We start from the raw sequence: 115,343 nt of genomic DNA on the forward strand, positions 1-115,343 counted from the left end.
TTACTTTAAATAATAAAAATCGTATAACGTTCGGGTAATTTCTGCAATAGCTAGATCACGATCAGCTTCCGATGTTGTGCTGCTCTTAGAATATACGACTATCGCAAAACGTCGACCATCGGGTAGCGTTACAAATCCCACGTCATTGGCGACACCGCCAATTGTCCCTGTCTTGTGGGCAACGAGGGTTCCTTTTGGTAGTAGACCTTTTAGCCTTCCAGCACCAGTGCGTGTGCGTGACATGACATCAAGTAAAAATTCGCTGCTTTTCTCACTTAACACTTTACCGCTGTCAATTGCCAGAAGTAATTCCAACATGGCATTAGGCGAGCTTTGATCTCGTAGATCTTCTTGTTCGAACTTAAGGTTTCTAAGTGGTTGTTTTGACGCGAGTGATGGGTCTTGGGCAAGAGCCTTTGCAAGTACAGATGAATAGGCCTTGTCGGGTAAACCATAGAAGTCCCTTAAAATTTCACTGGTATACCGATCAACTCGTAAATCAGTAATACCAATATTTCGCATCACTTTAGTTACTGCTTCAGGCCCTCCTGCAAGTTTTAGACAAATGTCTGTCGCTGTGTTGTCACTTAACGTTATCATTGGTTCGATTAAATTGGCGATAGATAACTTTATACCTGGGTGCACGAAGTTCACCGCGATAGCACCGTCACCTGTCACCATGGTTTCTTGTGGGACATCAATTAAATCGGAAAGCTTAAGCTCGCCTTTATCAATCCGCTCCAGTAAGGCGACAGCAATAGCAACCTTGTAGGTACTGGCCATCACAAACATTTCATCGCCGTTTACTGTTATTCTCTCCCCAGAGCCAATTTCTTGAGCAGCCACACCGATGCGGCCAACTAGCCTCTGTGAAATTGTCTCAAGTTTCTGCGAAACATCTTTAAAATTATGCTCATTAGCAACTGCTGGTTGAATTGGAACAAATGACGAAATAAGTAAAGTAAAACAAAGTGCTATACTACGATTCATAAACCTCTCCATGGTTAGTTTTTTTATTTATCATCTTAGTTACTACGATTTCGTGGTTCCACTTCGATTTGGCCCCAACAGCACTTTATCACACTATTTTTCATTAGTTACACTTGGTTACATTTATCGAGCCAATAAACTTATTGTTGGATCACAAGAGCGTCCAATTTTTTGCGCATTCCATCCCTATCTAATCCCCCTTTTGGGCCGATAAAAACAAGACGCGTGGCTCTTGTTTCGCCTTCTTGCCATGGTTCGCCAATGGTCACTTGTGCACGTTGTCCTGTGCATTGGAAAATACAACGGTGATCGGGTCGATCATCTAGGTTTAAGATGCCTTTCATGCGATAAGCATCGATAGAAAACTGCTGTAATAGAGGGTACAAGGCTTGCAGTGAAAGGGGACGATCTGTTTCAAAACTGAATGTTTCAAACTGATGGTTAACGTGATCACAATGGTCATCATGGCAGTGATGGTGCTCGCCACCATGTTCTCTGTTATGGGATGAAACCTGAAGCCTCTCTGGTACTTCAAATAAAATAGGCAAATCGACTTTACCAAACTCTATTTCAACCAGCTTTGCAAATGGCGCTTGTACCTGACACCATTGTTTAACTTTTGCTAGCTCATCTGGCTCTACCAGATCGACTTTATTGATCAAAACAATATCAGCTACTTGAATTTGCTGTTCAGCTAATTCTGCCATCTGTTTTTCAAGAGTGAGTACATTTTTAGCATCAATGGTGGTGATAATCGCATTGAGAGGCGCATGCTGTTGCAGCTCAGGATCTTCAAAATTCAGCGCCACTTCTTTTGGTTCTGAAATACCAGACGTTTCTACCACAATGTGGTCTGGACGTTGTTCGAGTGCTAATAAACGCATCACAGAAACCACTAAACCTTCAGCGAGATTACAACAAACACAACCATTTTCTAGGCTGATCATATTGTCGCTTTCAGATTTTACCAGTTCAGCATCAACATTTATCGAACCAAAGTCATTGACGATAACGGCCATGCGCATTCCATTGGCATTGGTCAGAATGTGATTGAGCAAGGTGGTTTTACCTGCCCCTAAAAATCCGGCTAAGATAGTGACTGGAATTGGCTTTTTACTCATCGACATTTCTCTATATCATTTCATGAAAAAGCTCGACTTGCGCCGAGCTTAATTATATTTAGAGTTAATTATGCAATAACAGGGTTGCGAATGGGCTCACCCGGATTGGCATCTAACTGTAATTGACCATTTTCAATGACGGGTGTACCGTTAACAATGACATGATGCATACCTTCAGAAAGTGCATTAGGGGCCTCGAAAGTCGCAAGCACTTTGATATCTTCAAGTTTAAATAATACTAAATCGGCATCTTTACCTACTTGAACACGGCCTTTGTTTTTCATTTGTGGGACGCTGTTTTCGATAATGCGACAAGCGTTTAAGCTACAACGCTCCATTGCCTCGACAAGCGTAACCGCTTTGTATTCGTTAACATATTTACTAATGAAACGGGTAAAGCAAGCCAGTGATCTTGGGTGAGCGATGGCATCACTAGGGAGTGGCCAAATATCACCTTCGATGACTTTCCCTTTTGAGTCCATCCAAGGCATAGCATCTGAAGCAATAGCAGCACCAGGAAACAGAACTGAACGATCCATTTTTTGACGATCAGATGGATTATCATCAGGTTTTAAGAAATGCATTACTACCACTTTGCCTGGGTCATTTGCTTGCAGCTCAGTGATCTTTTCTTGTGTTAATGGTTTCCCATTAGCTTCCATGTAACTTGCACTTGGTACGCCCCAGCGCTCTAACCAATCATCACCACGGAAAACTTCTGCGCCAATCAGTGACGAACCGGCACCGTAAGGGTAAGCTTCGGCAGTTACATTCAAACCTCTATCAATCGCTGATTGTACTAAGTCCGCACAATCATCAATATCTTGCACAGAGGTACTATTAAGGTGACAAATGTGCATGTGTGCACCAGTCGTTGCAGATAAACTGATGAGTTCTTGATAGGCTTCAAAGCTGGATTTTGGTTCTGCACTGTTTAAGTAACGAACATGCGTATAAGTTGGCATATTATAGCGTTTGGCGAGCTTCGCTAGCTCGTAGTACTCTTTATGGCCATAACCCGGTGCATAGCCTGCGTTAATCCCAATGCCTAAACCACCTTCTTTCAGACCTTGTTCGATATCATTGAGGATCTGTTTTAGCTCATCTGGTGTTGCTAGAGTATTTTGCCAATTGTTGTATGAAAATGCTTTTTGGAACCAAACAATCGTACCATCAGCTGCTGGCATTGTTGGTTCTTTTGCCATAACTCGTGCGTAGGTCCAAGCAACCGATGCGCCGTAGTTAAGAGGTCGACCTTCTTTTGCCGTATCATCATAGAATTTAGAGATGGGTAATAAACCCGATTCCATTTCCAGTTGGGTGGTAACACCATCAAATGCTTGAGCGCGCGCCGCAGGAAGCTGTTGACCATGTGCATGTAAATCAACGAAGCCTGGAGCAACGACTAAACCTTCAGCATTAATTACTTTGGCCCCTTTTAAGGTATTTTTTGAAATAGCAGCAATACGCTTACCTTTGATCCCTACATTACGAATCGCATCTAAGCCCGTTTCAGGATCAACCACACGACCATTTTCGATAACAATATCAAAAGGGCCTTTTTCATTAGGCATTAGGGAAATATTCTGTACAGCCAGTTTGTCGGAAGCTGCATGCAGAACCGAAGCAAATGGAAGTGTTGCTGCGCCAAAGGCTAATTTAGTTAACGTTGAACGTTTTGTATGGTCTATCTCATGAGATCCAGTCTGTTCAGTTAAGATGTCATCTTTCATTTTTTCCCTTATCTCATTACCTAAAGTTGATTGATATTATAGTGTATTTCGTGGTGTATATGAGTTCTGTTAACTTAATCAAGAAATTATTTACCAACGCTAAGCTTTTCAGGAACCATCTTCCCCCAACGCAGTACCATCTCTGGTGGGATGAGCCAAACGGGGCGTTTAAATCGTGTTTCATCGTGGCAATACCTTGTGTCATATGCGCCATCACCAGATAATGGATCTTGGTGCAAATTGAGTATGTTGAAAAACATTTTCAAGCTGTGGCTGTCTAGTGTCGGAGTACAAAAGTCACATGTTGTCTTTTTGAGATCCTGTTTGGGTCATTGTGTGCTGTTATAGCTGGTACGAAAGGGCTGTTTGACATCCGAAGCTACATCCTTGGCTACCACCATAGGCTTCAAGGGAATGCTCTGTTTTAAAAAGGAGGGGGCCCCGTTGATGATGCATCGCTCGTATTATATCGGCGATCGAACCAGCTCAATTTCACGTACGTTTCGTTGATTGGATATCATCAATGCTATGTTGTTAATAGTGATATGTTGGAAGCTGTGTTGAGCGCTTGTTTTAACGCGTTGGCGAAAAACCAAACACTCGTGAGATTGACCTGATTATGGCTAAGTTAACAGCAGTACTCCGTCAAATATTAAACGTTGCGTTTTTATCTAAAGGGTACAAAGGCGCTGTTAACTGAGTATGTTCGAAAAGAGTCACATCGCGACTGGTGGCCTCTGGAACATCAACGATCAGTAACTTGTCGGTGAAGTTCTTATAGAAAGCTTGATAGTGCATGCCGCTTTTCACACCAATAACGTCATATTCTTGAATCGCGATACCATGTGGGCGTCCCTGGGTATCATCATACGTCTGACATAGGCCTGATATAACAATGACATCCACCGTATTCTCCGCTTCAATGACCAACCTAACGGTAGGGCCAAGCTTAAATGGAGCGTTGTAAGCACTCCCCCCGCGAACGATCTCATCGCCATCCGAAATGGACTTGACATAAGCTTTGGTTTTAATTGGTTCACCTGCCAATTTCTCAAATTTACCACCGAGGCTCACATTGATTGTCGCTCCAACACCGGCAGCTACTGCGGCCTTTGCGGTCTCCGGATCGTGTATCGACATGAATACGACTTTACCCAAGCCTTTTGTTTCTAGCAAAGCTTTCAGTAGATGAGTACCTGATCCTCCTGCGCCACCTCCGGGATTACCCGCAGCATCACCAACCACAATCGGAGAATGCTCAATGATACCGCCTTTCGTTGGTGGTTGACGTACATAGTGGCCGTCCTTTTCGAGCATGGCCAGGACAGTACCCATGGTTTTGCCTATATCATTGAGTTCAATAAGTGATTCTTTTCTATGTTTCCAGATCCACCTTGCTAGGTCGTCGACTAAGTCTTGTGCCAGTTGGGGGTTATTTTCTGTGGTCACCATAGGGAATACACCACAAAAATCGCTGTCCTGATATGGGAAGCCATGCATGACGGAGCAGCTGATAACACCTGGCTGCTTTTCTATTTGAATGCATTTTTCTTTGAGTCGATTGGCAAAGCTGCCCTTTTCTTCGGTATTGCTCATCGGCATCAGCATTGGCATTTTGTGATAGGCAACGGTAGGGTGCGATTCTCCTGCTAAGATTGCGGCACCACGATACATCGCATCACGGCCAGCGGTATTCATATCCATATGAGGATATTCTTTACAGGCGCTGAATAAGTTCATGTTGTCCTTCATTTTTCGGTGATCTTACCATGGAGGTCACCGGACCAAACGATCCCAACGTGAACGCTGATATCCCAGACTTTGAGGATTCAGTGCGATTAAAGCTGTCAATACAGCGGCAATTTGAAGAAATGGGAGCGTCGCGGCTCTACCTCGAGTTGAGCTTTCCAAGCCATCGATGCCGCATTTCGTGTACCAGTGAATCCAGCGTCCTATAGAAGACCGAGCTGAAACCAGAATCTTCGAGACTGTGGTAACAGAATGTCCTTGGTAAAGAAGCAATATGGCATTCAAGCGTCGGTAATGGTCTTTATCCTTAGTCTTATGCATCTTTTTAGTGATACGACGTCGCTCAACGCGGTCAGGTAATGTTAGAATCATGGGAACTCGGTAACGGTTGCGGGTTTATATGTTTGGCTACTGATCAGATCGCTCAAACGGTACCGAGTTCCCTTCTTTTTTACACACCAATGATCTACATTTAGGAACAGCTATTTAGCGCCTTTCGATTTCGAATTTTCAACGATCTCTCAGACTTGCTTGCTTTCTGACTCTACCCATTGCATAAAAACTTGATATCCTGTAGCGAAAAATGCCGCACCAACGAACATACCCAGTATTCCTCCAGACATGACCCCACCTACAGCGCCAATGAGTATTATAGGCATTGGAACATCCAACCCTCTTCCAAGAATAATCGGTTTTAGGAAATTATCTATAAAGCTTGCAGCAATAATTAACACTGTGAAGATAGCATTGTGTGCTGTTCCACTATCTCCTGACCACAAGACTGCAACAGCGACCAGAGCCACGACGGTCACAGGGAGCTGAACGATAGCAAAAACTAAGGCGATTAATGTAAACAGAGAAGCCGCTGGAACGCCTGCTAACCCTACGATAGCACCAAATATCATTGCTGTTAAAAATGCGATTCCGATAATGCCAACAGCGACCTGCCTTAGGGTTGCGGTTGTTAATTTATGCAGCGAAGGTCCTTTGATCGGATCTGTAAAACTTATAAAAATCTTACGTATTGATGCTGATGCGGGTTCAGCCCAAGCTAACATTATCCCAGCAATGATCACAGCACCTATCAAGACAAATACGCTCTTAGCTGCGCCCGCCGCACTATCGAACACCCAACCGAAAATGCTTTTTATTTGAGGCTGATGCTTGTCTATGAAAACAGGCAGATTGACAGCGGCTTCATCCCAGGCAGCATATATTTTTTCCCCGACTAATGGCCATTCTTTTACGCTGTCTGTTGGCTTCGATACGGCTAGTGTGCCATTTCGATAAGAATCGAGTGCTTCTAACGTTTTAGACGCAAATGAGTTACCAACCATAGCGGTAGGCGTTCCAAGTACAAGCACGCCAATCACCGCGACTAAAGTAGCTGAACGGCTAGATCTTAAGCCCAGTTTACGTTCAACAGCCAACTTAAGAGGGTAAAGTGCAATAGCCAATACCAGCGCCCAAAGTAAAATAGGTAAAAATGGCAAAAACGCCCACCAACAGACAATAACAATAAGCGTAATTGCTGCGAATCGTATCAATGAAGTACTAAATGCTTTCACTAATACCTTTTCTAAGTTCTCATTTGAATTATTCAAGTCTTTCCTCCTTTTCTATTCCTAGAACTAATTAAACGGTTTGTCTGCGTATGGACTTCGGATAACACGTGACCTGAACCAGTAGTTAGACTGGACGCTTCATTAAACGAAATTGTGATTTTCAGCGTTAACTTGGCGTGGATGCCCAACAACTGTGCCTTCTTGTCCAATTGTAATCAACCTATATCACCTCAGCTTTTATCCGATTTCCAATTTTTTATTGGTTCAACATATTCTCACTGGCTTCACGATTGTCATACTCCTGACTGAAACGCAATGGCGTTGATACTCTGTCACATACCTGCACATAAGGATTATTTCACATGAAAATACTAGTATCGCGTCCCACACTAACACGACGTTTTTTTCGTCGGGTTAAGTACCACAAGATGGGGTTACCAAGCTACATTGTTGGGGGCAGAGGAAGCCACGATTGACGATGAATTGTGGTGCATAGATGGTCACTCAATAAGAAAAATGGATCAAGTTCAAAGAATTACACTTGATTATCGATGAGGGCAGGTGAACGATTACTGATATTGCTAATTTTTCATGTGCACATCAATTTGTGGATAAGCAATTTCAACATTATTCTCATTGAATAACTGATTAATCTTTTTGTTTACCAAATGAAGAGTTGGTAAGCGATCATCAATTGAGTTGATATGAAGCCTAAGCTCAAACTCCAAACTGCTGTCACCAAAAGACAGAAAATATACCTTCGGTATAGGGGAGTTTAATATGTGAGGATTACCTTCCACGGCTCGATATAGTAACTCTTCAACCAAATCTATATCTGAATCATAGGCAACACCAATAGGGATAACTACCCTAGTAACCGAATCGGTCAAGGACCAGTTGATAAGCTTGTCTGTGATAAATACTTTATTAGGGACAACAATTTCTTTATTGTCCCAATCAATAATGGTTGTAGATCGAGTTTGAATTTTACTAACGGTTCCAGAAAGCTCATTAATAGTAACCGTGTCACCTATCCTTATTGGTCTCTCAAACAACAGTATTAGACCTGAAATAAAATTGGCAAATATTTCCTGCAGACCAAACCCCAAACCAACACCAACCGCAGCAACTAACCATTGCAAGCTTTCCCACTCAATACCGATGGTGGTAAAAGCAATAACAATACCAAGCATCAATATAATGTATCGAAGTAAAGTAGTAATCGTGTAGCCAGTTCCAGGTGCTAGGCTCATTCTACGTAAAACCAACAATTCTAAAAGGCCTGGGATATTTCTTATACTCACAAATGAAATAGCTAAAGTAAGCAACGCATACATAAGTGATTTCAAGGTGATATCGACCGCTTCACCACCACTCGTAGGCGAAGCAACCTGCCATAAGAGAACGTTATCCATCCAGTTGGTTAATTCTAACTGACTTGACCATACTGTCGAAAGAACAGTAACTAACAAAATTAAACTCAGCCCTTTCAACAACGCCATAGACTGTTCGCTAATGGATGCTTTATCTAAAGCATGGCTTTCAGCGTCAAAGGACGCAGTTTCTTCTGATAAACCTTCGCTTTCACGAGCGATTTTTTCCTCTCGCTTTGCAAGAAAGCGCTGATAAATCAATTGTTTTTGCTCTAAGATTAACCACCGCTCCCCTAACTGATAAACTAAGAAAACCCCCATTAATGCAAACATATTGAGTTGCTGGAGTATCAGTATTTTCCACGAACCGACATACAGACCTAATATGGCCATCGCGATGACAACAAAGAAAGAGACCTGCACTGAATAATAAATAAGAAAGAAACCAAGCCCTGATTGAAAAAATGCAGGGAAGTGAGTATTAACGTCGTCTAAATTCAATGTGCTCGTATAAAATACAAAGAGAAAAACAACCACAAGCAGATAAAGTATACGAAGGATTTCGACATCATTTTCATGCTCAACCAAACGGAAAACGTGGAATAAAACAAGAATGATAAGTAATGGTAACATTATCATCCGTATTCGATGATGAATCGTGTGGCACACTTCGCTTGACCAGCGAAAATGTAATTCAAGCATCCCTTTTTTTCTACTCAAATGATAAAGAAAACCCACACTCCACAATAGAACAAAGCTAGCTATCATGATCTCATCAAACAAAATTGATGGATGACGCAGCGACATGAAATCGAGAAACCATACGCAGTTGAAGAAAAATATAGGGAGCATTGATGATGCTAAGACGGTTATTAGTAAAACGATGATGCTATTTGAAAAGCTGTCTTTTAATGGATGACCAAATATTTTTTCTTGTCGCTGTGATATAAGATCAAGTTTTAACTTAAGCCACCAATTTAAAAACAGCAATGTTAGGGAGAAGACGGCTAGAAAAATTAATGCCACATTCATTTTTGACCAATCAATATTCTTAGAACTAGAACCAGACGAATATATCACCCCGAACAGTTTCTTACCGTTCAGATTAAAAATGCTTTCCCAAAGAGGTGTATTACTGTAGGTCCAGACCTGTCGTTCTTTAAGAAAGGCTATGGCTGTTTCAAGCGTTACAGAATAATTTTCAGATACGTCAATTAACTTGTCTACCTCTGTCGAGAGCTGTTTATATAATGACATTAACTCTTGGAGTTTTTTTAGATTAGAACTGTCTCGTGCAAGCGAATCGGAAGCCCTTGAAGCTTTGGTAATTTCATAGAACCGAAGATTTACCTGTGAGCGATAATCGTGAAGGCTTTGGATGTTGATTCCTTTCGGTAACTCTTGCAGCAAATTCCTTGTATAGGCTCCGAATGTCGTCGTCTTATTAAGCCAATTTAGGTTATCCTTTATTGCCTTCATTTCATCCGAAAGTTCGGTATATTCTAGGTTCACATTTTGTAGATCGGTGGCCGTTTTAGCAATTTCAAGTTTGACTTTTTCAATCTCCGATTCAAGCTTGTGAGTATCTGTAAAATTCTCTTGGCTAAATTCCAGCTCCTTAGCTATAAAACTGTCACTATTGAGGACTCTCGAGTACGAATTTTCATCCTCACTGGTCAGAAGATAGATAGCAATTGACATGGCAATCATTGCTATGAATGCCATGATATATGAGTAGGTTTCTTTTTTTCTAATCACTTTGCCTTCTCACCAGTGCCAAAACAAAGAAGATGCCATTCATTAAAATGACATTACTTTTCTTTTCTATTCTTGACTGAACGCCTCTGCCAATTCTTCAATAATTTCGCTAAAAGCATTACCCAACCCCTTTGCTAATGCTTCAGGTGTTTTATCTGACAGTTCAACTTTACTTAATATTTTCTTATCAAATATGATAGCGGGTCTAACGCTAGAACTGTCCACCAAAATGAATTGTATTTCCATTACGGCGGTTGGTGTCTGGCCTTTTCTGAAGTCGCCAAATAATTTGGTGACGACGGTTTTTAGGACTAAGTTAGTAGAAACACCTGCATTATAGGGAACGGTATTAGCGACCACTCCAGAGCGTATGAGTAAGGTCGGTATTTGGTTTTCGATGATAGCGCCAGGCTCAGTAATAAAACGATTATAATAATCACTTTCGAAACTGACATCAGACAACCTGAATACCATTTGCGTGTTATTAAAAGGGCTTTCCACACGAACGCCATCGATAAGTAACGTTTCATATTTTTTTGTGTACGTCTTCGCCGGATAATCAGCCACAATAGCGTAATTATTTGGACTTTCTACAGGCTGCGCCATCATCCCACAGCCAAATAAAACAAAAAGACTCAACATCACTAGGAAATATTTATTTCTATTCATATCTAACCACACTTTATTTGGAGTCGTAATATTCACGTTTTAATCTATTTTTAACTTCTGAGGCTCAGAGCTAAATATGATACTGGATGGCTGATTCTTCAAAGTCTCGGAAAAGCTTTTTAAATTTTCGACAGTGGCTCTCAAGTCTTTCATGACATAATTAATTTCAGGCTGGTTATCAGCCATGATCACATCTAGCCTGACAGCCGCACGGTCTAAATCTTTAATTAACGTATTGATATCACCTTCATCACTGAGAGATGAATTGAGACTTTGGCTAATTTGTGCGATTGAAGAGATGATAACCTTCACTTCTGGGTCTGAAACTACGCCATCAACACCCTTCACCATCTGGTTAGTATTTATCAGCAACGTTAGGAGCTGCGCATTCAGCGCTTCAACATCCACCAGACCTATAGATTTGTTTAAAGTTTCAAGCAGAATATTGATATTAGATACTAATGTGTTGATATCCGCCTCATCCAAACGAGAAATTAAACGCTGTATGCCTGAAACGATTTTTCCCGTGGAGTTTTTTGTTGATGGTACATAGGGGTAGTCTGGATCCCAATCGAAATTTAATTCTACATCTGCCTGTGTATAGTCAAATGATAAATACTGTTGACCGGTGATACCTGCTAATTGTGTTGTCGCTCTAAGACCGCGCTCTATGGAAATTTCAATATTTCTATTCCATTCTTCGGCTGTACTTTTCGTACCGTTGATCTCACTGCGAACAACCACATAGGACTTCCTATTTTCTCTTGGTACTGCTGATTCATAGAGCGCATCTGACAATTCTATTGCCACTACTTCCCCGGCAGTGATCCCACGAAAGCGCACCGGAGCTCCAACATCAAGACCAGATACTGATTCATCAAAGTAAGTCTCAATAATTATCTTAGGTTCAAATAAAGACCGACCACCTAGGATAAACAGGACAATAAATAACGAGATCAACGCTGAGACCACAAACAACCCTAACTTGTAACTGCCTTTTGAATCATCCATTACTTAGCTCACTCTCTTCTTTTTGTTCATCTGATTTTTGTACATCGGGCTTCCGGTTGAAAAACTGGCGAACTCGGGTATCGCTACTTTGGTCACGTAAATCGCTAGGGTGTCCTTCAGCAATAATACTTTTAGATAAGGGGTCGAGCATAATTGCTCTATCGGCTATGGAGAAAATACTTTGGAGTTCGTGCGTCACAATGATGAATGTGTACCCTAAACTCTCTCTTAAATTTAATATTGTTTGATCTAAGTTAGCAGCTGTAATCGGATCCAAGCCCGCCGAAGGTTCATCCAAAATCAAGATATTCGCACCAATAGCCATGGCTCTGGCGATCCCTGCTCGCTTGAGCATACCTCCAGATAACTGACTTGGCATCAGCTCAGCTGAATAGCCCATCTCCAATAGTTCTAATAGTGTTCGAGAAATTTTATTTTTCTCCGCCATACCGAGATCGGTAAATTGATCTAATGGGAAACGCACATTTTCCAAAATGCTCAATGACCCAAACAAAGCTCCGCTTTGATACATAACGCCTAGTTGACGCTGTATTGACGCCTTCTCTGTTTCTCCAGCACCAACAATGCTCTTACCGTTGATGGTGATGTCCCCAGAGATAGGTTCATACAGCCCAATAATGTGCTTCATCAAGCTAGATTTACCACATCCAGAACCACCTAAAATAACGAGAATTTCACCTCGCTTTACACTAAAAGAGGCGTTTTCTAGTAGGATCTTCTCGCCGTAACCCATTTTTAAGCCGGTTACTACGACCGCCTCATCATTTTTCGGGTCATTTATTTTCGAGTTCATCAGGCTTCCTCAGGTTAGTAATACGGTAAAAAAGCCATCAATGACCACTATCCAAATGATACTACTCACCACTGCACTGGTTGCCGCCAAGCCTACCGAAGTAGAACCTTGACCTGTAGCTAACCCCCTTTCACAACCGATAACAGCGATAATGAAGCCAAAAGTCGTGGCTTTGATCAAACCAAATCCAAAATCCCAAATAGAAAGTGCACTTAGCAATTGATGATAATATTGAACAAAACTGATATCGAACTTCAGCAATACAAGTGCACCGCCAAAAACACCGATGATGTCTGCAAATACTGTTAATAGTGGGAGCACAAGAATAGAAGCATAAATTCGAGGTATGACCAAGAACTCAACGGGGCTGATACCAAAGGTGCGCAGTGCATTTATCTCTTCGTTCACTTTCTGAGTGCCGATCTCAGCCGCAAACGCAGCACCAGTCCGGCCAGCAAAAACGATAGCAGTCATCAATGGGCCCAGTTCCCTGAGCATTGATATCCCTATTCCATCCGCCACAAAAAGAACTGCACCAAATTGCTCAGCTACTAGGCCTATTTCAAAGGCAATGATAACACCCATGAGGAAGCCAATTAACATAATTATTGGTACTGCATCAGCACCCGCCCTTGATGCAATATCAGAAACTGTCGCCCAATTTACGTTTTTCCTCCGGCTTATTCCTATTTTGAAAACCACTGCACAATCTTTAACAAACCGAGCCACAGAACCGACATCGATAAGCATTTCTTTTGTAGCTCGCCCAACGCGCTCAAAAAAACCTCTTTCTCTACCGACAATACTAGGATTGTTTTCCACCGGGGCTGGCGGTACAAGTTCAGCCAAACTGGGCTTAAGACCAACTATTGAAATTTCAGCACCAGGCGCACGAAATCTTGTTTGTAAATCTGATAAAAACGCGATACCAGATATGTCGATAAAAGTTAAATTGTGCGCATTAACAACAATGGCAGAATTTGGATGTGTATCCAAAATCCTGTTCGCTTTTTCCCATAAATTTCCAACAATTTCAGAAGTAATGCTTTCATCTAACTCGATTTCCAAACTGTTCTCGCTCATTACTTCTTCCTCAAAGTTATCCGCGTATAGATGCTTGGTATAATATGTTAAGAGGACTGACAAATAATTAGACAATCGCTTTATACTAGACAGGAATTTTGAATCTAACAACCTGAAGTAACTAAATTTCTGGCCTTGATGTGATGGGTTTAACAATCAAGTAGAATAGAATATTGCCTTTAAATATTCACCAAGAAAACTCCATATCGGATTATGCTGCACAATCCCCAAAATTCTGGATTCATTCCTTTTCTACTGAACTTAAATTCTGGGATCTATTTGTTTGGGCTGTTCAAGGCATCCCTAACGCTACAACAGCAGTAAAGATTAAGGATCATATCTCTATCACTATGATCAACAAAATCTTTTTCCAACACTCGAGCTTGAAAGAAGTTTTTCATACTCTACGCGGAAGAAGATATAATCCATTGTTACCAGATTGCGCCTTGTTCTAAACTTGGTTAAGGAATAACCTCAATTTAATCGGAAAGTGTGAAAAACAATATCTTGAGGCTTGCGATTCAGGAACGGCATGAGCCATTCTAAACTAATAAGATGTCTATTTTGTCGTTAACACACTGCTGTAACACTTCGGCGCCGAAGCGCTTATTGAAGTCTACTAACGGATCCGAGTACGTTTTTTACAGTACACGAACGATGTCGAGCCTACCGAGTTGTCCGATATTCATCGTTTACTTTCCAACTATTACGAGTAAGAACACAATTTGACATTACAAAGGTTTGAAGAGCTTAAAAGTCAATATGAATCTAGAAAGACAGAAGAGGCTATTTCCGATTTCATTTCGAACACTGGCATGCTTCGCTCACCTTTGCTTGACGAGGTTCAAGACAAGATCTCGGAGCTAGAAGAAGGGGAATCCGAGGCTGACTCAGATGATGATGAATATTCAGAATCAGTGTGGGAATCTCGTCAAACAAAGCAACGAGAGAACAAAGAAATAGATGATATGTTTGGTACTCTGTGAAAAATATACATCTAGTTAACCAATAGAAATTTTTATCCAGAACTTACGAGCTAGATCTAAGACTTTAACTCGGAATTGTCCAGAGACGTGCCAGAACTATCACTGCTGACAACAACGAGTATGATGACCGTGATGCTACTTTATGCATTCTATTTAACATCAGAAAACGACAAATGTTGCAAACCACATTAAAATACAGAAATAGGTGCAACATTTGTGTGCGAGAATACAAATGTTGCATAGGTAGCTTTATGTCGAGGTTTGGTTTATCCAATATGGCTCTAACTCATTATTTAACCAGCATTATTCACTCATTCACTAGCTTAGCCCATCAGATGCTTAAGCGAACTAATCAGGATTTGCCCACACCAGTAAAATATTACAACCCTGAAATCGCGAAGGAGTATAAGAAAATCGAAGCGGCTGCAGAGCAAAAACTGCTCTCCATGCTGCCGGAAGAGTTTCAGGAAGACTTTCGTCCATTTGTCATCTCACAACAAACTTCGGAAGAAGAAGCTCAAATCGTCAAACAAGCTGATTCCATTTGTGCCTATCTCAAATGTCTAGAAGAACTCAGTGCAGGTAATCACGAGTTTGCTTTGGCGAAAAAGCGCTTAGACATTACGTTAGCGGAAAGAAAAACACCTGAAATGGATTATTTCCTCAATACGTTTGCGCCAAGCTTTGAGCTATCCCTAGACGAAATCAGTTAACAAATATGGAGTCCACTTTGTCATTGACTATTCGCTCACAATGGCTGGAACGCCATGATGATGAACATAAAATTCGTCGTGATGATCATCGCAGCCCTTTTCAACGCGATCGAGCACGAATTCTTCATTCGGCCGCTTTTCGTCGCCTGCAGGCCAAAACCCAAGTGCATGGCAACAGCCTCGAAGATTTTCATCGCACCCGATTAACCCATTCGCTCGAAGCGGCGCAACTGGGCACCGGAATTGTCGCACAAATTAAGAAGAAACAACCCGAGTATCGAGATCTTCTGCCCACTGACAGCTTAATCGATGCCTTGTGCTTAGCTCACGACATTGGACACCCACCGTATGGACACGGCGGCGAGGTGGCTCTGAATTATATGATGCGAGACCATGGCGGCTTCGAAGGTAACGCGCAAACTTTCCGCATCGTCACTCAACTCGAGCCCTACACCGAACACTTCGGCATGAATTTGTCTCGGCGCACACTGCTAGGGTTAATTAAATACCCAGCTTTTATCAGCCAGACTCGCGCGGCTTCACAGCCTGCTCCTGTGAGCCACCAACGTCAAATCAAAGCCAAGCAGTGGAGTCCAGCAAAAGGCATTTATGATTGCGATAAAGCCCTATTTGACTGGGTACTAGCACCATTAAGTGAAACCGATAAACAACAGCTGAATGCAATGCGGGATTGCCCCCACGACGCCTTATCTCATCGAAAAACGCGTTATAAATCGCTCGATTGTTCGATTATGGAGCTGGCTGATGATATTGCTTATGGCGTGCATGATCTTGAAGATGCCATTGTGCTTGGACTCGTCACACGTAGCCAATGGCAAGAAGGCGCAGCGAGTCAGTTAGCCGATTGTGGTGACCCATGGTTTGAAAAACACATTAGTTCCATTGGCGAGATGTTATTTAGTGGCCAGCATCATCAACGCAAAGATGCCATTGGCGGTATGGTTAACGCACTGCTCACCAGCATCGACGTTAAGCCCGTCGACGGTGAATTTGAAAGTCCACTGTTGGCCTTTAATGCTTATCTCGATATCGGCATGGAGAAAGCACTGTCGATTTTGAAGCACTTTGTCAGCCAGTATGTGATTCAAATTCCTCAGGTTCAAATTGTCGAGTATAAGGGACAACAGATCATCATGGATTTATTTGAAGCGCTCAGTGCCGATCCTCAACGCTTGCTGCCTTTGCCCACTCGACATCGTTGGGAGCTGGCTGAAACAGACACCAGCAAAATGCGAGTGATAGCGGACTACATTTCTTCGATGACCGATGGCCATGCGCAGCGACTGCACCAACAGTTGTTTTCATCACATCATTAACAACGCTCTATCTGGCCATCGCTAACGATAGTTTCGTTCAAACACACCAGGTGGCATTTGCGCAATTTGAAACTCGATCATCTTGTCAAATGCCGTAATTAAGGGTGTAAAATCGTTTTCAGGCTGAAAATAACTGAGAATGTGAAAACCGGCCTCGACAGTGGAAAGCGCATTGTCACTAGGCGATTTTCGGATACGGTAGTTTCCAGTGAGATTGTCTGGTAATTGTACACACGGCAGCACTTGCAAATTGCTTGAAAGTTGCCGGATTTTAAACGCTTTCTTCCACGTACCATCGAGGAGAATAAAGCGCAGACGACGCATGTTACTGTCATCAGATTGAGCAACTTGTTCCACAGTGACGGCTTGTTCATTCGGAAACAACACCCAATGGTGATAGGATTCATCGCTTAGCAACTGATTGAGCTCAGCGTGTTGCGAAAAGTCTTCTCCAATGAACAAGCGACAGCTAGCCAAAGACAAATCGAGAATTCGAGCCGTGCCAAGTGGGCGATGCTCTTCACTCGGATGCTGTAGAATGATAAGTTCCACATCTGAGGCAAGAGACTCTATCCACTGACAAATACACGCTTTTTTCGCTTTACCACATTGAGAACAATACCGAGACATACTGTGAACCTTACTATTTTTCTGACGATAACCAGCGTGCTTTGTCTATTGCTTCAGCAGCCATTATTGTCTGATTGGACGGAGTGGCATCGCCAAGCGATAAATCATGGAGAATGGTGGCGAATCCTATCAGGAAATTTCACTCACACCAACTACCCTCACCTTTTGATGAATCTGGCCGGGCTTTGGGTAATTGCTCACCTTTTCAAACCCAATGGGAAAACGTTCGCTTTGTTGCTAGTGATGATCAGCTTCATGGTCGGACTCGCTAACCTCTTAACCTCAATGCAAATATACGTTGGCCTTTCTGGGACGTTGCACGGCCTGTTTGCCTATTTTGCGCTAAGAGAAAGCTTGGAAGGAAGAAAAAGCAGTTGGCTTCTGGTGCTTGGTGTCGTGTTGAAAGTCGCTTGGGAGCATTGGATGGGAGCGTCTGCAAGCACAAGCGAACTCATTGGTGCAAGGGTCGCCATTGAGGCACATCTTGCTGGTATGAGCAGCGGCTTCCTCTTAGCCTCGCTGCCCCCTCTTTACCAGCGTTACCTTAACGCCAAAGCGCAATAAAGACATAAAGCAAGCTGACAGCACGCCAACTTGCTTTATCATCCAATTACAACTTAATCCGTGACTGATTTTTCTCAATCGTTGATTTACCGATTCCTTTCACTTGAGCTAACTCATCAACCGTTTTAAACGGTCCATTAGCTTCTCTAAAGTCAACAATTTGCTGAGCTTTTTTAATACCAACGCCTTTTAACATCATGGCAATTTCTTCTGCTGTCGCCGTGTTGATATTGACGGAAATCTCAATGCCTTCATATTTATCGGCTGCTTTCGTTGCAGAGTCCGCAAAAGAAACGGAAGGAAAAGAGAATGCCATTAGCATGGCTAAAAGGGTAATTACCTGTTTCATTGTCGTGTCCTCATGTTAGGTGCAAGGTGTTATACCTAACCCAGCGAGAGCACAAAACAGACAAGAGACAAAAATAAAACAGGCCGCGAAAGCGACCTGTTTTTAGTTACATATCAGTTGCACACCGAACGATTAGTTGCTCACAACAAAGTATTCAATATCGGTGTTAGCACGAAGAATCGCGACGATAGAACTCAAGTCACGCTGTGCAGAGACGCGTTGCAGTTGCACTGAAATTTGCTGTGCTAGTACAGGCTCTAAGCTCTCTTCTACTTTTTCAAGCGCCACGACAACAACATTGCCTTCCATATCTTTACTTTGGCCGTATACCGCATTACCTGCTGCTGGTTTTGCCATAGCAAACACGGTCTGAGCTAAAGGAGAACGACGATCAATCTTCTCTAACTCACCAAACGATAAGCCTTTTTCTTGTAAAATAGCTGTGTTACCCGCTTTCAGAGCTGTCACGACTTCGGTTCCCAGCTCAAGTGCTTGTTGCTCACCTTTCACTTGAGAAAGCTCTGCAGCTACTTGGTCTTGCACCTCAGTCAAAGGTAACACCGTCTCATCACGAGCATCATCAACACGAACAACGATGATGTGTTCAGGGGCAATTTCAATCGCTTCTGAGTTCAGGCCATCCAACTTAACTTCTGGACTGGTAATCGCTTGAGTAACCGCAGGTGTACGAAGAATTTCAGGCGCATCAACTTGAGAGATAAAGTCAGTGTGTTTCACTTGTTGACCCACCGCTTTTGATGCTTCTTCTAAAGAATCTGGGTATTCGAATGCCACTTTCTCTAGCTCACTTTGCAACTCATAGAATTGGTCGACGGCTTTCTGGTCGATCATTTCTTGTTTGATTTGCGCAGCAACGTCGCTAAATGGCTTCACAACCGGTTCTTTTAGCTCTTCGAGTTTGATGATGTGGTAGCCGAAGTCAGACTTCACCAAGCCAGTGACATCGCCAACATTTTTTAGCGCAAACGCCGCTTCTTCAAACGCTGGATCCATCACATCACGTTCAATCCAACCAAGTTCACCGCCGTTATCAGCACTGCCAAAATCGTCTGATTTCTCTTGAGCTAGTGTCGCAAAATCCGCGCCAGCGTTCAATTCGTCTAAAATTGCTTGTGCTTTAGCTTGGTCATCCCCCTCAATGAGGATATGAGCCACTCGACGCTGCTCCTCAGAGGAATACTTATCAAGGTGCTCTTGATAGTACTGTTTCACTTCGTCATCAGAAATGGTGATTTGCTGCTTGAGTGAATCCGCCGCTAACTCGATGTAAGACACCTTCACCTGCTCAGGGCGAGTAAAGCGTGATTTGTTTTCATCGTAGTACTTTTGGATATCTTCTTCTGTCAACGTCACTTTATCTGCAAAGTCGCGAATATTTAGCGTCACCGTACGAACATCACGTGTTTGAGTAAACAGTTTACCTTCTGCATCCACTTCACCTGGTAGGGTAAATTCGCTGGTTTGTAGTGCATCAAGCAATTGAGAACGAATCAGTTCACGACGCATGTACTCTGCAAAAGAATCTGGTGAGTAACCCGCGCGACGTAGGGTCGCTTGGTAGACGTCTTGGTTGAATTTACCGTCTTGCTGGAATTCTGGCATCGCTAGAATCATGCTTCTTACTTGAGCATCACTGATGCGTAAACCTAATGATTCTGCATGCTGATCAAGCAAAACGTCGTTAATCATGCGGTCTAATACCGATTTACGGAAAGACTCTACGTAAGCAGGGTCAGCAAGGAGTTGAGAAAAGTAATCTCCTAGTTGCGACTGCATACGATTACGCTCGTTTTGGTAAGCCATTTCAAACTCACCACGACCGATTTCGACATTGCCAACTTTTGCTGCAGAGTTACTACTACCACTCACGAGGTAACTGCCGACACCTGCAAAGACAAACGATAGGATGATCAATCCTAGGATAATTTTAACCGCGATGCTATTCACGCCTTCGCGCAATCGATCCATCATAACTAAACTGCTCTCCACTCACGAAGCCAACGCTTCTCTTGAAATGTAATCACGCGATAATACCAGAAAAAAGAAATGCGCATCAGTAGGATGCGCATAATTTAAAAAAGTTCGGCTTTCACATCGCAAAATCGTGTTCAAACGGGTTTGATTGAACAAAATTCACACTATCGCGATTAGTTACAAGCGTCTTTAAGAGCTTTACCTGCTTTGAAAGATGGTACTTTCGCTTCTGCGATTTGGATCTCTTCACCAGTCTTAGGGTTACGGCCTGTACGAGCTGCGCGAGTACGCACGCTGAAAGTACCGAAACCAACTAGAGCTACTTGATCACCAGACTGAAGAGTACCGCTTACTGCTTCAATGAATGCATCTAGAGCACGACCTGCTGACGCTTTAGAGATATCTGCGTTTGCAGCGATTGATTCTACTAGTTGAGTTTTGTTCACTGTGATTCCCCTTTGTGCCATCTGTGATTATTTTTTTAGATGACTTTCGTTCCATTAATACTAAAAATTAGCGCCAAGCCTTATCTTAAAAGGGCTGGCAGCCATCGAGCTCTAACTTAGCTCCCAAAAAAAACGCTGACAAGCCTTTTCGAGCCTATCAGCGTAAACTTTTACTTATTTTTGCTGCACATCACTATTTTTTAGCGTCAAACTCTACCCCAGTTGGGTCTCGCTCTAGTGCAACTTTAAGAACTTCATCAATCCATTGAACTGGAATGACTTTCAAATCAGCGATAACGTTGTCTGGAATTTCTTCCAGATCACGCTCATTATCCTTCGGAATAAGTACCGTTGTAATACCACCACGATGTGCAGCCAACAACTTCTCTTTTAGACCACCGATTGGTAACACTTCACCACGCAGAGTAATTTCACCTGTCATGGCGACTTCTGCTTTGACAGGGTTACCCGTTAGGCTAGAGACTAACGCCGTGCACATAGCAATACCGGCACTTGGGCCATCTTTTGGTGTTGCACCTTCTGGAACGTGCACATGGATGTCTTTCTTCTCGTAGAAATCAGAGTTAATACCCAATTTCTCCGCACGAGAGCGCACAACGGTCATGGCCGCTTGAATCGACTCCTGCATCACATCACCCAGTGAGCCAGTTTGGGTCAGTTTACCTTTGCCCGGCATCGCCTCAGTCTCAATCGTCAGCAAATCGCCGCCGACTTCCGTCCACGCAAGACCTGTCACTTGACCCACTCGGTTGCTGTCATCCGCTTTACCATAGTCAAAGCGTTGAACACCTAAGTACTCTTTCAAGTTATCGATGTTAACTGTCACCGACTTCAACTCTGGCTTCAGCAGAATGTTCTTCACTGCTTTACGACAGATTTTCGAAATCTCACGCTCTAAACTACGTACACCGGCTTCACGCGTATAGAAGCGGATAATACCAATAATGGCAGAGTCCTCGATATTGATTTCATGAGGCTTCAAGCCATTGCGCTCGACCTGCTTCGCAACCAAGTGGCGCTTCGCAATGTTGAGTTTTTCATCTTCTGTATAACCAGACAAACGAATCACTTCCATACGGTCAAGCAAAGGACCTGGAATATTCATTGAGTTCGAAGTTGCAACAAACATCACGTCAGACAGATCGTAATCCACTTCTAAGTAGTGATCATTGAACGAGTTGTTCTGTTCTGGGTCCAGCACTTCAAGTAATGCAGACGCGGGATCGCCACGCATGTCAGATGACATTTTGTCGATCTCATCCAACAAAAAGAGTGGATTCTTCACGCCAACTTTGGCCATTTTTTGAATCAATTTGCCCGGAAGCGAACCAATATACGTGCGGCGATGGCCACGGATCTCGGCTTCATCTCGAACGCCACCGAGCGCCATACGAACGTATTGACGACCTGTTGCTGCGGCAATTGAGCGACCTAACGAAGTTTTACCCACACCAGGAGGCCCCACAAGGCAAAGAATCGGGCCTTTTAGCTTATTGATACGGTTTTGAACCGCTAAATATTCAAGAATGCGGTCTTTTACGCGCTCAAGGCCGTAATGGTCTTCATTAAGCACTTCTTCCGCTTTCGCCAAGTCTTTCTTCACTTTAGAACGTTTGTTCCAAGGAACGTTGACCATCCAATCAATGTAGCTGCGCACAACTGTCGCTTCCGCTGACATCGGTGACATCATCTTCAGCTTTTGCAGTTCTTGTTCGGTCTTTTCGCGTGCTTCTTTCGGCATTTTAGCCGAATCAATCTTTTGCTTGAGCGCTTCAAACTCATCTACGCCATCTTCAGATTCGCCAAGCTCTTTCTGAATCGCTTTCATTTGCTCATTCAGATAGTACTCACGCTGGGATTTCTCCATCTGTTTCTTGACGCGGTTACGGATGCGCTTTTCAACTTGCAGAATGTCGATTTCCGATTCCATTTGTCCCATCAGGAACTCTAGACGCTCGGTAATATCTACGGTTTCTAGTACTTGCTGCTTATCCGCTAATTTCAGTGGCATATGGGCAGCAATGGTATCAGCAAGGCGGGCAGCTTCATCAATACCACCAAGGGAAGTCAGGACTTCTGGTGGAATCTTCTTATTCAGTTTAATGAAGCCTTCAAATTGGCTAATGGCGCTGCGAACAATCACTTCTTGCTCACGCTCATCCAATTCAGGAGTGACGATAAATTCCGCTTCTGCTAAGAAGAAATCACTTTCCTTGAACTGATTGATTTTAGCGCGCTGCTGGCCTTCAACCAGTACTTTTACCGTACCGTCTGGCAGTTTAAGCAGTTGCAGGATCGTGGCTACCGTGCCCACCTCGAACAAGTCATCAACGGTTGGTTCATCTGTGTCTGCTTGCTTTTGTGCGACAAGCAAAACCTGTTTATTGGCTTCCATTGCCGACTCTAAGCAACTGATCGACTTTTCACGGCCAACAAACAAAGGGATAACCATGTGTGGATAAACCACCACATCTCGTAGAGGTAGTACGGGGATCTCGATACGCTCGGAACGTTCCAAGTTCATATAATTCTCTCTTCCACTTACTATTATGAGCAGTATATGGGGGCTAATTATTTGGATTCAATAAAAGAAAATAAAAAAGGAGGTAATTCCTTACCTCCTTTTTCTACATCGATTAAATTTACTCAGCGCCAGCGGCTTGGCTATCACTGTTGGTGTAAATCAAAAGCGGCTCTGATTCACCATTAATCACCGATTCATCAATGACAACTTTGCTCACGTCGTCCATCGATGGCAGTTCATACATGGTTTCTAGCAACACGCCTTCCAAAATTGAACGCAAGCCACGAGCGCCTGTTTTACGCTCCATCGCTTTTTTCGCGATCGCTTTTAGCGCATCTTCTCTGAACTCAAGATCCGCACCTTCCAGTTCAAACAGCGCTGCATATTGCTTTGTTAGCGCATTTTTTGGTTGGCAAAGAATCTGAATTAATGCTTCTTCGTCTAACTCGGTCAACGAAGCGGTCACTGGTAGACGACCAATAAACTCAGGAATCAAACCATATTTCACAAGATCTTCTGGCTCTACCTGAGTGAACAATTCGCCCACTGTTTTGCTTTCGTCTTTAGAGCGGACTTCCGCACCAAAACCAATGCCTGTACCTGTTGCAACGCGTTGTTCGATCACTTTATCTAGACCGGCAAATGCACCACCACAGATAAAGAGGATCTTTGACGTATCCACTTGCAAAAACTCTTGCTGAGGATGCTTACGACCACCTTGAGGTGGTACAGAAGCAATCGTACCTTCAACCAGTTTAAGCAGCGCTTGCTGAACGCCTTCACCAGAAACGTCACGAGTAATAGATGGGTTTTCTGCTTTACGAGAAATCTTGTCAATTTCATCGATATACACAATACCACGCTCTGCTTTCGCTACGTCGTAATCACATTTCTGAAGCAACTTTTGAATGATGTTTTCAACATCTTCGCCCACATAACCCGCTTCTGTTAGCGTCGTGGCATCTGCCATAGTGAACGGTACATCGAGGAAACGCGCAAGCGTCTCAGCAAGCAACGTCTTACCGCTACCTGTTGGGCCGATCAGCAAGATGTTACTCTTACCTAGCTCCACGCCATCACTCGTTGTGTCACCATTACGTAAACGCTTGTAGTGGTTATATACCGCAACCGCGAGCACTTTTTTCGCATGGTCTTGACCGATTACATAGTCATCAAGGTGTGCACGGATCTCACGAGGCGTTGGCAACGCTTCAGATTCGCGTTTTGGAAGCACATCTTTGATCTCTTCACGGATGATGTCGTTACATAAATCGACACATTCGTCACAGATGTAAACGGATGGACCAGCGATTAGCTTGCGAACTTCGTGCTGGCTTTTGCCGCAGAAAGAGCAGTAAAGCAACTTACCACTACCACTCTCTTTGCTTTTGTCTGTCATTCGCTAACCTCTTAGCCTTTACTCTTTATGTTTGAGTGTATAACAATTTGAATCAGTTTGCGCAGGCAAATTATGCACTGCGATGAGTCAATACTGCGTCCACCAAACCGTATTCTACTGCCTGATCTGCCGACATAAAATTATCGCGATCAGTATCACGTTCAATCACTTCCAATGGTTGGCCAGTGTGTTCTGCCAACAACTTGTTCAGTTTAGTCTTAATAGTAAGAATTTCCTGAGCATGAATTTGGATGTCTGACGCTTGACCTTGGAAACCACCAAGTGGCTGGTGAATCATCACACGTGAGTTAGGTAGTACATAACGCTTACCTGGTGCACCACCAGCAAGCAAAAATGCACCCATTGAACATGCTTGACCCATACATACTGTGCTCACATTTGGCTTGATGAACTGCATTGTGTCGTAAATCGACATACCTGCCGTCACGCTGCCACCTGGAGAGTTAATGTAAAGGAAGATATCTTTGTCTGGGTTCTCAGACTCTAGGAAAAGTAGCTGAGCCACGACAAGGTTTGCCATGTGGTCTTCAACCTGTCCGGTGAGGAAAATCACTCGCTCTTTTAGCAAACGCGAATAAATATCGTAAGAACGTTCACCACGGGAAGTTTGTTCAACCACCATTGGTACTAGTGCGTCGATGATTGGCGACATTGCATTTTTTTCTTGGTAGCTCATATTCTTATGTCCCTAAAATAAATGGCCCGGATGATAATTATCATACGGACCATTGTTAGCAGAATAGTTAACGTTTAGTCAACCTTCTACGCAAGATATTGCTTATTAAGCTGGTTGGTTCATTAGCTCGTTGAAGCTAACTTCTTTTTCAGAAACCTGAGCTTTAGCAATGATCGCGTCGATAGCTTGTTCTTCTAGAGCAACGTTACGCATGTTGTTCATCAACTGTTCGTTTTGCTCGTAGTAAGTCACAACTTCAGTTGGATCTTCGTAAGCAGTCGCCATTTCAGTGATGATAGCTTTCACTTTCTCTTCATCAACTTTTAGCTCGTGAGCTTTGATCACTTCACCTAGTAGTAGACCCACTACAACACGGCGTTTCGCTTGCTCTTCAAACAGTTCACGAGGAAGCTGCATTGCTGCTTCAACGTTACCACCAAAGCGTTGTGCTGCTTGCTGACGTAGAACATTGATTTCTTGGTCGATAAGCGCAGCTGGCACGTCGATTTCGTTCTCTTTTACAAGACCGTCGATCGCTTGCTCTTTGATACGGTTTTTAACCGCTTGCTTAAGCTCACGCTCCATGTTCTTACGAACTTCTGCTTTAAGTGCGTCGATGCCACCTTCAGCTACACCAAATTTAGCAACGAATTCGTCGTTTAGTTCTGGTAGTTGACGTGCTTCAACTTTGTTCACTTTGATAGCGAATTTCGCTGCTTTACCTTTTAGGTTTTCAGCGTGGTAATCTTCTGGGAATGTTACGTCGATTTCGAATTCCATGCCCTTAGTTTTGCCTTCGATACCATCTTCGAAGCCAGGGATCATACGGCCAGCGCCCATTTCTAGTGGGAAGTTCTCAGCTTTACCGCCTTCAAACTCTTCACCGTCGATAGAGCCAACGAAATCGATGCTTACACGCTTACCAGCTTCAGCCGCTTCTTCAACTTCAGTCCAAGTCGCTTGTTGCTTACGTAGAGTTTCGATCATCTCTTCAACGTCAGCGTCTTTCACTTCAACTGCTGGTTTTTCAACAGTGATGTTTTCTAGACCTTTAAGCTCAACTTCTGGGTAAACTTCAAAAGTTGCGTTGAATACTAGATCTGAGCCTTCTTTGTTTTCAACCGGAGCGAAAGTTGGCGCACCCGCTGGGTTGATCTTTTCTTTGATGATCGCTTCGATGAAGTGGCGTTGCATTACTTCACCTAGGATGTCTTGACGTACTGCTTTGCCGTACATTTTCGCAACCATCTTCATTGGCACTTTGCCTTTACGGAAACCATCGAAACGACGGTTTTTAGCGATGTTGCGTAGTTCAGCTGTAACTGCATCTTCGATGTTAGCAGCAGGAACAGTAATATTCAGACGGCGCTCTAGGCCCTCTAGCGTTTCAACAGTAACTTGCATTATATATAAACCTCAAAAATGGCTCAGTTTCACTGAGCATATGAGCCTAACGAATGCCAGAGCAAACGAATACGGCTGCATCCTTGTCTGTGTTCTTTACGAACACCTATTTTAAAATCGAGTATCGGTTTCGCCATGAAACCAAACTAATCAGTGATATCTTCAGCAGGGCCAAAGGTATCTCCCATTAGTCTCAGGACAAAATTTCAGACGCGACATTCTAACGATCTGATCCAACCCTGTCGAGCCAATCACCACTATGTGCGCAATGTCTGTCCTAAAATCTCGAATTCATGTCGCAATTTGGCGGTTAGCAACTAAGATTGGGACAATAACGAGTTTTTCAAGAGAATCGACTGCTTTTTTTATCGAAAAGCGTAAAAAGAGATCTTGCTCTTGTTTTGCTCCACAGAGTTGAGATCTTTTTCGCCACTCTTTTCTACAAACCGATAACATCTGGCTATCCACCCCAATTGGACTGTTTTGTGGCAAGTTAAACAGAATGCATTCCCTGTCATTGCTTGCTGCGATTTTGTTTTCGGAGAATCAGGATGTCTCAACGCACACGTATCGTGCTTATGTTCTTCGTTATTTATCTGCTCTGCATGTTGGTCAGCGGCCGCTACATATGGCTGACTAGCTACCAAGCGTTGACGCAGCAGCATCATTCTCAATTAGAGCGATTCGCCGGGCACATCCAGAACAAACTGGACAAATTCGCGCACATTCCACAATTGCTCGCCAAAGATGAGCCTCTCATCGATGCACTGCAACAGCCAAACAACAGTGCTCAGATTGATCTGACCAACCGCTATCTCGAAGAAGTGAACGCGGTGATTCAAGCGGCGGATACCTATTTAATTGACGAATACGGCAATACTATTGCCGCGAGTAACTGGAATATTGACCGCTCTTTTGTGGGACGTAACTTTGCATTCCGCCCTTATTTTAAACAGGCTATTGTAGGCCAACGCAGCCAATATTTCGCGCTCGGTTCCACCTCGGGCCAACGGGGCTACTATTACTCCTACCCTGTCACCTATGCAGGGTCGATCATCGGGGTTGTGGTGGTTAAGATGGAGCTCCTTTCCATAGAGGACAATTGGCGAGAAAAGCGCAGCGTGTTTGTGGCAGACGATGAAAATCAGATCGTTTTTATGTCCAGTGACCCTGCTTGGTTATTTAAAAGCCTGACACCAAAGTCAGAGAGCGAACTACAACGTATTCGTGACTCACGACAATATTTGGATAAAAGCATTGAATCACTGGATTTCGTCGGTGATTTAAACGCTAAGCAAAGTGAAATCAAGCAAGGCGAACCTTACAGTTCAGGCACCATGATTGTCTCTTCACTGCCTTTACCTGACTTAGCACTGACGATTCGGGTTCTCTCGTCGAAACATAACTTGGTAATAACCACCTTTGGCCTGCTTTTGGTCGAAACCTTGGTATTTGCGATTCTTTTCTTACTTGGTCAACTCTACTACCACCGACAGCAAAAGCATCGCCAGATCGAAAGGGTGCAACAAGAAGCGAAACAAAAGCTGGAGTTCCTTGTGATGGAGCGCACCGCCGAGTTGCAAGCAGAAATCGCACAGCGCACCAAGACCGAACAAGCCTTACGACTTACTCAAGATGAACTCATTCAAGCCGCCAAACTCGCAGTTATCGGACAGATGTCCGCCAGTATCAGCCACGAACTCAACAACCCATTGGCTGCGATTCGCAGCTTTGCCGATAACGGCAGACTCTTTTTAGAAAAAGAGAAGTATCCTCGGGTCGATGAAAATCTCAGTCGCATTTCCGCATTGACTGAGCGGATGGCCAAAATCAGCCAACAATTGCGTTCTTTCGCACGAAAATCCGCGGGTGATGAGCTTGTCGAAGCGCGCTTGATGCCCGTACTACTCTCAGCTAACGAGCTAATGAAACCCTCCCTCAAATCCGCGCGTGTGCAACTCGAAACCGATTTTCCAGAACACGATATCCACTTGGTGATCAATACCATTCAGCTGGAACAAGTCCTGATCAATCTGATTACCAATGCGATTGAAGCGATGGAGAACACAGAGGCAAAGCAACTGCGTATCACCGTGGACCGGACGCTTGAACAGCAAATCCGTGTCCATATCGATGATAGCGGCCCAGGTATCGACCCTGCGAAGTTCGCTCAGCTTTGCGAACCTTTCCATACTACAAAGAAAAACGGCTTAGGCCTCGGCCTATCGATTTCACAACAGATATTGGCGGGTATGAACGGCAAGCTTCAAGTGTCACACAGCCCGCTCGGCGGAGCTCGCTTCACCATTATGCTGCCCACTATCAATACAGAGGTTTAATATGAGCTTGGTTTATTTTATTGATGACGAATCCGATCTCAGACTCGCCGTGGAACAGAGTTTTGAGTTGGCCGAGATTGAAGCAAACTTTTTTGCTGATGCAGAAAGTGCCTTGTTGGCCATGAAAGCGCAAACACAACCTGCGGTGGTCATCACCGATATTTGCCTACCCGGCATCTCGGGTATGGACTTGCTCAACACCTTAATTCATCGTGACCCCGATCTACCCGTCATTATGATCACTGGTCACGGCGACATCTCGATGGCGGTGAAAGCACTTCACAACGGGGCTTATGATTTTATCGAGAAGCCCTTTGCCTCTGAACATCTAGTGGAAACCGTTAAACGAGCGATTGAAAAACGTCAATTAACCAATGAAAACCAGCTTTTGAGACAATCACTTAAAGCGAGCAAAACCCTTGGACCGAGAATCATTGGTGAAACGCCATCCATCCAAGAATTACGAGCAACCATCAGTCACATCGCTGACACCCAAGCTGATATTCTGCTGTTTGGCGAAACAGGCACTGGCAAAGAGTTGATTGCTCGTTCTATTCATGAACAAAGTCCTCGTCGTGAGAAAAATTTTGTCGCCCTCAATTGCGGGGCTATTCCTGAGAATCTGATTGAAAGTGAACTCTATGGGCACGAAAAAGGCGCGTTCACTGGCGCAGACAGTCAACGCATTGGGAAATTCGAATTTGCTCAGGGGGGAACGCTGTTTCTCGATGAAATTGAATCGATGCCAATGCAAGCACAAATCCGCTTGTTGCGAGTGTTGCAAGAGCGCGTGATTGAACGCGTCGGGTCAAATCAGTTGCTGCCTTTGGATGTGCGTATTATCGCCGCCACTAAGGTTGACCTCAAACAAGCGGCAGCCAACGGTGAGTTTCGTCAGGATCTCTACTATCGTCTCAATGTGGTAACCCTCAACTTGCCGCCTCTTCGGGAACGAAAAGAAGACATCGCGGCCCTCTTTCACCACTTTTTACTGGTGGCGGCGGCTCGTTACGCAAAAACCGTCCCTGCGCTCTCTGCCAGCGATTTACAGCAGCTGTTAGCTCACAATTGGCCAGGCAATGTGCGAGAACTGCGCAATGCGGCTGAGCGATACATTTTGCTTGGCAAGTTGGCGCAGCTCGGTGAGACACCTGCAAGCACAACAGTGCATTATGCGCTCTCTGACCAAGTGGCCGAATTTGAAAAAAGCGTCATCGAGCAAACGCTGATGGAATGTGGTGGCAGCATCAAAGAGACGATGGACAAACTGCAAGTGGCGAGAAAAACCCTGTATGACAAAATGCAGCGCTATGGTTTAGATAAAGAAAACTACAAACAATAAAGGCCACAAAATGATTGGTGGCCTTGTGTCATTTTTCCCTTGTACTCCTCTCAGATGCACTCAATGGGCAAACATGAGGAATCTTGGTTCCTTGTTATTTTCCTTTGGCATAGCTGAAGTAGTAGGTCATAAACTCATTCGCTTGCTTTGTCTCTTTGATGTACTTCGGTAGTTCATCAACCGAAACCGAGGACGCCTTTCTTTGGTACCGGTAGTTCATGTTGATTTTCTTATAAACTGGCGCCAATACCTGTAACAGCCCTTCCCCATCACCCTTAATCGAAACATCCAGCGAATAGGTATCATTCTTAACTGAAAACGCTTCCTCTTCGAGCTTCAGTCTATCTGGCAAGTTCACCACGATATTCTGCTCTATCATCAAAGGCGATCCAACGTAGTACGGAGTTTTACGATTTTGAGCTTCTGGCGCATAGAGCGAGTTATTGATGATATCCGCCGTCACTTCCACTCGCACAGTATTCTCATCACCTTCCATCCACGGGTTCTCGAGAACGTAAGTTTCGACCATGGTCACAACATTGCTCTGAGGGTCATCTTGATACTCAAACTCTTCCGCCGCATAAACGCTTTGATAGAAGCGACTATAGTAGTCTTCATACTCACCCATCACCGTATCCATTGAGTTTGCCGTTAGGTAGCGACGCATACGCTCAGCTTGATGCCCTTCGTAAAGAGTCGTGATCTTCATCGTGCTGTCACCCTCTTTTTGGTGCTTGAACTGGTATTCAACACTTGAGGTGATCTGATTGGTATTGTTGACATTCATCTCACTCAACCAAATAGATTCGGGCTTAATCACCAGCGCGTAACCAAGCTCAGACTGTACAATCGAATCTAACGCATCGCCCTGTTCTGTAACTGTCGGATCAACCCAATATTCAATACCTTGATGGAAGAAATTCACAATAACATGGTCGAATGCACTATGACCCGGCAGTTGTTCGTTGAGTTTCTCGCGATGAACGGTACTCACTAATGCGGGGTAAGCTTCAACGCCAAGTTGGTTTAACAAGGTCGCCAGAAGCAAAGATTTGTCTTTGCAATCACCATAACCTTGCTCCAAGATTTGCTCAGGCAAACGAGGAGCGTGTGAGCCGATACCGTTCTCAATACCCAAATAACGTATTTTTTGCTGCGAAAGTTTAATCGCCGCCATGATTTGCGCTTCTTTTGAAGGCAAAGCTTTCAAAAGCTCTAGCTCTTTAGCGAACAAACGCCCAGAGGTAGAATTTGGGTAAAGAGGAAGCGCCCATTGAGCCACCTCTTGCCAGTTATCGTAGTTCGAAACATTGATATAAGGGTATGGGATAAACCAGCTTGGCTGATCTTTTTCATCAAAATCGTACGCTCTTCTACCATCTTCAAAAACGTACTCTTCCATCGCGCCAACTTGGCGATGCGTCAATGAACCGAACTCTGAGTTCCCAACGCGTGTGATGGTAAAACCTTTGTCTACAGGGACCAAGCTGCGTGCGTACACTTTAGCCACTGGCACTGACCAACCCAATCTAACCCATGTATCAAACTTATCACCAAAAACAGGGTTGGCTCCTTCAATGCTAAAGCTGTAGTCAATAATGTCGCCAACTTGGACATTCTTCAAAACCAAGTAATACGTTTCAGTGCCGTTATACAACAGTTTTTCTAAGTCGGATTCTTGCTTAAAACGCTTTAACTCCACCTCTCGCGACTTATCAATACGTTGACCATCGCGCCATACATCGACGTGGTGAAATAGCACTTTTTCATAATGAGGATCAAACGAAATGGAGATCTGAGAGTTGTCTTCAACCCCTTTAGAATTAACGGATTTGGTTGCATAGTGGGTGTACATCATCGGCTTGGGCAACGTAAAGTTGTACTGTTTGTCCACTAACAGGAAAATGCTGCCATCCACTCGATCTCGTCGATTCTCTTTGTCAAAAGTTTGCTTCACAACCCATTCTGGTGTGGGGGTTAACACAAGCGATTCACCCGCAAAAAGAGAAAAGCTCGCCGCAAGTAAAAGCCAGACTGACCATACAAATTTCATATTTATCCAACGCTATATTTTAATTTCATTTAATTAGTCGGATGAATACTAACGAGTTAAGCGGCAAATAGTAAGCCCTTTACAAAGAAACCCGCCAAATGGGCTTTGGCGGGTTACGTTTAACGAATTTCGTACTTATTACAGAGACTTACCACTTGACCTTATCGCATTGAATCTGCGGTAAGGCGACATGGTTACTTGGTAATGATCTCCGGCCCCATCAGTGTGGTTGGTAGCCAAGTCGATACCCAAGGAACGTACGTGACAATAATGAGGAAGAGGAACATCACCGCCACCCAAGGCAATGCGGCTTTGACCACATTCATCATCGACATTTTTGCCACCCCTGCGGTGACGAATAAATTGAGCCCGACAGGCGGTGTGATCATGCCGATTTCCATGTTCACCACCATGATGATACCCAAGTGAATCGGGTCGATGCCTAACGCAATGGCGATGGGGAAGACTAACGGAGCCACGATGATCAGTAGACCTGACGGTTCCATAAACTGACCGCCAATCAGCAGTAATACGTTGACCACAATCAAGAAGGTGATGGGACCAAGCCCCGCTGACAACATCGATTCTGTGATCATTTGCGGAATGCGCTCTTCCGTCAGCACGTGTTTAAGAATCAATGCGTTGGCAATGATAAACAGCAACATGATGGTCAGCTTACCTGCTTCAAAAAGCGTATGTTGGGTGTCTTTATGAAAGAAGGCTTCAAATACTTTCACGAGCGCAGGACGTTGGTTTTGCTTATCGGCAAAAGGCCCCATGTCTTTATAAACGAAGTTAGCGATCAAGAATGAGTAGACGGCAGCCACCGCAGCCGCTTCGGTTGGGGTAAAAATGCCCCCATAGATACCACCAAGGATGATCACCACCAACAGTAATCCCCAACTCGCTTCCTTTGCCGCGTTGATGGCTTCTGACCAACCCACAAAAGGCTGCTTAGGCAGATTTTTTATTCGTGCCGCAATATAAATCGCCACAATCAGCATAAGACCGGCAAGTAGCCCTGGGATCACGCCACCAAGGAACATACGACCAACCGAGACATCGGTGGCCGCAGAGTAAACGACCATCACAATCGACGGTGGGATCAAAATACCCAGTGTTCCAGCATTACAAATCACCCCAGCGGCGAACTCTTTCGAGTAACCGTTTTTGATCATCCCAGCGATGACGATGCTACCAATCGCCACCACGGTAGCCGGTGAAGAACCGGACAGCGCGGCAAACATCATACATGCCACCACCGAGGCCATAGCTAGGCCACCGCGAAACCACCCCACCATAGCAATCGCAAAGCGGATGATGCGCTTGGCTACTCCACCCGTCGACATAAAACTGGATGCCAAGATAAAAAACGGAATCGCCAACAAGGTGTAATGGCCTTCAAAGGCATTAAATAAAGTCTGCGCCACCGACGCCAAAGACGCATCGGAGTGCCACATCAAAAACAGAATGCTCGATAAGCCGAGAGAAACCGCGATAGGCACGCCAATCAGCATAAAGCCAATGACTAACAAAAATAAAAATAGAATATCCATCGCTTACTGCTCCTTACCATCACGACGTGAACCACCCATCAAATCGTCGGCATCACCCATCTCCGCTTTCAATGCTTCAAGATCTTCTTCTGCCTCATGACCCGCGATCATGCGATCTTGTTGATTGTTCAGAATTCGCCACGCGACCTGCAAAAAACGAAACGTCAGCAACGCCATCCCAACGGGAAGTGCCATGTAAGGAATAAAACGGGGGATCTTCTCGTACGCTTCGCCTTCATTGAACCAATCCGACATAAACTGAAAAATCTCAGGCATCGGGATATCGTCGGTTTCATACCAAGCACGCTCAGTCGCAAAGGGGTACCAGTAATTCCAAGAGCCAATCAAAAGTAAAATAGAAAAGGTTAAGCAACAACTGACGGCCACCAAGGCCAGCACTTTGCGTAACGGTGGTGGGGCTTTATCAATCACCACATCCACACCGATGTGGAAGTGTTTCTTCACACCATAAGACGCGCCGACCAACACCATCCACGCGAACATAAATACGGTAAGTTCAAGGGCCCATAGAATGTTGTCGTTAAAGAGATAGCGCATCACAACATTGACGAAAGTCAGCAGTGTCATGGCACCAAGGAAAAATGCAATCAGCCCTTCTTCTACCCGATCGGTGAAGTGACCAATTTTTGCCAAAAGTGATTGTTCCATAATCGATTCGCTCATTATTGTGCTAAAAACTGGGCTCTGACTCGACCGTCAGAGCCCGTTCTTATTTATTGTTTGTTTGACGCCAATGCTGCATCAATCAGATCTGAACCGATGTCTTTCTCAAATTTCTTCCAAACAGGTTTCAACGCCGTTACCCACGCTTCACGTTGCTCTGGCGTCAAGGTGCGCACCACACCCCCCGCTTCAATCACGTACTGCTTGTTGGCTAACTCAACCTTGTTGGACTCAGCGTTACGTTGCTCTGTCACTTCTTTTAGGATGGTCGCGAACTGGTCACGCACATCCGCAGGCAGGCCATCCCACCACTTGCTTGAGGTCACGACTAGGTAATCCAAAATGCCGTGGTTGGTTTCAGTAATACCATCCTGTACTTCAAAGAATTTCTTACCGTAGATGTTAGACCAAGTGTTTTCCTGACCATCAATAACCTTGGTTTGCAGCCCGCCGTACACTTCAGCAAACGACATTTTTTGCGGGTTCGCACCCAGTTGTTCAAACTGAGCAACCAACACATCAGACGCTTGCACGCGGAATTTCAATCCTTTGGCGTCCGCTGGCGAAATCAGTGGCTTGCTGGCTGAAATTTGCTTCATGCCGTTGTGCCAGAACTCTAACCCACGCACACCACGACGATTCATGGCATTTTTCAACTTCACGCCCGCGTCTGAGTTTTGGAAACGGTCAACCGCGTCGACATCTTCAAACAGGAATGGCAGGTCAAAGATGCGATATTTCTTGGTGAATTTTTCAAACTTGGAAAGAGAAGGGGCCGCCAATTGAACATCGCCGTTTAGCATGGCTTCTAACACTTTGTCGTCATCGTACAGTGTTGAGTTTGGGTAAACCTGCATACACGCTTTGCCATTCATCTCTTCGTTCACGCGTTTTTCCAGTAGTGATGCTGCAATCCCTTTCGGGTGCTTATCGGTATTGGTGACGTGGCTGAACTTGATGACGATCTCGCCTGGGTCACAGTTGGCCGCCGCATTGAAACTGGTGACAGCAAGCACGGAAGCAGCAAGTAGGGTTAGAGGCTTTAACATTATTCTTCTCCTTGTTAATCGAACCGCCCCATCTTTGGGTGCGATACTTCTGTTAGAGCAATAACCAGACCAATAAAAAAACTAAATAATATTCAAATAGATAAGCAAACAAACCATGAGCAACACCCCGTTACGGCGTTTAAAATGGGTGGGAAATGACACATCTATTAAGAACAAAAGGGTGGAAAGTGACACATTAGTATCAAACGCTTTGGGTGTGTCGCTTATCTTTAGAGCTCGAATGGCAAGCAAGATAAACGGATTGTAGAAAAATGGATTGTAGAAAAACGGATGACTGGAAAGCTGATGGTAGGGAAACCGATAGCAGAAACACCAATTGCAAGAAAGCGGCGCTGACAGAAGGAAAGGCGGTTCAAGACCGATGAGCGCAGAAAAGAAGTCATAAGGAAGGCGTGCCCTCACATCAAACCGCAAGCTTGGTTTGATCATTCTCCCCCGATCATGCCATAGCGACACCGTGATAATGTGCATCGCCACGATAGAGGACACGCAAATAATGGGCTAACGCGCCCTACACGCTTCGCCCTTGTGGGTTTCACCCTACCTCATCAGTGAAACTCTATTCGTTGTTGTGATTCGGCATCAAAATAGACCGCTTTGGACAAGTCGAAGTAGAGCGATGCACTTTCCCCCGCCTTCGCTTGCAGTTCAGGAGAGAGGCGACACGCCACTTCCTGTTGATTCACTTTAATCATCGCAATCGTGTCTGGCCCTGTCGGTTCCAACACTTCCAGTTTCAAATCCAAACACGTCGACGCGCTCTGATCATCGCTTGGCTTGTCGGAAATGTGCTCTGGACGCAAACCAATCACCACGCGTTTGCCATCTTGCTCACGCATGGAGGCAGGCAGTTTGATGTGATGCTCCTGACCACACTCACCACTCACCTTAATCACTGGATGATCTTCACTGTTGAGATCGACCATAGTGGAAATAAAGTTCATCGACGGCGACCCCATGAAGCCCGCCACAAACATATTCGCCGGTTGGTTGTAGATCTCCTGTGGTGTGCCGAGCTGCTGCAAGATGCCATCTTTCATCACCGCGATACGGTCTGCCAGCGTCATCGCCTCGATCTGATCGTGGGTTACGTAAACGATGGTGGTATTGAGCTTTTGGTGCAGCCGTTTGATTTGATGGCGCATTTCCACACGCAATTTGGCATCCAGGTTTGAAAGCGGCTCATCAAACAGATAGAGCTTAGGACGACGCGCTAATGCACGCCCCATCGCCACACGCTGGCGCTGACCACCAGATAGCTGAGACGGTTTGCGATCCAAAAGGTGGTCAATTTGCAGCATTTCGGCCACACGTTGCACTTCCGCATCGATCTCGCTTTGTGGCATTTTGCGGATCTTCAAGCCAAATTCGATGTTGCCACGCACCGTCATATTGGGATACAGCGCGTAAGACTGAAACACCATCGCGATGTCGCGATCTTTCGGTTCCACTTGCGCCACATCGACACCATCAATCACAATTTCACCGGAAGAAATGTTTTCTAACCCCGCAATGGTGTTCATCAAGGTGGACTTACCACACCCTGACGGACCCACCAGGATGAGAAACTCACCAGATTCGATGCTGATATCAATGCCTTTTAAGGTTTCTTGGTCCGCTTTTGGGTAGGTTTTGCGGATCTGTTTGAGTTCTAGAGTTGCCATGTTACTTATCCTTTTACTGATCCCGCAGTTAACCCGCGTACAAAATATTTACCCGCCAACACATACACCAACAGCGTTGGTAACGCCGCAATGATCGCCGCTGCCATGTCCACGTTGTACTCTTTCACCCCAGTACTGGTGTTGACCAAGTTGTTCAGCGCCACCGTGATCGGTTGGGTTTCTGAGCCGGAATACACCACGCCAAACAGGAAGTCATTCCAAATCGCAGTAAACTGCCAAATCACCGTCACCATAATGATGGGGGTTGAAATAGGCAGAAGGATTTTGAAGAAGATGGTAAAAAATCCTGCGCCATCGAGCTTGGCAGCTTTGATCAACTCATCAGGCACACTGATGTAAAAGTTGCGGAAAAACAGTGTGGTAAACGCCATGCCGTAGATAACATGCACCAGTACCAAGCCGGTGGTGGTATTGGCTAAACCGAGCTTGCCAAGCACCGCGGCCATCGGCAGCAAGATCACTTGGAAAGGAATGAAGCAGCCAAACAGCAACAAGCTGAAAAACAGGTTAGAGCCACGAAATTGCCATTTGGTGACGACATAGCCATTGAACGCCCCAAGCAAAGTCGAAATGGCCACGGCAGGGATCACCATTTGAAACGAGTTCCAAAAGTAGCCCTTTACCCCTTCACATTTCACCCCAGTACAGGCGCCATTCCACGCTTTGTACCAAGCGTCAAACACCCACTCTTGTGGCAAGCTCATTAAGTTACCGGCCTTAATGTCTGGCAAGGTTTTAAACGAGGTGATCACCATGACAAACAGCGGCATCAAATAGACCAGGCAGAAAAAGACCAATGCGCCGTAAATAAACCATCGGGCCATGTTCACTGAAGAGTTCATGCGCGCTTCTCCCTAAGCTCGGAATAAAGATACGGCACCAAGATGGCCAGAATGCCCCCTAACATCATCATCGCACTGGCGGCACCTAAGCCGATTTGCCCGCGAGTAAACGAATGAGCGTACATAAAGAGCGCAGGTAAATCCGATGAATAGCCCGGTCCTCCAGCGGTCATCGCAGTGACCAAGTCGAAACTCTTAATCGCGATGTGCGAGGTGATGATCACCGCGCTAAAGAACACCGGACGCAAACACGGCAGAATGATTTTCCAATAGATGGTCGGTAGGCTCGCGCCATCAATTTGCGCCGCTTTGATGATCGAGGAATCAATACCACGCAAACCCGCGAGAAACATCGCCATAACAAAACCGGACGATTGCCAAACCGCAGCAATCACTAAGGTGTAAACCGACATCTCCGAGTTCACCAACCAGTCAAATTTAAAGGTTGTCCATCCCCAATCGTTCAACAGTTTTTCTATCCCCAATCCTGGGTTCAAAATCCACTTCCACGCCGTACCAGTCACAATGAACGACAGCGCCATGGGATAGAGGTAAATGGTGCGAATTGCCCCTTCCTGACGGATGTTTTGATCCAACAAAATGGCCAGACCGACACCCAAGACGATGGCAATCGCAATGAAAAGAACGCCAAAAATACCTAGGTTAGTAATCGACGTTACCCAGCGGTCGTTTTCCATCAATTTGGCATATTGGTCAAAACCAACAAACTTAAAACTGGGTAGAAAACGGGAGTTAGTCATGGAAAGCGCCGCTGTCCAAAAAATAAATCCGTAGATACACACCACCGTCACTAGCATGGTCGGCGCTAACACCAGTTTCGGTAACCAGTGTTGCAAGCGATCAGCTAGCGAAGGTTTTGGTGCGATTTTGCTCGTTGGCCCACTCAAAATATGCTCCATAACGATTCCTTGTAGCGAAAAACACTTCCTACCGAGCAAACGCTCAGAGTGAGAAGATCAGCTGAGATAGGCAGACAGGCAAAGAACGCCTGCCCGCCTAGGGGGTTAGATCGCTGCTTTCACGGCTTTCGCCAGTTTCTGTGCAGCTTCTTTTGGATCCGCCTTGCTGTCGTTAAAGAAGTTGGTCACCACATCGTAGATCGCACCTTGTGCGTAACTGGTGGTTGAGAGGCCATGCGCCATACTTGGCACGAGATCACCCGACTTCGCGCTGGCTTTGAAGGTCGCCATCGAGTCAAGCGCACATTGATCAAACTTACTCATGTCCATATCCAAGCGAACTGGAATCGAGCCTTTGTTGAGGTTGAACACTTCTTGGAACTCTTTGGTCAAGATGGTGCGAGCCAAATCTTGCTGGGCTTTTTGATTGGCTTTGTCGCTCAGTTCAAAGAAAGCAAAGCTGTCGATGTTGAAGGTAAACTGGCCAGCCGTTCCCGGCGCTGGGGCACAAATGTAGTCTTTGCCCGGTACTTTGCCCGCAGCGCTAAACTCACCTTTTGCCCAGTCACCCATGATTTGCATCGCCGCTTCACCATTGATGACCATGGAGGTCGCCACGTTCCAATCACGTCCCGGCGCATTGCTGTCGATGTAATCACGCATTTTTTTGAACTTAGTGAACACTTCCACCATCTTGTCACCAGACAAGACGTTCATGTCCAGATCGACAAACGCTTTGTTGTAATCTTCGCTGCCTAACACATCCAGTGCCACCGCTTCAAACACGGTCGCGTCTTGCCAAGGTTGGCCACCGTGAGCAAGAGGAATAAAGCCCGCCGCTTTGATTTTGTCCGCTGCGTCAAAGAACTCATCCAAGGTAGTTGGTAAGCTCACACCCGATTTTTTCAATACATCAGGGTTTGCCCATAGCCAGTTAACACGGTGAACGTTGACAGGCACAGCCACGTATTCACCATCAAATTTCATCACCTTAGTGACAACGGAAGGCAAGATGCCATCCCAGTTTTCTTGTTTCGCTGTCGCATCGAGAGAAGTGAGGAAACCTAACCCACCCCATTCCTGAATATCGTGTCCTTTAATTTGAGCAGCAGACGGAGGGTTGCCTGAAACCGCACGGGTTTTCAGTACCGTCATGGCAGATTCGCCACCACCGCCGGCAACCGCAAAATCTTTCCAAGTGTGACCTTGCTGTTCAAGCATTTGTTTGAGTACGGCAGCGGATTTCGCCTCGCCACCTGCCGTCCACCAGTGCAGCACTTCTACTTCGCCTGCTTGTGCAAAAGAGGCAGCAGAAATAAGAGAGAGGGTAAGTAGGGTTTTCTTCATTTTCATTGTTATCTTCCATGTATCGGATTAGACAGATCAGGTCGTGCCTGATATTGAGCAGTCTATCCATAACTGGAGATAAGCATTGCAACAAACCGTAACCACAAAGTAACACCTTTGTTACATTACACTTCCAGCCCTTTAGGAATCAGCACTTGCGCACGTAAACCACCCTGCGGCAGATTGCTAATAATGAGATCTCCACCATGTCCGTGTAAGATGTTTCGGCAGATACCTAAGCCTAATCCATGCCCTTCACTGTCCTTTGCTAAGCGGAAATAAGGTTCAAACACGGCCTCTAATTGCGCTTCCGCAATTCCCGGCCCTTGGTCATCAATGGTGACGTAAATCCACTCCTCACTGTGTTCGAGTGTCACCACCGCTTGTTCACCATATTTCACCGCGTTGTCGATCAAATTGGTGAGCACTCGCTTTATCGCCAGAGGCTTGGCCACCATAGGCTCCATGATGATAGGACGAAAATGGACCTTAGTATCGTGCTGATTATAGGTATCAATCACATGCTCGATCATCGCATTGAGATCGATGTAGTCGTTGTTCTCATGCAAATCGGTATCGCGCACACACTGCAGCGCCCCTTTGACCATCATCTCTAAATCATCGAGATCGCGATTGAACTTGCTGCGTTTGGTGTCATCTTCGAGCAACTCGGCTCGAATGCGCAAACGGGTGATCGGCGTTTTGAGATCGTGAGAAATGGCGGAAAAAAGATGCTCTCGGTCTGCCACATAACGGCGAATACGCTGCTGCATGCGATTAAACGCGCGCGTGGCTGTCACCAGCTCACTCGCTCCTTCCTCTTGCAACGGCGGCTGCTCGATATTGATGCTCATTTCATTGGCCGCTTTGGCTAAGCGCTTGAGCGGCTTCACCTGGCGACGGATCATGGTGTAAGTCAACACTAACAATAGCGTGGTTGAGAAGAAGAGAAACAAGATCTGCTCACGCCCTAAAATGGTGTCATCTAAGGTCAAATAAGGTGCGGGAAGCAGCGCGGCAATGTAGATCCACTCGTGACTTTCTAACTCAATTTGCACCACCAACACGGGGGGATTGATCGGCTCCAAAGTAAGCGTGTGGTGCGCCCACGATTTGGGTAGGTCATGCAGATAGATATCGTCTTTCAGCAAACGTAAATTTTGCGGATGCGAGAAGTCAACGGAGATTGAGGCAACCTTGGTGAGTTTTTGCTGCAGCACGCTTTCGACAGCCAGCACCGAAGCCAGTTTTAACGGTGTATCGGCAATCGGCTCAACAGTCAGCTTCTGTTTATTGAAAGAGACGAAAAAGCGCGTGCCGCCCATATTGCGGATCTGATCCAGCACGATATGACGATAACGCACGGGTAAGGATTGGAAAAAGGTCACCGTCGAGGCAAACATGCCCGCCATGCTTTCCGACGCAGAGCGAATGCCTTGCAGCTCTTTCTGTTTGGACTCGCTATACCAGATAGCGGTGGCGATCCCTTGAGCTATCACCACCGCGAGCAAGGTGAGCAACAGCGTTCTGGCAACCAAGGAGTTGGGGCGAAACCTCTTCATCTCCAATCACCTCAATGTTCGTAGCTAACAGGCACCGATAAAATATAGCCATTACCGCGCATGGTTTTGATGTAGTGTGGGTAGCGTGCACTGTCGCCCAGGCGTTGACGCAAACGTGACAGTTGAACATCAATACCGCGCTCAAAAGGCAACGACTCACGCCCCTTAGTGGCATAAGAAATGGTGTCACGATCGAGGATTTCATCGGGATGGGTCAAAAACAGCATCAGCAAAGCGAAATCACTGCCTGACAGTTCGTGTTGCTGGCCATTTTCTTGATGAACAATGCGGTGTGCTAACGTATCCAACCGCCAATCACCAAAAACAATCTGCTTTGGCAGCGTGTCACTTGGCTTCTCCTGCGTGACGTGCACGCGGCGTAAAACCGCTTTGATGCGCGCCACCAAATGGCGTGGGTTAAAGGGCTTGGCAATGTAATCATCGGCACCAATCTCCAAACCGATGATTTGGTCTGTCTCTTCCGAGACCGCCGTGAGCATGATGATCGGCACAGTCGATTCACGGCGCATAAATTGGCACAGGCTGAAACCGTCTTCACCGGGAAGCATGATGTCGAGCAGGACTAATTCTGGATAGCCGTTTTCTGCAAGGTAGTGTTTTAACTGATGCCCATCCGCCACCGTGGCCACTTGGTATCCGTTGCGGCTCAAATACTCATCCAGCAGTTCGCGAATTTCGCTATCGTCGTCCACCACTAAAATTCGAGTTACATCCTGCATCTGAGCTCATCCAAAAAATTACAACTTATTTACATAGTGTATCGATTTCAACGCGAACCACTGACGAAAGTTTTAATAATTTTTGAAGCTGATCTGGAGCTAGCTCACAACTTATACCCAAACAACTTGAAGTTGCAGGTAGGCGGCAAATGAGTGAATCCCCATGAGCATAGATACGCTATGTGATTGGGCCGGGCTGGCGTGCCAGTGAACGAATGCAGCCAACACCGCTGCAGCTTCAAGTAGGAAGGGTATAGCAGGCATAACTTAAGAAGAGCAACTGATGACCATCTTCTTACCCCATTCAGGAGGAAGGTGAGCATACGCTTCCATTTCGGCTTGCTCGTCATAGGGATTTTTCAGTAGCTTGGCTAGGGTATGCACCTCCGAAAAATCGCCCTGCTGCGCTTTGTCGATCGCCTGTTGCGCGAGATAATTGCGCAAAATGTACTTAGGATTGACGGCGCGCATTTGCTCACAACGTTGCTGGGCAGATTTCGCCTCTCCAGAGGCGGTTTGCTCCATCGCCACCCGTTCAAGGTAACGGCTTAGCCAACCATGGGCGGCGTCTCGGTCAATAAACAGATCGATCACCGTTTGTTCATCCTCCCTATCGAGTTGAGAAAGGGTACGAAAGAAGCGCGTGTAGTCGGTGTGATTCTCCGCCAACAAAGCAAACATGGCGTTAAATAGCTCGCTGTCTCCCTCTTGCTGGCTAAGCAAACCGAGCTTTTGCCTCATCAATTGACTAAACACCTTACCGAGTGTCGGTTCGTACTGAGCCAAGGCCAGTTCCAAGTCGTCACGTTCAATTAAGGGTGATAAGGCATGCGCCAGTGCAGAGAGATTCCACAGTGCCACACGAGGCTGTTGGTCAAACGCGTAACGGCCTTGATAATCAGAGTGGTTACAGATGTAACCTGGTTCATAATCATCGAGGAAACCAAACGGACCGTAATCGAAGGTTTGACCCAAAATCGACATGTTGTCGGTGTTCATCACCCCATGAGCAAACCCCACCGCCTGCCACTGGGCAATCATGGTCGCTGTGCGCGCCACCACTTGTTCAAACATCGCCAAATACGGTTTGTCGTGTGCGGTGCACTCAGGCATGTACCATTCGATGACATTGTCAGCGAGAAGGCGCAACTCATCATATTGTTCGGTATAGAAAAAATGCTCGAAATGACCAAAGCGGATGTGCGTTTGGGCAAGACGAATCAAACAAGCGCCCTGCTCGACTTGCTCACGATAGACGGGCGTGTCGCTCACCATCATGCCCAACGCGCGCGTTGTCTCGATGCCAAGAGCGGCCATCGCTTCGCTGCAGAGGTATTCACGAAGGGTGGAACGCAGCACCGCTCGGCCATCTCCCATGCGAGAAAATGGCGTCAGCCCTGCGCCTTTAAGATGAATATCGAACCACTGCCCCTGCTGGTTTTGCATTTCGCCCAGCAGTAAGCCTCTTCCATCACCTAAATCTGGGTTGTACACCCCAAACTGATGGCCAGCGTATTTCATCGCTAAGGGCTTGAAGGCAGAAAACGGCTCCGCACCGGAGAAAACAGAGAGCAGTTGTGGATCGTCAGCGTGCTTGGGTAACGCAAACCCTTGGGCGAGTTCACCATTCCAAATGACCCAACGGTTATTGTCGAGCGGTTGAGGGGTCACCAAACGATAAAATACCTTGGGGAGTTGAGCGTAGCGTTGAGCAAATTTCACCGACGACCAAAGAGACATAGCGCATTCTTCCTGATGAGTTTTTCGCTACGCTACCACAGACTTCTCTCGACAAACACCGAGAGAAATCAGGGGCTCTAAACTTTGAACTGCGCGACCAAGTCGTCCAATGTTTCGCACTGACCAGCCAACGATAGACAAGCATTTTCTGCACTGCTGACCATTTCCACCATGTGATGACTGTTTTCCAAAATGTGCATCACATTGTTGTTGACCTCATCGCTGACACTGGTTTGCTCGCTGGCGGCGGTCGCAATTTGTGAGTTCATTTGGCTCATCAACGAAATCGATCCGATGATTTCTGCCAGCGAATCACTGGCTTTACCTGCATTATCAATCGTATCGTGGCCACGCTCTTTACTCGCTTGCATCACCGCAACCGCTTCTCGCGCCCCTTGTTGCAGTTTTTCGATCATCGATTGAATTTCACCCGTGCTTTCTTGAGTACGGCTAGCGAGCGAACGCACTTCATCGGCCACCACGGCAAAGCCACGACCTTGCTCACCGGCGCGAGCCGCTTCGATCGCTGCGTTTAGCGCCAGCAGATTGGTTTGATCGGCAATGCCTCGAATCACATCAAGAATAGAGGCAATGTTCGCTACATCGAGATCCAGGTTGTGAATGACTTGGCTGGCGTTATCCACTTCCCCGGCGAGACTTTGAATAGAGCTGACGGTGGTCTTCAAAATGGCGTTGGTGTTGTCCGCTTCGCGGTTGGCTTTATGACTGGCCGACGCCGCTTCATTGGCATTCTCGGCAACCGACTGGCTGGTCATCTGCATTTCGTTAACCGCGGTGGCCACCATCTCACTTTCTTGTTGCTGCTGGCCTGAGAACTCGGCCACCGTTTGCGTCAGCGTTTTGATGTTCTCCATTTCAGCGCGAACCGCGTTGGAGGAAATAATCACCTGCTCGACTGTGGAGTGGATCCGAGAAACAAATTGATTAAATGCGCCTGCCAGTAGTCCGAGTTCGTCGTCACTGGTCGCCACCATGCGTTTTGAGAGATCGCCATCCCCTGACGCGATTTCCGCCATGGCGTGACTAATGCCTTCTATGGGTTTAAGAATTAATTGCTTGGCCATGACGAAAGAGAGCAGCACCAATGCGATGGAGATAACCGCCCCAGCTTCAATCACATACACACTGTAATCAATCGAACGTTCAACCTCTTCTCTTAGTTGCCCTTGCACTTGCTCGATTAAGCTGCGAATGGAAACCAGTTGCTGGCGCAATACGGCAAATTGCTGCTCAAACTGGCGACGGTTATCTTGGTAGTAACCCGCCGCATTTTTTGGCTGGGCAAACATCGGCTCATAAAGCGCTAACCACGCTTTTGCGGCACTCGTTAGATTCGTCAGTTGCTGACGCTCCGATTCTGGCAACAAACCGGCATTAAACAGCTCTCGGACTTTGCCAACTCTCGGTTCGACGTTGTAGGCATTATCTTTAAACTCACCAATGTGATAATCCACCTCGCTTTGTGACTGCGCCAGTAATATTCCTTGAGCAGCTGTGATCACTTGGTAAATGTCTCGATAACCATCTTCTAAGCTATCCATCACCGGCTGCACTTGAGTATTGAGCATTGAATTAAGCTCAGCTTGTTTATTGGCTTGCAGCACATTGATCAGTGTCGTCGCAACGATCACCAATGTCAGTAAGCCAATGGGCAGCATCAGCTTCTGTTTAATTGAGAGTCGATTGAACATAAATGGCCTTATTCATCGCTGATTGATCGCCCATTCTCAATGACACTCTAGCGCCTTGGCTAGAGGTTTTGAGAACAAGGCTTACTTGGGGTATGAATTAACTATAGAGCAAAATCAGCCTGTTGCTTGGCGACAACTGAAAAGCGTTTCCATTGCCCACATCAGCTTGCTTAGGTAGGCGCTGCTCTTCTCAGCAACATTCCCTACACAAGGAAATGGCGATAAAAAAGCGCACTCAAAGTGCGCTTTGGATAACAAGATCGTTCGCCACCATTTGATGGCTCTGTTAACGAGTGGCTTTGATAACTAGTGGTTTTGGTTACGAGTTCGCCATACACCTAGTAAACCAAGAATAACAACCATCACTCCACCTATCCCGCCGCCAGAGGAGCCGCTGGAACTGGAGCTTGCCACCACTGCCGTTGTTGCTAACACGGTGATCGTAACTCGTCCTTGCGCTGTGGCGCCTTCAGAATCCGAGACGGTGTAATGCAAAGCCACCTCACTGGTGGATGCCATCTCTTCAGGTGCTTGATAGCGAATCTGATTGTCAATAAGCGACACGCTTCCGAAGGTCGGCTGTGATACTTGGGTTATTTGCAACGTTTGCCCATCGTGATCGCTGTCGTTAGCCAGTGGCGTGATATCAATACGCTCTCCGACCTTAACCGACACATGATCATCTTGCGCCACTGGTGGTGTATTGACGATAACAATCTGCACATGATCGCTGTGACTCAGTCCACTTGGATCGCTCGCTTCTAACGTAAACGCAAACACATCTCCCATACGAGCCGAAGCTGGAATCGTAAACTGCGCGGTGTCACTATCGGTTCCACTCAGGGAAACCGAAGGACCAAACGTCTGTCGCCATTGATAGTTCAGAGGGTCTCCATCCGGATCTTGCGTCGTCGTCCCGTTTAGCTGTACACGCTGACCAGCAATCAGTTGACTTGCTTGCACATCAACGTTCACTACAGGAGCAACATTATCGCCGACAACGACTACCTCGACGTTTGCAACGTCAGAGATCATTCGTCCATCCGCGGTTTGCAACCGATAGCTGAAACGATCTGAACCCACAAAATAAGAGGGAGCAGTGTACGTTAAGCCACTCAAACGGCCATGTTGTGGCTGAGTAACAATGTGTACTTCCACTTGCCCTGCCAAGGTGGCGTCAATGCGATCGTTGCTGGTCAGCATGAGTTGCAGTGAGCCATTTTTGCTGACTTCAACGCGATCATTCACCGGTAGCAATAGTTCGCTGATGTCTCTGTCCAGCAGCGCGGCAAAAGGAATGAGATGATATGGCAGTAATTTATTCATGCCGTCACTGCTGCTGGTTTGCGAATTTCCTAACCAGATGGTTTTACTTCCTTCCGGTTCCATATTTTGGAGTTCACTAAACTGATAGTTTTGCTCCAGTTGCGCGTTCGTCAGCTCAATGACTAACGTATGCGACCCCATAGACAGTTTCGCAGGGGCATCAAATAACAGGCGACCATTACCAAACGTCGAGCCTTGGGCAAGCACGATACGCTCAGCTGGGTTGAGCACCAAAGAAGCAAAATTGGCATTTGATACCGGGTAACTTGCCACCACATACTCAACGGGCTGAAGTGCATTGAGTACTTGGTAATAAAGCTGCACCCCCTCCAATACCGAATCTGAATTTAGCGTGACAGCAAATGCGGCACTGTTCTTCTCCGCTTCACTGACAACATAGCTACGACGAAGACTGGTCATCCAAGCGAAATCATACCCTTCAACAGGGCGACGAAAGAGGAACGAAGCAAACGCATCTGAACTCGCAATATTATTTAGGCTCACGCCAGTGGCAAAGCCAGTGATTGACGTTAACGAGGGGTGCGAGCTATCACTAATAAGGCTATTTTGGCTATCACCAGGATACACATCCGCGCCGTCAGTCCAGCCGCCATTCTCAAGCTCAGCTAAGCCATCCGCTTGCATGATCTGCACTTGCATCGGGCCTATATGGTTAAAAGCATGATTGATGTTAACAGAGGTCACTAATACCCCTTCCGCTGTCAACGCTCGATCGTAATCCTGCTTGCGGCGGTTCTCGACATACAAACGCGGACCAAATTCTTGTAGATAGGGGTCAAGATTGACGATGGCCGCTTGCTGATTAACGATTTGTACGTCGTTGTCTGAGCTTGTCAGGATCTGTGGATTGATGAAGCCAGCCGCATGTCGGCTCCAAGCACTCATATTCACAGGAGTCTCTCCTGCATACAGATCGCCCTCTTTCATTGCCCAAGAACCTGCGCCCATTACCCCCCAAGATCCCACTGAACCTTTGTGGTTATAAGAATAAAGGTCTGGTAGATCGAGCATGAGATGGCCAAGCTCATGCACAATCACCCCCAAGGTGGATTGATGGTTGACTTGATAATCGGCAAACAAGCAGTAGGCAGAAATGTGCTTACCATCGACATAAACCGTGTTGTGGAAATACATGTGCGGCCAAATTGCAGGCTTCGTGAGCACACCGGTTGAGCGGTCTCCACCAGCAAAAACAAACATCACCGACAGCTCAGTTGGGTCGATAGAGCCGTCGCGGTTGAGATCGTAGGTCGAAAAATCCACATATTGGTCGATCAGTCGGTATGCTTCACTAAAGATGCTGTTCAAACGATTGGTACAAATTTGGCTGTCGTGACAATTCGGATGCTGCTGTGAAACCCGAATGCTGATCACGCCGTCATTTGCCGTACCATAGGTTTCTTGAGCTGGTACAACGCGATACTGGCCAAAAGAGTTTTTGTCGTAGTAATCCACCACACTTTGGTTGACGTCACTGAACACCAACTCTGTAAAATCATGATCCATCGAAATGTTGCTAAACGACACCTGCACAACCAACAACGGTTGCTCAAACGGCTGCGCTCGGGAAGCGAAAGCGGAACGTGTTGAAAAAAGAGTTTGCTGCAGCGAACGAGAGCGTTGAGTAACGGGGCGATCCGGCAGACTGGCGTGAGATGGCGTCACTTGTAACGCCGAGCGATCTTGAGCCGAAAGAGGAGGCTGCGAGTCGGCCAATTTTGCATCGCCACTCGAAATCAGATAAGGCTTAGCACCGTCGTTTTTTATTTCTGCGAAAAACCATGTATCTTGCTGTTGAATCAGTGCATTGCCTTGCTCGTCTTCATACCAATGGAAATCCGCATTACCCGTTAAGCGCACTTTCGTTGAAGAGCCGTCACTTAATTCGACATCATGCCAAATCGGCGCTGGTGGCACCGTTGCCGTTGCAGAGGCAGACAGTGCCAAAGCAAGCGTAAAAATCAGCCATTTGTTCATTCTTAACCCTAACTCCCTTTAAGATATCGCTCGGCTCTGTGGTCAATCCAAGACACACCAATGTAGTAACTCAAGCCGAGAAATCAATGAGGTTTTATAAAATACGCGAATCGTTTGGCAAAATAATCCATCTTGAATAAGTAAAAACGTAATAAAGTGTAATCTTGATGACAACCGCGTTGAAAGATAAAGAAAAAGGCCCTGATGGGCCTTTTCCATTTACTCGCTATTTAGGCTAAAAAGACGATCTCTTTCTTCTCCTTAGGGTGCAGATGATTCCGTTCAAAGCGCTGTTTCAGTGCGCAGCTCGCGAACAAACTCCGCCAAGCTTGCCAGTCGGCGTCTCGATTCTTTGACATAAGGGTTACTCTCATCCCACGCGTAACCAGCGAGAATAGAAGAGATCATCTGCTTGATGCGCGGGTTAGGATCGTCAAAGAAAATCACCTCTTGCAAAGTGCCGTCATACCAACCTTCAACATAGGTGCGGAAGGTATTCACCCCGACCATCAAAGGTTCGGCATACGCTTTTTGCCAATCGACCACTTTACCGGCCAACTGTTTCTCAACGCACTCTACGGCAAATTGTGCCGACTTCATCGCAATCGTGACACCGGAAGAGAACACCGGATCAAGAAACTCACCCGCATTGCCTAGCAACGCATAATGTGGTGTTGCTAAGTGCTTAACATTGGCCGAGTAGCCGCCTAATTCGCCAGCAGGATTCGGGTATTGCGCCTTCTTCAGCAATTGAGCGAGCCCTGGTTCTTCTGACGCCAGTTGCTGGAGCGCTGCTAACTTATCATCTGGATAATTTTGGAAAAACTCTGGAGTGCCAACCACGCCAAAAGAGCAAACACCATTGGAAAACGGTATCAACCAATACCAGACATCGGCGTTTTCAGGATGAACCGAAATCAAGATCTTATCACGGGTATAAGCGATGCCATCGCCATCGATATTATCGACGATGTGAGTAAAAATGGCTTTCCTCGGAGGTAAACAAGAAGGCTCTTCCAAGGCCAGTAATTTTGGCAACACTCGTCCAAACCCACTGGCATCGAGTAAATAATCGGCTTCAATTTGATAGGCTTGACCGTGTTCGTCCGTCACCACAAGCCGTGACTTGCTGCCCTCAAAGGTCACTTCCGTTACTTCATGCTGGTAACGAATCTCTACCCCTTGACGCTGCGCATCATCTGCCAACACTTTATCGAACGTCGCTCTTTGTACTTGAAAGGTCGTGCCAGGGCCGGGCGTAAACTTATCGGTAAAGTCGAACTCGGTATAGACACCTTGCTTGCGAAAGGCAGCACCATTTTTAAATTGAAAACCATGCTGATTCACGGCGTCTAACATGCCTGCCTGTTCAACCACTTCCATACAAGCCGGCAGCAAACTCTCCCCAATCGAAAAGCGGGGAAATTGCGCTTTTTCTAACACAATGACTTTGATGCCACGCTGGTGTAACAGCGCAGAGGCGGTCGAGCCAGAAGGGCCCGCACCAATAATGACAACCTGGGTGGATTGCTTTTCCATACTCAGTGTAATTCCTGATTTTCTTTATTGTTTTGCAACCAATTTGAGCAAAGTGTGGCCTAATCCGATATTGTCGGTACGCTCCACAACCTCAAGTCCGGCTTCTTCAACGATTTGCAAGAAATCTTCGCTTCGATAGAAACGACTGTTACCATTCGCTAAACAGGTAAAGTAAAGCGAGGTTGCGTTTAGGCTATATGAAGCGGCATCATATTTCTGTGCATCGCAAAACAGTTCAAGAATATACACTATAGAATTCTGTTGAAGGTTCTCCTTTACGCGCTTGAGTATGCTCAATATTTCCATCGGCGAAAAACAGTCTAAGAACTGGCTCATCCACCACACGTCCGCGTTTTGCGGTAAGGATTCATTCTTATCAAGCATGTTCGCAGGGAAAGGAGCAATACGCCCCGAAAAACCTTGTTTATCGGCATTGGCCATCGCGAGTTCAAGCTGACGAGGTAAGTCCACAATCGTCACTTTGACATCAGGATCATAGTTACAGCACTGCAGCGCCCATTTTCCGGTATTGCCACCAATATCGACGATGTGTTGTGGTTTCTCCGTAAACACCGTCTCCAGCAAAATCGGGAATGAGCGATCAGAATAGTAGTGATCAAACTTAAACCAGCTCTCTTTTGCTTTTTCAGGTAGGCGAGACAAACCTTCGTAAATGGTGACCCAGTCACCAAGTTCTTTGAGGCCCGCCGGCTTGCCTTCTTGAATCGCTTCCGTCAAATGCATCATCGCGGCGTAACAGACGTCGGCGGTGAAATCCATGTTGGCTTGAGTCATGCCATCATGAAGAAGGAAATGGCCCAAGTTTGCCAAGATATAGTTAGGTTTTTTCCACATCACAACATGAGCACTCAGTGCCATATCAAGCAGTACTTTTACCCCATATTCTGAGACTTGAGTTTGCTCAGCAATTTGTTCTGCGGAGAGCCCTTCTTCCCCGGCTTTATCTAAGGCAGCCAGGATTCCAAGATCTCTGAGAGTGCGAGCGGTATGAAAAAGAATAGGAGCAAATGAAAGTTTCTGAGCTTCTGTTTTCGCTTCGAAAGCGTTATACGGATCAAAATTATGATTTAACACGAAAAAACCTAACTAACTGTTAAAAAGAAATTATTGCGCTGCGACTAGCGCAAATTGACGTTGAATATCAACATTTAAGTTGTTGATCCAGCGATTGTAATTACGATGGATATTGCCATCACTTGCATTCAGATTCTCTGATTTAACGTAAAGAATTGAGTAATATTTGTCGTCGTAAGGGATCATTATTTCTGCAAAATGCGAGCGAAGATTCAATTTTGCGCTTAAAACGCCAGGTTCCACTTCGGTAATCGCCCAACCCCTTTTCGTTGCTGCCAAGACGATCGCGCTTTTCACTTGTTTACTTTGAAGATCATAACTGACTGGAGTATCCTGTATCTCCAAAATTGGTTGTACTCGACCACAGCCAACTAATAACAACGTCAAACATATAGAAATAAAAATTTTAAAGGTTTTCATTAGATTGTCCTTATTTTTTGATAAGGGCTTTAGTATGAACGCCAATGGAAACAAATCAACAATCTATGTCAAATTCATCACTATCTCTTTGTGTAAATATTGAAAAATGGTATGCGAACTCTCCTGGATTGGATAATAAAGAGCGCTGGCTAGAGTGGGCAAATACCGGAAGCTATCCTGAATCTTTCGATATTACGGCAAGTAATATACCGGCGATGATGAGACGCCGAATGAGTTCGTTAAGCAAACTGGCGGTGCACGCTGCCATTGAGTTGCTTAACCAAAACGACGTTGACTATATGGTTTTTTCAAGCCGTCACGGAGAATTACACCGCAGCATCGCCTTAGTCAAAGATATATTACTGGGTGAAGAAGCCTCACCAATGGCTTTTTCTCAATCGGTACATAACACGGCGGCGGGATTAACCACCATTGCAACCAAAAAGCCTATTCCACTGACGTCGATTGCCGCGGGGAAAAATACATTCCTGAGCGCGCTTACAGAGGCTTACCTATTTTTGTCTATCCACCCAGATGCCAAAGTGTTATTAGTAGACTTCGACGAACCATTGCCACAAGACTATGCGGAATTTGAAACACAAACGTATCGCGGTTATGCACTCGCGATGATCGTGAGCACGGGACAACAATTTGCTATCGAGGCCCATTCCGCTCAGCAGCCACAAGAGCATGAGTTGCCGCAAGCGCTGCAATTTTTCCGCGGTTTCCTCCAAGAGCAGGTCACACAATGGTCAATCACTGGCTCTCGCCAAACGTGGACATGGCATAAAAAGTGAAAAAACTGAATCAATATTGGCGGGTGTTTGCAACAGGCTTTTGCTTTGCGACCTTTGGCATTGGTGGTCTTATTCTCGGCTTGGTCATTATTCCACTGATTCATTTGTTCATACGTGAGCAAACCGCGAGAGAATATAAAGTACAACATACAATTAAATTCACTTTTACGCTGTTCTGCAAACTGATGAAATACACTGGCGCGATCGACTATAAAATTACCGGTGGTGAGATTCTTGCCGCCGATAAAAATTGCCTTATCGTCGCCAATCATCCCAGCCTGATCGATTATGTGTTAATTGCCTCGCAGTTACGCCAATGCGATTGCTTAGTTAAAGCCTCTATTTGGCAAAATCCTTTTATGAAATATGTTGTACAAGGAGCAGGCTACATACCCAATAAATCACCGGATGATCTTCTCAACCAATGCGAACAACGATTTGAACGCGGCAATGTATTATTGGTATTTCCCGAAGGGACACGAACGACCCCAGGAGTGAAGTCGCAATTACAACGCGGTGCTTCTCAGATCGCGATTAGGACCGAACGAGATTTACGCATCGTGCACATCACCGTTACCCCTAGTTTCTTGACCAAAGAAAAAATGTGGTACCAAGTGCCTGAAACTAAACCGTTCTTTCACGTTGAGGTGAAACATAAGGTTGAGGTAAAACCATTTATAGAGCAAACTAATAACCCAACGTCAGCAGCCAGAAGACTGAATACACATTTGGCTGAGGCAATCTTCCCTGAGTAAGCCAAAAGATGTCTCTCCGATTTTGCCCAAGCAATATTGTTTTTGCTTATTTCAGGTTTCATTTTCCAAAATCAGTAAATATAAGTAGGTCCCAGTGGAAGTACTACAAAATGAAATTAAACAACTGATCATCGATGCACTCAATCTAGAGGACATCTCGATTGATGATATCGACACTGAAGCACCACTGTTTGGTGATGGCTTAGGTCTCGATTCAATCGATGCATTAGAACTTGGTTTGGCTATTAAGAAGAAATACAACATTGTTATTGATGCAGATGACAATAATACTCGTCAGCACTTTGCTTCTGTGGCAAATTTGGCAAACTACATTTCTTCACAAACCGGAAATTAATTAAGCAGGCCCTGATATGTCAGAAGTTAATCAACAAGCCGTATTTGAGCAGGTTAAAGCCGCTCTGATTGAACTATTTGAACTAGAAGAAGACGACATCCAACCGGATGCTCATCTTTATCAGGACCTAGACCTGGATAGCATTGATGCCGTTGATCTGGTCGTTCATCTGCAGAAAGTGACAGGAAAGAAAATCCAACCCGAAGAGTTTAAAGCGGTACGCACGGTTCAAGACGTCGTTGACGCTGTCGTTGAACTTGTAAAGGAATAAGAGATGCGCACATTGCTGACAGTTTTGTCTGCAATTGTATTGCTTACCTACCCTTTTGCCGTCTATTTCGGTATCGATAAGCTTGGCTTAGAAGTGGTCGCACTCCTTTTAGGCATTGTGTTTCTGCTCAGAATCCTTTCCGGCCATCAAGCCAAGCTTAAAGAATTCAAACAACTTGCGGTGATAAGCGGAGTGATCGGTGTGATGCTGGTTACGCTAGGCGCGATATTCAAACAGCAAGGTTGGCTGACGTTTTATCCCGTGATCGTTAACCTCGCCATGTTGACGCTTTTTGCCTCGAGTTTAACTCAGCCTCAAACGATTATAGAGCGATTGGCTCGTCTACAAGAGCCCGAGTTACCCGAAAGTGGCGTTCGTTATACTCGCACAGTCACGAAAGTGTGGTGTTGGTTTTTTCTCATCAATGCAAGTATCGCTTTATACACCTGTTTTCAATCACTACAGGTGTGGACACTGTATAACGGCTTGATTAGCTATTTAGCCGCCGGAAGTTTATTTGCTGGGGAATGGATCGTTCGCCAGTTTGTTCGCAAGGACTGAGCATTAGATGAGTCACCCTCTACCATTTCATTCACTCGCCACGTTGTTTCATCACGGCAGAGCTCCACGACACCAAGTCGCGTTTTCCCTGAATGAACACCATGATTGGTCATCGTTCACGTGCCACGTGCATTCACTTTGCGAGCAATTGAAGCAAACAGAAGCTCCACGAGTTGCCCTGTGCGCCGCCAACAGCTACCAATTTGCCATTGGTTTTTTTGCGCTGTGTTTTAGTGGCAAAGCCATTGTGTTACCTGGAAATTATCAACCAGCGGCGTTGAATGAGCTCAGTTGCGAGTTTGATCTCTTATTGTGTGATGAGGAAGTGGGAAGCCACTTGCGCCAAGCGTACCAATTAATATCGGACACGCACAGCACGTGCAAACCCGCCTTGTTTCCACACTTGTCACTTGAACAAGTGGTGCTCACCTTATTTACCTCGGGCTCCAGTGGAACACCAAAGGCGATTCGCAAAACGCTGCAACAGTTAGATAGTGAAATCGCTGTGTTAGAGCAATTGTTTGGTCAGCAGTTACAAGACTGCCGCATTGAAAGCACCGTTTCTCATCAACATATTTACGGTTTGCTTTTCCGTGTACTTTGGCCTCTTTGTGCAGGTCGTGCCTTCGCTCAAACCAACTTAGAGTATCCCGAACAGCTTGTCGCACACGCCAGTGACCACACCGCGCTCATCAGCAGCCCTGCACTGCTTAAGCGATTAACCTCCGAGCATCACTCTTCGCCATTTGCGTGTGTCTTTTCATCTGGCGGCCCGTTAAGTTACGAAGCGGCGATGCACGCTCAAACGCTGTTTTCACAGACACCTTGGGAGGTGTTCGGCAGTACAGAAACGGGGGGCATTGCTTGCCGTCAACAGCATCAAGCCAACACACCATGGCAACTCTTTCCTGGCATTGATGTCGAGCTCAATCAAGAGAACTGTTTGCGTCTGCGCTCTCCGCACATTGATGGAGAGAACTGGTATCAAACCGCCGACGAATGTGAAATGGTCAGCGAACGTCAATTCTTGTTGAAAGGGCGTACCGATCGCGTGATCAAGCTGGAAGAGAAGCGAATTTCACTGGTCGAAGTAGAAAAGCGCCTTGATCATCTCGACTGGATTAACGAAAGCGTGGTCATCCCCATGACAGAATCTGACAGATTAACCTTGGTGGCTGCGATAGTATTAACCTCAGCAGGTACAGCGAAACTCAATGAGCTTGGTAAAGGCAAGTTTTGGCTTATGCTGAGAGGGGAATTGCGACAATGGTTAGAGCCGATCGCCATTCCACGTCGCTACCGAGTTGTCAGTGAAATTCCTTTGAACAGCCAAGGGAAGAGACTGACCAACCAAATAGAACAACTTTTTCATTAGAACGAAAACACTATGAGTACAAAAAGAAAGCCAACCGTTCTTGCCAGTCAGGTCGACGGACACAGTGCCACATTACAGCTGCGCGTTGATCATGATCTGCTGGATTTTTCTGGTCATTTCACTCACTTTCCCTTGCTACCGGGTGTCACACAAATCGACTGGGCGATGTTCTATGGTCAAACGCTGTTGCAGTGCCCTGCCGCATTTAAAGGAATGGAAGTCATCAAGTTCCAAGAACCCATTCTGCCCGATGCGCAAGTAACACTCTCGCTCGTTTGGGATGAGAGCAAAGCGAAACTGCAATTTAGCTATACATCCTCTCGAGATGGCGAACGTGTATCTCACTCATCAGGCAAGATGAAACTAGGGGCGAGCAGTGACTGACTATCAAGCTTGTTTTCTCATCCCTTGTTACAACCATGGTGAAACCATTGGTCAGGTGATCGACTCGCTGCAAGAGTTTGCGCTGCCAGTGATCATCGTTGATGATGGCAGCAATTTCGCCACACAAACGCAACTCGAGCAGCAAGCAACACGCGACAAGGTATACCTGATCCGCTTAGCCGAAAACCAAGGCAAAGGCGGCGCCGTCATGGCGGGTATCCGCTATGCACAACAACTTGGCTTTACGCACACCATTCAAATCGACTCGGATGGGCAACATGATCTGCAAGCGCTGCCAAAGTTGCTAAACGCCTCAAAAATGCATCCTCAGCGCTTGATATCAGGGCAGCCAATTTATGACGAGAGCGTCCCTAAATCTCGCTTGTATGGCCGTTACGTGACTCATGTTTGGGTGTGGATTGAGACACTCTCCATGAGCATCCAAGACAGCATGTGCGGCTTTCGCGCCTACCCAGTGGACAAAACCGTCGCGGTTTTGGACAAATATCGCCTTGGCACACGCATGGATTTTGACATCGAAATCCTCGTTCGCATGTACTGGGAAGGGGTGGACATTGATTTCATTGAAACTCGCGTGATCTACCCTGAAGGTGGCATTTCGCATTTTGATGCGCTTTGGGACAACGTTAAAATCAGTTGGATGCATACGAAGCTCTTTTTTGGCATGCTGCCAAGAGCCCCGAAGTTGATGATGCGCAAACATCCTGATGCGAAAAACAATGTGCATTGGTCCAAGCAGCAAGAGCGAGGCACGGTACTGGGCATTAAACTGCTGCTAGCGGTCTACTCGCTGCTAGGGCGAACGACCTTCAATCTGATCTTGCGTGTTGTGATGGCTTATTATCATGCGACGGGCAAACAAGCCAAGCAAGCATCGCAACGCTATCTCGACCAACTGGAGCAATACGCCAGAGAAAAGCGTATTGAACTCCCGGATAATCTCACCAGTTACAACCATTTGCTCTCTTTTGGCCATACCATGCTGGATAAACTGGCGGCTTGGAAAGGCGATTTTTCAGCGCAAAATTTGACTATCCACGGGCAAAATCAGTTCGACAAAATGATTGAGAACCAGCAAGGTGTGGTTATTCTCGGTTCGCATTTGGGCAACATTGAGCTGTGTCGAGCCTTAAGCCGACGTCATACCCACGTCAAAATCAATGCCTTGGTCTTTACTGAGCACGCAGAGCGTTTTAATGCGGTGATGAAAGCGGTTAACCCCAATTCTGAGCTCAATCTGATTCAAGTGAGCCATTTGGGGCCTGATACCGCTATCTTGCTACAACAGAAAATTGAGCAAGGCGAATGGGTCGTCATTGTGGGTGATCGCACCTCCACCAGCAAAGAAACACGCGCCGTTTGGGCTGATTTTCTTGGCAAGCCTGCCCCATTCCCACAAGGGCCATTTATGTTGGCTTCGATTCTCAAAGCGCCTGTGTATTTACTCTTTGGCCTGCGTGACGATTCCAGCAGTACCCCCCATTTTGATGTCTACTTCGAACATTTTAGCGACAAAATTGTTCTGCCTCGCAAAGAGAGACAAACCGCTTTGGAAATGGTTGTGCAACAGTACGCACAACGTTTAGAACATTACACACTGCAGGCTCCTCTGCAGTGGTATAACTTTTTTGATTTTTGGAACCTAACAGATCAGCAACATGACGATGCAAGCAGAAAATAATATTACCTTTGGCCAAGGCAGACTGACGATTGAGGATGTTGCGGCGATCGCTCAAGGCGCAAAGGCCACGTTAAACAACTCAGTTGAATTTACCGCCAAAATCGACCGCGGTGTCGCCTTTCTAGAACGCCTTCTTAAAGAAGAAGGGGTGATCTATGGCGTCACCACTGGATACGGCGACTCTTGTACAGTCGCGATACCGCCTCAATTGGTTGAAGAATTGCCCCTTCACCTAACGCGCTTTCACGGCTGTGGCTTAGGCAAAATTCTCACCCATGAGCAAGCGCGCGCGGTGCTTGCTACACGTCTGTGTTCTTTATCACAAGGCGTTTCGGGCGTAAGTCATGACTTACTTAATCAGATCGTAACTTTGATTAATCACGATATTTCACCTCGCATTCCTGAAGAAGGTTCGGTAGGGGCCAGTGGCGATCTGACTCCCCTTTCCTACCTTGCTGCAGCGCTGGTTGGTGAGCGAGAAGTGATCTACCAAGGTGAAGAGCGTGCAACCGCCGAGGTTTACGCCGAACTGGGCATCCAACCGATTAAACTGCGTCCTAAAGAGGGCTTGGCGCTCATGAACGGCACATCAGTGATGACCGCGTTAGCTTGCCTTGCCTACAAACGCGCGGAGTATCTAGCGCAGCTCAGCACCAAAATCACCGCAATGGTCTCTGTGGCCATGCACGGTAATGACTTCCATTTTGATGAAGCGCTCTTTGCAGTCAAACCTCATCCTGGCCAACAACAGATCGCCGCTTGGTTGCGAGATGACTTGAAAGCCGATAAGCCACCACGCAACAGTGACCGTCTGCAAGATCGTTACTCATTACGCTGTGCGCCGCACGTGATTGGTGTTGTCCAAGATTCACTACCTTGGTTGCGCCAAATGATCGAAAACGAGCTCAACAGCGCCAATGACAACCCAATCATCGATGGTGACAACGAACGTGTTTTACACGGCGGTCACTTCTATGGTGGTCACATTGCCATGGCAATGGACACACTGAAAACCGGTATTGCCAACCTCGCGGATCTGCTCGATCGTCAAATGGCACAATTGATGGATTACAAGTTCAACAATGGCTTACCATTTAACTTGAGCGGTGCCGAAGGGGAACGCAAGCCCATCAACCATGGCTTTAAAGCGGTGCAAATTGGTATTTCTGCCTGGACCGCAGAAGCGCTCAAGCACACCATGCCTGCCAGTGTATTCTCGCGCTCTACCGAGTGTCACAACCAAGACAAAGTGAGCATGGGGACTATCGCTGCCCGCGATTGTTTGCGAGTATTGGAACTGACCGAACAGGTGGCAGCCGCGTCTCTACTTGCTGCAACGCAAGGGATCGAAATTCGCCGCCGTCGTGGTGAACTGGACGAAAACCACATGAGCGATCGCCTAAAAGCCATCTGCAGCTCGGTACTCAATGAGTTTGAATTTGTCACTGAAGATCGCCCATTGGAAAAAGATCTACGCCAGTTCATCGCTCACATTCAACAGCGTCATTGGTCACTGTATTAAGAGGTTCTATGACAGACGTACTTTATCCACTAGAAGCTGAGGTAACTTTGGTGACCTCGTTTCAAGATGCCGACCCTATGGGGGTTATCTATCACGGTAATTACTTCCGATTTTTTGAAGAAGCAAGACGTGTGATGATGGAGAAAATCGATTATGGCTATCAACAAATGAGCGCGTCAGGATTCATGTGGCCAGTGATTGATGTTCAGGTAAAGTACGTCCGAGCCATTCCTTTTAATCACGCAATTCGCGTCAAAGCGACGCTGAGCGAATGGGAAAATCGCTTACGAGTGCATTATCAAATCTTTGATGCCGCCACTGGGCAACGCATGTGTAAAGCGCATACCACTCAGGTCGCCGTCAGCATTGAAGATCAAGAGATGCGATTAGCATCGCCCTCGGTGTTTCTCGAACGCGTCCATCAATGGCATCAAAACGGAGCGTACCTATGCTAATGTCATGGCGACAACACACGCTCACTTTGTGGCTACTGGTTTGCACACTGTTTTCTCCGCTGAGCTGGGCCCAAGTGAGCAACCTAGATGAATTGCAAGCGCAGCTTTCCAAACACGATCTGGTGCGAGGCCAGTTCACCCAACAACGCCATTTGGAAATGTTTAACCAACCCTTGAGTTCTCAAGGGCAATTTGTGTTAGACAAAAGCCATGGTCTGTTGTGGCAACAACAAACCCCCTTCCCTGTGAATTTGGTTTTAACGCAAGACAAACTGCGACAAAATTTTGCTGGGCAAGCACCACAAGTGATCACGGCAGAGCAAAACCCAATGGCGTTTTACTTCAGCCGCATTTTTCTCTCCGTGTTTCATGGAGATACCTCCGCTTTGCAGCGCGAGTTCGAGTTGACGTTACACGTTGACGACAATGGATGGCAGCTCGACCTGACACCGACGGCAGCCCCTTTAAATGCGGTATTCAGCAAAATTACCCTCAGAGGTAACGAAGAAATTGACCAACTGGAACTGGTGGAAAAACGTGGCGATCGCACCGATATTCAATTTTCACAGCAAACGCACACCCCAGAACAGTTGAGCGAAACGGAGCAAAAGCAGTTTGCGTTTTAAATCCCCGACGTTAGCCGTTAGCTGGCTTATGGCCGTGATCATGGCCGGTTTGTTGCTGAGCTATCTCTGGTTTGCGCAAGCAACGGCGCCAATCGAAACCGATATTTTAAAACTGCTGCCTAAAAATCAGCAAAATCCAGTAGCAGAACAAGCGTTTGAGCGCATTGCGGAGACGATGGGCAACAAGGTGATTTTTATCGTATCGGGCGATGAGATCGATAAAGTTTACCAAGCAAGCGATGCGCTCACACAGCAGCTCACTCAAAGCGGTTATTTTGCCCAAGTGATGGGCCAAATCCCTCAAGATACCCAGCAACAATGGGCGAAATATTACTTCGAACACCGTTTCCAATTTTTAACTGAGCAACAAAGAGAACGGCTCAGCCAACAACCGCAACAGCAGGTGCAGCAGGTATTGCAAGCCCTCTACAACCCTTTTGCTGGTGTTACGGGGAGCGAGCTACAAAACGATCCTTTTCTGTTGTTTCGAGAGTATTTGAACCAACTCTCGTCATTATCTGGCCAGTTCAAAGTTAAACATAACTATCTGAGTTTAGAAAAAGAGGGGCGCTTGTATGTGCTGATCAGCGCTGAGCTTCAAGACTCCCCATACAGCGTTGCGGCGCAGCGTTCAGTGTCAGAAATCTTACAGTGGGAAGCGCAAATTCATCAAACATTTGGCACTGAGATAGCCCACACTGGGGTCTTGTTTTATGCTGATTTTGGTACCCAAAGCGCCAAGCAAGAAATCAGCACCATCGGTGTTGTTTCACTGCTGGGTATTGTGTTGCTCATCCTGCTGGTTTTTCGCAGTGTGACCCCATTGTTTCTGTCACTACTCTCGATTGGCATCGGACTTTTGATGGCACTCACCATCACCATTGCGATTTTTGGCAAAGTACATCTCTTTAGCTTGGTGTTTGGTGCCAGCTTAATCGGCGTCTCGATTGACTATGCTTTTCACTATCTGACCGACCGATTGGCGGCTGGTTCGCGTTGGAACGCCACAGCAGGGCTCAAGCATATCTTCACCGCAATCACCTTTGGCCTAGTGACAAGCTTAATTGGCTATTTGGGTCTCCTTATTGCCCCATTCCCGGGATTGCAACAATTGGCGCTGTTTTCCGCCACTGGCCTCATCGCCGCTTATCTCACTGTGGTGGCTTGGTATCCTTGGTTGGCCGTCAAACCCTCGGCAGATAGACCACTTCTCGGCTTGCCACTTTATCAACGCTGGCTAAGCGCGTGGCGAAAGCCCAAACTGGCGATTGGCTTGCCCGTGGCGATCGCCGTCATCAGCGTCGCCGCCTTAACCCAAGTGCATTACGACGACGATATTCGCCAATTGCAGGCACTACCTGCCTCTCTCAAATCACAAGAAGCGCAGATCGCCCAACTGACGGGGCTCCAATCCTCACAACAAATGTTGGTTGTCACCGCAGATAACGACTCCGCCTTGATGGAGCGCTTGGAACAGATCACCAAACTACTCGATGGTTGGCAGCAGCAAGGCGTGCTGGCGGGCTATCAGAGCCTGTCTCAATACCTGAGTTCAGAATCGCAGCAGCGGGCCGATTACCAACTCGTCGAAACCCTGTACCAAACTCAGGCGGCGCAACTGTCACGGACTCTTGGGTTACCCGCCACCGCAGAGCTCGACCAACCATTTGTGCCAATTTCGCTGCAAGACTACCTCAAGGCAGCCGTATCCGAACCTGTACGTTTCCTTGCTTTGGGCAAAGTGGACAACAAAACGGCCGCAGCCATTTTACTGAAAGATCTTCAGCAGCCCGAGGTCGTGATGACATTTGCACAGCAACACAGCGATGTCTCTTACCTCGATAAGGCACAAGAAATTTCGAGCTTGTTCAATCAGTATCGCGTCAAAGTAATGGAGTTACTGGTTGCAGCTATGGCGGTGATTTTTGCTTTATTGTGCTGGCGTTATGGCTTCCGACACAGCCTAACCATGATGCTGCCTTGTGTTATCGCCTGTATCGCAGGACTGGCGGTTTCTGTTGTCACCGGTTCAAGTTTGAACTTGTTTAGCTTACTGGCACTGGTACTGGTTATTGGTATCGGCATTGATTACACCTTGTTCTTTGCGGAGCAACAAGGCAGCCATAGCACGCTCCTCGCCGTCACCTTATCGGCCATCACCACTTTATTGTCGTTTGGTTTATTGGCCTTGAGTGCCACGCATGCCATTCACAGCTTTGGGCTAACCGTGCTAAGCGGTATCTTTGTCGCTTGGTTGTTGGCACCGATGGCCATTCCCAATCAAGAGAAAAAACCATGATAAGACAGCTTGTCCTCTGCCTGTTGTTGGCGCTCTCCATCACGGCATGCAGCATGCAACCTCGCATGCAAAGCACTCAAATTGAGATTGCCGATCAAACGTTTGTCACGCTCCCACAGCCGAGTGAGCTCGGCTTGGATGTGACGGCAAGCCAATTGATCACCGCGACATGGCAAACCGACACCGGCACACAAACTCAGCAATTGCCCGTCCAACTGCAAGTTGACCAAAACAAACTGGTTTTGGCTGGTTTTTCTTCGTGGGGAACACGTTTGTTGTCTCTCACCTACCAAGATAATCATATTGAAACACAAGTATTGAATGGCTTAGAAAATACCCTACCTCAACCCGAGCAGGTACTTTTTAATCTGATGATCACGCTGTGGCCTGAACAAGCTTGGGAAGCGCCATTAAATCAGGTAAAGTGGCAACTCATTGACCGAGATAATCAGCGCACCATTATCGATAACCATGGCAACACGATCATTGTGATTGATTACGAGCAAGGCCGAAGTTTTGCTGGCCCAATTCGTTTTCACTCGCTGTTAAACGACTATAAAATCGAGATTCAAACCCTGAATTATCAGTTATCGGACGCGAAATAGTAGAGCCAAATGAATTCACACCTTTCTCAACCCATTTATATTCATGGCTGTGGCTTCCACTCAGCATTGGGGGCAACTGCAGAGCAGATCCACCACGCACTGCAACATAATCACAGTGTGCAAATGCAGCAAGCCGTGGATCAACTCAACACTGGCACCGCCACCATCGTTGGTCGAGTGAGCGACACTTTGCCTGAGCTGCCATCATCGCTACGTGAATACGACTCAAGAAACAACCGTTTAGCCCTCTCAGCGCTGCAGCAAATTGAGCCCGCAATTCAAGAGGCCATTCGCCAATATGGCGCGAACCGCATCGCCGTGGTTATCGGCACCAGCACCTCCGGTATTGCCGACGGCGAAAACGCATTTGAGCAGAAGCTGTCACAAGAGCACTTCCCGAGTGATTATCACTACCGCAAACAAGAGCTTGGCAACGTCAGCGACTTTATCGCCGATTACTTTCAGTTAACGGGACCTTGTTACGCGATTTCGACGGCCTGTTCATCCAGCGGGCGTGTGTTCATTTCAGCAAAACGCCTCCTACTCAGTGGCATGGCCGATGCGGTGATCGTGGGGGGCGCAGATACACTCTGTCGCTTAACCTTAAATGGTTTTAATGGCTTAGAGGCCCTCTCAAATCAACATTGTCAGCCATTTAGTGCCGACAGAAGTGGCATTAATATTGGTGAAGGCGCCGCTTTTATGCTGCTCAGCAAAGCCCCTTCAGAGATCGCCCTACTCGGTTGTGGCGACAGCTCAGACGCACACCACATTTCCGCTCCACACCCTGAAGGTAATGGGGCTGAAGAGGCAATGGAAAAAGCGCTACTAGACGCCAATTTGAAACCAGAACAAATTGGCTACGTTAACGCCCATGGCACGGCAACTCCACTCAACGACAGCATGGAAAGCAAAGCCATCTTTCGTCTTTTTGGCCAATCAGTGCCCGTCAGTTCAACCAAGCACCTAACAGGCCACACATTGGGCGCAGCCAGTGCCGTTGAAGCGGCCATTGCATGGCATATACTGAAATACAACTTAGATTTACCGCAACAAGGATGTCAGAACAAAGCGGATGACATAGAGGTCACGCTCGTCGAACAGCCAATGAAATTGGCACACAAGGCGATACTTAGCAACTCTTTCGCCTTTGGCGGAAATAACATCAGTCTGATATTTGGATATCCTCATGAATAAGCTGCCCAGCATTGAGACCTTGCTGCCCCACGACGCTCCGATGATCTTAATTGATCGGGCGATCAGCGTTGCGGAGGAGTCGATTCACTGTCAGGTAGACATTGGCCCTCACCTCGCCTTCTTCCATACTGAAACGCAAAGCGTACCGGGTTATGTGGGTATCGAGTTTATGGCGCAATCTATCGCGGCTTGGTCTGGCTATCATGCGCAGCAGAAAGGCCAAGAACCACCGATCGGTTTTCTCCTTGGTGGCAGGCGTTATCAAGCGATGTGCGATACCTTTCAGCTAGGGCAGACACTCGATATCTACGCAGAGCAGTTGATGGAAGACAACGGCATGGCCGTGTTTACGGGTCGAATCGATATCTCAGGTGAGACAGTCGCAAAATGTCAGTTGAACGTTTATGTTCCAACGGAAGAAAAATTACAAGAAATGAAAATCAGGAGTCAAGAATGACCCGTCAAGTGTTAGTCACAGGGGCCAGTAAAGGCATCGGCAAAGCCATCGCCATTCAATTAGCGAAAGATGGCTTTACCATCGTCGTTCACTACATGGGCGATAAGCAAGGTGCCGAGCAAACATTGGCCATGATTGAACAAAACGGTGGCAGTGGCCGTTTAATTCAGTTTGATATTAGCCATCGTCAACAATGTCGTGAGCGTATTGAAGCCGACATCGCAGAGCACGGCGCATACTACGGCGTGGTCAATAACGCGGGTATCACCAAAGACACCGCTTTCCCAGCGATGACCGAAGCAGAATGGGATGGCGTAATTCACACCAACCTCGACAGTTTTTATAACGTCTTACACCCTTGCGTGATGCCGATGGTGCAAAAACGCAAAGGTGGACGCATTGTTACTTTGGCCTCCGTCTCCGGATTAATGGGCAATCGAGGTCAAACCAACTACGCCGCTGCCAAAGCGGGGGTGATTGGCGCAACCAAATCATTGGCTCTCGAGCTGGCGAAACGCAAAATCACCGTGAACTGTGTCGCCCCTGGGCTGATTGATACAGGCATGGTGGATGAGCATGTCAAAGAGCACGCTTTACCTCAAGTACCGCTACGCCGCATGGGTGAGCCGGAAGAAGTGGCTGGCTTAGTCAGTTATTTGATGTCTGACATTGCAGGTTATGTCACTCGCCAAGTGATTTCGGTTAATGGAGGCCTAATATGAATCGCAGAGTTGTTGTCACTGGTATGTCTGGTGTCACTGCATTTGGCAATGATTGGCAAAGTGTCGAGCCCAAATTACGCGCGCTAGAAAATGCCACTCAGTTTATGGAAAATTACCAACAGTACGAAGGGTTGAACACAAAACTTGCCGCTCCCGTGGTCGATTTTGAGCTCCCTTCGCATTACAAACGCAAGCAAGTTCGCGGTATGGGCCGCGTCTCCAAATTAGCCACCGTGGCGACTGAAAACGCGCTACGCCAAGCAGGCTTAATTGGTGAAGACGTACTAACGAATGGCCAAACTGGCATTGCTTACGGTTCATCAACTGGCTCAACTGACGCCATAGGCGCATTTGGCGTGATGCTGAACGACAAAACCACCAAAGCGATCACCGCGACGACCTACGTTCAAATGATGCCGCACACCACCGCCGTCAATGTCGGGCTCTTTTTTGGCCTGCGTGGCCGCGTTATTCCGACCAGCAGCGCATGTACATCTGGCAGCCAAGCTATTGGTTACGCCTATGAAGCGATCAAACACGGCTATCAAACCGTTATGGTGGCAGGGGGAGCAGAAGAGCTTTGCCCAACCGAATCAGCGGTATTCGATACCTTGTTTGCGACCAGCTTGAAAAATGATCAGCCGAAAACAACGCCAAGCCCTTACGACAAAGATCGTGATGGCCTCGTGATCGGTGAAGGCGCTGGCACGCTGGTGCTAGAAGAGTACGAACACGCCAAAGCACGCGGTGCGACAATCTACGCTGAGATCATCGGCTTTGCCAGCAACTGTGACGCGGCACATGTGACTCAGCCACAGATGGAAACCATGCAGATCTGTATGGAAATGGCCCTGCAAAACGCGGATCTACATCCAAAACACATTGGCTATGTTTCTGCGCATGGCACTGCGACAGACCGTGGTGACATTGCCGAAAGTAACGCGACGCAAAATGCCATTGGCAAGGTGCCAATCAGTTCATTAAAGAGCTATTTTGGCCACACATTGGGCGCATGCGGTGCCATCGAGGCATGGTTGAGTATTGAGATGATGAACAGTGGCTGGTTTAGCCCAACCCTGAATCTCACTAACCTAGACCCAGATTGTGGTGATCTGGATTACATTGCTGGTGCTGGCCGCGAGATGGATATTGATTACATGATGAGCAATAACTTTGCGTTTGGCGGCATCAATACTTCCCTCATCTTTAAACGCGTTCGCGATTAGCGTACTCAACGGCTGCTTTAGGCAGCCGTTTTTGATTCCGTTCCCCTCAAAAATCACTGCTGTTTTTTCACACAAACTGTTCATTCTGTCGCCTAGCTTTTATTGTTGATAAACAAAGTGTTGACGAGTCACCTCCTTACCATTACAGTAACTGCCATCGGACTGTAGCGCAGCTTGGTAGCGCACCGTCATGGGGTGTCGGGGGTCGGAGGTTCAAATCCTCTCAGTCCGACCATACACCTAAGGCCCGTAATTCAATGAGTTACGGGCTTTTTTACACCCTAAGAAAACCGCCTCAAAACAAGGCGGTTCCAAAATGGTTCCAAAACTGGTTCCAATATTACCCCCAAATCGCCAGCTCAACAGCCGGTACCTGAACCCACTTCTCATGGCCCTCTTTGTATATCTTGGTACTGCGAGAATCCGTGTGTGCAGCGCGTGCTTGAGCGTCGTGGCCAGCCTTATCGTACAAGTGAATACTCAGCCCTCGAATCTCGTGATACGTTGGCCGACAGTCTGCAGGCACACCTTTTTTGACCTTCACCTGGTCCCGTAACTTGGAAAAAAAGCGGCTCAGATATTTTCGGTTCACCTGAGTGAGGTGATCACAATACTGGCTCACATCATTGCTGCGTTTTTCCGGCAGACGATGCACCACGTAAGGTGAATCAATATTGTCCTTGCTCGCTTCAATAATATTCAGCAGTGACCTTGTCACAGGGATAACAACTCGGCTTGCTTCCTTCTTTTTTACCTTACGGCGATGAATGCGCAGATACCCAAACACCTCAACACCATCTTCCAGAACTGGAGCATCGAGCATGGTGATATCCTCGTATTTCATCGCACATATCTCATTAACCGCGTGCGTTGTCTCGAGAGAGAGGTCCATTGCAACCCTCATCCCACTGAGGAGCGATGCCCAAATCGATTTATATTCAGAGAGCGTTAAGTCGCGGCGTTGCTTCTCCTCCTTCGGCCTTACGTTTTTGCGTTTGGCCGGATTGTCGACCAATCACCGATTCATCGATGCGTAATCAAACACCTTCGACATAAACGCTATCCAGCGGTTGAAGACATTATTTGATTTACCTGCAGCAACGGCATCGAGCACCAGGTTCACATCGTCCAAAGTGATGGACATACCCACTCTGTCACCAAGCAAGGTATCCAGCTTTTCTAAACGGCTATCAAACATGGCCAACGTCTCTTTTGTCGGCTTTTCATCGGCCGCATATCGCGCCGATACTCGAGCAAAGAACGTAGAAAGCCGTTCAACAGACTTGCGATGATGCGGTTTAATGAGGTCGAGATTGACCGGATGAGCGATTTCAGGGTCAACCCGATAAGTGGCGTTGTATCTTCTGGCCAGAGCGATTGCTCGGCTCTTGTCGTGGCCGAGAGATTTACAGCTGTTATCGATACGCCGAAAGACGTACCCTTTCTTACCTTTAAAATAGAGACCTTCAGGGAGGTCTCTATACTTACTACTTCTTGGACGTGGCACGGTCACCTCAGTACATATTAGTGAGAAAGCAGGTCATCCAAGAAAGGATCACCGCTCGATTTCTTCTCTTTTTCCAAATCAACGTAATATGAACGTCCAATTCTTTTCCCTGGCAACGTGCCTAAATCGATTTCCCTACGACAGATACGCACATCTGGCGCACTGCCCTCAGTAAACCGGAGTTTTCGCCAAAGGCTGAGTTTCACCAACATAAAAGATCCTCACCCACAGACGTTTGAAAAAACCTCTGAACCTATGGAATGAAATTTACAGACTTTTTTGAATTCAGTAACTTGCATTCAAATTGTTTATTTCTTCGCCCTCAAGTTGCCGCAAGAGGGCTTTAAAAACCTATGGGATGATCACTGGATTCCCATAGGTTTAGTTGGAGCCATGAGCATAGTTTTGGCGCCTATGCCGCTTTCGAGTTAACCTCCGAGCCGATATTCTGAAGCACTACGGCCACCCAACTGAGCTCTGTTTTCAAACGATCACACTCTCGAGTAATGGCGAGAACGGACAGTTGTTCCTGTTGAGCCATTTTCTCTGCGAGCTGCTCTTGAGCACTGTCCAATGCTTGAGTAAGTTGAACTTCCAACTGCTCAAAATAGTACGCGTTAGCTAGGAACAAATGGGCCAAGGTTTCATCCTGGACACGTGAGATGGAAGGCTCAACATCCAACGCGTCCGTCAGTTTCTGTTTACCCATTTCTGTTAGCTGATAGAGCTTCTTATCGGGCTTTCCAGATTGCAGAACCACTTCCAGAGACAAAAAACCGAATGTTTCAAGTTTAGCCAGCTCACGATAAATTTGCTGATGCGACGCTTTCCAACCTTTTGCTGGTAAACGTTTTGCTAAGTCATAACCAGTCATTTGCTGCTGGCCAACTTCAGCCATCAAGACAAGTTGCAGATTTGATATGTGCATAATATTGCCCTCTAATTAATGCGTTTGTTGGTTTCAAAAGTAGCGACTTCGAGTTTGGATACCAAACGTCCGGTTTCCTTCAGCTCGCTTGGTAAGTCGTTAACTCGGTTTTGGTTCATTCTCAAGTTCACAGACTGAGAGACACATTCAAGATTGGATAACTTGCAGTTCAACTTATCTCCATCAATAAAGCGCAAGATCATCCCCTTGGGGACAGGACCATGCTCTTGCTCCCAAATGACATAGTGTTTAGGGCGATAGCGAGTCTTCGCGCCGGTATACGGGTTCTGTTCCGCTACGTTGATAAGAATGTATCCATCTTTTGAACAAATACGTTCATGGCCAATAGGCTTTTTGTTGTGTGGTACCTGACCTGATTGAAAGCTTCCGGTGTTTGGTTTACACACTCCTTTGGTACCTGTATTCCATGGCAACTCACCTTTTTCAAAACAACCCGTTCGACCAGTTAACCAGCCATAACGCTTGCAGTATGCAGAGATAGCTTTCTGAGTCTGTTCAAGACCGAACCTAGAGTTGAACTGTTCAGTAAGTTCTTTCCGAGGAAGAAATGCATGGTCCTTTAAAAAAGTCTTCTGCTCTTCCGTGTATTGATGGCAGACTCCTTTAGGCATGTCGCTTGTCCTCCATCATCGGAACCTTATACTTTCCTGCGTACTCGGCTTTAAACTTCGCCCCTTCGAGAACAAGCTGAGCATTGTTGACGATCTGATTAGATACAGCAGTGATGGCTTTTGAACGAGCGACTTCCATCTCCAGTTCCGGACCTTTTAAGGATTCATCACCCAAACGTTCAATTTGAGCAAACAAATGGTCATTCAAATCCGTTAATTGATTCTTCATGGTCTTTACCTTCTACGGTCTCTACAACTTGTACTAACAATGATGATTAAGCACTCGAACAGTGACATCGAGGTGCAGAGAGGAAATGCCTAGCTTTTCAGCCAAGCGCTTACGATTGCCGGCATCGAGATTGATGGCGCTGGCCAACGTCTCGAACTTATTCTCATGGCTACTCATATCGTGCTTTTTACCGTTGATATAAGGTTGATCAAGTCCTGCCTCTTCATAGACTTCAACGATCATTTTCGCGACATGGTTTAGGGGTTTTTGCTTAGATTTAGGCATCTTTCTTTACCTCTTGGCTGAGTTGTTCAAACTCTTCTTCGTTACAAATCAGGAAGCCACCAAAGCCAGTTTCTCTATGGAGTACTCCCTCGGCGATAATACGTCCTTCCAAAACCTCACATGCATGCTCAACAGCATCATTGAAGCTAGGAAAAGACCCAAGCTCGAGATTAATGACTTCGTTCGTTTTAGAACTTACCGAAACCGCACCATTTTCATTTAAGTAAGCTGCAATGTAGTTATTCAATGAGTCCTCCTTCGATCCAATCAAATGAGAAAACGACATAGCCATCTTGCTGTGCGTAATCAGTGATGTACTTAATCCGGATAGTGAGATAGCGTTTTCCGTTGGTTTCAATCAGCGTCACTCGGTCACCTACTTTGAAATCACGGTCGTTCTTGCGAATTTCAAAGGTTTTGTCGCCAGCGATAATGGCTTCTAGGTGCTCGGGTTTAATCTTGAGTTGATGGTATGCCATGGCTCATTCCTTAACCTTTTCGGCTAAGCGTTGGTAAATGGCTGAAACATACTTAGCCTGGTGAACTGCATCAGATAGGGCGTCATGGCGAACACCTTCAAAAGGCATGTCACGCTTAGGATCAAAACCAAGTAGGTTTTTTCCTAGGTCAACCATCGTTCGAACATCACGTTCATTCCAGAACTGCCAAGGTACAAACTGCTCACCTAAGCACTGGATAATCGTGTTTTTCAGAATTACACAGTCAAATGATGAGCCATTGCCCCAAACTAGCGGTTGCCTTGAACCACTGTTAACAAACTCTCGAAATTCATGCAGAGAAATATTGATATTTTGTGCTTCTGAACTATTCAATACCGCTCGGGCATCACTGCTTTGCTTCATCCACCAAAGCACTGTACTGGCATCAATACATCCACATTCTTGAGAGCTTTCTAGAGAAATAATACGGGAGAATTTTTCTCCGATTTCTCCGGTTGAAGGCTCGAAAAAACAAGCACCAATAGCGACGATCGCTGCATTGCTGCTATTCCCCATTGTCTCTAAGTCAATCATTAGGTTTTTCATTAGTCATATCCTTACTGGTTAGTTTCTTTCTCACGAACATCGTCTGGAATGGTTGGGAACAGGCCGAACTCGCGCAGGTTCTCAACGCCCAGGGCGACAAAATTGGCAACGCGTTTGCCGTTAATCGATTTCTCGTGGCCATCTTTCAGCACCACTTTGGCCTCCTTGAGCTGCTTCTTCAGAATGCGATCGCTCTTCACAGGCAAGCTGTCAAACTTGGCTTTCAATGCAGGGCTTTGGCTTATGTGCTGCATGATGTGGCTGGTACGAACCAGCAAGCACAGCTCGCCCTCAATCCAATCGAAAGAGAACGGGTGGCGGAAATGCCCAGCATCCATCTCGCCCAGGATAAGCTCCATAATCCACACCCACGGCTCGCGCTCTGCTTCTGTTTCGCGAATGTGCGCATTCATCTCTGTCACCAAATCTTGAATAAAGTGACCATAGTTACTTGCAACGCCCGTGAATTCGCACAGCAAACGCCACGTCAGCATCAAACAGGCATAGTTATCACGCATACGGTTCGCGCCGTTGTCGTCAGGCTTAGCCATACAACGCTTCGAAAGGTAATCAACACACTCGCGATAAGCGCGTTTCATTTGTGGCCGAGTGTAAGAGGTCAGGTACAGGATCCAGTTTTTAACAGGGAAACGAGGCAACTCATCGGGAATCATGTCGCCCTTGCGTCCGGTCAAGTCAGAACGCACCAGCTTGCCAAGCAACGATTGCACCGGCACGTCTTCACCCGCCAACAGCACTGGCGCAATACTCAAGAACTCCGTCATGTCCGTACCACGGCGAGTGATGGTGTATTGGTAGCTCTCTTGCAGCATGGCCACCGCTTTATCAATTACGCCTTGACCCTGAGCGGAGAGCTCTTCCCAACCGACCGGGTGAGAGGTGTGCGATATCGATGTCAGCAAACGGAACTCGGTTTTCAAGCTCTGGCCAGAAAACATGGTGAATGCCAACGTGCGCTCGAGCGACTTAACCAGCGTCGATTTACCCGCGCCTTTCCCTGCATTCAGCATGTAATGAGGCCAAAAGCCTAAGTAAGTTTTGATGTGCGCACCCAAGCCCCAAACCAACAGCATCAAAGCCGCGTTGTTTTTGAATGTGGCGTGATACGCTTCAATCACACGCAATCCCTGCTCTGGAGAGCCAGATGGAAACTGCAAATTGTGGTATGGGCACTGCTGCGTTGGGTCAGTAAAGAACGAGTCCGGTCCTTCGTTTAAAATCGCTTGGCCATTGTGCCAGGCAAGCCCAACGAAATTGACCGCGTTGCGCTCGCCAAGGTGGGTGGCGCGCTCGAGTATCGAGATCATTCGGGTGAACTTGCTCGGGTTGAAAATCCCGCCGCCGACCCGACGCCAAACATCGATGTTGTAAAGCTGCTCACGTTTGAGCACAAAACGGGTTAGCTCCGTCGGTGAATCGGGCGTTTGAATCGTGGCTGAGTATACTTTCGTCGGCTGCAAATCGGGTTCGCCTGTCATGGCTGAATTCGCCGATGAAATCGTCACTTTCGATAAGCCAGCAATGCGGAACGAGCACACATCCTGTGGGATCTTCTGCTCACCTTCTTCATTGGTCACGATTTTCAAATAACTGGTAAAGTCGGGCTTCACTCGAAACAGCCAGTACAGTGATTGATCATGATGTGGCAGCGGCAAGCGCTTAAACTGGGAGTTCTCAAACTCCCCTTCTTGCCCTGCAATAAGCCAAGGCTCAAAGTAATCCAGCGCATACTTGGTCATTTGCGTACCGTGTTTACGTAGATAATCGTTAAGGTCGTTGATCTCGTCCCATTTGCCACCGGATTGATCAACAAGGTAACAAGGAATGTTGAGCGCCGTGCATCGCTCGTGCACGATCCACGCGGCCTCTGGCCCTGGTCTGTGGCCTTTTCTTGGCCCTTCCGCAATAGGCTGGTCATTGTCAAAACAACAAACCACACGCTTGCCAGATAGGAATCGCCAGTCGATTTCGTCGACCGCAAGACCGCGAGTCGCAATCGCCGTCACTGGTACTTTCCCTTTCCCCTTAGGATCGTAAGCAGCAATCGCCGAGATAGCATTAATCGCAGATTCAACCACAATCACGGTTTTGGCACGCCTAAGCGCCATTTTGTCAGGGATGTACGGGAAGCCGCGTTTTTCCCCCATCGCCTTGGTTTTGTTATCACCATTTAGCGCAGGATCAAAAAATCGGAAATCTATCCCCACCACTTCATTGGTAAATAGGCATCGGCTCGGGAACGTCACGGCAGGGCCACCGTAACCCAACTCACCAGGGTTTTTGCTTGGGCTTGTCCAATCGCTGTAACCAAATGCACCGCGCTTTTGCAGCATATCCACCACATCGGCCGGAATGCCGCGCACATCAATCAGATAGGCTCTTGCATCACCCGCAACCGCTAACTGCTTCTCAGCAACCCACGCAATTTGGCTTTGCTGCTTAGGCTGCTGAGGGGCTAGCTCATCGGTAGGAATATTGAACTCTTCGTGCAGCCACTTCATCGCTTCACTGGCATCCATCGCCTGACCGCAATAAATCACAAGGTCGATACAACTGCCTTTTTCACCGGAAGCATGATCTTTCCACATCATGTATCCGGCTTTACCTGCCTCGAAAATGCTCACGCTTGGGTGCTTGTCAGGGCGGTTGGGTGCGCGGTAATTGCCGGATGGATCGGGTCTTTCCATACCTAAACGGTCAGCCAACTCGTGTAAATTAATGATCTGTTTTAGTTGTTCTGCGGACGCCATACAGCGTGCCTCCAATTCTGTGTAGTTCCACCCCAATCGAGACGGGGCCAAAAAGACGTTCTAAGTTCTGTTTTACCTGCTGAAACTCTTGAGATTTCAGCAGGTCAGCCATCGGTGCGTAGTCGTGCTGTATGCGTTGCCAAACCTGTTTTTTCTTGTCTGCTGGCAGCTCGCTTAAAATAACGGTCGGCATTGCCGTACGGGTTAAAACAGGCTCGGAAAACCAAAGCGGACATTGCCAACCCTTATAGGGCTTACAGGTCGCAGGCATACAACCGCCTTAAACAAGCAGATGCCAACCAAAGCTCAACGCTCAAATGGCAACTGTGCGTCAGCTGCTGCTGTTCAACCTGCTCTTTGGGGAGATTGTCCAGCTCTTTGCTGTCGAGTTTGATGTGTCCAGCCTCAAGCCACTGGTTGAACACAGCATCTTGCTCATCAATAAACGCATGACGGTTGATAAAGCCCTGCTGGCGCACCATTTGTTGCTCCAAGCGGAACAAGCAGGCACGCTCCGGTGCAGAAAGCTTGGTGGCCAAAACAGGGTTAGGCATAAAGATCTTCCTCGTAGGCTTTGGCTAAACGCTCTGAGGGAAGCAGCTGATGGCGCGCCCAAACCGAGTTCTCATTCAGCACAGCTAGCAACCCTGCCACGTGCCTCTCTGGAACGCCTTCGCTAATCAACCACAAACGAACATCAATCGGTTCAACCGCCAAACGGTCGGCCACATATTCGTTCAGCTGTTTGGTCGAAGCCTTACCTTTAAACACATGAAGGTTGATGTTGCGTAGCGCAGCGGCCATCGCACTGCGGCGCATAATTTTGACTCGTTCACGTAATTCTGATGCTGAATCCATGCTGTTTCTCCTAGTAGAACTGCGTTTGAAAAATAGAAACTCTGCGGTCTTTACTCACCAACATCGGCGCCTCGCCAACCAATTTCACAATCACGTTGGCGCCATTGTCCTTACACCACTCGACAATCGACGCGTTATGACGATTCCCCTCAAAACTGACCACATGGCCACGGCAAATGTGCTCGGCCGAGATATGCTGCAGACGCGGCTGAGTTAGCGAAAACATGTGCTGGCCTCCCGCATAGCTGACGACAATGATTCACGATCCGGCGTGGTATACACCGAGGTAGTCGCAATGTTGGAATGACCAAGCACCGCCTGAACACGGCGAAGCGCATCCGGTGATGTGGTGCGTTCCAAATAGCGCTTAGCCCAACTGTGGCGCAGCCAGTGTGGTGTCCCTTCCGGCACATTGGCCAAACGGCACCAAGTCGAAAAGCGAGATTGAAACGATCGGCGACTCATCGCCTGACGGTTACGGCTGAGAAAAAGCGGACGCTCTAAACGAGGGGTATCCCACTCAATGCCTTGGCTCATTTCGACATGAATTTTCAGCAACTGCTTGAGCGCATGAATGGCGGATTTGTTGAGAGCAATCGGGTGTTTTTTCTGGTTCTTGGCGTTTTCACTGCGGTAAATCAGATAGCCTTCTTCAAGGCTTTGCTCCGCTTCACCTACCGTTAAACCGAGCATTGGCAGGTTAAAACGCTTGGCTTTATCGGCATCGGGGCCAGCCAGCACACCGAGGCGAACGGCGGTTTCGCGCATCAGCAGCATCCAGTAATAATCACGCTGTGCATAAATGCCGTAAGTCTGCTTAACCGTGTTAAACAACTGCTTCTCTTCCTGCTCAGTAAAGTAGTGAAGAAAGAACTGAGTCGATGATTGGTTTTGAGAGTGTGAAATTAGGGTTGTCATGGCCTACCTCCTTTGGCTTCGCCGTTGAATTAACCGTTAACCAATGCGCGCAAACGCTCGAGCAGCTCCAGTGCCGCGGCAAACGTTTCTTGCAGTTCGCGTTCGATACGATCGAACTCATGGCGCTCGATGTCCCCATCTTCGAGGGCATCAGCAATGGCGCGGTTCACATCGCCGATTTCGGCGTGCCAACGGCTGTAACAGTTGAGCAGCTCCATGTCGGAAATAGCTCGGTAGTCACCAAGAAAGTAGATGGAATGGTTCAGCTCGGAAGCAATGGAGCGGAGAATTTGCACATCCCCCGTGAATTGCATCAGCTTAATAGCATCAAACAAACCCAGTTTATGGCTGGTTTGATTGGGGTTGATCTCGTTTAGCAACACACCAGGTCTTTTATTTAGGTGCTGCTCAACCGTTTCGTTATGGCCATAATCTTTTAGCGTTTGGTACAAAGCATGTACCACCTGCGGAAAAACGCAGGTAGGTGATGGGACGATAGCAGTATGCATCGTAAGCTCCTCAAAAATTGGTACGTTTCCATTTTTTGAAGCCTGCGCTACAATCTACCTCAGGATGAAATGGTGTTGGAGCCGTGAGCATAGAGGTTGCCGCCTCGCTCGTTATCCTAGTGGTTGACTGTGAAATTCAGACTTCTACGGCCCTTACCGATTGCCGTTGGTAAGGGTTTTTTAATACCTGTTCACATCGCCTCCTTTAATGGTGGCAATCCCAACTCCTCCTCTTTCTCCGCTACTGCTTTTTTCAGAAGAATCCGGGTCATTTGTGCCGGTTTACGTTCATCTAACGTTGCTAAACGCTCGACTCTGCGTCTTAAATCTAAATCACGCGTAGCAACCAGATCCGCATTTGGATTTTTTAAATTAGCCACTTGTTACTCCTAATATGTTAAGCTCAATTTTTGAAGCTAACTGAAAACAAAAGTTCCAGATATTTAACTTTGTTAACGTTCGATGTAGATACTAGATCCGTTTCTGGAACAAAACAAGCCGAGGAAGGTAAAAAAATGGATCTTTCTTTTGATGAGCGTCTAAATTTCGTTCTTAAAGATAGAAAACAAACTCCATGGGGAAAGAGTTTGGGGTTTACTGGCGCTTCGATATCTCACATTTTTTCTGGCGGCAGAATTCCTGGCCCTGAGTTCCTCCAAGCCATCCGACGTGCCGAAAACGTTAACCTGAACTGGCTGCTGACGGGTGAAGGTGCGCCTTATATCGTTGAGTACTACCAATCTGCTGACGCTCTATCCGACTACGTCTGTGCCATGCTCCATGAAGAAGAGTGGGTGGTACATGTCTGCTCATACCGTGGAATTGCCTGCGTGGTGTTCACGCAACCAGGGCAATACGAGTTCAAAGGAAAATGGATTGATTACCGTATCGTCCACGTTGTGGTTGGCCCAGGTGATGAGGTGTTAACCAATCTGCTGCATGATTACCACAAAGGCGGTGGGCACATCTTCGTACCAGAATTGACCGAGGAAGAACGTGAAACTGTTATCCAAGGCCAAGTCGGTACTTACCTGATGTTTGAACAAATGAACCCGATGCTAAACACCATACGAGTAGAAACTCACATAACTGAAATTGAATTTACAGGTGGTGAACGCACAGAGAAGCCGGTGGATATCACCATCATGCGTGCCGTCGTTCGTCTGGTAGACGATTGCGAGCACACGCTAGGAACATCGCTCACCAGCGACCAACGAGCAAGAGTGATCACTGCTGTGTACCGTCAGGCGGAACGCCTCAAACTGACTGAAGAAGAGATACAAGCCACCATAGAAACATCCTTCGATGTATTAAGTGACTGATCACCTTTACGTCGATTCTCTACTGCTTGTTCCAAACGTGCTAGCGCCAGAGCCAACACTTGTTGCTCTGGCGTTTTTTTATTGAATGACCTAACCATTTGCGTCCTGATTTATGTTTTTCTCTTTTGCCGTACAGTTTACTGATTTTTGCAACGTAGATTGCAGTGCTATCGCTCACATAGCGAAACTGTAGACACTGACTTAAATATCAGAGACGGATTGTCTCCCTTCACCTTGCGGTGTTTTTTTTCCCTGTATGATGCGCAGCGAAATGAAGAGCCAAAGATTAAAACAAGCGAGAAAGGCAGCGGGGTTATCCAGGGAGCAGGTTGCTAAGGCCATGCACAAATCTCCGCATACCATTAAATCCTGGGAAACCACCTCACGTCAGCCAAGAACGCTACGTGAGGTTGAACGCTTGTGTTCGATTTTGGGGATTACAGTGAGCTGGTATTTAACGGGCCAGCCTCCGGTGAAACCAATTATGCCCAGTGAACGAGAGCAGGAACTGCTAGCCCTGTTTTCAGGGCTAAGCGATGAACAGCAAAGTGCGGTGTTGGAGTTGATTAAGGTGATGGGGTAGAGACCGGAGCCTTAGCCTCTAATTCTGGCGTCTGTTCTAGGCTTGATGACTTTGCTTTCAGTTTGTCGAGTTCAAGATTTATTTTTTCTAGCTCGTTATTTTTCCGCTGCAATAACTCTTCGTATGAGGCTCTTTGAATTTCCAACTCTTTATCTTGATACAGACTGTAAACAGTTAAAGCCACGCCAATGACCGTTGCAACGGCCGCAATGAAGGAAATAATGAACGTCCACCAAGAAAATTTCTTCGCTGCATCACTAGATTTTTTGGTCTCTTCCGCCGTTTCGCGTTGAACATTAGTTTGCTCTTGAATGTACGAGTTGTTCTCAATACTGACATCTATAAGCGTATCCAATCGTTCGTTGGTTCTATCAACAGCTGTTGGACCGACTGTATATGCAAGGTCTGACAATGTAGGAAGTTCCAAATGAGACTCAGAGGAGATAATTGGCTTAATATGCTCAGCTTTTCCAACTTGATTCGCTGCTAATACAGCGTCATTTATGCTTTTTAGGTTGGCAGGCATAATATCGTGAATAGCTTTCAAGTGTGGCGGCAATGAAGCAAAGTACTCGATATTTTTAACTGCCGATAGAGCTGGATTATCTTGGGATAGGAAGCTTTGAATATCACTAGTTGGGGAGTTTGGAATAATAGACTTCACGTAGTCACTCCACGTATCGCGAGCAACACTCCCTTGAGTTGCTAATCTATGCATCCACTCCTGCTCTGGCGAACTCTGCATGATATTTTTAATGGTATCATCAACCAGATAGGTACTCGATTTAATAGTTTTAAGCTGTTCCTCTAAACTCTTCCCTAATATGTTTAGGTCTTGGTACTGCTTGCCTATTTGATTAGAAAAGACTGATTCAGCATAGGTCTTCGCTCGAGAAACAGTATCTTTATGCTGTTTCACGTGCCGTTTATGAAGAGCTTCAATTGCGTTCATCTCATTCCCGCTCGTTTTCTCCTCTCCCTTTTTCAGAATTAAGCTTGCAATATTTTCTAGACTGCTGCGGCTCAGTTTAGCGCAGAGTTCTTCGTCTAAAACATAGCTATCAGGTCTTTGTTTATCTTCTGACAATGTATCTATTGGGTAGCAGGTAAACCGAGCCAATAACCGAAGATATTCTTCCCCAGACAGCCCCTCAATGTCACCTTTAAAAGATTTCATTAGGTCTAAATTAGCGCGAACAACATAATTGAAAACCGCTAGCTTACCAATTTCTGTGTCCACCTCGCCTAAATAAGGTTTGAAAACTTTAAATCCTATTGCATGTAGCTTTTCTGACATCGGCTCATTCACCTTCACTTAAGTAATGAAACTATATTATTACTAGACGCCAGCGCTACACAACAAGATGCATTACTTTAAAGCTGGAATAAGTCCGATCTCGTTTTTCGGAGCCACAAAGCGGCCGCTGAGTAAGTGGCCGTTTGCATCTAACGTTTCGGTGACGCTCTCACACATCCACTCGCCGTTAAACTGGGAACGGTGATGACCACTGAGCGAAATATTGCGCTCGGCAATCACGCCAGGAATGAACGGCAACTCATCTATCTCCAAGGTGTACTCTGCTCGTTTTAGATTGTGCAGCTCGGTTTCGGCGGCAGAACGCGCGGTCGCTTCATCTTGAAACAGGGTATTCAGGGTTTTGGCTTTACCGGAGCTTTCCCCCACTCGCACGGTTTTGGTTTCGGCTAAATCGGTATCTCGCCACTTGGCCACAACCGCATCAAACTTGGCCGCACCAGATAGGGTAATCGTCGCTTGCACTTGGTCGGTAAGCCGAACCGCAATGGCCGAGAGCGTTTTACCACTCACGCTTTGGTTGTCGCCTTTGGGGAAAAACACCAGTTTGTCTTGGGCCACTTTCATAGTGGCGTTGTTTTCTGCCGCCAGTTCGGTGAGTAAGTCGGCGTCACTCTGGCCTGTCTGCAAACGATGGACGATTTCCACCGACGCATAGGCATCGGCCACCGCTGGTTGATAGCCGCATCGAGAAGCAACGGTCTCAACCAAAGATTTGAGCGTGGTGTTTTCCCAAGTATGATCCCGTTGGTTTTTGAACTCGCCGGATAGGTTGGCCGCATCCCCCGAGAGGGTGATGGTTTGCTCTGGGCTGCTCAGTTTCACCGAGTTCACCACAAAGGTGCCTCGGTTGGTGAGTGCCTTATTGTTCTCGCCCGTTGAGATCTGCAGTTTGGCTTCAGTCTTGGGAAAGGCAATTTTTCCATCGTCCACAAGTACCAGTGTGAAGCTGTCTGAGTTTGTGCCGGCTTCATCGGTAATGCTCAAACTGATAAAGCGCGGCTTGATGACATCGGTGATGTCTTTGCCATCGGCGACGATTTTAAACGCGGCTAATCCCACAAGCTAATCTCCTCTTCGGCGGTTGGCGCTTCAAGTTTAGGCAGGTGTATCTCGATACCCGCTTTCAACGGGTGCGGCAAAGCCGATAACCCTCGGTTTGCTTTTAACACCTGCTCATACGCGCCTGGTAAGCCGTTGTAATAACGGTCGGAGATATCGTCAATCTGGTCGCCTTCTTTGGTGATGTAAGTTGTCATGCGCCACCTTCCGGATGTTCTTTTAGTTCAATGGTGAACTCGATTTTTCTTGCTACCCCTTTGGTAAAGAGCTCTTGCTTCTCGACTTGCAGCTGGCGAATAGTCCAGTAGCCCCAATCGCGCCCTGTACCATCGACCAAACGCAGCGGCGCGCCTTTGTCGCCTTCGGCTTTCATTTTGTCGGTTTGCTCTAAACCGCCACGAAAATGAGGGTAGATAATGCCCATAAAGCGCAGCGAGGAAAGGTCGGGGCCAATAAACTGCGGTTTGGGTTTTGCTCCGGCGACGTTGTGATCGGTCCATCGCCAAGAGTGGGTTTCACTAATGCTTTTCAGCGCTGCGGTGTTGATGGAAAAACGGTAATCACCCAACGCCATCATGACATCTGCCATAAGTTCTCCTAGTCTGCGAAAGCTGGGCCGCCAGAGCGACTTTGTCTATCGAGCTGCTTTTTCACTCGAATAACCATTGCTTCCAGTTTTTGGATCTGTTCGTTACTCACATCTCCGGTTATATGGAATACCGGCGCAAAGGTTGACGGTGGTGTTTTGGCTGAGGAAACACTTGGCGAAGCGGCAACAACTTGAGCACTCTTAGCAGAGTCGGCCACTTCAGTTTTGGGCTTATCATCACCACCAAACCAGCCACCAATCCAGCGGCCAATGCTACTTCCGCCGAGCCCACCTAATGCACCGCCGATAACACCACCAATGGCCGTGCCGATCACCGGCACAACGGACCCCAGAGCAGCGCCTGCCATCGCCCCTGCGGCCATGCCGCCCATGTTGCCGATGGTGCCGCCAACTTCACGAGATTTATCTGCACCGGATAGTGAGCTGTCCATCAAGGTAGCACCGATATCTGCAATCCCGAGCGCGGCGCCTAGATAAGGCAACTTTCTTGCAGCGCCAGAAAGCAATGATCCGCCGCTTCGCGCTAAGTTTGCTGCACTGCCTAAAGCCCCTGCTCTTGGTCGAACGGCCCGACCTCGCCCACCTCGGCGGCGGCGACCGCCTCCGGAAGAGGGCAAACCATCACTTGGCATGTTGGTGACATAAACCTTTTGCACGCCTGCAGAACCTGGCAAATCTGGCGAGCCTCCCTCACCACCACTGCCTCCACGGACAAAGTCCATAATGCTGCTGCCAACTCGCATTGCCTTGCGGGTTGCCCATATCCCCGCCAAGGTTGCCGCAAGTCCGGTCGCTACTTTTAGCGTGGTTTGCATCGTTGAAGGGTCAATGCTGTTAATCGCATCAGCCACGGCGGCAATGGGTTCGGCTAAGTTGTCATCAGCAAAGCTCAACCAAGCGGTTTTCAAGCTCATCATGGCAGCGTTCGCCGTCATCGCTGCTCGAGCAGAGTCCTGCAGTACTGCAGTGCCATCTCCATCAATAGCGAGGAAATCATTGAGCTTGGTTTTACCGTCGGCACTGGCCAGCACTTTCATCATGCGCATGGCTTCATCGCCGAAGAGTTCGCTGTACTGGGTAATGTCGGAATCCGTTGCATCCATGATCTCTTTGAGAATGCTTGGAATATCTCGAAACTTCTTCTCACCACGAGCCAGCGCTTCTTCATCAAACACCTGAATACCAAGCGCTTCGATATCTTCATAATTGGCGGTGATGTCGGCTAAAACGGATTCCATCGCACTGGCGGCCTCTGCTGCAGAGCCAGAGCCCATCCGAGCGATTTGTAACATGGCCCCCATCTCTTGCACCGCTTTCGGCCCAGTTCGCCCCATTGCGGCATAGGCTGCGGAGACCGATGCGCCTTCTGCAGCTAGGTTTTGCAAGGTAAATGCACCCGCTTTGCCCTGCACCACTAACGTATCGATGGCACTCAGTACCTCGTCGGAATTTTTAAGGCCGAATTTATCGCGCATATCGGCAAACATTTCGCCCACATCCAAACCAGCCGCACCAGTGGCTTGCATAACTCGGCCAATGTTAGCCATGTTCTCTTGTGCAAATTTGAGATCGCCCGTCTTCTCAACAATCTTCTCAACAGCTGAAAGCATCTCGGCTTGATCGACTCGAATGTCCGCTTGCTGGGAAGTCGCAAACATCTCTTTGCGCAGAGCGGCCATCTCTTCACGCGATTTTCCGGCTTGAATACCTAAACGTTCATAACGTTCTTCAAGCCCCATCACGGCGACGGCAGAGCCCGCGCCTGCAGCGCCTGTGGCCAAGGCTGACCACTGATTACCAACCAGGTTATCAATCGCTTCGCCAGCGCCAGTGGCAGAACGGCGCAGCAAGTCATTCTTACGAATGGCTTGTCCGACGCTTTGAACGTATTTTTTTAAGTTGGCTTGAGTCCGGCCAATCGAGCGCCCCAGCCCACCAACTCGGCTACCCGTTTGTACACTTTCGTTGCCAAGCTGCCGCGTATCGCGCTCGAGCTTTTGCGTTTCTCGCCCCAACCGTTTGTTTTGCTGTTCCACATCGGAAAAAGCCCGAGAGACACTTCGGTCAACCCGGGCTTCCACTCCAATGCCGACAGTTTGAGTTTTATCTGTCATGGCATTTCCTACTCATCATCGTCGTCAGATTGTGCGTCGATTAGCTTTCTGCAGTCGTCAAGCCAGTCGCTGAGCTCTCCGACGCTGAGGCTTCTGAGCTCGGTGAGTGAGACTCCATTGCTGAATCGGGAAAGAGCAAGGCACATCTGGCGGCATACTGAGGCAGTGGCAATAGGAAACAGTCGTAACCCTTTCCCAACTGGGTATAGTCGTAGTACTCCAGTTGGCCGATAAACTCTCGAGTGGTACCTGTTAGCGCCGCAAACAGATGCATCTCTGCTTCTGCTTCATTCATGTGGCTTGAACCATCGGCCAGAACTCGAGTCGCGTGGTGTTGAGACAGAATGACATCGTTCGTCGTTGGAGGTCGCATCGTCAGTTGAGTCAACTCCTTACCATCAAACTCTTTGGCCACTTGCAGCACAATGTTAATCGGTAGATATTTGTTCATGGTTACCTCTTAAATTCCCAATGCCGCGTTAATGCCGGCGCGACGGTCAACGCCGCCAATCTCTTCTTTACCGCTGATCAGATCGATATCTGCCAAGACTTCACCTTTGTATTCCATCTTGAGTTTGGTCCAGGTGATTTTGCAGCTGACTTCGGTCAGCTTCTTGCGCTCGAGCTCGCCCAAGTCAATACCAATCACACGGCCATAGATCTGCACTTTCATCGCATCAACTTCCGCACCAGAGCCTTTGTAAGCAGCGCGGAAAGTAAAGGGCTTTTCGTTGCCCGAGGTCAGGCCAAACAGCTTAATGGTGCTTGGGTTTGGTTCTGCCAGGGTAACTTCGACGTCTTCCGTTTCAATAGTTCCCATATCAATTTTGATTGGGCCAACCATGCCGCCTGCAATGTACTCTTCCACCACGCGAGTGAGCGGTGGCAGCTTAACTTTCGGTACTAGGCCAATCATGCCGACGCCATCTTGATACCAAGCGTAATCGACCAACATCTTTGGAGTTCTGCGTTCCATTGTGATTGTCCTTATTTGAAGATCACGTCAGCGTAATCGTTGGTGAAATGGCTCGTTACGTGAATCGCCTGTGCAAGACCTGGCGGTGTGAAGTCGTAATCGAGATAGAAATTTCCTGAAATGATCACTTCAGGCGGGTTGAGGTCTGGGTCTGCCCACGCCTTGGCACCGTACATGTGCCCCGCACGCGTTTCACCATCGAGACCGTTCTGCACCGACTCGACGACATCTTCAACGAATGTGGTGAGGATCTTGCGGTCTCGTGCCCATTTCAGGCCAGCAGTGACCATATCCAGAACCATGTCATTTACCCGAACATGGGCGTTGAACTGCCATTTCGGATCATCACTGCAGCTTAGGTTCCCCCATAGGCGCAAACCGTCATCGTTGATGATGGTCGTGATTTGGTTTTCGTTCAGCAGGTGAGATAGACAGTTCGTGTCACCGTCTGCGTAGTCGATGGGGAACTCTGTGCCAAGCGCACCGTTAATACGCAGATTGGAGATTGACGCACTGTAGCCGTAGTTTGGGTCTTGGTCTTTTTGGATCTCAACGCCCAGAGCAAACGCGGACATTGGTACCAGTTCATCGAACTTGTTGCGAACTCTTGGCCAGAACAGCTCTAAACGGCGATCGCCCCACAGTTGACGATACGCCACGGCATCTTCGTAAGTGCTTCCAGGGCAGTCCGCAAAGACTTTGCAGCGCAAACGGGTCGCGATAGGCAAGAGCGCGGTCAGCACCGATTGGTTATGCGAATAACCAGCGACAGTCAGCAGGCGAGGGCGTTTGCCCGTAATCGCCTGCACATCGAGAATCGCCTCAATACCTTGTTTTTCGCCCGTTGCTGGATCAACGCCACCAATGATATTGGCGATGGTTGCCGCTTCATCGGCGCCTTCTTCAACACGAATCACGCAGATTGAGCAGCGCTTTTGGTCGTAGACACTTGCCATGAAGTTCGGCAGGGTTCCCGCCTTATTGCCCACCATATCCAGTTTGGCCAACTTGTGTGGGTTGCCAGCAATCAGGATAGGTTTTTTAGCAGGGAAAACAGAAGGGTCTGCATCAGGAGCGGTTCCGACAACCACCGCAAAGGAGGTGTCTGCCATGAGCATTGGGCGCACGCCGCTTTCGTCTGTAGACCCGAAGATGCCATGTTTAAATGCCATGGTTGGGTTCCTCTTGTAGAAAGAAAACTCACCTTCAGCGGCATCATTGAGTTTTTATGGTAGGTGTTATTGAAGTTGTTGGGAGGGATTCCCTGGCTGGCGCGGGGTTTCTTGTTCGTCGGCCCGAATGGCGCCTTGGAATTTGACTTGGCGGATTTTCAGCGCGTCAGCGGTGTGGTTGCTGATGCGGTAGATTTTCCGCGCACCCTCTTCCAAGGCTTCGGCCATGGTGAACAGATTGCTCAACATGGCGCTTTTGGTGAAGGGGATGACCCCTTTCACCGTGAGCACTTTGCCTTTGCTGCCTGTTTCAGCCTGATCGGTTGCGGATGTCTGGCCGGACATATCTTGTCCGGCGAGTTACTGACGTACGCTGACGGTCAGGTTGTTAAGGGTGAGCTGGGTTCCGGATAGGGTTAGCATATAGATTCCTTAGCTAAGTTCCCTAACATTCCAATAATACGAACTCCCATCTTCAGATGTAGATTTTATAGCCAACACTATCGAACCAACAGAAGGATTTATAGTTCCACCTTTAACAATAACTCTACCTTGACCGCTCCCATTAGTAAAAGATGTAAACTCATCCTCAATCCTTATTGATATCATCTTATCTTTAATATCATTATCTTTGATGTTATTAATATTTGTATTGGTTGTATTTGCTGTTTTAAATGTCTTTGATGAGTTTTTTAATATTGGTGATGTATTGTTTACATCAAGCGTCAGAGTTGTACTGTAATTAATTTTCCCAACAACCACATCATCACCTAATAATGGTCGCTGTGTCTTATCCTTCGCATAAACATCAAATAATGTATTATTTTTAATTACTCCAGTACCTATTTTAACTTCACTATCGAGTATTATATCTTCCGAATAAACTCCATAGTTATTCAAACTTATATCAACAGTTCCTATAATGACAGATAAAACCGCCCCACCACCTAATTGCTCAACGAATAGTCCCTTGTCATTTTCCGATAGTTTTGCTACACCAATAGTGTTCCGCTTAGTTGATTTATTTGAATCTGATGAATATAAATACAGACCTGACGCGCCATTTCCCTTACTATTAATTACCGCCGTTGTGCTATCATTATTGTTAATAAATGCCCAACCGTGCACAGCATTATTGTCAGCATCTATGGTACCAAATGTCATGTTGTGCGTTTCTTCAGCTTTTCCTCCATTAACACCGTTCTCGTTTGTTTTTACTAAAGTAACAGTACCGTTCATGCACGTTCTTTCAAAAAGTGCTCCATTGCTGGCATTATTAAATCCTATGGCAGACAATAAGCTGAAGTTGTCCACATTGGACATTCTCAGTCCATGATTAAATTCTGAGCCATCGCCGCGCATCTCAACACATGACCAGTTTCTAGTTGGCTTACCCCCTAACAAATCGCCATCCACAGAGACGCCTATTTGTCGCGATCCTTTCGAAAATAGCCTTCCAGCATTAAAATCGGTACATGCATAAAACCCGATCCCCCCTGTATGCGCATCCAATGCAGTCACATTCCCCAAAGAGAATTCTTCACATTCTTGTAGACCTAACAAGAAAAAGTCGGCAAATGTTCCTGATGACAATCCTTCGTTTTCCTTTTTGTTTCCATCTAGCAACACATCACCCAATAAAGAAAACTTACTGCACCCATGCATCTTAATTAAAGGCTTATTTTGATTTGCAGCAAGTTTAAGCTTAGCATTCTGGTGAAAAAGAATATTAAACCCAGACAAACCAACAACAGCCGTATAATTAATCCCTGATATCTCATCGTCTATTTCTAAAATTGCTCCTGACGCAGCTGAATACTGAATAGCTGACAATAAGTCACCTGGCCAACCTCGAAAATTAAAACCATTTATTCTATCTTTTCTTTTCGGTCTCAAATCACTCACCGAGCCATCTGCCAACACCTGAGCAATCTTACAGACAAAGTGCTTGACGCCATTTGCATCGGTGTAATCATCTTTCTCTTCGGCTGTCACCACTAAATCGAACAGGGTAACTTGCTCGCCTGTTGGTGTGCCTTTGCGGTGCGCGTCTACGTAGATGAACGATGGTTTGTTAGGTACTTGAACATTGCGGTCAAATTCGAGTGTGACACGATTGCCCGACACATAACCGGCACCCGCTTTGATGTTGAATGCACTCACTTGAGGCGTGACCAAGAAGCCGTCTTCGATAAACCAATCTTTGCCGTTCTGGTCGATGATGGCTTGGGCGACTCGCTCATCGGATTTCGAAACTTGTGTATTCACGTAGTTTCGACTCGCCGTAATCACATTCGGATTAATCTGAACAATCGGCTCTGCACTGGTGATCACAAACGTCATTTCAAGTGACACTGGATTGTTCAACTGACCATTATTGACAGGGCTAGGAACATAGATACGAGCGCAGTTTCCAATCGCATGAAAATATTCTTGACCGTTAAAAGTCGCGACGGCAGCAAATTCTCGAATAACGACATCATGAATATCATCAGGTAACAGAGCTTCTACTGTCAGAATCGGGACGGAGTCCGGTGTTGCTTGCAAAACATCAACTGAGTTGACCGGAAGACGATACAGCTCATTGACCAGTGACTGGGATTTTCTGTCGGGCTGTACATAGGTGTCGTTGGCATCACCGAATGCAATGTGAGTGAACTCAACGGGCTTTTTCAGCATTTTGCCGTTTTGCTCAGCAGACTCACCTAATACCGTTAAAATCGATCCATATTGCTGTTCGCTTTCAGGAACTAAATCTGCCATGTTTTTACTCCAAAACTAACGGAAGCGGCCCAGAGCGGACCACGACAGCAACGCGAGACAAACACGCCATCGCGCTGCTGGATGAACTCACCATGGAACTGATTTTCCAAGGGCCGGAACGGACTTGCAGGGCTTGCCTGCTCATCGAAATGTGTTTTTCAGGGTTCTCTACCCGACTCTTAATCGATACACCGACCAAACGACTGCGGGTATTTTTTGAATGTTGAATGGCTCGAACAATTTCAGGAACGGTAGACGCATCCACTGGCGATTGTTCAGAAATTAAGTCGACACGGAACTGACCTGGAATGAGATTTTCTTCATCTTCAAACCACTCCACCGCTTTGAGCGAGTCGGCACGAATAGCTTCAATGCTCTTATCAATCGCGTAGCGGGTACCTTTATAAATATGAATATCTAGTGCAGTGGCACAAACTCGACGTTTCGTTTCAATCGGCCAACTGTCATCCCAGTCATCGACAGAAAGCTCCCATGCCAAATAAGGCAGAAGATCCTCTCGGCACGCCCACGGATTGAGAAAATCGCGAATATCGCGCTCAATCAAGCCAATCTCTTCCCAAAATATCTGCTCTAAGACGCGCTCAAGCTTTGAAGCTGAAGGCGGTAAAGTCGTTACGAATTCGCCATTCATCATGCACCTGCCTTTCTCACCACAATTTCATAGCAATATGGCGCTTGCGATTTGGAGCAGGCGATCTCTTCCTGCGGGGCAATCAGCTCAACTTTTGAAACAGGTTGGTAAACGCTGTCTACACTGTCGCGCTTTACGTGGGCAGCAGCGTAAATGGCGGAAAACGAGACATCGCCACCCAAGCGGTGTGCATCATCTGCCAACTTTTGTAAACGCTGCTGTGCCAACTGGAGCGTTTGTTGCTCGCCAGGGCCAGTCGGCATATGCAGGGCAACTTCTATTCGGTAACGGGAAATTTCAGCAGGTAGCACAAATAGCCGATCGCTTAATGGCCTTTTGGTTTGCGCATCGAGGTTGTCAAAAACAATCTGGCAGAGCTCTGGTGTCGCCACACCCTCATCTTTACGACTGAGGATATAAAGGTGAATTTGCAGATCAATGGGGTTAAGCGGGAAAGCATCGAGCACATCTTCATGGGCATTCAAAGCGTGGAAAATATAAGCGCCATCTGGCCCTGCAGTACTGAATCCTTCCGGTGCCATCTGAACGCGGCGGCGATATTGCTCATCCGTTTCAGTGTCATATTTTTCAACTGGGCGAGCAGCGCCTAAGTGCTGTAAATTCGCGCCACCGGAAAATGCCACCATGTTATCCAAGCTCATGTCTTGGAATTCTTGCCTAGCACGTGTCACTTCTTCAGACATAGCGGAAAAAGCGTTGTAGAGTGGGTCTCCCACTTTTGGAGCATCGATACCCATCAGCTGCGCATAGCGATTAAGCATGCGCGCTCGAATGCTTGCTGCATCGAGTTGTTTCACCACTTCCGGTGGCGGTAGCTGAGGAATTTCAATCTGACTCAAACTCGAAGCCCTGTGATGCGCTCAACGCTGCCATCAAACAGCAACGTTACGTCTAACGAAATGGAGACACTATTCTCACCGCGCTCCAACCAAACCTTGTTGAGTTTTAGCTCGTCAACAAAGCCATTGGGAGGGTGTGCCAGCATCTCAGCGATATCGGCATAGATATCCATTTCAAGTTCTGGCGTGATATTGCGGTCCACTCGTTCAGGGAGATTTGAGCCAAAACTGCGATTAAGGGGCACGGTTCGGCGACGAGTTCGCATGCAACGCTGAATGCGCTGCCTCAATTCTTCTACACCTGTGATGAGCTCACCTGTGGTTTCATGAATTCCGGTTGCCATGATTTACCCTGCGAAAACGTTGGGAGAACCTGCCGCGACAGCAGAGCCACAATCGACACTGTCGCCAATTCGTGCCAGTGCCTGACCATTCACAAACACTGTAGAGCTGCCTGTGGCTTGAGTTCCTGCGTGGCAGGAAGGAGAAGGATTACAGTGAACCGCCCATGAATCACCCACTCTTAACGCAGGCTTACCGTTTATAAAGACGTTACCGCTGCCGCTTGTTGATGTGCGAGGTGGAAAGGCGCCGTGTCCTGTACAACCGTCACCCTGTCGGGATGCTGCTGGCATGCATGTACTCCTCAAGCTTTTGTTTACCTGAACTGTAATCGTGGTGAAGCACTACGTTCCAAGAGCGAGAAGTAAAGAATTCGGTTTCTTGTCCGGTGTCATCCGTTTGTGTGCCGTAGGCTTCAACCGTGACACTAACCGTGATGGTGGATTGTTCCGAGGGACGAAACTCAACCAGATCCTTGCCTGGGGGTAAATCAGGCCAGGAAAAAACACGAGTGAGAACGCCGTTCTCGAGATATTCAATAAACTGTGGCCGAAAGAGCAACGGCATATCGTGAATAAGAACTTCAGCCGACTGCGCACTGGTTTGCGCACTGAAAACATCCGGAAAGTAAGGAGAAAATGTTACCTCATACCGAGACACTTCAACGGTTTCATCCTGGTAATAGATCGAGAAACGCTGATCAACATCCGTGTCCAGCGTTTCTAGTAGCAGCGGTTCTTCTGGCGTCCACATATCAGTTAAGGTTCAATCGAGGTGTGCTGATGTTAATCGGAGAATCCGCGGAGTGCGTCATTTCTCCTGCGCTGTGCAAATTCATAGTGGCATCAGTGGATTGGCTCATTTGCCCTTTGCTATGGAAGGTCATCGTACCTTTGCTATGGAAGGTCATCGTACCTTCGCTATTGAAAGTCATATCACCACTACTTTTTATCTCAACATTTTGTGTTGCAGTCAGCTTTGCGTTGCCTGCCGTGGTTAAGATCAAATCACCCTCGACGTGACCTGTCAGCTTGTGTTCTTCCATATCGTATTCAAGCCAGGTGCCATCAGGAAACTCGTGGTAATAGAGGTTCAGTTGCTCTTTGGGCTGGTCAAACTTGGTTTGGTTTAGGCTGGCAACAATCACGCCCCCTTGTGCCCCAAACGGTTTTAGCACCACAACTTGCTCGCCCACTTGCAGGGGCTTAAAACTGCGCACCTCGGCAGCGTGGCTAACGTTCATGGGAATCCAGCCGCTCACGCGGTTTTCATCAAACTGAACTTTGTAGCGCAGCGGCTTAGCTTGCACTTCGATGATGGTGCCAAACTGGATCATTTCACTGAGAAGGCGAACAAGTTGCGAAGGCGTATGACTCATTAGAAATTCTCGTCCACAGAGAAATAATCGTCTTCATGGCCAAAGCCGACATCCGGCGATTGCGAAACGGATATCTCCTCTGGCAACTCACTTGGCCCAACAGGTAGCCAATCTATTTCGCCGGCTAAATCAAATGGGCCTGCTCGACATTCAGAGATAAACCAACCATCCGGTGCCTCCTGTTGCTGAGACGTGGAAACAGACAGGATCGAGATATTGCCGAACGCACTTGAGTTGCAGAAGTTTCGCCACTCTTGCAAGAACTCGAGTTCAGCTCTCTCAACATCAAGCCCTTTGGCTTTGGAGCCACAGTAAATACGGCCGATCACCAGCAGCTTGATATAGGTGTTGTAGGCGTCATTGGGGATCTCACCTATATAGATCACAGTGAGCTCTCCGCGCTCCAAGTCGCTATTTTTGTAGGCGCTTCTGTCTTGCCAGTTGCGGCTTACGTTGCGCTCTGTATAACGAGTGCTAAACCCCGCCACCATTGCATCAAGAATCTGATTTAGGTTGCGTTCTTCTTGAGCCATCACACACTCCTTAATCCTGCTCGACTCAATGCCATCTGCACCGAGGCATTGAGAATGTCAGACACTTTGTCTTGAGTTTGCTCTGCCGCTCTGTCGTAAAAATCGTCCGCTGGCGTACCATTTCTGGCAATTGAGCGAGCAATCATAAATGCCAGGTCTCGTTGGTCGGTATTGGGTGTTTTGGGTTGTATCCGTTTGACCTTCACCCAATCCAAGACAGATTGAATCGGCGGCATACCTTGGGGGCCAGTTTCCTGCACAACCCAATTGTTGTAGTTCAGTGAGCTGGTGATCATACGACTAAGCTCCCCAACAACATTCGAACGTATTGAGTTGACTAATAGACTTTCCGCTTTAGGCGCCTCTTCTCTCGCCGCTCGAGAGACGAACGAACCAGCATAGCTAACGGCAGATTTTAAATGCTGGTTCAAAACATTAGGAGCCGTTCGAAATGCTTCATCCAGCGCAGAGGTATTGATCTCGATATGAAGCTCACGCATGGTTTACCTGCTCGAGAAACTGATTCATCAATTGCTGATGTACCGCCGCGGGCGTGCCGTTCTTGGCTTCTCCACCAATGCTGTTACGAACCGAAACAGTTTTATTTAGCTGATGAACCATGATGTACTTAACCGCCTCGGCTAGGCAGCGAAGCAGCAACAGCGGCTCATCTTGCGCATCAATCGAGAAGCTATCGCCACTTATCTTACGTGCTGCGTAATAGGTGTAAGAGAAATCTCGACCACAGCTCATCACAACCGAATCGGCGGGGAAATGAGAAAGCTGCAACCACTTTTTATCCTGGTCATCTTCAACCACCGTTAGCCTTGGCAAGCTGCGCGGGTAACCGCTTTCCCAAGGGTTTTTCGCACGCTGGCTTTGCCCGTATAAAACGGTCCGCACCTGCATGAGATCGGCAGGTGCGAGATAGAGCATTTGGCCTGTCATAAGCGAAAAGGTACCTAGCTTCTTTTGCGGCCGATAGCGGCTGTAATCGGCTAAGGCAACCTCGATCACCTGTTGTTCAACACCACTGATGAGCTCCGCACTATCCATCAACGCATTTTTGAGCCTTTCAGTCAGGGTAGAAATCTGCATACCATCCCCTATTTACGGACGAAGTAAGCGAATGCGGAAGAGACAACCCCAAGTAACAACCAGATAAGATCACGGTTGTACTTGGTTTTTTCATTGGTTCCGCTTTGGCTTTGCTCTACTGGCCGCAGTCGGCTTTCCACATCGTCAACCGTGCGCTCTAAGCGCATGAATTGACTTTCAAGATTCGAATGCTTGGTTTGCAATTCAACCATTTGCCTCATTAACTGCGTTTGCTGTTTCATGTAGTCGCGCATTTCAATTCGAAAAGAGTGAAACTCGCCTTGAGAGACAGGATTACCGGACATTGCCACCTCCACGGAGTGCTGAAGCAATGCCACCAAGTACGCCCGCTGGCGCAATACCAGCGGAAACTTGTTTGTCTTGTGAGCGCTTATGAATGTTCAAACCAAGAACCGTTAGTGCGACAGAAAACAAAGCCGTCAGCTTTGCCGCTCCGGTAAAAGCTTGTTCGGTAAATTCAGGATGAAACAACATCAGCCCTGCAATACCAAAAAATAACGATGTCCAAGCTAAACAAACCGCATAACCAAACGTCGGACGCCAACGGCGAACATACGCATCATCGCTGTTCAGCTCAGCAACCATCAACTTATGCTGCTCAGTGATCACCAGTTTGCGTTCTGCGCTTTCTAGTTCCGCTTGCTGATAGGAAAGCTCACGCAGCCGAACACGCTCTTCACTTTCCATCTGTTTGATTTTGACCAAAGCATCTGGATTACGAACCAGTTCTGCTTCGATTGCTTCCGCCGAGTTCTCCACCCCTAACGTTTCGGCAATCAGGGCGCCAACGGAAGCACCTGCAGGCCCACCGACCAAACTGCCGACAAGTGGTGCTGCGCCCCCAATCAGAGACTTCACTTTGTCCCACATAGTTGCTCCTTAGTTGGTACCGTCATCAATGACGGTACCAACCATTAACTTATTGTTCAGAGGTGGCTTTTAACTTAGATAGCGCGTCTTGAATCAGGGCTAGCTTCACTTGGTCATCACCAACCGCCAGCAGCTCAATTTGCAGCTCACTCTCATCTTTGCCTTCGAGCGTTTTGGCATAAGAGGCAGGGTCAAAATCGCGTTCAGCAGTTCGTACCGCCAGTTCATCTTCGATCTCTTTGAGTAGCCCTTTACGCTTCTGGTCGAGGGTTTCCAGTTCTGATAAACGCTTTAACTCGTCGTCGTTTAACGAGGAAAAGAAAGGCTTGATATCGTCGATTTTGAGCGCCAGTAGCTGCTCAAATACCTGATCTTGAAACTTACCCGCATTGGCTTTGTTAGGGTTTTCAAAATGAATAATGGGTAGGCGTGCGGCTTGCATTGGCTGCACAACCGTTTCACCGAAGTACTTGGGCGTAATGCCAAAGTTAATGAACAGCACCATTAGCTTACGATTGATTTCAGCGGATGCCGGTACAAAACGGGCATCCACTTCGCGAGTTTCACCGGGCTGAACTGAGCGGCCACCGATATTCACGGTTTGTTCTGAATGGTTGGTAAATGCAGTAGTGATAGACATGATGGGTCACCTAAACCTTTGAGTAAGAAAAAAGCCCCGTTGCCTTACAAGCAGTAACGGGGCAATGGCTCGTATTAGCGGCCTGACTGTGAATAGAAGAGTACGCTGGTAAAGCGGTTACGAATTGGCTTCGGACAGTGAATCGCGTTGTACTCTTCACCGTAAGCTTCTTTACCACCTTTGAGCTGACCATTAGCATCACGCGCTTCTTGCATTTCACTGAGCGTGAATGGCTTAACGACCGTGTAAGTGAGCGCACCTTTCTGACCCATGATGATCCGCTCATCCCCCAAGTGCGTGGCTGGCGCATTGGTTGAAAACGAAGGCAGTGCTTTCACCATCTCTAAGTCACCTTGTGCGGTGGTATCAGAGCCGTTGCGCTTCATCGAGGCGACAAACTGCTCCGCATTGGTACAGGTGTCATTGAGGGTGTTCGACATCAGCAAGAAATCTGGCGTAACAAAGCGATCATCTTTCATGATGGCTTTACGGCGACCAATGGCTTGAAGCAGCTTGTTGTAGTGCTTCTCTGGCGCCATACCATCTGGAATATCGCTATCTACTTTGACGATGTTGGTTGCAAAACTGTAGCCAACGCTCGCTGCATTCGCGGTGACTGGTTTCAGATCGCCCGATTCATCAACCAGGACAAACTTACCTAGGTTGTAAGAAGTCACGATGTAGTATGTGCCTGGGGCTTGAGTGCCTGAGCCGTCATAAGGCTGAATGGTCGTGCCATCAATTTGTAGTGTGATTGGGTTTTCAGCGTTACCCACAGTGTTTCCTTGCAGATCATACTGCTGATGCGGCGCCACAATCGGGAACTGAGCGGTTTTAAACTCCGCTTTGTCTTGCAGTTGGTTGGCAATGTCTTCACCTTGGATAGGCGCCGCAAGGTATGAGTCCGCTACGCGCTGCATGGTGTTCACAATGCGGCGAGCGACCAGTTCTTTGATGATGCGGCTCGCTGTCGCGACGTTGCGCCCCCAAGCATCCCAGTTAATGGCAGACGACTTGGAAAAATGCATTAACTCGTTCGAGACTTCAAACGCCACTTTCATTGGCAAGACATACGCCAAATCCATGCGCTGCGAGTTCTTCACTTTCGGAATGGTACCGTGCTCAAACACAATGCCATCGCCCATGATCGCCGACACATCGCGGTTTTCATAAGGGATATTGGTTGTCGCTGATGCGCTGAAGTCGGTCAGCGTTTGTACCAGTTGCAACACATTAAGGTCAGAAAGCGCTTCGCGAATCACTTCACGCTGCACAGAAACAGGCAGTTCGCTGTCTGACACGATGTTGGCGCTGCCTTGGCCTGTTAACGCCAAGCGTTCAGCATGAATCTTGTGATGATGTAAGCGGTCGAACTCGGCCAGCACTTGGCGAGCAAACACGGGCAGTTCTTTCTCTTCCGTTAAACGCAACTGACCAAGTGCATAGGTATTGGTGTTGCGAAGCGCCGAGTGAATTTGCGCTTGCAGCTGCAAACTTTCACGCTGCTGGTCGGGTGTTTGAGTGAGAGAGCCAGTGACACTGCCAAAGCCTAAGCCATTCAACTGAATGGAGACCATTTTCTCGTTGCCATGCTTAATTTGGTTTTCTGCCAGTTTGGTGATCTGCTCATCCGACATATCAACGCTAATAAGCGCAGACGCTTCTTTCAGCTCTTTCTTCACTTCATCACTGAGCCCTTCCGCTTTGTCGATCGCTTCCGTGAAGATTTTCACTTTCGCAGTGAGCTTTTGCTGTTTCTCCGCCTGTTCTTGCGCGGTTTTGCTGGCTTGCTCACCAAGAATACGCAGCACGTCCGCTTCACTGAGCGAACCGCCCGTTAAATTGATCACCGGCACCGCAGGGTTGCCGGATTCTGAAAGCTGCATGGCCACGCCTTCAAACTGTTCACTCAATTTGGTGGCTTGGGTCTCATCACTGATGCCGCTTAGTGAATCAGTCAGCAGTTTGACCATGGCTGTGTGTTGTTTGGCAGAGAGTTTCATGCCTTTCAGTTTGCTTTCAAACTGGGCGATCAGTTGTTTCCACATGGTTTGACGTTCCTCAGAGAATTTTTGAGCAAGAGACTCGGAAAGATAAGTGGGGCATTCATGAAGGCAGGCTTCACTGAGTTCGATCTGGTCTAGGTTTTTGATACATGGACGCGTGACCAAACCTGCACCTAGCAGGGTTGGGCCAAACTCAGAATATTGGCCATTGGTTCCGGCCTCGTTGCTGACATAGTTGAGATGTATTTCGGCGGATAAGTACTTAAAGCCTTCTTTGGTGACTTTATTAATGCCGAGTTCGAACCACTCCACCTCTGCACGTAAACGTCCACGGTCGGTAAACAGGCGTTTCACCACCGCCCCTGCGCCATCTTCTGGCTTATGCGCGATGTCGATAAAGATCTCCTGACCATAAACCCCATCGTTAAAGTTTTTGATCATGGAATCGAACATGCTCTGGGTCAGTTCAAATTCGCCGTAACGTGGATCATTAAATCTGCCGGTTCGGGTAATCGTGACAACACTGCGTTTTGCGGCTCCGGTATCCACCTTGACCGCATCAGATAAGAGATGAATCACCCCTTGTGTTGTGGTTGCACCCAGTACCAAAACGCCAGAGGCTTTTAACAATTGTCTTTGATTCATTTCCTGTCCTTAAAACGAAAAAAGCCCCTGAAAATGTCAGGGGCTCGGTCGCCAATTAAGGGCAGTTTGAGTGATGAAAGTAACCGTTGGGAGGGTTAGATAATAGCTATCATGACCTTACAGCTAAATCATCGGCTCGGAAAAAAGGATATTTGAATGGAGATGGATGTTTTAAGCAAACTTCTAGAATCACATGCTCGGTCACCGCTTTGGAAACATCAATCCTTGTATGTAAAATCCCCGCAGATTCATCTCCTGGGAACTCAGGGTCTTTGCCATCCGAGTACATTTTATAACCAAAATGGTAATGATACTGACGCTTATTCTCTGCATCTTCTAAAAATGTATTTTGAAAAGCAGTTCGTTTATGTTCAGGCGTTTTCATTTTCCAGCTTGGTTTGTATTTGCCTCTAAGTTCATCAGGGGGAGTCAGCCCATTGAAATTAATCGGTTGAACAAAATGTTTGTAAACACTGTCAATCACATCACGTTCCAGCTTTTTCATTTCATCAAGAACGGTTCTCGTAAAGTAAGCTTTATGTTCCATTTTTACTATACGCTTTGTATCCAGTTATAGAAATCATCAGCATTTTGAATGGTCTGCGGAACTTCAATGACTTCAGATTCCATAGCTGCTTCCATTCTGTCCATGTGAATTGAAAGCAATCTGTCATGCTGCTCATTCAGCTCTTGAGCAAAGAAATCAATAAGCTCTTGATGAGTTATCGTTTGATAATCAACTTTCTTACTTTCTTTACTAACATGAGCTAACCAAGGAGCCTCTCTATGGCTTTTCTCTCTAAGTTGCCAAGCTCCCATGTTACCTAATGTCATTAAAACAAAGTCTATGGTTTGAACAGCCCTGTCTGAAAGTTCACAAATAGCATTACCAACCGATGCTGTAATTGTTCCTTTTTTGTACGTTTGATATTCTTCGTACAATGAACGAACTACTGGGCCATGATCCCACGCCTTTAGATCTTCATCAAAAAGTGGCTCTTCGTATTGAGCAAGATGATACCCCTGGCAATAGTAAGCGAGCTTTTGTAGCTTTAAATTGCTTACTTGTATGCCATTTTCGCTTGCTCTTTGTAGCAATGCTTTTGCGAAGATATCAGCAGAGACCATTGGAAACTCCCATAAAATTTGAGGCGGGATAGTACAAAAGATAGCAAATGTTTACAATGCTATCCTTATATATATTCACTTATTGCCATATAGATTACACTTTTACTTAACTTTTACGTCAGCACCATGCTGCAAAAAACAAAAGGCCCCCGGAAACTCAGGAGCCTATCTGTAAGTTAAAAATCTTGTTTTGGTTCTAAGAGTAAGCTATCCGATAAGCTTTAAATCAGCCTTCCTGCTCTTTTTCATAGACTCGTAGTAATTCTCATGAGGCCCAACGTTTAAAAGATAGAGCTCCAGCTTATCTTCGACCCAAGAGTATCCAAGTAGCACCTCTTGTTTATCCATTTTGAACTTGTGTACCCATAAATGGGATAGATCCCCCTTTTTACGTGTACCAAGCTCTGGATTCTCTATGATCTTATCAATCTCATCTTCCACCACTACACATTGAGCTTCAGATAACTTGCTCATTTGTTTAGAAAAACGATTTGTTTCGTAAACATCAATCTGCTTTTCGTTTTGTTCGTCGCTCATAGCGTTTTACCTTACCGAGTTTTACTTCCTCGGAAGCCAAAAGCGATTCTTGTACAAAGCTATAAGGTAAGTCTGGGTTATCTGTCATTATTTTTCCGATTTTAGCCCAATACTCAATCTGCTTAGGCACAGAACGCATTTCTGCTTCCGCATGAACCTTGACGTCAGACACAAAATCATCGTCTAGGCGAATACTTGTTGCCATAGCAATTCTCCTCTAGCTTTATCATTGCACTTAACGGGAAGCTTATTTGCTAAAATTAAGCGCACATCTATGACGCAAATTTGCTGCATCGCTTTATACAACCTAAAAACTTCATCAAGCTTAAATAATCGATTCCTCTTCAAAAGCAAATTGCTTTTAACCATGATCCGAATAAGACAAAGTAAATGACTGTATTTATTTAAAAAGTTTCTCTGTTTCTTTGTATTCTGATTAGACTCAATTGGCGTATCAACAACACAAGATATGCCAAGTATCCGCTCAATGTTTTCTAGCTGCTGCTCAAAATCAATCCTTCTTTTGGCAAGCTCTTCAAAACCAAAGTCAATAATTCTCATCCTCGCAAACATTAGCAACTCCCAAGCGAACTTCGATGTTTCCGCACACCAATAATGCAACAATTTGTCGCACAAAGCAACATATGAAGTAATGAATAGAAAGATAGGGCTAACTGCCCTGTCACCAGCAAACATTCGGTGTTAGGAAGAAGACGAACTGCACATTATCCAACATCAAAGATGAAAATGCACTTTGATGCTTATAGCATTGAATAAACCGAAAAATCGAGATAATGATGCATGGATAGGGTTGATTTCACACTAGAGCAAAAACAGCAAATGCTTGTTGGTATTGATAGGTTTTTCAAGCGATACGGTAGCTACCCAATTGATGACCAAACCTATTCACTTATCGCTATGTGTCTTTGGGATAGCAAGGGATTTCAAGTTCCACCGCTCTACGATGATGCAGACATAACTCTAAATAACGACTTTGAAAGTAAATATCGCCTTATTAAAGCCGTAACTATATTGTGCTCGGGTGGGAAAAAACCTCTCGGATACGGGATTCTTTTAAACTTTTACTTCAATCTATTTCAAACAGTCATTTCAAGACTACAGCTACTCCATGAAGAGTTACCTGTAGCTATCAAACACGTTATCTCACCACTTTTCGTCGAAGATAAAGTACTTCGAGATTACGTATATCAAGACTTCGATGGATTAGGAAATGGACTGACTAAAGTAGGAAAAATATACATTCATCCACTTTGGTCCACTTATATGTTTCGTGAAGAAGTAGTTTTCGAAGATGAGTTGCTTCATTATCCCAAAGCCTGAATCATCAGGCTTTTTTAACCACTGGCACTTTTACCCAACGCTTGCAACGGCATAGTGCTTCCCCTTCGAGCAGCTTAACGCATCGAGAACGAATGATGCCTTCACTATCGCAGATGCGATGACCACATAGGCACATCACTTCACTGACGCGCTGACCGTTATCCTGAGGCTGATGTTTTTTTAACGTATTCATTATTAGCTCCTAGCGTTGGCTGGTTATTTCCAGTCCTACTTTTAACTGACGTATGTATTATAAAGCTTGCTACGTGGAAAACAGGGGGCAAGTTATTCACAGGTTTGTAGTATCAATGCCTTTTCGTTTCAGCACTGGCTCTAGGTGCTTCCAAGGGGTCGCAATCATCCCTTGGGTTAAGTGGCCTTGTTGTAAAGCGGATACTTTCTTGTTGTGCCCTAGCACCGCTTTCTGTGTCGCCTGGCTTTGGCTTTTCAGCCAATCAATTCGTGTTGTTGCATCTGCTTTGTCTTCTTCCGTCACTTCATCAACAAACACCACTTGCTCATAACTCAAGGTGTTAGGATGCGCTGGCCACGGGCTTTTACCTCGTGGGTATACGCCACGGCCAAGGCCATAAAGATTTGCCATGGCGTGCATATCGCAGATATCCCTTTTGGGATGGTTCGGGCTTAGCTTGAACTTAGTCCCCACTACAAACTCATCTTCAAAAGCAGAGTTCTGAAACGCCATGCCGTAGGCTCGGTTAATCTCCGTTCTCATCACTCGCTTGATTTGGTGATACGGTGCACCTTGATCTTCCATGAGCACATCACTGACCTTTTTATTGATTCCAGAGCTGCTGGCCATAGTCATTTGCTGAGCAATATGGGACGGAACAGGCTGCATGCGGCGCTGATAATCCTGCGCGGCTTCGGATGCTGACTGGCCGAGGATAACGGCGCGTTCCACCGCGTTGGTTAGCTCTTGTTTTGCGTTGCGATGAACCCGCCAAAGGCGGTCACTCAGTTGTAACCCATCTTTCTGCTGCATGGTTCGGGTTGCCAGAACGGCAGCATCAATCGACTCAGAAACTTTTGCGGCAGGAATACTGCTGCTGAACGTGTTCCCACCGTTTTTGGCCGCTTCGACAATATACCCTTCCACCATGCTCGATTGCTTTTGGTTTACTTGGTTGAGAATCTCCTCTATCTGCCTAGTGAGGGTATGTAACTGGGAAAGTCGAACTTGACCTAATTCATCGGCCGCGTGGCTAATCAGAAACTGGATTTCGACCAGTGCCGCCTGATAGAGATCGGTGAGATCCTGCATGGCTTGCGCATCCAGCTCATTGGTAGCACGCTGCGCTGCCTGCATCGCTCTGCGGATAGTCGCTTTAACTTGTGTGCGTTGATTGACTGCCATGAGTATTACCCGTTGCTGATGGACGTTGCACTTTCACCTTTCGGCTGATTGTTTGGAGTGATGCTGACTTTATGCGCCGGCTTATTGTCCTCGTCATCGATGTCGTGGTTTTCTGGGTATGGGTCTTTACTGTTTGCCTCATCCTCACGCATGGCTTCTGCACGTTGAACATCGACGCCTGCAGCTTCCCAAGCCAATTTCCTCGGCATACCCAGCGCCTGATATTTAAGGGCCAAGTCTGCGCGTTGGTTTTTGCTGTCTGTCATTCGTTCAGCAAACTGGATCTGGAACTGGTACGAATCCGGATTGATGCCAGCTAACAGCAGTTGCAGTTTAAAACCATCTTCATAGGCATACGCCAGCGCATCTTGCAGGGCATCAATCTCTTCGTAGTAATCGCGTTTTAAATCTTCAAGAACGTCTCGAGCGAGATCGTCTACATAGCCAAACAATCCCTTAGGTGCAGGCGCTCCGGAAAAGAAGGCATCGATGAGCAATGTGATATCGGCAATCTGCTCTAGGTTGGCATCACCACCGATAGCCGTGACGCTCAGTTTGTTACCGTAAAAGTCAGTGGCAATTTCTCCCGATTGTCCTTCCACTCGTTCACGGTATTCATCTAAAGCTTTGCTATCAGCCCCATCGAGCGAATGCGCTAGCTTTTGCGGTGCTCGAGTTCGCCGACGAATCACCAGATCCTCTTCTGTCATGATCAGCTTTTGCCAGATGGGCCTCGCGGCATCGAGATATGGGCGCCCCATACAACCCATATCATCAAAGTTATCTGGGTCTAATCGGCTTACGGTGAGCTGCCAGAGCGGAAAAGTACACAGCTCTTCGTAGGTCAGTGGGTCTACCTGACGAAATGCTTGTTTGACGTCTTTGAAACGTCCGGTTCGGTCCACGATGGGAATAATCGTTTCGGTCGGCATACGTACCGAGCTCGTCACCTGACGCTGCTCGTTGACCACCCACTGCAGCGGTAAGTTGCCCTCTTTGGCCAAGCCTGCGGCATCACTCATCAGCTTCATGCGGTTGTTGAGCTGCAAGCGAAGCGTAAACTGTTGCCAAAGTTTGCTGACACGGGTGCTTTCTTTGCCAATCCAATGCAGTTTCAAACCGCCTTTGGTGGCATCACGCGCAATGCGGCGATGAATCTTTTTCACCCGTGGATCAACCTTATCCATGTAACGCAGCATCACAATAGCGGCGCGTAGGTTCGGATCTATCTGCATTTGGTCGTAAAGGTATTGCACTGAACGTTCAGGGTCTGCGATGTGGCCTTTCTCAGTCGTGACATGGCCATGCTGATTACCGGAGGTATTAGGCGCGGAAGGGAGAGGCTTGTTTCTCAATATGGCCCAAATTTGGGATAACTTGCTCATCGTAGGTTCCTTAACAAGTTGAATGCGCCTGGTGCGCCTAATAGTTGTTCTCGAGTTTTGTGGTTGATGGTGATGATGCTCGGGACAGGTGCAGCCCCTTGGGTAACTAACGCCCAGTGGCTTGCCATGTGTGCATCAAATAGGTCATCGCCAATGGTTTTCTTCACCATTTGGTAGCTGCTGTAGCTGCCAGATTTAACTGGTGAGGGTTTTATGTTTTTTAACTGCCGTGGCAAGGCAACATAGTCTTCCAACTGTGGGTCTGATTCCCTGTCATCGACATACGGCAACACCATTTGTCTGTTGTGGTATGCGCTGCGTAGTGATTGCGCCATTTGATGTTTGGCCATGCCTTCAAATCGTAGCGGCGAGAATGCCCACTCTGGCCAAGTGGATGCGGTGCTTTCGCCGCCGCCAATGGTTCTGCGGTCGATTTGCGTTAGCCCTTCAGCAAAAAGATCATCGTTAACCTGCGTGATAAGGCCAATTCCAAAGGCATCACCAATCGCGTAATCCGGCCGAAAGTAACGCCAGAACCCGACAAGGTCTTTGCGAATCACCCCTTCATCAGTTCCCGGGTGCCACGTTTTACAGAAGATCACGACAGACCAATTGCCCACCTGCTCTTCAATGACCAATGACGAACGCGAAGAGGCAAGGTTCTCACCGTGGCCTGTATGGTCATATCCCCAAGCGATAACACCACGCTTTTTGTACACCGCATAGGGATCAGGCTCGGCAGGTTCCAAACCAATTTTGGCGCCAACTTGAATGGCGTAACGAATGTACTTTTCCCAGATGAGGTTTTTCGCCGCCACGTTGATACACAGCAACTGACGAATGTATTCATCCTCAGGCAGCTGCTTACGCATGGACATAATGAACTCTTCATTCAAAATACCCAGCTCTATGCCGAGGTAACAATCAACGGTAGGTAAGCAGTGATACTCGCCAGAATCAATCAAGCCGCTTAACGTGTCGGCGCCTTTGAATACTCCGGTGATGCGAATTTGTGGTTTGTTTATCGCGGTTTTACTCGCGCCTAAACGACGACTTGAACCCATCATCAATAAGAAACGGCCATAGAGACGATCGGCATCGAGGTCGTCCACTTCTTCCAATGACGCCCAAGTCAAATCGCCACCGTCGACGTTGGCCATGATGCCGTAAGCCCGTGCTTTGGAGCGGTTCGCAAACTCATAGTAGGTATCGGCCAACTGCTTGCGACCTGACTTGTAAGCGATGAAGCCACTCAAGATATCGGAACGACGAATGGCATCCAGGTGATAACCGAGGTTCACCAGTGACTGTGCTTCTCTGGGCGCGACGATACCGCCCTCTTGATCACCATTGATTGCGTTCCAGTTAAGAAAGTACATCTCTTTTACGGCTGTTTTACCTGTCCGGCGGCAACTGAAATCAACCGTGTTCTGATGGATATCCATCTCTTCCATTTTGAGCAGCTGAACAGGGTCCAACTCGACATTGTGAACGTGTTTGTGCCACATGCCGTGGTTGTCTGCGTAACGCATGATCTCTTTTTGCGCTCGACTCTGAATTTCGACGCGCTCTTTCGCGCTAATACGGTCAGCCACGATCGACTTCTCCATCGATGTAGTCGCCATCTTCAGCGCCGTGTTCCTGGCTGTGCTCAATAAGGATGTCGTCATTACGGATACGCTGACGAGAGCGCGCAATCATTTCTCGCAGGCCCGACATCTGCTCTTTCATCTGCTTCTGATATTCCAGTGCAGATTCACGTTCATCCTCTTGCTCCTGCATCCGGCCCAACTCCAAACCGTGGTCAGTTTGAATTTTCGGCGTCATGTTGAGATCGGACATCGAGAGATTGTTTTTGCTCAGCATCTCGAGCATAGGTTTTAGCAGTGGGTGTGCTTTGACCTCTTCAATGATTGTCTTTTCTCCACGGTCATTAGTGTACTGACCGATGTGAAAACCACCTTCTTTGTCGAAGTCATACACTGGATTACGCAAGGCAACGCCATCAGCAACAATGGTTTGCATCATGTCTTGGAAGATAGCCGCCATGTTTGCCTGATTGATGGCGTGTAGTTCGGTGAGCTTGCTCGGGTCGTTGGACTGAAACGCAATAAGGTGCTGCATCATCAGTTCTGTTCGTTTAATACATGCTGGCTGAGTCGCGCAATACGCTTGGTCGACATCACAAGTGGCACACTGCGGATACTTGCCAGGGCGAGCGGGGAAAAACAAGGCGGTTCTCGCCGTTGCTCCGTGCTTCAGGGCATTGAATCGGCTCAGTGCTCTGTCGCTCACAGCCTGAAGATTGGCTGATGATCGCGCCTTACCTTCCGCTGTTTTTGGGCCTGTCGCAGCTAATACCGCACAAAACTGACCAACTTCCCAAGGCACTTGCTGCACCTCTCGCTGACAGCCATCACACACCGCAAAGTATCGAAATGGGTGGGCGCGATTGGGCTCATCTTCAATGCGGGTTGGTTCGCTTTTGAAGGTGTATTCGCAGGTATTGCACTTGAATGTAACCATGGATTTAGGCTGATTATTCTGTTTCATAACGCCATTTCGCCCGATTTTGTTTCTTGAAAGGAGGGAGTCATTTCTGCTAGCAGCTTAGAAGCAAGGTTGATTCGGGTGAGAGAGGCAGATTGCCCAGTCCAGAGTAACAAGTGGTGCGAAACTTTATCTTTTGGCATGCCTGCGGCCAAAAGGTTGAACATCAGCACACGCTTTAAATGCTTGTTCCAGAAATTAAAGCTCGGCACGTAAATGCGCAGGGTGCGGCGCCCAGGGTGATAAGCCGCTTGATAAAGCGTTTGCCAAATATACCGATACTGCTCGGTTGTCGTCGTGTAATAGACCTCGAACCAGGGCTTAGATAGGCGTTGAGCATCTAGCCACAGTTCAAAGTCGTCATCAGACATTTCGAGGTGGTCACTACTCATACGCGCCACGTTGATTCTTAGTCGATGGCCAGTGCGCAGCGTTTCAAGGCCTCGCCAAAGCTCTAAAAACTTCAGCGCTCCGAGATGGCGTTGTATCTCTGCCCAATGCTCAGGCAATGCTAAGCATGCGAAGGCTTTTTCAAGCTCAGGCGCACTTAGTGAGAGTTCTAATTTGGTGCAGTTTTCTAGGTACCGTCCCCCCTCTGCAAGCAGGGGGATATCTCTATGCCGAGCCCCCACCCCTTGAGCGGTGACCTGGTGATCTTTGAGTACATCGAGATATTTTGAGATTGAGCTGCACATTCCCTAATCCTTCATGAAAACTGAATCCAGTAAACACAAAGGCTCGGGCACCACAGTAAACTGATGAACTGCACAATCTGTCAGTATGTGCAGCTAGTGATATGTATCACATTGATGGTTTTGGTCGTTTCGAAAGCGAGTTCTCAAAGCTCCCGCAATCATCCGCTAACATCCAGTATACCTGAGTTTAGAAAATAAGTTAAAGACAGGTTATATCAGTTCTAAGACGTTAAAGTGCAGTAAGGAAGTCTGTGTAGAGCTCTCAAAAATTCAGGGCTTGGAATACGTAAGGGGTTGGTTTTAGTCGAAGATAACTGATATCTCAGCTTCATTGATAAACAGCCAGGTATGGCCATTGGCGGTGACATCAAGCCCCGCATAAGGATTGAACTGAATTCTCGCGCCTACTGCTACTTCCTTTACCTGATGGCCAACAGCGACTACCTCACCAGTGTTAGCTGGCTTATCTGGCGTCCACAACAAGCTTCTGGGGCGTTCATCTCGCTGAATTACTACCCAATCATGCAGTGGTCTTAATTTCATAGGCGTTTCCCTTTTCTAAGCTCATTCAACAAGGCACTAACTGGCGTATCAATTTTCCCTAATGGGTTCCCTTTATCCAGTACGTTCGTCATCTTACGCATCGAGATATGCGTGTAAATCTCTGACGTTTTAGGGTCCGCATGCCCCATCAATGCTTGAATCTGCAGAGTGCTGGAATCCGACTCCGCTAACTCTGTACCAAACAAGTGACGTAGTGCATGAGCATGGGCTTGGTCTTCCGGAACTCCCGCGGCGATCGCATATTTCTTTATCATCCGGTCAACAGCTCTAGTTGATAAGCGCCGCAGTTCTCCACGGTGCTCCCATTCCGGAACGTGACGGTTACGAAGATTAACAAACAGTACCTGGTCACCATCATCAAGCAGACGATCAACATGCTTAAGGTCGGGATGGCCAAGATAAGCCTGAACAAGCAGCATAGCTTCAAGGGGAACGGGTACCAATCTCTCACGCTCCCCTTTTTCCATGGTGCGAATGGCCAGACGTTCAACCTCACCATACTGATACCAAATAAGCTGTGACTCATTCAAACCGCATAGGCCCGCTACACGAAAACCGCAGCCAATCAGCAAAGACAGCATCGCACTATCTCGAACACCAGAAAGCGATGTTAACTCAGGTTGGAACAACAACGCCTCTGCACTTTTGAGCCCCATAAATCGCGGTAATCTGCGCCCAATTTTAGGGTAAACCAAATCCGATGCAGGGTTTTTAGCGACAAGGCGCCGCTTAGCAAGAAAAGAGTAAAAGCCTCGAATAGCCGCAACGGCCACCTTTCGTGACGCAGCAGAATAGCCAGCTCGATGCAGCCAACCACCGGAAAACTGCTCCAAATCTTTCAGTTCAACCTTGTCAAATTGGCCATCAACAAACTTCTTTAGCTGCTCAAGCAAGCCACGATATTTGCGCACCGTTTTAGCGCTGCAGTTCTCACTATCTCTCTTCCAGGTAAGAAACTGATCAATTGGATCAGTTGAAGCTTGGTTTGTTTTTATTTCTTGGTCGGGGGCAGAAAAATCCATGGACCTCTGATCTCGTAGGGTGAGAACTCACTAAAGCCAGTATTCATAAGGCTTCCGGTCATTTGGAGGGGCTTTAAAAACCCATGGAAAAACCTATGGGCTATCAAAAAACATATGGGACAAAAAATGAGCAGAAAAATTAACCTATGGAGACCAATTTGCGCACCTTTCTCTCTTCCTAGTTATCTATCTCTCTCTTTTTATTAAATAAAGAAAGAAAAGAAAGAAGAACAGCGCAAAAAGGATCAATTCAGCGACCCATGGGAAATGAGAGCAAACCTATGGAAAAACAAAGCTAACTTATGGGGGTAATTTTCTTACAAAGCCAGAGACAATAAGGGATGAGACAAAGAGCCCCATATATTCACAGGTTTTGACTAAGTATGCGTGACATGAGAATTGACAGCCCACACCCAAGCCGCCATCTTATTTTTCAAGCCACAGCCCCTATCTGCGCGCCCATATCTCTCTAGGGGGTGCGGGGGAAACAACAATAAAGGAATGAAGCGCCTGTCTAATGATGGGCGTTCTTTATATAGGGGTAGCGTTTATCAATAGATACCGAGACCTCATAAAGAACGCCCTCTTAGGGGTTTTCCAGCAAGGTAAGAATGCACACATCAACCTAAGGAGATGACTATGTGCGACTTACTCAAGGCAAGAACCATTGATGAGATAATTCTCGAGATCATGGAAAAGGAAGGCTTCCGCTCAAATAACGAAGACGACTTAGGCGGCGACACAACCTACGGAATTACAGAAGCGACAGCGCGCAGATTGGGCTATGAAGGTTCGATGGCAGACCTAACCCCTGATATCGCCAAAACGCTGTATTTACATGAGTACGTGCTTAGAGTGCGCTTTGACCTGGTGCATGCAGTTAGCCAAATCATTGGTGAAGAACTCATTGATACAGGCGTAAACATGGGGCAAGGCATTGCTGCAAAGTTCCTTCAACGCTGGCTCAACGTCTACAACAACAAGCAGCAGTACTATAAAGATCTGCTGGTAGATGGGCACATAGGCCCAGCGACAATTACAGCACTAAAGGCGTTCTTGGCCAAACGAGGCCAAGAGGGCGAAAAGGTACTTTGGAAGTCACTGAATGCAAGCCAAGGTGGGCGATATTTGGAGATTTCCGAAAGCCGAGAGAAGAACGAAACCTTTGTCTACGGCTGGATGAAAAATAGGGTTGGAATCTAATTTTTGGGTTCCAAAACTCGTTTGTAACCTATTGATTTAATTGAGGCGAATTGTACCAAAATGAACGATAGGAATAGGCACAAAAAGAACGACATTTCTTTATATTCATACAGTTAGCCACTTTAACTAACCGTCATGGGGTGTCGGGGGTCGGAGGTTCAAATCCTCTCAGTCCGACCATACACCTAAAAAAAGAGAGCTTCGGCTCTCTTTTTTGCTATTTGGCGCTCGGCATTATCAAGGTGCTGTCTATTCCTCTGTCTCTGCCGAACGAAAGCGCACTTTTGCGATAAAATGCGTACCGTCATCTTCCATGCTAAACGCCCAATTCATCCGCTCGCAAATTCGCTCAACAATCACCAAGCCACATCCATAACCTGCGTTGTAAGTTTCATTGCCGTCATGTCGGTTCTGAATTTCAAAACAGCACTGATGTAGCGCAATATTGATACTCCCAACGCTATAGCTGAAAGCATTTTTGATGAGGTTATTAATGACGATGGTGACAAAGCTTTCTGGGGATCGAACTTGGCTCGGCTGCGACAGATCAAGCTCATAACTCGAGCCCTGACGAGCAAACAAGGGTTCTAGCAACGCCAGTTGCTGCTCCAACGCCTGCTGAAGATCGTGATTGCCAAAGTGATGTGGCTCTATCTCCGATTTACCCAACAACAAAAACGTCTCCGTCAACACCTTCATTTCCTGACCCGCTTGATGCAGACGACGTATCGCTTTTTGCGCGACTTGGGGTTGCCCTTCCACTCGGCTAAGAATATCGGCGGAACCCTGGATCACCATAATCGGTGTCCGTAGCTCATGAGAAGCGAAGCGGCTAAACTCCTGCTCACGTTGGAAAAATCCTGCAATATGATTTTTACTGTCTAACAGAGTCTGCTCAATATGGCGCGTTTCGCTGAACGTAGTATCGATGCTAAACGGCGGACAATCCGGTGGCATTTGACTAATTTTATGTTCAATTTCCGTCAAGGGTTTCGACAGAATGCGAACCATATACACACCATAAAGCAGCATGGCAATGGAGAGTATGCCGCCCAATACAAAAGTCACTTGGTGCAACGAGCTTTCATACTCATCCAAGTAATCATCCGAATCATCTTGGAAAACGATGTACATATTGCCAACACCGGAAGGATGAGCAAAAACAACAAAGTGTTTGTCCTCTTCCCCTTGCAGGTATTCATAGAAACCGGGTTTGGAAAAAGCCAGCAGCCAGCTCGGTATCTCTTTCTCGCTCCAGTAACTATCAAACTCCTGCGGATTGGGTAACGGTGCTTGGTCCTGCAATGTTGCATAATTCTCTTTGTACAGAGCGGCTTCTGTGTCTAACCAGTGGTGCAAGCTCAATACTTCTAGCTTGTTTTCCGCCACATAGATCAAGCTCCAAAACAGCGTGAACATCAGAAAGGTCAGAACACCAAAGCTCCAACGGATCTTGCGGTAAATACTAGGATAGGCGCTATGCTTTGAGTCGGTAACCTTGTCCATGAATGGTCTCTAATCGTGATTCTGAAAAACCTTTGTCCAATGCGGTGCGCAAACCGTAAATGTGGCTACGCAGAGCATCACTCCCCGGCGGTTCATCGCCCCACACGCTTTCAATCACTTCAACGCGTGACACGATTGCCGGCGCTCGCTTCATCAATAACTTCAAAATTCGCGTCTGAATACGGCTCAGTTTGATCTGCTGACCTTGGCGTTCAACCTGCTCGGTTTTGACATCCAAGGTGATGTCGGCAAATTTCAACACACCAATATCTTGTCTTGGTCCTCGGTTCGCCAATGCGTGCAGTCGCAAGCTCAGTTCCTGCATCGCAAAAGGTTTCAATAGGTAATCATCGCCACCAGCAGTAAAAGCCGCGATTTTGTCATCCAAGCCCTGTTTTGCAGTTAGAAATAGGATGGGCGTCCCACAAAGATAGTCTTCTCTGAGTTTCTTCACCGTACTGATGCCGTCAAGCTTAGGCATCATGATGTCCATGACAATCACATCGTAGTGGTTCGTTTCAATCAATCGCAGCGCCGCTTCACCATGATACGCACAATCGATGGTGATGCCTTCGAGCTCCAGATAGTCGGCAATCGTTTCTGCCACATTGTGGTTATCATCCACTAACAAAATTTTCATTCAGTTTTATCTCTTCACGATCGCTTCACATCTCATTTCCTAACATAGCGAAAAACCAAACATCCACCATTCATATAGGGTACAGATAGAGATGAAGAAGCTGACTTTAGTAAGCGCGTTAACCTTAGTTTTATCAGCTTGTGGAGGAAGTAACAGTTCAACACCAGCGCAACCCGATGTTGCTCCCAAAACAATCACCGGTACTATTGATTCCGTCGACCCACAACACCGCTCACTTGTGGTCAATGGACACCAATATACCGTCGAGCAAGTATCGTATTCCTCGGCCAACATTGAGTTAAGTGCACTGCAACCCAATATGATGATTCGCATCGCCCCAAACACCGGTGTGCAACGCGATTCCACCAGCGGCCAAGCAGGCACTTTTTCGGCGCAATTAGAGCCAACCATGACCGGGGTGATCAGTAACATCAACCCTACAGACCACACTTTTAGCATTAATGGAGCAACACTGACGTTTGCTAAGCTCAGCCCAGAGATTAAAAATGGCGACTGGGTGATGGTCTCTTCTCTTCCGACCGCCGACGCAGGATACAAAGTTCTGTCGGTCGTGAAGTTTGATGATCCCGATCTTGTTGGCCATGTTGAAATCGAAGGTCGCATCAACAGCCTCGATGACAACAACGGTACGTTTAAATTGGGCGCTGGCATTACAGTAAATTACGACAATGGTACCTTTATTAAACCGCATCAACCACTTGAAAACGGTCAATGGGTAGAAATTGAAGGCCAATTTGCCAATAACGTGTTTGCCGCCAGCGAGATTGAGATCGAATCTTACGATGATCTTGATGACGACAACGAAATCGAAGGCATTGTCACTTGGGTGGCAGGCGATAAATCGCAGTTCGAGTTGAACTACCGTGGCATGTTTACCGTCGATGCTCACACTCGCTTTGAAGATGGCCACAAAGGTCTATTGGTCGCAGGGGCAGAAGTGGAAGTCACCGCGCAATCAAGTACAAGCAACGAGCTGCTTGCGCGTGTGGTGGAGTTTGACGAACAAGATCACGACAGCAATTGGGACGATCATGAGTTTGAGTGCGATGGCCTGGTGACTCTCCACGATAACGAGCAACGTACTATCACCATGGAATGTTCCGATGACGGCGTTAGTCTTGGCGAGAAAATTATCTATATTGATGCCAATACGCGCTTTGAGCACATTCAAGAGTCGGAGCTGCAAGGTGCCTACATTGAAGCCGAAGGCATCATGTTGAATCAACAATACGTTGCACGCGAAATTGAACGCGATATCGATTAATCCGCGTTGATATTGCACAGCAGGTGAGTGGTTGACGTCGTCATCACTCAATCGCAAAAAGGCAGAGGAAATCCTCTGCCTTTTTCTTATTTATCAATAATGATAGCGGATAAAAAAATAATGACAGTTCGATGCTTCACTTTGTCCAGAAGCGCGTAAGCATCGACTGCCATCTGTTTTCTTATCGCTTACAGGCTTAAAATCACGCCCGCAATCGATGCGCTCATCAAGTTCGCCAAGACACCTGCGGTAATTGCACGGAAGCCGTATTTCGAGATGAACGAGCGTTTTTCAGGCACCAAGCTACCCAAACCACCGATCAACATCGCCATTGTGGAGATGTTAGCAAAACCACACAAAGCAAAAGTCACGATCGCTTGTGAGTGTGCACTCAGATCTTGTTTCACTTGCATGAGCTGAATAAACGCTACGAATTCGTTCACCACAATTTTATTGCCGATCAGAGAACCCGCGGTAATGGCTTCATGCCATGGAATACCCAACAACCAAGCGACTGGCGCGAATAGGTAGCCCAAAATCAACTCAAAGCTAAGAGAGATGCCAAACCAACTGCCGACCCAGCCCAACAGGCCATTCAGCAGTGCAATCACGCTGACAAACGCCAGTAAGGTTGCCCCTACCGCTACCGCGATACGCAAGCCCGACATCGCACCGTCTGCCATCGCTTCCACCACGTTGGTCGCTTTTGGCATCTCAACGTTTTCCATCTGCACATCTTCCGCCTGAGCTTCAGTTTCAGGCATCAAGATTTTGGCCATCAAAAGACCAGCAGGTGCCGACATAAATGCCGCAGCAATCAGGTAGTTCAGTTCCACCCCCAAAGAGGCGTAACCGACTAAGGTACCGCCTGCTACCGAAGCAAGGCCACAGGTCATGACGGCAAAGAATTGCGAGTCACTCATGTGCTTTAAGTAAGGTTTCACCACCAACGGGGCTTCAATCATGCCAACGAAGATGTTGGCGGTTGCAGAAAGCGATTCAGCACGGCCAGTCCCTAACAACTTTTGTAGGGCGCCACCAATCAAGTTGATTACTTTCGGCATCAATCCAATATGGTAAAGGCCTGAGATCAAGGCAGAGAAGAAGATGATGATACCAAGAACGTTAATCGCGAAAGTAAAACCGCCGGTTGCCAAACCGCCGAACAGAAAAGCGATGCCTTCCTGTCCATAGTTAATCAAATTTGAAACCGCGCCCGTCACGCCATTTAGCGCATTTTTACCCGCAGGCACA

General features: G+C 47.0%; 119 protein-coding genes, 1 tRNA gene and 4 pseudogenes (1 of these 124 running past the window's edge). 30 read left to right on the top strand and 94 right to left on the bottom strand.

Annotated elements, in window-relative coordinates:
• The 4 genes and pseudogenes from bla to VV1_RS25505 form a co-directional block, all read right to left on the bottom strand.
• Positions 1–990, bottom strand: a complete 990-nt coding sequence (bla, locus tag VV1_RS00005; protein ID WP_133295495.1) for a class A beta-lactamase — start codon at positions 988–990, stop codon at positions 1–3.
• 140 nt (positions 991–1,130) lie between these two features.
• Positions 1,131–2,111 carry a CobW family GTP-binding protein gene (locus VV1_RS00010; RefSeq protein WP_043920887.1) on the bottom strand — a complete coding sequence of 327 codons (981 nt, stop codon included), beginning with the start codon at positions 2,109–2,111 and terminating at the stop codon, positions 1,131–1,133.
• A 68-nt stretch (positions 2,112–2,179) separates the two neighbouring features.
• The gene (locus VV1_RS00015) at positions 2,180–3,844 is read right to left on the bottom strand and encodes an amidohydrolase family protein (RefSeq protein WP_011078131.1); all 1,665 of its coding nucleotides are present in this window, start codon (positions 3,842–3,844) and stop codon (positions 2,180–2,182) included.
• 92 nt (positions 3,845–3,936) lie between these two features.
• A pseudogene (locus VV1_RS25505) lies at positions 3,937–4,068 on the bottom strand (IS5/IS1182 family transposase); the annotation flags it as partial.
• A gap of 60 nt (positions 4,069–4,128) precedes the next feature.
• On the opposite strand from VV1_RS25505, the pseudogene VV1_RS25510 reads away from it, so the two are divergent.
• Positions 4,129–4,370 (top strand): annotated as a pseudogene (locus VV1_RS25510) (transposase family protein); the annotation flags it as partial.
• Between the two features lie 119 nt (positions 4,371–4,489).
• Here VV1_RS25510 and VV1_RS00020 read toward each other — a convergent pair.
• The 8 genes and pseudogenes from VV1_RS00020 to VV1_RS00050 form a co-directional block, all read right to left on the bottom strand.
• The gene (locus VV1_RS00020; protein WP_080553389.1) at positions 4,490–5,596 is read right to left on the bottom strand and encodes an MlrC C-terminal domain-containing protein; all 1,107 of its coding nucleotides are present in this window, start codon (positions 5,594–5,596) and stop codon (positions 4,490–4,492) included.
• Positions 5,597–5,638: 42 nt separating this feature from the next.
• Positions 5,639–5,965 (bottom strand): annotated as a pseudogene (locus VV1_RS24805) (helix-turn-helix domain-containing protein); the annotation flags it as partial.
• 149 nt (positions 5,966–6,114) lie between these two features.
• Complete coding sequence (locus VV1_RS00025; RefSeq protein ID WP_011078134.1) at positions 6,115–7,197, bottom strand: AI-2E family transporter; 1,083 nt, start codon at positions 7,195–7,197, stop codon at positions 6,115–6,117.
• 542 nt (positions 7,198–7,739) lie between these two features.
• Complete coding sequence (locus tag VV1_RS00030; RefSeq protein WP_011078135.1) at positions 7,740–10,289, bottom strand: mechanosensitive ion channel domain-containing protein; 2,550 nt, start codon at positions 10,287–10,289, stop codon at positions 7,740–7,742.
• Between the two features lie 66 nt (positions 10,290–10,355).
• Positions 10,356–10,994 carry an ABC-type transport auxiliary lipoprotein family protein gene (locus tag VV1_RS00035; RefSeq protein WP_243742147.1) on the bottom strand — a complete coding sequence of 213 codons (639 nt, stop codon included), beginning with the start codon at positions 10,992–10,994 and terminating at the stop codon, positions 10,356–10,358.
• Positions 10,995–10,997: 3 nt separating this feature from the next.
• Entirely contained in the window at positions 10,998–11,969 is a 972-nt protein-coding gene (locus VV1_RS00040; RefSeq protein ID WP_011078137.1) for an MlaD family protein, read from the bottom strand.
• Positions 11,962–12,783: an ABC transporter ATP-binding protein gene (locus VV1_RS00045; protein WP_011078138.1), complete on the bottom strand. Its 822-nt coding sequence runs from the start codon at positions 12,781–12,783 to the stop codon at positions 11,962–11,964. The genes VV1_RS00040 and VV1_RS00045 overlap by 8 nt, the downstream gene beginning before the upstream one ends.
• A gap of 9 nt (positions 12,784–12,792) precedes the next feature.
• Positions 12,793–13,866: an ABC transporter permease gene (locus tag VV1_RS00050; protein ID WP_011078139.1), complete on the bottom strand. Its 1,074-nt coding sequence runs from the start codon at positions 13,864–13,866 to the stop codon at positions 12,793–12,795.
• Between the two features lie 725 nt (positions 13,867–14,591).
• Between VV1_RS00050 and VV1_RS00055 the strand changes: the two genes are divergently transcribed.
• From VV1_RS00055 to VV1_RS00065, 3 genes are all read left to right on the top strand, one after another.
• Positions 14,592–14,852, top strand: a complete 261-nt coding sequence (locus VV1_RS00055; RefSeq protein ID WP_043920890.1) for a hypothetical protein — start codon at positions 14,592–14,594, stop codon at positions 14,850–14,852.
• A 275-nt stretch (positions 14,853–15,127) separates the two neighbouring features.
• Entirely contained in the window at positions 15,128–15,565 is a 438-nt protein-coding gene (gene yfbR, locus VV1_RS00060) for a 5'-deoxynucleotidase (RefSeq protein ID WP_279573863.1), read from the top strand.
• A 5-nt stretch (positions 15,566–15,570) separates the two neighbouring features.
• Positions 15,571–16,902, top strand: coding sequence for an anti-phage deoxyguanosine triphosphatase (locus VV1_RS00065; protein WP_011078141.1), 1,332 nt, complete (start codon positions 15,571–15,573; stop codon positions 16,900–16,902).
• 21 nt (positions 16,903–16,923) lie between these two features.
• Here VV1_RS00065 and VV1_RS00070 read toward each other — a convergent pair whose 3' ends face one another.
• Positions 16,924–17,532, bottom strand: coding sequence for a tRNA-uridine aminocarboxypropyltransferase (locus VV1_RS00070; RefSeq protein ID WP_011078142.1), 609 nt, complete (start codon positions 17,530–17,532; stop codon positions 16,924–16,926).
• Here VV1_RS00070 and rrtA point away from each other — a divergent pair.
• Positions 17,512–18,096, top strand: coding sequence for a rhombosortase (gene rrtA / locus VV1_RS00075; protein WP_011078143.1), 585 nt, complete (start codon positions 17,512–17,514; stop codon positions 18,094–18,096). The genes VV1_RS00070 and rrtA overlap by 21 nt on opposite strands.
• 46 nt (positions 18,097–18,142) lie before the next feature.
• Here rrtA and VV1_RS00080 read toward each other — a convergent pair whose 3' ends face one another.
• From VV1_RS00080 to tig, 7 genes are all read right to left on the bottom strand, one after another.
• Positions 18,143–18,445: a ComEA family DNA-binding protein gene (locus VV1_RS00080; RefSeq protein ID WP_011078144.1), complete on the bottom strand. Its 303-nt coding sequence runs from the start codon at positions 18,443–18,445 to the stop codon at positions 18,143–18,145.
• 132 nt (positions 18,446–18,577) lie between these two features.
• Complete coding sequence (gene ppiD / locus VV1_RS00085; RefSeq protein WP_011078145.1) at positions 18,578–20,437, bottom strand: peptidylprolyl isomerase; 1,860 nt, start codon at positions 20,435–20,437, stop codon at positions 18,578–18,580.
• 176 nt (positions 20,438–20,613) lie between these two features.
• A complete protein-coding gene (locus tag VV1_RS00090) occupies positions 20,614–20,886 on the bottom strand; it encodes an HU family DNA-binding protein (protein ID WP_013572181.1) in 273 nt (90 codons plus the stop codon).
• A 193-nt stretch (positions 20,887–21,079) separates the two neighbouring features.
• The gene (lon, locus tag VV1_RS00095) at positions 21,080–23,431 is read right to left on the bottom strand and encodes an endopeptidase La (protein WP_011078147.1); all 2,352 of its coding nucleotides are present in this window, start codon (positions 23,429–23,431) and stop codon (positions 21,080–21,082) included.
• 118 nt (positions 23,432–23,549) lie between these two features.
• A complete protein-coding gene (gene clpX / locus VV1_RS00100) occupies positions 23,550–24,830 on the bottom strand; it encodes an ATP-dependent protease ATP-binding subunit ClpX (RefSeq protein ID WP_011078148.1) in 1,281 nt (426 codons plus the stop codon).
• Between the two features lie 70 nt (positions 24,831–24,900).
• Complete coding sequence (clpP, locus tag VV1_RS00105) at positions 24,901–25,527, bottom strand: ATP-dependent Clp endopeptidase proteolytic subunit ClpP (RefSeq protein WP_011078149.1); 627 nt, start codon at positions 25,525–25,527, stop codon at positions 24,901–24,903.
• Between the two features lie 105 nt (positions 25,528–25,632).
• Positions 25,633–26,931 carry a trigger factor gene (gene tig / locus VV1_RS00110; RefSeq protein WP_011078150.1) on the bottom strand — a complete coding sequence of 433 codons (1,299 nt, stop codon included), beginning with the start codon at positions 26,929–26,931 and terminating at the stop codon, positions 25,633–25,635.
• Positions 26,932–27,482: 551 nt separating this feature from the next.
• Between tig and VV1_RS00115 the strand changes: the two genes are divergently transcribed.
• Together VV1_RS00115 and VV1_RS00120 are read left to right on the top strand one after the other, a co-directional pair.
• A complete protein-coding gene (locus VV1_RS00115; protein ID WP_011078151.1) occupies positions 27,483–29,270 on the top strand; it encodes a sensor histidine kinase in 1,788 nt (595 codons plus the stop codon).
• A 1-nt stretch (position 29,271) separates the two neighbouring features.
• Positions 29,272–30,612: a sigma-54-dependent transcriptional regulator gene (locus VV1_RS00120; protein ID WP_011078152.1), complete on the top strand. Its 1,341-nt coding sequence runs from the start codon at positions 29,272–29,274 to the stop codon at positions 30,610–30,612.
• Positions 30,613–30,706: 94 nt separating this feature from the next.
• Here the strand turns inward: VV1_RS00120 and VV1_RS00125 are convergent, their stop codons facing one another.
• The 17 genes from VV1_RS00125 to VV1_RS00200 form a co-directional block, all read right to left on the bottom strand.
• The gene (locus VV1_RS00125; protein ID WP_011078153.1) at positions 30,707–32,665 is read right to left on the bottom strand and encodes a DUF3857 domain-containing protein; all 1,959 of its coding nucleotides are present in this window, start codon (positions 32,663–32,665) and stop codon (positions 30,707–30,709) included.
• A 194-nt stretch (positions 32,666–32,859) separates the two neighbouring features.
• Positions 32,860–34,221: a TRAP transporter large permease gene (locus VV1_RS00130; protein WP_011078154.1), complete on the bottom strand. Its 1,362-nt coding sequence runs from the start codon at positions 34,219–34,221 to the stop codon at positions 32,860–32,862.
• Between the two features lie 3 nt (positions 34,222–34,224).
• The gene (locus VV1_RS00135) at positions 34,225–34,890 is read right to left on the bottom strand and encodes a TRAP transporter small permease (RefSeq protein ID WP_043920891.1); all 666 of its coding nucleotides are present in this window, start codon (positions 34,888–34,890) and stop codon (positions 34,225–34,227) included.
• A 65-nt stretch (positions 34,891–34,955) separates the two neighbouring features.
• On the bottom strand, positions 34,956–35,954 hold the full coding sequence (locus VV1_RS00140) for a TRAP transporter substrate-binding protein (RefSeq protein ID WP_011078156.1): 999 nt from the start codon (positions 35,952–35,954) through the stop codon (positions 34,956–34,958).
• A gap of 81 nt (positions 35,955–36,035) precedes the next feature.
• Positions 36,036–36,404, bottom strand: a complete 369-nt coding sequence (locus tag VV1_RS24810; protein ID WP_158306835.1) for a hypothetical protein — start codon at positions 36,402–36,404, stop codon at positions 36,036–36,038.
• A gap of 119 nt (positions 36,405–36,523) precedes the next feature.
• Entirely contained in the window at positions 36,524–37,639 is a 1,116-nt protein-coding gene (locus VV1_RS00145; RefSeq protein ID WP_011078157.1) for an ABC transporter ATP-binding protein, read from the bottom strand.
• A 5-nt stretch (positions 37,640–37,644) separates the two neighbouring features.
• Positions 37,645–38,502 carry a carbohydrate ABC transporter permease gene (locus tag VV1_RS00150; RefSeq protein ID WP_011078158.1) on the bottom strand — a complete coding sequence of 286 codons (858 nt, stop codon included), beginning with the start codon at positions 38,500–38,502 and terminating at the stop codon, positions 37,645–37,647.
• Entirely contained in the window at positions 38,499–39,422 is a 924-nt protein-coding gene (locus VV1_RS00155; RefSeq protein WP_011078159.1) for a carbohydrate ABC transporter permease, read from the bottom strand. Before VV1_RS00155 ends, VV1_RS00150 begins: the two co-directional genes overlap by 4 nt.
• Before the next feature lie 105 nt (positions 39,423–39,527).
• Positions 39,528–40,775 carry an ABC transporter substrate-binding protein gene (locus VV1_RS00160; RefSeq protein WP_011078160.1) on the bottom strand — a complete coding sequence of 416 codons (1,248 nt, stop codon included), beginning with the start codon at positions 40,773–40,775 and terminating at the stop codon, positions 39,528–39,530.
• Positions 40,776–40,894: 119 nt separating this feature from the next.
• Positions 40,895–42,331, bottom strand: coding sequence for an ATP-binding protein (locus tag VV1_RS00165; protein ID WP_011078161.1), 1,437 nt, complete (start codon positions 42,329–42,331; stop codon positions 40,895–40,897).
• 11 nt (positions 42,332–42,342) lie between these two features.
• Positions 42,343–43,071, bottom strand: coding sequence for a response regulator (locus VV1_RS00170; protein WP_011078162.1), 729 nt, complete (start codon positions 43,069–43,071; stop codon positions 42,343–42,345).
• A 267-nt stretch (positions 43,072–43,338) separates the two neighbouring features.
• Positions 43,339–44,811: a protein adenylyltransferase SelO gene (locus VV1_RS00175; RefSeq protein WP_011078163.1), complete on the bottom strand. Its 1,473-nt coding sequence runs from the start codon at positions 44,809–44,811 to the stop codon at positions 43,339–43,341.
• Positions 44,812–44,888: 77 nt separating this feature from the next.
• Entirely contained in the window at positions 44,889–46,523 is a 1,635-nt protein-coding gene (locus VV1_RS00180; RefSeq protein WP_011078164.1) for a methyl-accepting chemotaxis protein, read from the bottom strand.
• Positions 46,524–46,829: 306 nt separating this feature from the next.
• The gene (locus VV1_RS00185; protein ID WP_011078165.1) at positions 46,830–49,847 is read right to left on the bottom strand and encodes a M6 family metalloprotease domain-containing protein; all 3,018 of its coding nucleotides are present in this window, start codon (positions 49,845–49,847) and stop codon (positions 46,830–46,832) included.
• A 282-nt stretch (positions 49,848–50,129) separates the two neighbouring features.
• On the bottom strand, positions 50,130–51,386 hold the full coding sequence (locus VV1_RS00190; protein WP_011078166.1) for an NAD(P)/FAD-dependent oxidoreductase: 1,257 nt from the start codon (positions 51,384–51,386) through the stop codon (positions 50,130–50,132).
• Between the two features lie 24 nt (positions 51,387–51,410).
• Positions 51,411–52,481: a methyltransferase gene (locus tag VV1_RS00195; protein WP_011078167.1), complete on the bottom strand. Its 1,071-nt coding sequence runs from the start codon at positions 52,479–52,481 to the stop codon at positions 51,411–51,413.
• A gap of 30 nt (positions 52,482–52,511) precedes the next feature.
• Entirely contained in the window at positions 52,512–52,901 is a 390-nt protein-coding gene (locus VV1_RS00200; protein WP_011078168.1) for a hypothetical protein, read from the bottom strand.
• A gap of 44 nt (positions 52,902–52,945) precedes the next feature.
• Here VV1_RS00200 and VV1_RS00205 point away from each other — a divergent pair, with 44 nt between their 5' ends.
• The 18 genes from VV1_RS00205 (at position 52,946) to VV1_RS00290 (ending at position 68,445) form a co-directional block, all read left to right on the top strand.
• Positions 52,946–53,698: a beta-ketoacyl synthase chain length factor gene (locus VV1_RS00205; RefSeq protein WP_043920892.1), complete on the top strand. Its 753-nt coding sequence runs from the start codon at positions 52,946–52,948 to the stop codon at positions 53,696–53,698.
• Entirely contained in the window at positions 53,695–54,453 is a 759-nt protein-coding gene (locus VV1_RS00210) for a lysophospholipid acyltransferase family protein (RefSeq protein ID WP_011078170.1), read from the top strand. The genes VV1_RS00205 and VV1_RS00210 overlap by 4 nt, the downstream gene beginning before the upstream one ends.
• A gap of 94 nt (positions 54,454–54,547) precedes the next feature.
• Positions 54,548–54,808, top strand: coding sequence for a phosphopantetheine-binding protein (locus tag VV1_RS00215; protein ID WP_011078171.1), 261 nt, complete (start codon positions 54,548–54,550; stop codon positions 54,806–54,808).
• Positions 54,809–54,824: 16 nt separating this feature from the next.
• Positions 54,825–55,079, top strand: a complete 255-nt coding sequence (locus VV1_RS00220; protein WP_011078172.1) for an acyl carrier protein — start codon at positions 54,825–54,827, stop codon at positions 55,077–55,079.
• 3 nt (positions 55,080–55,082) lie between these two features.
• A complete protein-coding gene (locus VV1_RS00225) occupies positions 55,083–55,640 on the top strand; it encodes a COG4648 family protein (RefSeq protein ID WP_011078173.1) in 558 nt (185 codons plus the stop codon).
• Between the two features lie 7 nt (positions 55,641–55,647).
• On the top strand, positions 55,648–57,015 hold the full coding sequence (locus tag VV1_RS00230) for an AMP-binding protein (protein WP_011078174.1): 1,368 nt from the start codon (positions 55,648–55,650) through the stop codon (positions 57,013–57,015).
• A 12-nt stretch (positions 57,016–57,027) separates the two neighbouring features.
• The gene (locus tag VV1_RS00235) at positions 57,028–57,399 is read left to right on the top strand and encodes an ApeI family dehydratase (RefSeq protein WP_011078175.1); all 372 of its coding nucleotides are present in this window, start codon (positions 57,028–57,030) and stop codon (positions 57,397–57,399) included.
• A complete protein-coding gene (locus VV1_RS00240; RefSeq protein WP_011078176.1) occupies positions 57,392–59,101 on the top strand; it encodes a glycosyltransferase family 2 protein in 1,710 nt (569 codons plus the stop codon). The genes VV1_RS00235 and VV1_RS00240 overlap by 8 nt, the downstream gene beginning before the upstream one ends.
• On the top strand, positions 59,079–60,623 hold the full coding sequence (locus tag VV1_RS00245) for an HAL/PAL/TAL family ammonia-lyase (RefSeq protein WP_011078177.1): 1,545 nt from the start codon (positions 59,079–59,081) through the stop codon (positions 60,621–60,623). The genes VV1_RS00240 and VV1_RS00245 overlap by 23 nt, the downstream gene beginning before the upstream one ends.
• Positions 60,624–60,631: 8 nt before the next feature.
• Positions 60,632–61,078 carry an acyl-CoA thioesterase gene (locus VV1_RS00250; protein WP_011078178.1) on the top strand — a complete coding sequence of 149 codons (447 nt, stop codon included), beginning with the start codon at positions 60,632–60,634 and terminating at the stop codon, positions 61,076–61,078.
• Positions 61,048–61,704, top strand: a complete 657-nt coding sequence (locus VV1_RS00255) for an outer membrane lipoprotein carrier protein LolA (RefSeq protein WP_043920893.1) — start codon at positions 61,048–61,050, stop codon at positions 61,702–61,704. The genes VV1_RS00250 and VV1_RS00255 overlap by 31 nt, the downstream gene beginning before the upstream one ends.
• 28 nt (positions 61,705–61,732) lie before the next feature.
• Positions 61,733–64,003, top strand: coding sequence for an MMPL family transporter (locus VV1_RS00260; RefSeq protein WP_226979135.1), 2,271 nt, complete (start codon positions 61,733–61,735; stop codon positions 64,001–64,003).
• On the top strand, positions 64,000–64,608 hold the full coding sequence (locus VV1_RS00265; protein ID WP_043920894.1) for a DUF3261 domain-containing protein: 609 nt from the start codon (positions 64,000–64,002) through the stop codon (positions 64,606–64,608). The genes VV1_RS00260 and VV1_RS00265 overlap by 4 nt, the downstream gene beginning before the upstream one ends.
• 9 nt (positions 64,609–64,617) lie before the next feature.
• Positions 64,618–65,805 carry a beta-ketoacyl-[acyl-carrier-protein] synthase family protein gene (locus tag VV1_RS00270; protein ID WP_011078182.1) on the top strand — a complete coding sequence of 396 codons (1,188 nt, stop codon included), beginning with the start codon at positions 64,618–64,620 and terminating at the stop codon, positions 65,803–65,805.
• Complete coding sequence (locus tag VV1_RS00275) at positions 65,798–66,262, top strand: hotdog family protein (RefSeq protein ID WP_011078183.1); 465 nt, start codon at positions 65,798–65,800, stop codon at positions 66,260–66,262. The genes VV1_RS00270 and VV1_RS00275 overlap by 8 nt, the downstream gene beginning before the upstream one ends.
• Positions 66,259–66,984 carry a 3-oxoacyl-ACP reductase FabG gene (gene fabG, locus VV1_RS00280; protein WP_011078184.1) on the top strand — a complete coding sequence of 242 codons (726 nt, stop codon included), beginning with the start codon at positions 66,259–66,261 and terminating at the stop codon, positions 66,982–66,984. The genes VV1_RS00275 and fabG overlap by 4 nt, the downstream gene beginning before the upstream one ends.
• Complete coding sequence (locus VV1_RS00285) at positions 66,981–68,210, top strand: beta-ketoacyl-ACP synthase (protein WP_011078185.1); 1,230 nt, start codon at positions 66,981–66,983, stop codon at positions 68,208–68,210. The genes fabG and VV1_RS00285 overlap by 4 nt, the downstream gene beginning before the upstream one ends.
• Before the next feature lie 158 nt (positions 68,211–68,368).
• A tRNA-Pro gene (locus tag VV1_RS00290) sits at positions 68,369–68,445 on the top strand.
• A 105-nt stretch (positions 68,446–68,550) separates the two neighbouring features.
• On the opposite strand, the gene VV1_RS25030 is transcribed toward VV1_RS00290, so the two are convergent.
• The 18 genes from VV1_RS25030 to VV1_RS00370 all read right to left on the bottom strand — a co-directional run bounded on the left by VV1_RS25030 (position 68,551) and on the right by VV1_RS00370 (position 78,273).
• Positions 68,551–69,225, bottom strand: a complete 675-nt coding sequence (locus VV1_RS25030; protein ID WP_011078186.1) for a tyrosine-type recombinase/integrase — start codon at positions 69,223–69,225, stop codon at positions 68,551–68,553.
• Entirely contained in the window at positions 69,226–69,717 is a 492-nt protein-coding gene (locus VV1_RS25035) for a hypothetical protein (RefSeq protein WP_250698501.1), read from the bottom strand.
• 17 nt (positions 69,718–69,734) lie between these two features.
• The gene (locus tag VV1_RS24485; protein WP_039549357.1) at positions 69,735–69,929 is read right to left on the bottom strand and encodes a hypothetical protein; all 195 of its coding nucleotides are present in this window, start codon (positions 69,927–69,929) and stop codon (positions 69,735–69,737) included.
• Positions 69,930–70,129: 200 nt separating this feature from the next.
• Complete coding sequence (locus VV1_RS00300; RefSeq protein ID WP_011078188.1) at positions 70,130–70,645, bottom strand: PadR family transcriptional regulator; 516 nt, start codon at positions 70,643–70,645, stop codon at positions 70,130–70,132.
• 11 nt (positions 70,646–70,656) lie between these two features.
• Positions 70,657–71,277: an HNH endonuclease signature motif containing protein gene (locus VV1_RS00305; protein ID WP_011078189.1), complete on the bottom strand. Its 621-nt coding sequence runs from the start codon at positions 71,275–71,277 to the stop codon at positions 70,657–70,659.
• On the bottom strand, positions 71,270–71,506 hold the full coding sequence (locus VV1_RS00310) for a hypothetical protein (RefSeq protein ID WP_011078190.1): 237 nt from the start codon (positions 71,504–71,506) through the stop codon (positions 71,270–71,272). The genes VV1_RS00305 and VV1_RS00310 overlap by 8 nt, the downstream gene beginning before the upstream one ends.
• A gap of 33 nt (positions 71,507–71,539) precedes the next feature.
• Complete coding sequence (locus tag VV1_RS00315; protein ID WP_043920895.1) at positions 71,540–71,791, bottom strand: hypothetical protein; 252 nt, start codon at positions 71,789–71,791, stop codon at positions 71,540–71,542.
• Positions 71,784–72,038 carry a hypothetical protein gene (locus VV1_RS00320; protein WP_011078192.1) on the bottom strand — a complete coding sequence of 85 codons (255 nt, stop codon included), beginning with the start codon at positions 72,036–72,038 and terminating at the stop codon, positions 71,784–71,786. Before VV1_RS00320 ends, VV1_RS00315 begins: the two co-directional genes overlap by 8 nt.
• On the bottom strand, positions 72,031–72,270 hold the full coding sequence (locus VV1_RS00325) for a DUF3850 domain-containing protein (RefSeq protein WP_011078193.1): 240 nt from the start codon (positions 72,268–72,270) through the stop codon (positions 72,031–72,033). Before VV1_RS00325 ends, VV1_RS00320 begins: the two co-directional genes overlap by 8 nt.
• 3 nt (positions 72,271–72,273) lie before the next feature.
• Positions 72,274–72,837 carry a 3'-5' exonuclease gene (locus VV1_RS00330; protein WP_011078194.1) on the bottom strand — a complete coding sequence of 188 codons (564 nt, stop codon included), beginning with the start codon at positions 72,835–72,837 and terminating at the stop codon, positions 72,274–72,276.
• A gap of 11 nt (positions 72,838–72,848) precedes the next feature.
• On the bottom strand, positions 72,849–75,608 hold the full coding sequence (locus VV1_RS00335) for a toprim domain-containing protein (protein WP_011078195.1): 2,760 nt from the start codon (positions 75,606–75,608) through the stop codon (positions 72,849–72,851).
• Positions 75,574–75,879, bottom strand: a complete 306-nt coding sequence (locus tag VV1_RS00340; protein WP_133295494.1) for a hypothetical protein — start codon at positions 75,877–75,879, stop codon at positions 75,574–75,576. Before VV1_RS00340 ends, VV1_RS00335 begins: the two co-directional genes overlap by 35 nt.
• Positions 75,863–76,162: a hypothetical protein gene (locus VV1_RS00345; RefSeq protein WP_011078197.1), complete on the bottom strand. Its 300-nt coding sequence runs from the start codon at positions 76,160–76,162 to the stop codon at positions 75,863–75,865. The genes VV1_RS00340 and VV1_RS00345 overlap by 17 nt, the downstream gene beginning before the upstream one ends.
• A complete protein-coding gene (locus VV1_RS00350) occupies positions 76,155–76,466 on the bottom strand; it encodes a hypothetical protein (protein WP_011078198.1) in 312 nt (103 codons plus the stop codon). Before VV1_RS00350 ends, VV1_RS00345 begins: the two co-directional genes overlap by 8 nt.
• A gap of 10 nt (positions 76,467–76,476) precedes the next feature.
• Positions 76,477–76,692, bottom strand: coding sequence for a hypothetical protein (locus tag VV1_RS00355; RefSeq protein WP_011078199.1), 216 nt, complete (start codon positions 76,690–76,692; stop codon positions 76,477–76,479).
• Positions 76,680–77,384: a tyrosine-type recombinase/integrase gene (locus VV1_RS00360; protein ID WP_011078200.1), complete on the bottom strand. Its 705-nt coding sequence runs from the start codon at positions 77,382–77,384 to the stop codon at positions 76,680–76,682. Before VV1_RS00360 ends, VV1_RS00355 begins: the two co-directional genes overlap by 13 nt.
• Positions 77,385–77,413: 29 nt before the next feature.
• The gene (locus VV1_RS00365; RefSeq protein ID WP_011078201.1) at positions 77,414–77,893 is read right to left on the bottom strand and encodes a phage regulatory CII family protein; all 480 of its coding nucleotides are present in this window, start codon (positions 77,891–77,893) and stop codon (positions 77,414–77,416) included.
• Positions 77,894–78,084: 191 nt separating this feature from the next.
• On the bottom strand, positions 78,085–78,273 hold the full coding sequence (locus tag VV1_RS00370) for a hypothetical protein (protein WP_011078202.1): 189 nt from the start codon (positions 78,271–78,273) through the stop codon (positions 78,085–78,087).
• Positions 78,274–78,408: 135 nt separating this feature from the next.
• Here VV1_RS00370 and VV1_RS00375 point away from each other — a divergent pair, with 135 nt between their 5' ends.
• Positions 78,409–79,215: a helix-turn-helix domain-containing protein gene (locus VV1_RS00375; RefSeq protein ID WP_011078203.1), complete on the top strand. Its 807-nt coding sequence runs from the start codon at positions 78,409–78,411 to the stop codon at positions 79,213–79,215.
• A gap of 271 nt (positions 79,216–79,486) precedes the next feature.
• Positions 79,487–79,798 (top strand): helix-turn-helix domain-containing protein, encoded by a 312-nt coding sequence (locus tag VV1_RS00380; protein WP_158306836.1) that lies wholly within the window; start codon positions 79,487–79,489, stop codon positions 79,796–79,798.
• Here VV1_RS00380 and VV1_RS00385 read toward each other — a convergent pair.
• The 28 genes and pseudogenes from VV1_RS00385 to VV1_RS00520 all read right to left on the bottom strand — a co-directional run bounded on the left by VV1_RS00385 (position 79,782) and on the right by VV1_RS00520 (position 101,093).
• Positions 79,782–81,095 carry a hypothetical protein gene (locus VV1_RS00385; RefSeq protein ID WP_011078205.1) on the bottom strand — a complete coding sequence of 438 codons (1,314 nt, stop codon included), beginning with the start codon at positions 81,093–81,095 and terminating at the stop codon, positions 79,782–79,784. The genes VV1_RS00380 and VV1_RS00385 overlap by 17 nt on opposite strands.
• Before the next feature lie 72 nt (positions 81,096–81,167).
• Positions 81,168–82,175 (bottom strand): phage late control D family protein, encoded by a 1,008-nt coding sequence (locus tag VV1_RS00390; protein WP_011078206.1) that lies wholly within the window; start codon positions 82,173–82,175, stop codon positions 81,168–81,170.
• Positions 82,166–82,372, bottom strand: coding sequence for a tail protein X (locus tag VV1_RS00395; RefSeq protein ID WP_011078207.1), 207 nt, complete (start codon positions 82,370–82,372; stop codon positions 82,166–82,168). The genes VV1_RS00390 and VV1_RS00395 overlap by 10 nt, the downstream gene beginning before the upstream one ends.
• Positions 82,369–82,764 (bottom strand): phage tail protein, encoded by a 396-nt coding sequence (locus tag VV1_RS00400; protein WP_011078208.1) that lies wholly within the window; start codon positions 82,762–82,764, stop codon positions 82,369–82,371. Before VV1_RS00400 ends, VV1_RS00395 begins: the two co-directional genes overlap by 4 nt.
• An 8-nt stretch (positions 82,765–82,772) precedes the next feature.
• Complete coding sequence (locus tag VV1_RS00405; RefSeq protein WP_011078209.1) at positions 82,773–84,899, bottom strand: phage tail tape measure protein; 2,127 nt, start codon at positions 84,897–84,899, stop codon at positions 82,773–82,775.
• A 40-nt stretch (positions 84,900–84,939) separates the two neighbouring features.
• Positions 84,940–85,350 (bottom strand): phage tail assembly protein, encoded by a 411-nt coding sequence (locus VV1_RS00410; protein ID WP_011078210.1) that lies wholly within the window; start codon positions 85,348–85,350, stop codon positions 84,940–84,942.
• 9 nt (positions 85,351–85,359) lie between these two features.
• The gene (locus VV1_RS00415) at positions 85,360–85,875 is read right to left on the bottom strand and encodes a phage major tail tube protein (RefSeq protein WP_011078211.1); all 516 of its coding nucleotides are present in this window, start codon (positions 85,873–85,875) and stop codon (positions 85,360–85,362) included.
• 11 nt (positions 85,876–85,886) lie between these two features.
• Complete coding sequence (locus VV1_RS00420; RefSeq protein ID WP_011078212.1) at positions 85,887–87,047, bottom strand: phage tail sheath C-terminal domain-containing protein; 1,161 nt, start codon at positions 87,045–87,047, stop codon at positions 85,887–85,889.
• A 96-nt stretch (positions 87,048–87,143) separates the two neighbouring features.
• Positions 87,144–87,470 (bottom strand): annotated as a pseudogene (locus VV1_RS00425) (baseplate complex protein); the annotation flags it as partial.
• A gap of 9 nt (positions 87,471–87,479) precedes the next feature.
• Entirely contained in the window at positions 87,480–89,810 is a 2,331-nt protein-coding gene (locus VV1_RS22950; protein ID WP_011078214.1) for a phage tail-collar fiber domain-containing protein, read from the bottom strand.
• A gap of 4 nt (positions 89,811–89,814) precedes the next feature.
• The gene (locus tag VV1_RS00435; RefSeq protein WP_011078215.1) at positions 89,815–90,465 is read right to left on the bottom strand and encodes a phage tail protein I; all 651 of its coding nucleotides are present in this window, start codon (positions 90,463–90,465) and stop codon (positions 89,815–89,817) included.
• On the bottom strand, positions 90,462–91,322 hold the full coding sequence (locus VV1_RS00440; RefSeq protein WP_011078216.1) for a baseplate assembly protein: 861 nt from the start codon (positions 91,320–91,322) through the stop codon (positions 90,462–90,464). Before VV1_RS00440 ends, VV1_RS00435 begins: the two co-directional genes overlap by 4 nt.
• The gene (locus VV1_RS00445) at positions 91,319–91,666 is read right to left on the bottom strand and encodes a GPW/gp25 family protein (RefSeq protein ID WP_011078217.1); all 348 of its coding nucleotides are present in this window, start codon (positions 91,664–91,666) and stop codon (positions 91,319–91,321) included. Before VV1_RS00445 ends, VV1_RS00440 begins: the two co-directional genes overlap by 4 nt.
• Positions 91,667–91,669: 3 nt before the next feature.
• Positions 91,670–91,957, bottom strand: coding sequence for a PAAR domain-containing protein (locus VV1_RS23015; protein WP_017788792.1), 288 nt, complete (start codon positions 91,955–91,957; stop codon positions 91,670–91,672).
• A complete protein-coding gene (locus VV1_RS00455; RefSeq protein WP_011078218.1) occupies positions 91,932–92,417 on the bottom strand; it encodes a hypothetical protein in 486 nt (161 codons plus the stop codon). The genes VV1_RS23015 and VV1_RS00455 overlap by 26 nt, the downstream gene beginning before the upstream one ends.
• Position 92,418: 1 nt before the next feature.
• Positions 92,419–93,042, bottom strand: a complete 624-nt coding sequence (locus VV1_RS00460) for a phage baseplate assembly protein V (protein WP_011078219.1) — start codon at positions 93,040–93,042, stop codon at positions 92,419–92,421.
• The gene (locus VV1_RS00465; protein ID WP_011078220.1) at positions 93,042–93,575 is read right to left on the bottom strand and encodes a hypothetical protein; all 534 of its coding nucleotides are present in this window, start codon (positions 93,573–93,575) and stop codon (positions 93,042–93,044) included. The genes VV1_RS00460 and VV1_RS00465 overlap by 1 nt, the downstream gene beginning before the upstream one ends.
• The gene (locus tag VV1_RS00470) at positions 93,575–94,075 is read right to left on the bottom strand and encodes a hypothetical protein (RefSeq protein WP_011078221.1); all 501 of its coding nucleotides are present in this window, start codon (positions 94,073–94,075) and stop codon (positions 93,575–93,577) included. The genes VV1_RS00465 and VV1_RS00470 overlap by 1 nt, the downstream gene beginning before the upstream one ends.
• Positions 94,068–94,673: a hypothetical protein gene (locus VV1_RS00475; protein ID WP_011078222.1), complete on the bottom strand. Its 606-nt coding sequence runs from the start codon at positions 94,671–94,673 to the stop codon at positions 94,068–94,070. Before VV1_RS00475 ends, VV1_RS00470 begins: the two co-directional genes overlap by 8 nt.
• An 8-nt stretch (positions 94,674–94,681) precedes the next feature.
• A complete protein-coding gene (locus VV1_RS00480) occupies positions 94,682–94,978 on the bottom strand; it encodes a hypothetical protein (RefSeq protein ID WP_011078223.1) in 297 nt (98 codons plus the stop codon).
• On the bottom strand, positions 94,968–95,564 hold the full coding sequence (locus VV1_RS00485; RefSeq protein WP_011078224.1) for a 3TM-type holin: 597 nt from the start codon (positions 95,562–95,564) through the stop codon (positions 94,968–94,970). Before VV1_RS00485 ends, VV1_RS00480 begins: the two co-directional genes overlap by 11 nt.
• Positions 95,565–95,613: 49 nt before the next feature.
• Positions 95,614–96,204: a hypothetical protein gene (locus VV1_RS00490; protein WP_011078225.1), complete on the bottom strand. Its 591-nt coding sequence runs from the start codon at positions 96,202–96,204 to the stop codon at positions 95,614–95,616.
• Between the two features lie 74 nt (positions 96,205–96,278).
• Positions 96,279–98,855: a phage protease gene (locus VV1_RS00495; RefSeq protein WP_011078226.1), complete on the bottom strand. Its 2,577-nt coding sequence runs from the start codon at positions 98,853–98,855 to the stop codon at positions 96,279–96,281.
• 109 nt (positions 98,856–98,964) lie between these two features.
• Positions 98,965–99,402 (bottom strand): hypothetical protein, encoded by a 438-nt coding sequence (locus VV1_RS00500; protein ID WP_011078227.1) that lies wholly within the window; start codon positions 99,400–99,402, stop codon positions 98,965–98,967.
• A 5-nt stretch (positions 99,403–99,407) separates the two neighbouring features.
• Positions 99,408–99,983: a Panacea domain-containing protein gene (locus tag VV1_RS22955; protein WP_011078228.1), complete on the bottom strand. Its 576-nt coding sequence runs from the start codon at positions 99,981–99,983 to the stop codon at positions 99,408–99,410.
• Between the two features lie 207 nt (positions 99,984–100,190).
• Complete coding sequence (locus VV1_RS00510; protein WP_043920897.1) at positions 100,191–100,520, bottom strand: type II toxin-antitoxin system RelE/ParE family toxin; 330 nt, start codon at positions 100,518–100,520, stop codon at positions 100,191–100,193.
• A complete protein-coding gene (locus tag VV1_RS00515; protein WP_011078230.1) occupies positions 100,489–100,725 on the bottom strand; it encodes a TA system antitoxin ParD family protein in 237 nt (78 codons plus the stop codon). The genes VV1_RS00510 and VV1_RS00515 overlap by 32 nt, the downstream gene beginning before the upstream one ends.
• Positions 100,704–101,093 carry a hypothetical protein gene (locus VV1_RS00520; protein WP_133295493.1) on the bottom strand — a complete coding sequence of 130 codons (390 nt, stop codon included), beginning with the start codon at positions 101,091–101,093 and terminating at the stop codon, positions 100,704–100,706. Before VV1_RS00520 ends, VV1_RS00515 begins: the two co-directional genes overlap by 22 nt.
• A gap of 228 nt (positions 101,094–101,321) precedes the next feature.
• Between VV1_RS00520 and VV1_RS00525 the strand changes: the two genes are divergently transcribed.
• Positions 101,322–101,861, top strand: a complete 540-nt coding sequence (locus VV1_RS00525; RefSeq protein WP_011078232.1) for a hypothetical protein — start codon at positions 101,322–101,324, stop codon at positions 101,859–101,861.
• Between the two features lie 4 nt (positions 101,862–101,865).
• Here the strand turns inward: VV1_RS00525 and VV1_RS00530 are convergent, their stop codons facing one another.
• From VV1_RS00530 to VV1_RS00565, 8 genes are all read right to left on the bottom strand, one after another.
• Positions 101,866–102,054 carry a hypothetical protein gene (locus VV1_RS00530; protein ID WP_011078233.1) on the bottom strand — a complete coding sequence of 63 codons (189 nt, stop codon included), beginning with the start codon at positions 102,052–102,054 and terminating at the stop codon, positions 101,866–101,868.
• Positions 102,055–102,150: 96 nt separating this feature from the next.
• The gene (locus VV1_RS00535; RefSeq protein ID WP_011078234.1) at positions 102,151–103,239 is read right to left on the bottom strand and encodes a hypothetical protein; all 1,089 of its coding nucleotides are present in this window, start codon (positions 103,237–103,239) and stop codon (positions 102,151–102,153) included.
• A 5-nt stretch (positions 103,240–103,244) separates the two neighbouring features.
• The gene (locus VV1_RS00540) at positions 103,245–104,624 is read right to left on the bottom strand and encodes a hypothetical protein (protein ID WP_011078235.1); all 1,380 of its coding nucleotides are present in this window, start codon (positions 104,622–104,624) and stop codon (positions 103,245–103,247) included.
• On the bottom strand, positions 104,621–106,249 hold the full coding sequence (locus tag VV1_RS00545; RefSeq protein ID WP_011078236.1) for a hypothetical protein: 1,629 nt from the start codon (positions 106,247–106,249) through the stop codon (positions 104,621–104,623). Before VV1_RS00545 ends, VV1_RS00540 begins: the two co-directional genes overlap by 4 nt.
• Entirely contained in the window at positions 106,212–107,177 is a 966-nt protein-coding gene (locus VV1_RS00550) for a hypothetical protein (RefSeq protein ID WP_011078237.1), read from the bottom strand. The genes VV1_RS00545 and VV1_RS00550 overlap by 38 nt, the downstream gene beginning before the upstream one ends.
• Positions 107,174–107,869, bottom strand: a complete 696-nt coding sequence (locus VV1_RS00555; RefSeq protein ID WP_011078238.1) for a hypothetical protein — start codon at positions 107,867–107,869, stop codon at positions 107,174–107,176. The genes VV1_RS00550 and VV1_RS00555 overlap by 4 nt, the downstream gene beginning before the upstream one ends.
• A gap of 300 nt (positions 107,870–108,169) precedes the next feature.
• On the bottom strand, positions 108,170–108,412 hold the full coding sequence (locus VV1_RS00560) for a GroES family chaperonin (protein WP_011078239.1): 243 nt from the start codon (positions 108,410–108,412) through the stop codon (positions 108,170–108,172).
• Positions 108,409–109,455 (bottom strand): tyrosine-type recombinase/integrase, encoded by a 1,047-nt coding sequence (locus VV1_RS00565; protein WP_011078240.1) that lies wholly within the window; start codon positions 109,453–109,455, stop codon positions 108,409–108,411. The genes VV1_RS00560 and VV1_RS00565 overlap by 4 nt, the downstream gene beginning before the upstream one ends.
• Before the next feature lie 639 nt (positions 109,456–110,094).
• On the opposite strand from VV1_RS00565, the gene VV1_RS00570 reads away from it, so the two are divergent.
• Positions 110,095–110,658 (top strand): glycoside hydrolase family 108 protein, encoded by a 564-nt coding sequence (locus VV1_RS00570; protein ID WP_043920898.1) that lies wholly within the window; start codon positions 110,095–110,097, stop codon positions 110,656–110,658.
• A 249-nt stretch (positions 110,659–110,907) separates the two neighbouring features.
• On the opposite strand, the gene VV1_RS00575 is transcribed toward VV1_RS00570, so the two are convergent.
• Together VV1_RS00575 and VV1_RS00580 are read right to left on the bottom strand one after the other, a co-directional pair.
• The gene (locus VV1_RS00575) at positions 110,908–112,164 is read right to left on the bottom strand and encodes a sensor histidine kinase (RefSeq protein WP_011078242.1); all 1,257 of its coding nucleotides are present in this window, start codon (positions 112,162–112,164) and stop codon (positions 110,908–110,910) included.
• Positions 112,136–112,804, bottom strand: coding sequence for a response regulator transcription factor (locus VV1_RS00580; RefSeq protein ID WP_011078243.1), 669 nt, complete (start codon positions 112,802–112,804; stop codon positions 112,136–112,138). Before VV1_RS00580 ends, VV1_RS00575 begins: the two co-directional genes overlap by 29 nt.
• Before the next feature lie 91 nt (positions 112,805–112,895).
• Here VV1_RS00580 and VV1_RS00585 point away from each other — a divergent pair, with 91 nt between their 5' ends.
• Positions 112,896–114,089, top strand: coding sequence for a DUF5666 domain-containing protein (locus VV1_RS00585; protein WP_011078244.1), 1,194 nt, complete (start codon positions 112,896–112,898; stop codon positions 114,087–114,089).
• Positions 114,090–114,277: 188 nt separating this feature from the next.
• Here the strand turns inward: VV1_RS00585 and VV1_RS00590 are convergent, their stop codons facing one another.
• Positions 114,278–115,343 carry the 3' portion of a NupC/NupG family nucleoside CNT transporter gene (locus tag VV1_RS00590; RefSeq protein ID WP_011078245.1) on the bottom strand. It continues 134 nt past the right edge of the window, so the window shows 1,066 of its 1,200 coding nt (coding positions 135–1,200); the start codon falls outside the window, past its right edge; it ends in the stop codon at positions 114,278–114,280.

The sequence above is a fragment of the Vibrio vulnificus CMCP6 genome (assembly GCF_000039765.1).
GTDB lineage: Bacteria > Pseudomonadota > Gammaproteobacteria > Enterobacterales > Vibrionaceae > Vibrio > Vibrio vulnificus_B.

Excerpts from the sequence above, each read along its gene's own strand:
- bla (WP_133295495.1), bottom strand. The coding sequence starts at position 990 with ATGAATCGTAGTATAGCACTTTGTTTTACTTTACTTATTTCGTCATTT.
- VV1_RS00010 (WP_043920887.1), bottom strand. The coding sequence starts at position 2,111 with ATGAGTAAAAAGCCAATTCCAGTCACTATCTTAGCCGGATTTTTAGGG.
- VV1_RS00015 (WP_011078131.1), bottom strand. The coding sequence starts at position 3,844 with ATGAAAGATGACATCTTAACTGAACAGACTGGATCTCATGAGATAGAC.
- VV1_RS00020 (WP_080553389.1), bottom strand. The coding sequence starts at position 5,596 with ATGAAGGACAACATGAACTTATTCAGCGCCTGTAAAGAATATCCTCAT.
- VV1_RS00040 (WP_011078137.1), bottom strand. The coding sequence starts at position 11,969 with ATGGATGATTCAAAAGGCAGTTACAAGTTAGGGTTGTTTGTGGTCTCA.
- VV1_RS00045 (WP_011078138.1), bottom strand. The coding sequence starts at position 12,783 with ATGAACTCGAAAATAAATGACCCGAAAAATGATGAGGCGGTCGTAGTA.
- VV1_RS00050 (WP_011078139.1), bottom strand. The coding sequence starts at position 13,866 with ATGAGCGAGAACAGTTTGGAAATCGAGTTAGATGAAAGCATTACTTCT.
- yfbR (WP_279573863.1), top strand. The coding sequence starts at position 15,128 with ATGGCTCTAACTCATTATTTAACCAGCATTATTCACTCATTCACTAGC.
- VV1_RS00065 (WP_011078141.1), top strand. The coding sequence starts at position 15,571 with ATGGAGTCCACTTTGTCATTGACTATTCGCTCACAATGGCTGGAACGC.
- VV1_RS00070 (WP_011078142.1), bottom strand. The coding sequence starts at position 17,532 with ATGTCTCGGTATTGTTCTCAATGTGGTAAAGCGAAAAAAGCGTGTATT.
- VV1_RS00080 (WP_011078144.1), bottom strand. The coding sequence starts at position 18,445 with ATGAAACAGGTAATTACCCTTTTAGCCATGCTAATGGCATTCTCTTTT.
- ppiD (WP_011078145.1), bottom strand. The coding sequence starts at position 20,437 with ATGATGGATCGATTGCGCGAAGGCGTGAATAGCATCGCGGTTAAAATT.
- lon (WP_011078147.1), bottom strand. The coding sequence starts at position 23,431 with ATGAACTTGGAACGTTCCGAGCGTATCGAGATCCCCGTACTACCTCTA.
- clpX (WP_011078148.1), bottom strand. The coding sequence starts at position 24,830 with ATGACAGACAAAAGCAAAGAGAGTGGTAGTGGTAAGTTGCTTTACTGC.
- clpP (WP_011078149.1), bottom strand. The coding sequence starts at position 25,527 with ATGAGCTACCAAGAAAAAAATGCAATGTCGCCAATCATCGACGCACTA.
- tig (WP_011078150.1), bottom strand. The coding sequence starts at position 26,931 with ATGCAAGTTACTGTTGAAACGCTAGAGGGCCTAGAGCGCCGTCTGAAT.
- VV1_RS00115 (WP_011078151.1), top strand. The coding sequence starts at position 27,483 with ATGTCTCAACGCACACGTATCGTGCTTATGTTCTTCGTTATTTATCTG.
- VV1_RS00120 (WP_011078152.1), top strand. The coding sequence starts at position 29,272 with ATGAGCTTGGTTTATTTTATTGATGACGAATCCGATCTCAGACTCGCC.
- VV1_RS00125 (WP_011078153.1), bottom strand. The coding sequence starts at position 32,665 with ATGAAATTTGTATGGTCAGTCTGGCTTTTACTTGCGGCGAGCTTTTCT.
- VV1_RS00130 (WP_011078154.1), bottom strand. The coding sequence starts at position 34,221 with ATGGATATTCTATTTTTATTTTTGTTAGTCATTGGCTTTATGCTGATT.
- VV1_RS00135 (WP_043920891.1), bottom strand. The coding sequence starts at position 34,890 with ATGGAACAATCACTTTTGGCAAAAATTGGTCACTTCACCGATCGGGTA.
- VV1_RS00140 (WP_011078156.1), bottom strand. The coding sequence starts at position 35,954 with ATGTTAAAGCCTCTAACCCTACTTGCTGCTTCCGTGCTTGCTGTCACC.
- VV1_RS24810 (WP_158306835.1), bottom strand. The coding sequence starts at position 36,404 with ATGATCAAACCAAGCTTGCGGTTTGATGTGAGGGCACGCCTTCCTTAT.
- VV1_RS00145 (WP_011078157.1), bottom strand. The coding sequence starts at position 37,639 with ATGGCAACTCTAGAACTCAAACAGATCCGCAAAACCTACCCAAAAGCG.
- VV1_RS00150 (WP_011078158.1), bottom strand. The coding sequence starts at position 38,502 with ATGAACTCTTCAGTGAACATGGCCCGATGGTTTATTTACGGCGCATTG.
- VV1_RS00155 (WP_011078159.1), bottom strand. The coding sequence starts at position 39,422 with ATGGAGCATATTTTGAGTGGGCCAACGAGCAAAATCGCACCAAAACCT.
- VV1_RS00160 (WP_011078160.1), bottom strand. The coding sequence starts at position 40,775 with ATGAAAATGAAGAAAACCCTACTTACCCTCTCTCTTATTTCTGCTGCC.
- VV1_RS00165 (WP_011078161.1), bottom strand. The coding sequence starts at position 42,331 with ATGAAGAGGTTTCGCCCCAACTCCTTGGTTGCCAGAACGCTGTTGCTC.
- VV1_RS00170 (WP_011078162.1), bottom strand. The coding sequence starts at position 43,071 with ATGCAGGATGTAACTCGAATTTTAGTGGTGGACGACGATAGCGAAATT.
- VV1_RS00175 (WP_011078163.1), bottom strand. The coding sequence starts at position 44,811 with ATGTCTCTTTGGTCGTCGGTGAAATTTGCTCAACGCTACGCTCAACTC.
- VV1_RS00180 (WP_011078164.1), bottom strand. The coding sequence starts at position 46,523 with ATGTTCAATCGACTCTCAATTAAACAGAAGCTGATGCTGCCCATTGGC.
- VV1_RS00185 (WP_011078165.1), bottom strand. The coding sequence starts at position 49,847 with ATGAACAAATGGCTGATTTTTACGCTTGCTTTGGCACTGTCTGCCTCT.
- VV1_RS00190 (WP_011078166.1), bottom strand. The coding sequence starts at position 51,386 with ATGGAAAAGCAATCCACCCAGGTTGTCATTATTGGTGCGGGCCCTTCT.
- VV1_RS00200 (WP_011078168.1), bottom strand. The coding sequence starts at position 52,901 with ATGAAAACCTTTAAAATTTTTATTTCTATATGTTTGACGTTGTTATTA.
- VV1_RS00205 (WP_043920892.1), top strand. The coding sequence starts at position 52,946 with ATGGAAACAAATCAACAATCTATGTCAAATTCATCACTATCTCTTTGT.
- VV1_RS00220 (WP_011078172.1), top strand. The coding sequence starts at position 54,825 with ATGTCAGAAGTTAATCAACAAGCCGTATTTGAGCAGGTTAAAGCCGCT.
- VV1_RS00225 (WP_011078173.1), top strand. The coding sequence starts at position 55,083 with ATGCGCACATTGCTGACAGTTTTGTCTGCAATTGTATTGCTTACCTAC.
- VV1_RS00230 (WP_011078174.1), top strand. The coding sequence starts at position 55,648 with ATGAGTCACCCTCTACCATTTCATTCACTCGCCACGTTGTTTCATCAC.
- VV1_RS00235 (WP_011078175.1), top strand. The coding sequence starts at position 57,028 with ATGAGTACAAAAAGAAAGCCAACCGTTCTTGCCAGTCAGGTCGACGGA.
- VV1_RS00245 (WP_011078177.1), top strand. The coding sequence starts at position 59,079 with ATGACGATGCAAGCAGAAAATAATATTACCTTTGGCCAAGGCAGACTG.
- VV1_RS00250 (WP_011078178.1), top strand. The coding sequence starts at position 60,632 with ATGACAGACGTACTTTATCCACTAGAAGCTGAGGTAACTTTGGTGACC.
- VV1_RS00255 (WP_043920893.1), top strand. The coding sequence starts at position 61,048 with ATGGCATCAAAACGGAGCGTACCTATGCTAATGTCATGGCGACAACAC.
- VV1_RS00260 (WP_226979135.1), top strand. The coding sequence starts at position 61,733 with ATGGCCGTGATCATGGCCGGTTTGTTGCTGAGCTATCTCTGGTTTGCG.
- VV1_RS00265 (WP_043920894.1), top strand. The coding sequence starts at position 64,000 with ATGATAAGACAGCTTGTCCTCTGCCTGTTGTTGGCGCTCTCCATCACG.
- VV1_RS00270 (WP_011078182.1), top strand. The coding sequence starts at position 64,618 with ATGAATTCACACCTTTCTCAACCCATTTATATTCATGGCTGTGGCTTC.
- VV1_RS00275 (WP_011078183.1), top strand. The coding sequence starts at position 65,798 with ATGAATAAGCTGCCCAGCATTGAGACCTTGCTGCCCCACGACGCTCCG.
- fabG (WP_011078184.1), top strand. The coding sequence starts at position 66,259 with ATGACCCGTCAAGTGTTAGTCACAGGGGCCAGTAAAGGCATCGGCAAA.
- VV1_RS00285 (WP_011078185.1), top strand. The coding sequence starts at position 66,981 with ATGAATCGCAGAGTTGTTGTCACTGGTATGTCTGGTGTCACTGCATTT.
- VV1_RS24485 (WP_039549357.1), bottom strand. The coding sequence starts at position 69,929 with ATGTTGGTGAAACTCAGCCTTTGGCGAAAACTCCGGTTTACTGAGGGC.
- VV1_RS00300 (WP_011078188.1), bottom strand. The coding sequence starts at position 70,645 with ATGCACATATCAAATCTGCAACTTGTCTTGATGGCTGAAGTTGGCCAG.
- VV1_RS00305 (WP_011078189.1), bottom strand. The coding sequence starts at position 71,277 with ATGCCTAAAGGAGTCTGCCATCAATACACGGAAGAGCAGAAGACTTTT.
- VV1_RS00310 (WP_011078190.1), bottom strand. The coding sequence starts at position 71,506 with ATGAAGAATCAATTAACGGATTTGAATGACCATTTGTTTGCTCAAATT.
- VV1_RS00315 (WP_043920895.1), bottom strand. The coding sequence starts at position 71,791 with ATGCCTAAATCTAAGCAAAAACCCCTAAACCATGTCGCGAAAATGATC.
- VV1_RS00325 (WP_011078193.1), bottom strand. The coding sequence starts at position 72,270 with ATGGCATACCATCAACTCAAGATTAAACCCGAGCACCTAGAAGCCATT.
- VV1_RS00330 (WP_011078194.1), bottom strand. The coding sequence starts at position 72,837 with ATGAAAAACCTAATGATTGACTTAGAGACAATGGGGAATAGCAGCAAT.
- VV1_RS00335 (WP_011078195.1), bottom strand. The coding sequence starts at position 75,608 with ATGGCGTCCGCAGAACAACTAAAACAGATCATTAATTTACACGAGTTG.
- VV1_RS00340 (WP_133295494.1), bottom strand. The coding sequence starts at position 75,879 with ATGCCTGCGACCTGTAAGCCCTATAAGGGTTGGCAATGTCCGCTTTGG.
- VV1_RS00345 (WP_011078197.1), bottom strand. The coding sequence starts at position 76,162 with ATGCCTAACCCTGTTTTGGCCACCAAGCTTTCTGCACCGGAGCGTGCC.
- VV1_RS00350 (WP_011078198.1), bottom strand. The coding sequence starts at position 76,466 with ATGGATTCAGCATCAGAATTACGTGAACGAGTCAAAATTATGCGCCGC.
- VV1_RS00355 (WP_011078199.1), bottom strand. The coding sequence starts at position 76,692 with ATGTTTTCGCTAACTCAGCCGCGTCTGCAGCATATCTCGGCCGAGCAC.
- VV1_RS00360 (WP_011078200.1), bottom strand. The coding sequence starts at position 77,384 with ATGACAACCCTAATTTCACACTCTCAAAACCAATCATCGACTCAGTTC.
- VV1_RS00365 (WP_011078201.1), bottom strand. The coding sequence starts at position 77,893 with ATGCATACTGCTATCGTCCCATCACCTACCTGCGTTTTTCCGCAGGTG.
- VV1_RS00375 (WP_011078203.1), top strand. The coding sequence starts at position 78,409 with ATGGATCTTTCTTTTGATGAGCGTCTAAATTTCGTTCTTAAAGATAGA.
- VV1_RS00380 (WP_158306836.1), top strand. The coding sequence starts at position 79,487 with ATGAAGAGCCAAAGATTAAAACAAGCGAGAAAGGCAGCGGGGTTATCC.
- VV1_RS00385 (WP_011078205.1), bottom strand. The coding sequence starts at position 81,095 with ATGTCAGAAAAGCTACATGCAATAGGATTTAAAGTTTTCAAACCTTAT.
- VV1_RS00395 (WP_011078207.1), bottom strand. The coding sequence starts at position 82,372 with ATGACAACTTACATCACCAAAGAAGGCGACCAGATTGACGATATCTCC.
- VV1_RS00400 (WP_011078208.1), bottom strand. The coding sequence starts at position 82,764 with ATGGCAGATGTCATGATGGCGTTGGGTGATTACCGTTTTTCCATCAAC.
- VV1_RS00405 (WP_011078209.1), bottom strand. The coding sequence starts at position 84,899 with ATGACAGATAAAACTCAAACTGTCGGCATTGGAGTGGAAGCCCGGGTT.
- VV1_RS00410 (WP_011078210.1), bottom strand. The coding sequence starts at position 85,350 with ATGAACAAATATCTACCGATTAACATTGTGCTGCAAGTGGCCAAAGAG.
- VV1_RS00415 (WP_011078211.1), bottom strand. The coding sequence starts at position 85,875 with ATGGAACGCAGAACTCCAAAGATGTTGGTCGATTACGCTTGGTATCAA.
- VV1_RS00420 (WP_011078212.1), bottom strand. The coding sequence starts at position 87,047 with ATGGCATTTAAACATGGCATCTTCGGGTCTACAGACGAAAGCGGCGTG.
- VV1_RS22950 (WP_011078214.1), bottom strand. The coding sequence starts at position 89,810 with ATGGCAGATTTAGTTCCTGAAAGCGAACAGCAATATGGATCGATTTTA.
- VV1_RS00435 (WP_011078215.1), bottom strand. The coding sequence starts at position 90,465 with ATGATGAATGGCGAATTCGTAACGACTTTACCGCCTTCAGCTTCAAAG.
- VV1_RS00445 (WP_011078217.1), bottom strand. The coding sequence starts at position 91,666 with ATGGCAACCGGAATTCATGAAACCACAGGTGAGCTCATCACAGGTGTA.
- VV1_RS23015 (WP_017788792.1), bottom strand. The coding sequence starts at position 91,957 with ATGCCAGCAGCATCCCGACAGGGTGACGGTTGTACAGGACACGGCGCC.
- VV1_RS00455 (WP_011078218.1), bottom strand. The coding sequence starts at position 92,417 with ATGTGGACGCCAGAAGAACCGCTGCTACTAGAAACGCTGGACACGGAT.
- VV1_RS00460 (WP_011078219.1), bottom strand. The coding sequence starts at position 93,042 with ATGAGTCATACGCCTTCGCAACTTGTTCGCCTTCTCAGTGAAATGATC.
- VV1_RS00465 (WP_011078220.1), bottom strand. The coding sequence starts at position 93,575 with ATGGCTCAAGAAGAACGCAACCTAAATCAGATTCTTGATGCAATGGTG.
- VV1_RS00470 (WP_011078221.1), bottom strand. The coding sequence starts at position 94,075 with ATGCGTGAGCTTCATATCGAGATCAATACCTCTGCGCTGGATGAAGCA.
- VV1_RS00475 (WP_011078222.1), bottom strand. The coding sequence starts at position 94,673 with ATGCAGATTTCTACCCTGACTGAAAGGCTCAAAAATGCGTTGATGGAT.
- VV1_RS00480 (WP_011078223.1), bottom strand. The coding sequence starts at position 94,978 with ATGTCCGGTAATCCTGTCTCTCAAGGCGAGTTTCACTCTTTTCGAATT.
- VV1_RS00485 (WP_011078224.1), bottom strand. The coding sequence starts at position 95,564 with ATGTGGGACAAAGTGAAGTCTCTGATTGGGGGCGCAGCACCACTTGTC.
- VV1_RS00490 (WP_011078225.1), bottom strand. The coding sequence starts at position 96,204 with ATGTCTATCACTACTGCATTTACCAACCATTCAGAACAAACCGTGAAT.
- VV1_RS00495 (WP_011078226.1), bottom strand. The coding sequence starts at position 98,855 with ATGAATCAAAGACAATTGTTAAAAGCCTCTGGCGTTTTGGTACTGGGT.
- VV1_RS00500 (WP_011078227.1), bottom strand. The coding sequence starts at position 99,402 with ATGGAACATAAAGCTTACTTTACGAGAACCGTTCTTGATGAAATGAAA.
- VV1_RS22955 (WP_011078228.1), bottom strand. The coding sequence starts at position 99,983 with ATGGTCTCTGCTGATATCTTCGCAAAAGCATTGCTACAAAGAGCAAGC.
- VV1_RS00510 (WP_043920897.1), bottom strand. The coding sequence starts at position 100,520 with ATGAGCGACGAACAAAACGAAAAGCAGATTGATGTTTACGAAACAAAT.
- VV1_RS00515 (WP_011078230.1), bottom strand. The coding sequence starts at position 100,725 with ATGGCAACAAGTATTCGCCTAGACGATGATTTTGTGTCTGACGTCAAG.
- VV1_RS00520 (WP_133295493.1), bottom strand. The coding sequence starts at position 101,093 with ATGTTTGCGAGGATGAGAATTATTGACTTTGGTTTTGAAGAGCTTGCC.
- VV1_RS00525 (WP_011078232.1), top strand. The coding sequence starts at position 101,322 with ATGGATAGGGTTGATTTCACACTAGAGCAAAAACAGCAAATGCTTGTT.
- VV1_RS00530 (WP_011078233.1), bottom strand. The coding sequence starts at position 102,054 with ATGAATACGTTAAAAAAACATCAGCCTCAGGATAACGGTCAGCGCGTC.
- VV1_RS00535 (WP_011078234.1), bottom strand. The coding sequence starts at position 103,239 with ATGGCAGTCAATCAACGCACACAAGTTAAAGCGACTATCCGCAGAGCG.
- VV1_RS00540 (WP_011078235.1), bottom strand. The coding sequence starts at position 104,624 with ATGAGCAAGTTATCCCAAATTTGGGCCATATTGAGAAACAAGCCTCTC.
- VV1_RS00545 (WP_011078236.1), bottom strand. The coding sequence starts at position 106,249 with ATGGCGACTACATCGATGGAGAAGTCGATCGTGGCTGACCGTATTAGC.
- VV1_RS00550 (WP_011078237.1), bottom strand. The coding sequence starts at position 107,177 with ATGAAACAGAATAATCAGCCTAAATCCATGGTTACATTCAAGTGCAAT.
- VV1_RS00555 (WP_011078238.1), bottom strand. The coding sequence starts at position 107,869 with ATGTGCAGCTCAATCTCAAAATATCTCGATGTACTCAAAGATCACCAG.
- VV1_RS00560 (WP_011078239.1), bottom strand. The coding sequence starts at position 108,412 with ATGAAATTAAGACCACTGCATGATTGGGTAGTAATTCAGCGAGATGAA.
- VV1_RS00565 (WP_011078240.1), bottom strand. The coding sequence starts at position 109,455 with ATGGATTTTTCTGCCCCCGACCAAGAAATAAAAACAAACCAAGCTTCA.
- VV1_RS00570 (WP_043920898.1), top strand. The coding sequence starts at position 110,095 with ATGTGCGACTTACTCAAGGCAAGAACCATTGATGAGATAATTCTCGAG.
- VV1_RS00575 (WP_011078242.1), bottom strand. The coding sequence starts at position 112,164 with ATGGACAAGGTTACCGACTCAAAGCATAGCGCCTATCCTAGTATTTAC.
- VV1_RS00580 (WP_011078243.1), bottom strand. The coding sequence starts at position 112,804 with ATGAAAATTTTGTTAGTGGATGATAACCACAATGTGGCAGAAACGATT.
- VV1_RS00585 (WP_011078244.1), top strand. The coding sequence starts at position 112,896 with ATGAAGAAGCTGACTTTAGTAAGCGCGTTAACCTTAGTTTTATCAGCT.